The organism is Pseudomonas thivervalensis, assembly GCF_001269655.1.
Lineage (GTDB): Bacteria > Pseudomonadota > Gammaproteobacteria > Pseudomonadales > Pseudomonadaceae > Aquipseudomonas > Aquipseudomonas thivervalensis.
The window spans coordinates 1-115,343 of the sequence record NZ_LHVE01000020.1 but is presented as its reverse complement, the minus strand read 5'-3'; the positions used below and the strand labels follow the sequence as shown (position 1 = coordinate 115,343).

The following is a 115,343-nucleotide window of genomic DNA, read 5'->3' as shown; positions in this document are numbered from 1 at the left end:
CATCCTGCGCGTGGTCTCCACCAACATCTGCGGCTCCGACCAACACATGGTACGTGGCCGTACCACTGCCCAGACCGGCCTGGTCCTGGGTCACGAGATCACCGGTGAAGTGATCGAAAAGGGCAGCGACGTCGAGAACCTGAAAATCGGTGACCTGGTGTCGGTGCCGTTCAACGTGGCTTGCGGGCGCTGCCGTTCCTGCAAGGAGCAACACACCGGTGTGTGCCTGACCGTCAACCCGGCCCGTGCCGGCGGTGCCTACGGTTATGTGGACATGGGTGACTGGACCGGCGGCCAGGCCGAATACGTGCTGGTGCCGTACGCCGATTTCAACCTGCTGAAACTGCCGGACCGCGACAAGGCCATGGAGAAAATCCGTGACCTGACCTGCCTGTCCGACATCCTGCCCACTGGCTACCACGGCGCCGTCACCGCTGGTGTTGGCCCTGGCAGCACCGTCTACATCGCCGGTGCCGGTCCGGTTGGCCTGGCGGCCGCCGCTTCCGCTCGCCTGCTGGGTGCGGCCGTGGTGATCATCGGTGACGTCAACTCCATCCGCCTGGCCCACGCCAAGGCCCAGGGCTTTGAAATCGTCGACCTGTCCACCGACACGCCATTGCACGAACAAATCGCCGCGCTGCTGGGCGAGCCGGAAGTGGACTGTGCCGTCGATTGCGTGGGCTTTGAAGCCCGCGGCCACGGCCATGACGGCGTCAAGCACGAAGCCCCGGCCACCGTGCTCAACTCCTTGATGGGCGTGGTCCGCGTCGCCGGCAAGATCGGCATCCCCGGCCTCTACGTCACCGAAGACCCGGGCGCTGTCGATGCCGCCGCTAAAATGGGCAGCCTGAGCATCCGCTTCGGCCTGGGCTGGGCCAAATCCCACAGCTTCCACACCGGCCAGACCCCGGTGATGAAGTACAACCGCCAACTGATGCAGGCGATCATGTGGGACCGTATCAACATTGCTGAAATCGTTGGTGTACAGGTAATCAGCCTGGATGACGCGCCGAAGGGTTATGGCGAGTTCGACGCGGGCGTGCCGAAGAAGTTTGTGATTGACCCGCACAAGTTGTTTAGTGCGGCGTAAAGCGTTAGGCAAGACGGAAAAAGGGCGACAGTGATGTCGCCCTTTTTATTTTGATAGTTGTCCTCAAGGCTGTTTATTGAGTGTCAGCTGTTTTTTCCTCCAAGCCTGCTGAGGAGGAGGGCCCTCATCCACATATTCCTCCCGGTAACTATATAAACAAGCGTTAGCTATAGGGGTGGGCGTTGTTAAGGTCATTTGGTACATCGGTTGTAAAAAGTTAGGGCCCACGGCCTCGCCCCGCCAGGTAACTTTTCCAGAGGGGTCCTTCACCGTGTATTCCTCGAAGACCGGTTGGCCAGGAGTGGTCTCTGGCATTAAACGAAACACTATTTCTCCTACGGCGGGACAGCTTGTTGCGTTCGCAGCATGGGTAACGCCGAGGAGTCCAGCGACGAAAAGTAAGCCAGCTATTAAACTGCGCATTTCACATACTCACTTGTTGATCGGAGCTACGATGATCGCTGAGCGTCGTGCTTGAACCTACTGTCAGAAATGACAGTAGGTCAGACCAAAAGGAAATAGCCTTGCAGGTTTTCATTCGACGTTTCAGGGGAAGTGCCTGAGCGAACCGATGGTTATTCCGGCGTCACTCTCATGGCCTGCATGCCTTTATCACCGTTCCCGATTTCAAACGAAACGGTCTGCTTCTGTTTCAACGTTTTATAACCCTCGCCATCTATCGCCGAGTAATGAACGAACAATTCCTCGCCGCCTTTGCCACAAGTAATGAAGCCATAGCCCTTTGCATCGTTGAACCACTTCACGGTTCCTTTGATTCGGTCGTTCATTTTTATTCTTCCTGCTTGCCCGAATGAAGAAAGGCACAGGGACTGTGGTTTGCCCAGAGCCTTGTTCTCGTTGACTCGGCTGCAGCTTAGAACCCGCGTGTACAGCTGCCTACTGTCAACGTTGACAGTAGGCAATACCGAGAGGAAATAACGGCTTGCGCGTTGATAGTCGGACGACTACCGCAGCAGAATTTTTAGTCGTGAGTATTCACGAAGAACACCGCCCTATTGTGGCGAGGCAGCTTGCTCCCGCTCGAGTGTGAAGCGCTCGCCGTTGTATCCGAGCAGCGGGGGCTGCTTCGCAGCCCAGCGGGAACAAGCTCCCTCGCCACGGTTATCGATGGGCCGTTGCGGTCTCGACCCGTTCGCAGAATTCAGGGTAGAACCCTTTAGCGCTAGGGCCTTGGCAATAGGTTTGCGCCTGGGCCAGGGCGTCGGCGCTGAAATTCAGGCTGCGAGGCATGCCGGCAAAGGTTTCGTAGCCGCCTTGTTGGGTCTTGATGGCGTCAAAACCTGGCATGTCGTAGATCAGTTCCACGTCATCATCGGCAAGGATCCGCGCCTTGACCGTCACTTGCGTGTACTGCTTGCCCCCCGGCGCGCCGTTGAGTGCCGCCAGGCCGTGACCAACTATCCGCAACATAGGCGGGACCCAGGGCTCGCAGTCATCCGCGCAAGTACCAGGACGGTAGTGCACGGTCAGCGTTTGCTGGTCGCGGGTCACCTCGGTCAGGGTCGGGTCGGAGCGCTTGATGCGGTGTTCGATGGTCAGCCAGGTCTTTTGTTCTTCACTGGTGCCATCGGCCAGTTCCGGGTTCAGCGGGCCGCGCTGACATTCGTTGACGCCCAGGACAATGAGCATGCCGGTCAGGATGACCGCGAGGGTGGCGCCGCCGATTTTTACGTTCATGGGCAAACTCAGTTGGAGGAAGCGGCACTGTACGGTAACGGCGCAGGCGAGGGCAGGGGGCTCTGAGTGGAAGGTGCTGGAACAGTGACGCAGTTACCATGACCGGCCGCGGATGTAATTCACTTTGGGGAACAATCCCCTTGCACCCCAGTCCAACGCACGCTTTACGCCGCTCTTTATGAGCGGCTTTTTCATGTTCAAGAGGAAGTCCCGGATGAAGGTTCCACGAGGTTTTGCACTGTCTTGCCTGTTGACTCTGGCCGCCAGCCCGGCTTTCGCGCAGTTCAGCCTCAGCGATGCGGCCAATGTGGTGTCGGCGATGCAGGGTAATCAAGGTGAGGAAGAGGGCGTAGTGGCCGCCGCGCCGAAAGCCGCCGGGCTGCTCAATACCTTGGGATCCGAGCTCAAGATCACGCCGGAACAGGCCATCGGCGGTGCCGGTGCGATGTTGGGGCTGGCGAAGAACCGTCTCAGCGAACCGCAGTTCTCCGAGTTGAGCAAAAGTGTGCCGGGCCTGGATCAGATCGCGGGGAACAGCGCCATCGGCGGGCTCAACGGCCTGGGTGGCTTGCTCGGTGGCGGGTCGGACAAAAATGCCTTGCTCGATGGCCTGCTGGGTAACGTCAAGGACACCGGCGACCTGAACAATGCCTTCAGTGCGCTGGGCATGGACAGCGGCATGATCGGCCAGTTTGCCCCGATCATTCTGCAGTATCTCGGCCAACAGGGCGTTGCCGGTTCCCTGCTGCAGAACCTGGGGGGGATCTGGGGCACCGGTATCTGATCAGCCACCCTTGTTGCGCAAGGCCGCAATGCGCTGGTCCTTTTCGGTCCAGAGCTGGTTGACCCAGTCCTGCACCTGCTGGCGAAACACCGGATCGTTCTCGTAGTCGCCCTGCCACAGCGCCGGGTCCAGTTCGCGGGTCTGGATGTCGATGATGACCCTGGGCACCGCGCCGCTGATCAAGTCCCAGAACCCGGGAATGCGTTCTTGCGGATAGACCACGGTCACGTCCAGCACTGCGTCCAGTTGTTCACCCATGGCCGCCAGCACGAACGCCACGCCACCGGCCTTGGGCTTGAGCAGGTGGGTGAAGGGCGATTGCTGCTGTTGGCTTTTGATGGCGGTGAAGCGGGTGCCTTCGAGGTAGTTGACCACGGTGACCGGTTGGCGCTTGAACAGCTCGCAGGCAGCCTTGGTGATTTCCAGGTCCTTGCCGGCCAGCTCCGGGTTTTTTGCCAGGAACGCCTTGGTGTAGCGTTTCATGAAGGGGTAATCCAGGGCCCACCAGGCCAGCCCCAGGAACGGCACCCAGATCAGCTCCTTCTTGAGGAAGAACTTGAAGAATGGCGTGCGTCGGTTGAGGGTCTGGACGAGGGCGGGGATGTCCACCCAGGATTGGTGATTGCTGATCACCAGGTAGGACGTATCGCTGCGCAGGTCTGCGCCGCCGCGGATGTCCCAGCGGGTGGGGATGCACAGGGCAAAGATCAGCTTGTCGATCTCGGCCCAGGTCTCGGCGATCCACATCACCGCCCACGAGGCATAGTCGCGAAAGCGCCCGGGAAGGACCAGTTTGAGCAGTGCGAACACCATCAGCGGCCCGAACAGTACCAGGGTGTTGAGCAACAGCAGCAGGGTGACGAAACAGCCGGTGAGCAGGCGGCGCATAGATGACTCTTGCGAACGGGTGGACGGGCCATGATAAGCAAGCTTCGGGCGACAGGCCAAATCGGTGTAGACGAAAGTTTCACTTGGGCTAGGGTAGGTTGGGAGCGCTTTTTGTGGTCAGAGATTGCTCCCGCTGGGCTGTGTAGGAGCTGCCGAAGGCTGCGATCTTTTGATCTTTCGCTTTGGACTCATTCGCTTTGGAGTCAACTGTCTTTGGAAAGATCGCAGCCTCGTTTCACTCGACAGCTCCTACAGGGCTGAGCAGGAGCAGTCTCTGGCCACAGGTGTGCGATCAACCGAACGAATTCATCAGCCACGGTCTAAAAACCCACCCACACAGGAAGCCCTATTGCATGAAATCAGTTCTCGCCCTGCTTTCCCTGGTGGCCCTTCCAGTGCTGGCCGCCGAGCCGACCCTGTACGGGCGCTACGAATACATCGCGCTGCCGGAAATCGGCGGTGAAGTGCTCAAGGCCAAGATGGACACCGGCGCCCTGACCGCCTCGCTGTCGGCCAAGGACATCGAGACCTTTACCCGTGATGGCGATGATTGGGTGCGGTTCCGCCTGGCGACCAAGGATGCGAGCAACAAGGTCTACGAACACAAGGTCGCCCGTATCAGCAAGATCAAGACCCGTTCCGAAGAAGATGAGGACGACGATGAAAAGATCGCCCCCACCAAGCGTCCGGTGGTCGATCTGGAGTTGTGCCTGGGCAACGTCAAGCGCACGGTCGAGGTCAACCTGACCGACCGCAGCAGTTTCAATTACCCGCTGTTGATTGGTGCCAAGGCGTTGCGTGAGTTCGGCGCGGCGGTGAACCCGGCGCGGCGGTTTACCGCGGATAAGCCGGACTGCTGATTTCCCTGATTGACGTACCCCGAGGCTTGGGGCACCGTTCCGGCAACTTTACAGCCGGGCTCCCAAGCCATGCCTCATATTCTGATTGTCGAAGACGAAGCCGCCATCGCCGATACGCTGGTGTTTGCCCTGCAAGGGGAGGGCTTTGATACCACCTGGTTGAGCCTTGGCGCAGCCGCCCTCGAGCACCAGAAGAACACCCCGGCGGACCTGATCATTCTCGATGTGGGCCTGCCGGATATCAGCGGATTCGAGACTTGTAAAAATCTCAGACGTTTCAGCGACGTTCCGGTCATCTTTCTTACAGCCCGGGACGGCGAGATAGACCGAATCGTGGGCCTGGAGATAGGTGCCGACGATTACGTGGTCAAACCCTTCAGCCCCCGCGAAGTGGCGGCCAGGGTCCGGGCGATCCTCAAGCGCGTGGCGCCGCGTCCGGCGGTGGAGCTGGGCGCGGCGTTGTTTCAGGTCGATGCCGACCGCGTGCAGATCAACTATCGCGGCAAGCCCCTGAACCTCACTCGCCACGAATTCCGCTTGCTCAATTGCCTGCTGGAGCAACCCGAGCGGGTCTTTAGCCGCGAACAGCTGCTCGATGCCCTGGGCGTTGCCAGCGATGCCGGCTACGAGCGCAGCATCGACAGCCACATCAAGAGCGTGCGCGCCAAGCTGCGCCTGGTCCGGGCCGAGGCCGAGCCGATCCAGACACATCGGGGCCTGGGCTACAGCTACAGCCCGGGACACAGCTGATGTCACTGGGGATCCGGATTTTCCTGGTGTATGTGCTGTTTATCGCCTTGACCGGTTATTTCGTGCTCAACACGGTCATGGAAGAAATCCGCCCCGGCGTGCGCCAGTCCACCGAGGAAACCCTGGTGGACACGGCCAACCTGATGGCCGAGATCCTGCGGGACGATTTCAAGGCCGGCACTCTCAATCAGAATCGCTGGCCGCAGTTGCTCAGGGCCTACGGCGAGCGTGAGCCGGCGGCGACGATCTGGGGCTTGCCGAAAAACCAGGTCAGCCATCGCATCTACGTCACCGATGCCCAGGGCATTGTGGTGCTCGATTCCAGTGGTGTGGCGGTCGGGCAGGATTATTCCCGTTGGAACGACGTCTACCTGACCCTGCGCGGCCACTACGGCGCTCGCTCGAGCCGCAGCGATCCGGACGATCCGGCGTCTTCGGTGATGCACGTCGGCGCACCGATTCGCGACAACGGCCGGATCATCGGCGTCGTCACGGTCGCCAAGCCCAACAGTTCCTTGCAGCCTTATGTCGATCGTACCGAGCGGCGGCTGTTGGCCTATGGCGCCGGCCTGGTTGCCCTGGGCTTGTTGCTGGGCGGCTTGCTGTCGTGGTGGCTCAGCGCCGCATTGCGGCGTTTGACGATCTACGCCCAGGCGGTCAGCCAGGGGCGCCGGGTGGAAGTGCCGCACTATCGTGGTGGCGAGTTCGAGCAACTGGCCGGTGCCGTGGAGCACATGCGCACCCAACTGGAGGGCAAGGCGTACGTCGAGCGATACGTGCACACGCTCACCCACGAACTCAAGAGCCCGCTGGCGGCGATTCGTGGCGCCGCCGAGCTGCTGCAAAGCGACATGCCCGCCGCCCAGCACCAGCGCTTTGTCAGCAACATCGACAACGAAAGCGTGCGCATGCAGCAGTTGATCGAGCGCTTGCTCAACCTGGCCCAGATCGAGCAGCGCCAGGGGTTGGAAGAAGAAGTCGCGGTGCCGTTGGCGGCGTTGATGGATGAATTGTTGGAAGCGCGTGGCGGCTGGATTGAAAGTCGCCAGTTGACGGTTGAACAGCACATCGCGGCCGACCTGACGTTGACGGGAGAGCCGTTCCTGTTGCGCCAGGCCTTGGGCAATTTGCTGGAAAACGCCTTGGACTTCACCCCCGTCAACGGCGTGCTACGGGTCAGCGCCGAGCGCCGCGGGAGCCGTGTCGAGATCCGCCTGTTCAATCAGGCCGCGCCGATTCCCGACTACGCGCTGCCTCGCTTGAGCGAGCGTTTCTACTCTTTGCCGCGCCCGGACAGCGGCCGCAAGAGCACCGGCCTGGGGCTCAACTTCGTTGAGGAAGTGGTGCAGCTGCATGGTGGGCAATTCAGTATTGGCAATGTCGAGGGTGGGGTGGAGGTGGCTTTGCGGTTGCCCTGAACACCCAGTTGCTCAGTTTGGAACACTATTGTGGCGAGGGAGCTTGCTCCCGCTGGGCTGCGTAGCAGCCCCAAAAGCTTGGGACCGCTGCGCGATCCAGCGGGAGCAAGCTCCCTCGCCACAGGTTTCATTGGTCAGGTGGATTTAAGTCTCCACACAATCTCCACATTCCTCCCATAAACCCCTCACACAGCCACCCCAGACTCTCCCTCATTCGAACAGGGAGAGCCCCACATGAACCGCAGCCTCGCCATAAAACTGGGCATGATCGCCCTCTTGATCCTCTTGCTGATGATCCCTCTGTTGATGATCAACGGCCTCATCGACGAGCGCCAGGAATTGCGCGACGGTGTGTTGCAGGACATCGCCCGCAGCTCCAGCTACAACCAGCAATTGATCGGGCCGATGATCGTGGTGCCGTTTCGCAAGAGCGTGAAGGTCTGGAACACTAACGAGAAGACGGGTGTGCGTTTCCTGGAAACCGTCGAGCGGACGGGGGAGTTGTATTTTCTGCCGGAGCAATTCGAGCTCGACGGCCAGGTCCGCACCGAAACCCGTGCTCGGGGCATCTACGAGGCACGGATGTTCCACGCCGATAACCGCATCGATGGCCGCTTCAAGGTGCCTGAGCGCTACGGTGTCGCCGCCAAGGATTTTGCCGATTACCGTTTTGACGAGCCGTACCTGAGCGTCGGCATCAGCGATATTCGCGGCATCGAGAATGCGCTGACCCTGACGCTGAACCAACAGACCGTCGACTTCCTGCCTGGCTCGCGACTCGGCTGGCTCGGGCAGGGCGTGCATGTGCCGCTGCCGATGATCACCGCCCAGGGCGGCCCCGAGCTGACCTTCGGTTTTGACCTGCGCCTGCAAGGCACGGGCGAGTTCCAGATTCTGCCGGTGGGCAAATCCACCAAGGTGCACCTGTCGGCCGACTGGCCACACCCCAGCTTCATCGGCAACTACCTGCCCACCAACCGTGAGATCAACGAGCAGGGTTTCAGTGCCGACTGGCAGACGTCGTTTTTCTCCACCAACCTGCTGGAAACGCTGCAAGCCTGCGAGCCAAGCGATAGTTGTGAAGCGTTCCGCAGCCGTGCCTTCGGTGTGAGCTTCATCGACCCGGTGGACCAGTACCTCAAGAGCGACCGGGCGATCAAATATGCGCTGCTGTTCGTCGCCCTGACCTTCGCCGGTTTCTTCCTTTTCGAAGTGCTCAAGAGCCTGGCGGTGCACCCGGTCCAGTACGCCTTGGTGGGCGTGGCGCTGGCGTTCTTCTACTTGCTGCTGTTGTCGTTGTCGGAGCACATCGGCTTCACCCTGGCGTACCTGGTGTCGGCCAGTGCCTGTGTCGTGCTGATCGGGTTTTATGTCTGCCATGTGCTGCGCAGTGTGAGCCACGGCCTGGGGTTTTCGGCGGGGCTGGCGGGTTTGTACGGTTTGCTCTACGGCCTGTTGAGCGCCGAGGACTACGCGCTGTTGATGGGCTCGCTGTTGTTGTTCGGCCTGCTGGGCGTGTTCATGGTCCTGACCCGCAAGCTGGATTGGTACGGGGTCGGGTCGAAGCCGGCCGCGGCGATGAGCTTCGAGTTGGGAGAGGTGAAATGAGCCGGTCGCTGGGGTTGCGGGAGGACCAACGGGTGCGTGAAGTGTTGGTGATGCGCATTGCTGGGTTGTTTCCGCTGGATCCGGTGCGCAGCCATCGCGAGCAAGCTCGCTCCCACAAAGAACGCCACAGTCCCCTGTGGGAGCGAGCTTGCTCCGGGCGGCGTTCCGACGATGAGGCCGGATCGGTCAATGCAAATCTAGACCCTGGGCACCGTTTCGACCATCGAAGGCCGCAAGCTCACCTCGGCAAACCACGCCGCCAGTTGCGGATTGGCCTTGCGCCATTCCAGGTCCGGATGGCGCAGGTCCAGGTAGCCCAGGGCGCAGGCCACGCTGATGGAGGCCACGTCGAAATGGCTGGCCAGTTCGGCAATCGCGTCGGCTTCGAGCAGGCCCAGGGCACGGCGAATCTTGTCCCGTTGCGCCTCGAGCCACTCGTCCCAGTGTTTTTCCACAGGACGTAGCGCGGTTTCGTAGCGGATCATCACCGACGCGTCCATGATCCCATCGGCCAGGGAGGCCAGGGTCAAACGCCGCCAGCGGGCCGCGCCGTCCCGGGGGATCAACGGATTGCCGACGTGCTGGTGGTCGAGGTAGTCGAGGATGACGCGGCTGTCATGGATCACCGTCCCGTTGGCCAGGCGCAGGGCCGGGATCTTGCTCAATGGGTTGTCATCGATGAGCGCCCGGTCCGGCTTGACCGGGGTGAGCTGGCTGAGCTGCAACGCCACGCGGTCTTGCTGGCCGGTTTCGTGCAACAGCACCAGGACCTTGCGCACGAAGGGCGAGGCGGGGTTGTGGAACAGCGTCATGCTGGGGGTGGACATGCGGGATCCTCGATTGGGCGGGCAGGAGGCTTAGCCTAGACAGTTGCGGGGCGACTGGCGAGTGGCGGATTGAGCGGTGAATCCCAATGTGGGAGCGAGCTTGCTCGCGATGGCGGCGTGTCAGTCAACATCAATGCAACTGACCTTCCGCTATCGCGAGCAAGCTCGCTCCCACAAGGGGCGTGTCTGGCTGGCGTTATTTGCGTTTGATCAAGCCCCAAGTCCCCAGCAACGTCGGCACGCCCAAGCCCACCCAGCTCACCGCATCCCACGCGCCGTCCCCGAGCAATGCACTGAACAACCCCGCCGCGCTCAGCGCACCAATCATCACGGGAATACCAAACACCTTCCAGAAACTCGACTGCCGAGGCTTCACGAGGCGACCTCCGTGCCGACGGTTGCCCGCTTGGCCGCTTTACGCCGCACCAGCCACAGGTAGACGCCGCTGCCCAGGACGATGATGGTCAGGATATCGAGGGTCGCCCAGAAGATCTGCATCGGCCGGCCACCGTAGTCGCCGAAGTGCAGGGGCAGGGACAGGCTCATCATGTCCATGTACCACGGTCGTTCGGCGACGGCGGTGACGTCCAGGGTGGTGGCATCGATCAGCACAGGCGTGAGCAGGTGCGAGGTCAGGTGGGTGTCACCTTTCATGAAGACGCTGTAGTGGTGTTCACTGGAAAACAGCGTGCCGGGGAAGGCGATGAAGCTTGGCTCCATGCCCGGCGCGACGTCCTTGGCAATGTCCAGCAAGCGCGTGGCCGGAGCCAGTTGAGTCAGCGGTGGGGCGTTGCGGTAGGGTTCGACCATGGCGCTGAGGCTGTCGTTGCGCCACGCCGCGATCAGCAGGTCGGCGCACGCGGCGATGACGCCGGTGACGCCCACGGTCAGCGCCCAGACCAGCGTGACCACGCCGATCAGGTTGTGCAGGTCGAGCCAGCGCAGGCGCATGGACTTGTCCTGGCGCACCGTGGCGAACTTCAGGCGGCGCATGAATGGCAAGTACAGGACGACCCCGGAGACGATGGCCATCACGAACAGAAAACCCATGAACGCCAGCAGCAACTTGCCCGGCAACCCGGCGAACATGTCCACGTGCAGACGCAGCATGACCATCATGAAACCGCCATTGGCCGAGGGCATTTCCAAGGCCTCGCCGGTCCGCCCGTCGAGCATGAACGTGTGGGAGGAATTGGGTTCGGTACCCGGCGTCGGCGCCATGATAGTGATTACGCCGTTGGGCTCGTCCTCGTCCCAGCCAAAATACTGCACCACTTCACCCGGGCGATGGGCCTTGGCTTTCTCCACCAGTTGCTGCAGGTCCAGTGGCGGTGTGCCGGCCGGCATCTCCCGAAGCTCGGGGGCGTCGCCCAGCAGATGTTCGATTTCATGGTGGAAGATCAACGGCAGCCCGGTGATTGCCAGCATCAGCAGGAACACCGTGCAGATCAGGCTGGTCCAGGTGTGGATGAAGGACCAGCGGCGAATGGTTTTGCTTTTCATGATCGATCCGAATGCAAAAGGGCACCTGGGATAACACTGTTCACCTGGGGGACAGCCATTGTGGCGAGGGAGCCTGCTCCCGCTGGATTGCGCAGCGATCCCAAGCTTTTGGGGCTGCTACGCCCGAAGCGTCGGACCGGCCCAGCGGGAGCAAGCTCCCTCGCCACGGTTTTCCTTACATGAACAGCTTCGCCAATTGAGCACCCTCAAAAGGTTTTGCAAATGCTAACCGTTTACCATTTGTAATTCACGCTGGCGACGACATTACGTTGGTCGCCGTAGTAGCAGTAGAAGCCGTCGCAAGTGGACAGGTAGTCCTTGTTGAAGAGGTTCTTCGCGTCCACTGCCACGGTGACGCCCTTGAGGGTCTTGTTCAAACGACCCAAGTCGTAATGGGCCGAGGCGTCGTACACGGTATAGGACCCGACATGGCCCCAGTCGGTGTTGGTGGTGTTGCCGTAGGTGTCGCCGACATAACGCACACCGGCCCCGATACCAAAGCCATCCAGCGGGCCGTTGTGCCAGGTGTAGTCAGCCCACGCGGTGGCTTGATTGCGCGGCACCTGGGCCATGCGCTTGCCTTCTTCAGCCGCGGTGCCCTTGGTGATTTCGCTGTCGGTGTAGGTGTAGGAACCGACCAGCTTCAAGTTGTCGGTCACATTGCCCGAAGCTTCCAGTTCCAGGCCCCGCACCTGGACTTCACCCACTTGGCGGGTGACGTTGTTTTCGGTCACGGAGTTGTTTTTCTGGGTCAGGTCGAACACCGCGGCGGTCAGCAAGGTCTTGGTGCCGGGTGGCTGGTACTTGATACCGGCCTCGTACTGTTCGCCTTCGGTGGGCTTGAACGCTTCGGTGCTGTTGACGGTTGAACCCGCTGCCGCCTGGAACGACTGGGCGAAGGAAATGTACGGCGTCACACCGTTATCGAACACGTAGCTCAGTGCCGCGTTGCCGCTGAATTTCTTGTCGCGTTGGGTGTTGGTCGCGTCGTTCAGGTTGTGGAACACGGTGCCGGTGTGAATCCAGTCCTCACGACCGCCGAGGGTCAGGCGCCAGTTGTCCAGGGCGATCTGGTCCTGGACGTACAGGCCGGTCTGGTGGGTCTTCTGGTTGTAGTCATACATGGTGAAGTACTGGACGTTGGAGAAATCCTGTCCATAGGTCGGGTTGTGGATGTTGCTGGTCGGCACGCCGGTCGAACCCCAATCCCAGCGCGAATTGCTGTTGGAGCGCTGGTGATCCAGGCCCAGCAGCAGGGTGTGGCTGAGGGCGCCGGTCTGGAAGTCGGCCTGGAAGTTGTTGTCCACGGCGAACTGGCTGATGTCTTCGTTGATGACGCTGGCGCTGCGTTTGACGTTACCGTCGGCGTCCACCGATTGGTCGGGGCCGTCAGGCCAGAATTGGCCGCCTGCGGAGATGCCTTGGGTTTCCAGGTCGCTCTTGGTGTAGCGCAGGTTCTGGCGGAACTGCCAGGTGTCGTTCAGGCGATGTTCGAACGCATAGCCGAGGGCGTAGTAGGTACGGTCGTAGAATTCCCAATCCGGATCGCCGAGGTTCTTGTGGTGGGAAATCTTGCCCGCCGGCGAAGAGAGCTTGGTGCCTTGCAACGGCAGGAATTGCCCGGTGATGCCGGTGTCGTCGCGGGTGTACTGGGACAGTAAGGTCAGGCGCGTGTCGTCGTTGATGTTCCAGGTCAGGCTCGGCGCGAGGTTGTAGCGCTTGTCCGGGATGTGATCGACCTGGGCGTTGCTGTCACGCACGGTGCCGCTGACTCGATAGAGGAACTGGCCTTCGTCATCGACCTTGCCGGTGCTGTCGAAGTTGATCTGCTTGTGTTCGTAGCTGCCAGCCTGCAGTTCGACTTCATTGCTGCTTTCGGCCTGTGGGCGGCGGCTGACCATGTCCAGCATGCCGCCGGGTGGCGTCTGGCCGTAGACCGACGAGGCCGGGCCACGCAGCACGGCAATGCGCTCAAGGTTCCAGGGCTCGATTTTCGGCGTGATGTAGTTGCCCTTGGGCAGCGGCAGGCCATCGAGGAACTGGGTTGGCACGAACCCGCGCACCAGTAGCCAGTCATTGCGCGAATCCGAACCGTAGCCGCTGCTCTGCACGCCAGCGGTATAGCGCAGGGCGTCGTTGAGGTTGAGCACGGAACGGTCTTCCATCTGTTGGCGGGTGACCACGGAGACGGAGCGCGGCAGTTCGACGATTGGCGTATCGGTCTTGGTACCGGCGGCGGTGCGGGTGGCCGCGTAGCCCTCGGTCGGGCCCCACGCGGTTTCACTGAGACCGGCACCGATCACGCTGGTTTCCGGCAGGGCCATGACCCCTTCAGGCACGGCCACCAGGCTGTAGGTGCCAGCGCTGCTTTGTTGCAGTTGCAGGCCGGTGCCGCGCAGGGCCTCGCGTAATGCGCCGGTGGCGTCGAACTGGCCCTGGACCGGGGCCGAAGTCTTGCCCGAGGCCAGGGACGGATTCAGGCTCAGCGCGAGACCGGCCTGGCTGGCGATCTGGTTCAGTGTGTTGGCCAATGGCGCGGCGGGCAGGTTGTAGGCACGCACGCTGGTGGCCTGTTCGGCGGCCAGCAGCGGGGCGCTGGTCAACGGAGCGGCGAAGGCGATGGCAACGGCCAACAGGCTGGGGCGCAACAGGGTGTCTATCGGGCGGGACATACGGCGGCTCCTGAATGGAAATATTTCTCAATTGCCTGGGTGCCGGATGAAAATCGAAAAGTGATAGGGCTGGATGAAAATAATTTAGATTCGGTTTGCCGGTTGGCCTGGTTTCTTGTGGTGACGCAGATGGCCTCATCGCGAGCAGGCTCGCTCCCACATTCGATCTTCGATGATTCCCTATTGGGTGTGCGCCGCTGTTCCACTGTGGGAGCGAGCCTGCTCGCGAAGGCGTCATCACTGACGCAACATTCAGGGCTTGGCTTCAACCCGCGGCCCCACCACCACCCACCACCGGGTGTGATGCTCGACCTGCACCGGCAAGGTCGGCAGCAGGGCGGTCAGGGCCAGGTCGGTGTCGTGTAGCGGGAAACTGCCGGTGATGCGCAGGTCGGCCACTTGCGGCTCGACGCCCAGGTAGCCGCGCCGGTAACGCCCCAGCTCATGGACCAGGTCTTCGAGACGGGCGTTGTCCACCACCAGCATGCCGCGGGTCCAGGCATCGGCGCCGGGGCTCAGGGCGATGGTCGGCCCGAGGCCGTCGCGGCGCATCAGCACTTGTTGGCCTTCGCGCAGGATCTGTTCGATGTCCGTGGCTTGCGGATGCGCCGCCACGGCGGATTTCAATACGCTCAGGCGCGTGCCTTCGTCTTCGCGCTTGACCAGGAATCGTGTGCCCAGGGCGCGCAGGCTACCTTCGCGGGTCTCGACGATGAACGGACGCGGGTCGTCGTGGCCGGTTTCCACCAGGATCTCGCCTTCCTGCAGGACGATGAGGCGTTGCTTGTCATCGAAACGCACGTCCAGTGCGCTGTGGGTGTTGAGGTTGATCAGCGTACCGTCTGCCAGGCGCAGGGTGCGTTGTTCACCTGTCGCGGTGCGCTGGTCGGCCAGCCAGTAATCCAGCGGCAGGTAACGATCGCCGGCGAACAACGCCAGGCCGATGACCGCGACGACGCTGGCCAGGCCGCTTCCAACCTTGCGTATCCGGCGGCGAATGCTCACCCGCGATTGCAGCAAGGCCGCCCGCGCCGGCCCGTTGGCGACGCTGAAACGTTGGTCAAGCATGCCCAATTGACGCCAGGCCCGGGCATGCTCTTCATCGGCAGCGTGCCATTGGGCAAACGCTTCCCGCTCCTGGGGACTGCTCGAGTCCAGGGACAACTGCCAGGCAATGGCGGCATCCAGCACGCTGGCCGAGACCGGTTTGGCATGGGCCTGGCTCACGTCGGCTCTCCATACAGGGCGATGTAGCACTGGCGGATGCCCTGGGCCAGGTATTGCCGTACCCGCGGCACCGAAACGCCCAGGCGCTCGGCGATTTCTGCATGGCCGAGGCCGTCGAGGCGGTTATAGAGGAAGGCTGCGCGGGCCTTGCTCGACAGTTTGCCGAGCAGGCGATCGATGGCCTTGAGGTCTTCCAGGATGATCTGCTGTTCTTCCACCGAGGGCTGCTCGGCTTCGGGAATCAGCATCAGTTCGGTGAGATAAGCCTGCTCCAATGCCGCTCGACGGAAATAATCGAACAACAGGCCCTTGGCGATGGCCACCAGAAACGCCCGGGGTTCGCGGGGCGCCTTCAGCTCTTCGCGACCGAGCAAGCGCACAAAAGTGTCCTGGCTCAGGTCCTCGGCCCGGTGCGCACACGCCACGTTGCGGCGCAGCCATGCCAATAGCCAAGCGCGATGGTCACGGTACAACGCACCAACCAAATCACTGTGGGGACTGGGGACTGACGACACGGAGCATCACCGACGTTTTAAGTAACGAGAATTGTTCGCGATTGTGGCAGAGGCGGGGGCGGGAAAGCAATTGGCGCTGGTCGGGCAGTGGCGATGGTGCTGAATGAACCAGGTCCCCTGTGGGAGCGAGCCTGCTCGCGATGCGGTGTCGGATCAGGGTGATGCCATCGCGAGCAGGCTCGCTCCCACAAAAGCCTCGGCCTTATAAGTCTTCAGGTTAAAGCGAAGGCGCCTGCTGCCGTCGTTTCCACTGGCCCAGGCGTTGTTGCAGCTCAAGGGAGCTGTGGATCTGTTGCTGGCGGGCGCGGCTGAACAGGATCAGCGCCAGTTCAGCCGTGGCCAGGGCGTCGGCGCTGGCATTGTGGCGGTCGAAGACTTGCAGCTTGAACCAGTCGATCCACTCATCCAGGCCCGCCTTGCGCAGAGGGGCCTGGGGGCAAAGCATCGGGGCCAGGTCCGCGACGTCAAGGAACGAATGCTGCAGGCGATAGCCCAGGTAGTCTTTCAAGGCGCGCCCGAGCATGTGCGAATCGAACGGCGCGTGAAAGGCCAGCAGCGGGCTGTCGCCGACGAACTCCATGAACGCCAGCAGCGCCTCGGCCGGGTCGCTGCCGGCGGCAATGGTGCTGGGCGCCAGGCCATGGATCAAGACGCTGGGCCCGAGCTTTTGCTGATCGCACTGCAAGGTGCGTTCGAACTGTTGGCTGAAGTCGATGGCGCCGTCTTCAATGACCACCGCGCCGATGGACAGCACCTGGTCCTTGTTCAGGTTCAACCCGGTGGTTTCCAGATCGAGCACGACCCAGCGCTGTTCCCGCAGGTTGCCTTCACTCAATGGCGAGGGCACCGGCAGGCATTCCAGGCGCTGTTGCAGCGCGTCGGGCAACGTCGGCTGGGCCGGGCGCAGCCAGGAAAACAGGTTCACAGCTGATACCTCAGCGTCAGGCTGCTTTGCAGGCGTTGGGCCTGGCGCAGGGATTCACGCAGGATGCGCCGGTCCAGATGGTTGAGGCTGTCGGGGTCGACGCGGTTGGAGTAAGGCAGGTTCTCGCGGGTTTGCAGTTGGTGTTGCTGCATGCGGGTCTGCTGGATGAAGTGGTAGGCCTCCTCATAGGCCGCGCCGTCGAGCGGTTCGATCACCTCCTTGACGACCAATTGCCGCAAACGCTCCAAGGTGTTGTTGGCTTCGATGCCGTTGGCCAGGGCCAGCAGGCGGGCGCCGTCGACGAAGGGGGTCAGGCCCTGCACTTTCAAGTCCAGGGTCGCTTTTTCGCCATTCTTGCGGCTCAGCACGAAATCCCTGAAACGTCCCACGGGCGGGCGGTGACGTAGCGCGTTGTCGGCCATCATGCGCTGGAACAAGCGGTTGTCGGCCACCTGAGTGAGTATCTGCTGGCGCAACTGCTCGCAACCTTGCTCATCGCCCCAGACCACCCGCAGGTCGAAATAAATGCTCGAACCCAGCAGGTTTTCCGGCGTCGCTTCGCGAATGAATGCCGCGAAGCGCCGGGCCCATTCGGCGCGGGACAGGCACAGCTCGGGGTTGCCGGCCATGATGTTGCCCTTGCACAACGTGAAGCCGCACAGGGCCAGGCTCTGGTTGATCTGTTGGGCGATGGGCAGCAGCAGGCCACGGATCTGCGCGGCATGGGCGGCGTCCCGGGCTTCGAACAAAATGCCGTTGTCCTGGTCGGTGTGCAGGGTTTGCTCGCGCCGGCCTTCACTGCCGAAACACAGCCAACTGAACGGCACACCCGGGTCGCCCTTGTCGGCCAGGGTCAGTTCGATGACCCGGCAGACGGTGTGATCGTTGAGCAGAGTAATAATGTGGGTGATCTGAGTCGACGACGCGCCGTGGGCCAGCATGCGCTCCACCAGTTGGCCGATCTCGCCGCGCAGGGCCACGAGGTTTTCCACCCGAGGCGCGTTGCGGATGGTCCGGGCCAGGTGTACCAGGTCGACCCGCTGCAAGGAAAACAGATCGCGCTCCGAGACCACGCCACACAGGCGCTGGTCCTTGACCAGGCAGACGTGGGCGATGTGGCGCTCGGTCATGGCGATGGCCGCGTCGAAGGCGCTGTGGTCCGGCGAAAGGAAGAAGGGGGCCTGGGTCATGTGTCCTACGATGGCCTGGGAAAAATCCCCGGAACCATCGGCCACTACCTGACGCAGGTCGCGCAAGGTGAAAATCCCCACTGGCGCTTTTTGCTCATTCACTACCACGATGCTGCCGACCTGCTGCTCGTGCATCAGTTTCACGGCTTCGCGCAGCGGTGTGTCCGGGCTGCAACTGACCGGGTGGCGCATCGCCAATTCGCCCAGTCGTGTATTGAGCGAGTATTGGGTGCCCAGGTTTTGCGCCGATTTTTGCTGGACCTGTTGGTTGACCTGGTCGAGCAGACTGCTGACCCCGCGCAGGGCGAAATCGCGAAACGGGCCGGACAAGGCGAACAGCTTGATGAAGGCGAGTTTGTTCAGTTGCAGGCAGAACGTGTCTTCGCCGGCTCGGTGCTCGGTGCGCGTGGCCCGCTCGCCCAGCAGCGCGGCGAGGGGGAAACACTCGCCGGTGGTGATTTCGAAGGTGGTTTCGGTGCCACCCTTGGCCGAATGCGGGCGTTCGCCCACCACCCGGCCCTGCTTGACGATGTAGAAGTGTTCCACCGGGCCGTCGGCCGGCTTGATGATGGTGTCGCCCGGGGCGTAGAAACGCAGCAGGCATTGCTCCACCAGGTAGGCCAGGTGGGCGTTTTCCATTTGGTTGAACGGGGGAAAGCGCTGGAGAAACTGCAGCGTCCCCTGGATGTTTTGCAACACCGCGGTTTTCCCTGCCTGGATGAAGGCGTCCGCTTTTTTCATAACCATTACGCAGTCTTATTCGAATTGTTGTGGTCGGATCTGTTCTCCATGGTCGGCCCCTCAGCGCGGGGTGCCCATTGGACGTAAGTCTAGGTCGCAGCCTAAGGGCTGGCTTACAGAAAAGTCCTACGCTAGATGTCGGAAAAATCTTCATTGAATGTTCTTGGAAAAAAATCCGACGAAGTGCACATTGAAGCGCCGCGGAACGATGTCTGACCACTGTGCCAGGGGATCGATTTAAAGAACGTAGAGAGCACCATGTCCGACCACGATATTTTGAGTGATGCCGAGCGCGAGGCGCTGAGTGCCGTCATGCTGGAACCCGACCTGCCGCCGCAGCGCGTCCTGATCGTCGACGACGACAAGGACGCTCGTGAGCTGTTGTCGGAGATCCTGGCCTTGGACGGGATTCATTGCATGACCGCCGCCAGTGGGGAAACGGCGCTCAAGATGCTGGAAACCAAGCCGTCGATCGGCCTGCTGATCACCGACTTGCGCATGGGCAATGTCGATGGCCTGGAACTGGTGCGCCTGGTGCGCGAGTCCGAGCGGGCGGCGTTGCCAATCATCATTGTGTCGGGCGACGCCGATGTGAAGGACGCCATCGAAGCCATGCACCTGAGCGTGGTGGACTTTTTGCTCAAGCCGATCGATACCGAAAAATTGCTGGGGTTGGTCAAGCATGAGTTGGGGATGGATCTCTAGCTGTTAGGCATTGCACATGAAAAAGCCCTGATCTTTCGATCAGGGCTTTTTTGTGCCGCTGTCTACCGCTCAATCACAACCCATTGGCTGCCTTGAACTCGCGACGGCGACGGTGCAGCACCGGCTCGGTGTAGCCGTTCGGCTGCTGGGTGCCTTCGATCACCAGTTCGACCGCCGCCTGGAAGGCGATGTTGCTGTCGAAGTCCGGTGCCAGCGGACGGTACAGCGGGTCGCTGGCGTTCTGGCGGTCGACCACCGGCGCCATGCGCTTGAGGCTTTCCATCACCTGCTCTTGCGTGACGATGCCGTGGCGCAGCCAGTTGGCGATGTGCTGGCTGGAAATACGCAGCGTCGCACGGTCTTCCATCAGGCCGATGTCGTTGATGTCCGGCACCTTGGAGCAGCCGACGCCCTGGTCGATCCAGCGCACCACGTAGCCAAGGATGCCCTGGGCATTGTTGTCCAGTTCGTTCTTGATCTGCTCCGGTGTCCAGTTCGGGTTGACGGCCAGCGGGATGGTCAGGATGTCGTCCACCGACGCGCGGGCGCGCTTGGCCAGTTCGGCCTGGCGGGCGAACACGTCGACCTTGTGGTAATGCAGCGCGTGCAGGGCGGCGGCGGTTGGCGACGGAACCCACGCGGTGTTGGCGCCGGCCAGTGGATGAGCGATTTTCTGTTCGAGCATCGCCGCCATCAGGTCCGGCATCGCCCACATGCCCTTGCCGATTTGCGCGCGACCTTGCAGGCCGGTGCTCAAACCGATGTCGACGTTCCAGTTTTCATAGGCGCCGATCCACTTCTCGGCCTTCATGTCGGCCTTGCGCACCATCGGGCCGGCTTCCATGGAGGTGTGGATTTCATCGCCGGTACGGTCGAGGAAGCCCGTGTTGATGAACACCACGCGCTCGCTGGCGGCCTTGATGCAGGCCTTGAGGTTGACCGTGGTACGGCGCTCCTCGTCCATGATCCCGACCTTGAGGGTGTTGCGCGGCAGGTTCAGCACGTCTTCGACGCGACCAAACAGCTCGTTGGTGAACGCGGCTTCTTCCGGACCGTGCATCTTCGGCTTGACGATGTACACCGAACCGGTGCGGCTGTTGCGCCGCGAGGTGTTGCCGTTGAGGCTGTGGATCGACGCCAGGCTGGTGAGCAGGCCGTCAAGGATGCCTTCCGGCACTTCGTTGCCATCCTTGTCCAGGATCGCGTCGATGGTCATCAGGTGGCCGACGTTACGCACGAACAACAATGAGCGGCCATGCAAGGTCACGCTCGAACCGTCGACGGCGGTGTAGACACGGTCAGGGTTCATGGTCCGGGTAAACGTCTGGCCGGCCTTGGCGACTTCTTCCGACAGATCACCCTTCATCAACCCGAGCCAGTTGCGGTAGATGACCACTTTGTCATCGGCATCGACGGCGGCGACCGAGTCTTCGCAGTCCATGATGGTGGTCAGTGCCGCTTCCATCAGGATGTCTTTGACGCCGGCGGCGTCGGTCTGGCCGACCGGGGTGCTGGCATCGATCTGGATTTCGAAGTGCAGGCCGTTGTGTTTCAGCAGTAACGCGGTCGGTGCTGAGGCATCGCCCTGGAAGCCGATCAACTGGGCATCGTTGCGCAGGCCACTGTTGCTGCCGCCCTTGAGGGTGACCACCAGTTTGCCGTCGACGATTTTGTACGCGGTGGAATCGACATGGGAACCGGCCGCCAGGGGCGCCGCTTCGTCGAGGAAAGCACGGGCGAAGGCGATGACCTTGTCGCCGCGTACCTTGTTGTAGCCTTTGCCTTTTTCCGCGCCATCGGCCTCGCTGATGGCATCGGTGCCGTACAGCGCGTCATACAGCGAACCCCAGCGGGCGTTCGAGGCGTTGAGGGCGAAGCGGGCGTTCATCACCGGCACCACCAGTTGCGGGCCGGCCATGCGGGCGATTTCGTCATCGACGTTTTGGGTCGTGGCCTGGAAATCCGCCGCTTCTGGCAGCAGGTATCCAATGTCTTGCAGGAAGGCTTTGTAAGCCACGGCGTCGTGGGCCTGGCCGGCACGGGCCTGGTGCCAGGCATCGATCCGCGCCTGGAAATCATCGCGTTTGGCGAGTAGGGCTTTGTTCTTCGGCGCAAGGTCGTGGATGACCTTGTCGGCACCGGCCCAGAACGCGTCGGCGGTGAGGCCGGTTCCGGGAATGGCTTCGTTATTCACGAAGTCGAACAGGACTTTGGCGACCTGCAGGCCACCGACTTGAACGTGTTCAGTCATTGCTTGCCTCACTCTGCTCAGCTATTTCGCTTTTCAGCTCTTCGATTTTGACAATGAAGCCTCGGGACATTTAAACCACAAACCCCGGAACCAGTACATGCCATCGCTGGCGGCTGGGTATTCAAGCCTTGCTGACGGGGCTTTTCAGGGATGCGACTGGCCTTAAGCAGACATCGGTACAACAGGGTTATCGCGATTATGTAGTGCGCGCTGCGGAATACTACATGATCAATTGCGGTTGTGAAAATTAGACTAATTGCGTCGTTCCGCGACCGACTAAAGTGTTACGGTCACGTCGGGGCACGGGATGTTCTCAAAAAACAGATAGATTGTTCCAGATAATTTTAGCGTTCGTACACAAAATACCGTGGCGAGGGAGCTTGCTCCCGCTTCAGTGCGCAGCACTGATCCAACCATTCTGGGACCGCTGCGCGGTCCAGCGGGAGCAAGCTCCCTCGCCACGAAAGCGCGACCGTGTTGATTTTCTGCCTTGCCTATACTGTTCCTTCCATCAACAAGAGGACTGCGCCCATGGACCACCTCGTCATCACTGTTTTCGCCCCGGACAAGCCCGGGCAGGTCGAGCGCATCGCCGATTGCATTGCCGCGCATGGCGGTAACTGGCTGGAAAGCCGCATGGCGCACCTGGCCGGGCAGTTTGCTGGGATCGTGCGTTTCAGCGCCCCGGCCGAGGCCCATGAAGAAGTGATCGAAGCCTTGCAAGGGCTGTCGGCCCATGGCATCCGCGTGCTGATCGCTGAAAGCGCCGTTGAAGAGTCCTGCACCTGGAAACCCATCACCATGGCGCTGGTGGGCAATGATCGTCCGGGCATCGTGCGGGACATCACCCGGTTGTTGAGCGAGCAGGGCGTCAATGTCGAGCGCCTGGTGACCCATGTCGGGCCGGCACCGATGAGCAGCGAGCTGCTGTTTCATGCCGAGGCGCTCCTGGGCGTGCCCTTGACCCTGTCGCTGGAGACCTTGCAGGAACACCTGGAAACCTTGGCCGATGAGTTGATGGTGGAGCTCAAGCTCAGCGACGAGGCGCAATAAAGGTTATCCAAGGAAAAACTGCGCCTGCCTGTGGATAACCTGTAGAGACTCGGCCCCAGCCCAGGCCGGCCGGGGCTCAGCCGCCAATGATCAAAAAATCACCAACTTTCAAGGGCTTGTGCACAAACGGCGGGGATCACGCTGTGGATAACCTTGGGAAGGATAAGCGCAGGCCACGCCGGACGTGGCCTGTAAAGGTTTGTACGTTTTTTGATCAGCTACGCCGACGCATGCTGATCACTGCATCGACGCTGTACACCGCCAGCCCGGCCCAGATGAACAGGAACGCCACCAGCGTGCTGGACGACAGGTGCTCACCGAACAGCAGCACGGCGAGCAGCAGCACCAGCGTCGGCGCGATGTACTGGAGAAAACCGATGGTGGTGTAGGGCAGATGCCGTGTTGCGGCGTTGAAGCACACCAGAGGAACCAGCGTCACGGGACCCGCCGCCACCAGCCACCAGGCTTCGGAAGTGGTCCAGAACGCGGCTTGGGCACTGATGGCCGTGGGATTGAACAGCAACCAGGCGATGGCGATCGGCACCAGCATCCAGGTTTCCACCACCAGCCCAGGCAATGCCTTGACCGGCGCCTGCTTGCGGATCAGCCCATAGAAACCGAAGGTCAGCGCCAGCACCAGCGACACCCACGGCAGGCTGCCCACTTGCCAGACCTGCTGCGCCACGCCGACGGCCGCCAACCCCACCGCCAGCCATTGCATGCGGCGCAGGCGCTCGCCGAGGATCAACATCCCCAGCAACACGTTGACCAGCGGGTTGATGTAGTAACCCAGGCTGGCTTCGAGCATGCGCTCGTTGTTCACCGCCCAGACGTAGGTCAGCCAATTGGCGGCGATCAGCGTCCCGCTCAGGGCGAGGATCGCCAGGCGCTGTGGATTATCCCGCAGTTCGCGCCACCAGCCCGGGTGTTTCCACACCAGCAGCAACGCCGCGCCGAACAGGGCCGACCACAGCACCCGGTGGATGATGATTTCCACCGACGGCACGCTGGCGATGGCCTTGAAGTAGATCGGGAACAGACCCCAGATGATGTAGGCACTCAGGCCCAGGATGTACCCGCGACGCGGGTTGGCGGCTTGCATGCAGAATCCTTGCTTAGGCAGCTAACAAAGAGGTGATTGTAAGGAGATTTGTCTGGTTGTGCTGTGAACCTTTGTGAGCGTTTCACCGCGAATCCCTTTTGTGGGAGCGAGCTTGCTCGCGATAGCGATGAAGCATTCGACACCTCTGTCGACTGACACACCGCCATCGCGAGCAAGCTCGCTCCCACAGGGATTTCAGTGGCTGTTGGAACCGAGCCCAATCAGAACAGCTTCAACGGCTCTTCATTGAGCGCTGCCAATTGCTCGCGCAACGCCAGCACCTGGTCGCCCCAGTAACGTTCGCTGCCGAACCACGGGAAGCTGCGGGGGAAGGCCGGGTCGTCCCAGCGGCGCGCCAGCCAGGCGCTGTAGTGCATCAGGCGCAGGGCTCGCAGCGGCTCGATCAGCGCCAGTTCTCGCGGGTCGAAATCGTGGAATTCCTGGTAACCGTCCATCAACTCCGATAACTGCCCCAGGCATTCCTGGCGATCGCCGGCGAGCATCATCCATAGATCCTGCACCGCCGGGCCCATGCGACAGTCGTCGAGGTCGACGATGTGGAACACCTCGTCGCGGCACATCATGTTGCCGGGGTGGCAATCGCCGTGCATGCGGATGTTCTGGTGGGGCGTGGCGGCGTAGACCTCTTCGACGCGCTTGAGCAGGTCCCGGGCGACTGACTCGTAGGCCGGCAACAGACTGCGGGGGACGAAACCGCTTGCCAGCACGGTGGCCAGCGAATCGTGGCCGAAGTTCTTCACGCCCAAGGCTTCGCGATGCTCGAACGGCCGGGTCGCCCCGAGCGCGTGCAGGCGCCCGAGCAACTGGCCCAGGCGATAGAGTTGGTCGAGATTGCCCGGCTCTGGCGCCCGGCCACCGCGACGGGGAAACAGGGTGAAACGAAACCCGGCGTGCTCGTGCAGGCTGGCGCCGTTGTGGATCAGCGGCGCCACCACCGGCACTTCGTATTCGGCCAGTTCGAAGGTAAAGCTGTGCTCTTCCAGGATCGCTTCGTTGGTCCAGCGCTGAGGGCGATAGAACTTGGCGATCAGCGGCTCGGAATCTTCGATGCCGACCTGATAGACGCGGTTCTCGTAGCTGTTGAGGGCCAACACGCGGGCGTCGCTGAGAAAGCCGATGCTTTCAACGGCATCGAGCACCAGGTCGGGCGTGAGGGTTTCGAACGGATGGGACATGCTGACTCCTGCGCAGCGGCAGGGCTGCCGCGTCCGGCCCAGCATGGTAGCGCAAAGCAGTCGGGATTGATTGGTGAGACTTCGTGGCGAGGGAGCTTGCTCCCGCTTGGGTGCGTAGCGCCCACAAAAAAGTGGGGTCGCTGCGCAACCCAGCGGGAGCAAGCTCCCTCGCCACAAAGTGTCAGGCGCCAATGACGCCGTCGTCTTCCCGGGTAATCACCATCACCGAAGACCGCGGCTTGCCGTTGGGCAGGTGCTCAGGGAAGGTCGAACCACCGTTTTCCCCTGGGTGCTGGATCCCGACGAACAACGCCTTCTGGTCCGGGGCAAAGCTGATCCCGGTCACTTCGCAGCCCACCGGCCCGACCATGAAACGGCGGATTTCGCCACTGTCGGGGTCGGCGCAGAGCATCTGGTTGTTGCCCATGCCGGCGAAGTCCCCGGCATTGCTGGAGTCCCCGTCCGTGAGGATCCACAGCCGGCCGGCCTTGTCGAAGCCCAGGCCATCGGGGCTGTTGAACATGTTCTGCGGGTTGATATTGGACGACCCGGCTTTTGGCGTGCCGGCGTGTACCGTCGGGTTGCCGGCGACCACGAACAGATCCCAGGAGAAGGTCTTGGATGCATGGTCGTCGCGGTCGGTGCGCCAGCGCAGGATCTGCCCGTAGACGTTCTTGGCCCGAGGGTTCGGTCCGTCTACCGGTTGGCCGTCTTCGCCGCGCTTGGAGTTGTTGGTCAGGGTGCAATAGACCTGGCCATCTTTAGGGCTGACCACGATCCACTCGGGACGGTCCATACGGGTGGCCCCCACGGCGCTGGCAGCCAGGCGCGCATGGATCAGCACTTCGGCCTGGTCGGCGAAGCCACTGCTGGCGTCGAGGCCGTTCTTGCCGTGGGTCAACTCGATCCACTGGCCCTTGCCTTTGGGATGGTCCGGGTTGCCGTCGCCAGCATCGAAGCGCGCCACGTACAGGGTGCCGTGGTCCAGCAGGTTGCGGTTGGCCTTGGCATTGCGATGATTGATGCGTTCGCGACTGACGAACTTGTAGATGAACTCACCGCGTTCATCGTCGCCCATGTACACCACGGCGCGACCGTCATTGGTTTGGGCCAGGGCGGCGTTCTCGTGTTTGAAGCGGCCCAGGGCGGTGCGTTTCACCGGCGTGGAGTCTGGATCGAACGGATCGATTTCCACCACCCAGCCATGGCGATTGAGTTCGTTGGGGTTCTTCGCCAGGTCGAAACGCGGATCGAACAGGTGCCAGTTGATCTCGCGGCTGGTGACGGTAGCGCCATAGCGTTTTTGCGCCTCATCGAACTGCAGGTCGCTCTTGCTGCTGCCGAAGCAATCGGTGAAGTTTTCTTCGCAGGTCAGGTAGGTACCCCACGGCGTCATGCCGTTGGCGCAGTTCTGGAACGTCCCCAGCACTTTCTTGCCGCTCTTGTCGGCGCTGGTTTTCAGCAGGTCGTGGCCGGCGGCCGGGCCGCGCAGGCGAATTGGCGTGTTGCCATGGATCCTGCGGTTGTAGCGCGATTCCTGGACGAACTGCCACTGGCCGCGACGACGCTGGACCTCGATCACCGACACCCCTTCGCTGGCCTGGGCCTTGTGCACGTCTTCGGCCGACTGCGGCTGGCCGCCGTGTGGAAAGAGGTAGCGGTAGTTGGTGTATTCGTTGTTGATCGCCATCAGCGCCCGGTTTTTGTCGCCGGGGAATTCGAACAGGCTCATGCCGTCGTTGTTGTCGCCAAACTGCACTTCCTGTGCGCGGGCTGTTCCATTGCCACTTGGATCGAAGGCCGGTGCATTTTTGCGCAGAGGCTGGCCCCAACTGATCAACACCGAAGCTTTATAGCCCGGCGGCAAGGTAATGGTGTCGGCTGTGGCGGCGGCGATGCTTTTAAAGCCCAGCAGCCGGCTGTTGCCTTCGCTCACGGCGGCGGCCAGCACGCTGCGGCTCAGCAGGTTGCCGCCCAGGAACATCGCCGCGCCGCACAAGGCGCCGGCGCTGATGAAACTACGACGGCTCAGGCCGACGATCTTTTCCAGGTCGGTGGATTGGTTTTCTTCTAATAGGCTCATCATCAGGCTCCCTGCTGGTTTTGGCAGTCACCTTAAAGCGGGTCGATGAAACTATTGTTGCAACGCGCTACAGCGGTGTGCCGAGCAGCACATTTGTCGCTGAAAACGTCACTTGCACGGGTGAACCGGCTGCCAGGTTCTGCGCTTGCAACTGCAGCGGATCGGCCAGGGCGCACAGCGTCTGGCCGTTGGGCAGGCCGATGCGCACTTCGCTGGGGCCGTCTTCGGCGGCGTCGACCTGCTCGATCACGCCGCGCAGCGTATTGATCCCCGGTTCTTCCGCTTGCTCGACGGGGTGCAATTGCAGCCAGCCGGCCTTGATCAGCGCCACCACATCGGTGCCGACACCCAGTTCCAGGCGCAGCGTGCTGTCGTGGGTGATCTGCGCTTCGATGACCAGGCCCCTGGCCAGCTCCAGGCGTACCCGGTCGTTGTGCCCCTGGGCCTCGATGCCCAGGACCTTGCCGTGCAATTGATTGCGGGCGCTGGTGCGCAGCATCAGGCGGCTGAGCAGGCCCAGGTCACCGGCGTCTTCGCTGGCTTCCAGCAGTTGCGCCTGCAGCGCTTGCAGGCGCAGATACAGGCGCAGCACACGCTGGCCTTCCTCCGACAACTTGGCACCGCCGCCGCCCTTGCCGCCGACACTGCGCTCCACCAACGGTTGGTCCGCGAGGTTGTTCAACTCATCGATGGCATCCCACGCCGCTTTGTAGCTCAGGCCCGCGCTCTTGGCGGCGCGGGTGATCGAGCCCTGTTCGGCGATGTGTTGCAACAAGGCGATGCGTTGGGGGCGCCGAACGATGTGCTGGGTCAGAAGCGTGGGCAATGACATGACGGAAAACTGCGTGCGAAGGTCGATGGGCGGACGTTGGCGCCTTAGGCGCGGCACGTCAAGCCGGCTCACCGGGTTTCGGCGTTCGGGCCAGGCAGTACACATCGACCCGCGCGGCGCCGGCATCGCGCAACAGGGTCGCCAGCGCCTGGGCCGTGGCGCCGGTGGTGAGCACATCGTCGACCAATGCCAGGTGACGGTTGCGCAACGATGCCTTGGGGGTGAGGGCAAAGGCCTGACGCAGGTTGTGGCGCCGGGCCTTGGCATCGAGGGCCTGTTGGGCCGGAGTGTCCTGGGTGCGTCGCAGCAGGTTTTCTTCGCAAGGGATCGCCAGCGGTCCACTGAGCCAGCGGGCCAGCAACGCCGCCTGGTTGAAACCGCGCTGGCGCAGGCGTCGGGTCGCCAGTGGCACCGGTACCAGTGCGTCGGGTCGCTCCAGCCCTTCATCGAAATGATGTTGCAGCGACTGCGCCAGCAGTTCGCCCAGCAGTCGGCCAAGGGGCCATTTCGCCTGATGCTTGAAGCGGGTGATCAAGCTGTCCACCGGGAAGTCATAGGCCCAGGGCGCGAGGACCCGTTCGAAGGCCGGCGGTCGCGAGGCACATTGACCGCAACGCAATCCGGCCATGGGCAAGGGCAGGGCGCAGACGCTGCATTGATCGCCGAGCCAGGGCAGCTCGCTTTCGCAGGGGGTGCAGATAGGCTGCGGCGTATCGGTGCTTTCGCCGCACAGCAGGCAGGATTGTTTGTTTTTTGACCAGATGTAAACCGGTCCTTTGTATCGTGGTTGACAGCGCATGACTCTTCCTTAAATATGCCGAACATCCGTGTCGCGTCTGTGGGTATTCCATGCCCCAGGCGCCAGCCAAGCATAATCAAGGAAATGCCCATGAGCGCCAGCACCACTGCCAACCTGCGTCATGACTGGTCTTTGGCCGAAGTCAAAGCACTCTTCGTTCAGCCGTTCAATGACCTGTTATTCCAGGCGCAGACTGTGCACCGCGCGCACTTCGACGCCAACCGCGTCCAGGTTTCCACGCTGCTGTCGATCAAGACCGGCGCTTGCCCGGAAGATTGCAAATATTGTCCGCAGTCCGGTCACTACAACACCGGCCTGGATAAAGAGAAATTGCTCGAAGTGCAGAAGGTCCTTGAAGAGGCCGCGCGGGCCAAGGCCATCGGTTCGACCCGTTTCTGCATGGGCGCGGCGTGGAAGCACCCGTCGGCCAAGGACATGCCGTATGTGCTGGAAATGGTCAAAGGCGTGAAGGCCATGGGCCTGGAAACCTGCATGACCCTGGGCCGGCTCGATCAGGAACAGACCGAAGCGCTGGCCCAGGCCGGCCTGGACTACTACAACCACAACCTCGATACCTCGCCGGAGTTCTACGGCAGCATCATCACCACCCGCACCTACAGCGAGCGCCTGCAAACCCTGGCCTACGTGCGTGATTCGGGGATGAAGATCTGCTCCGGCGGCATCCTGGGCATGGGCGAGTCCCTGGACGACCGCGCCAATCTGCTGATCCAGCTGGCGAACCTGCCGGAGCACCCGGAGTCGGTGCCGATCAACATGCTGGTCAAAGTCGCCGGCACGCCGCTGGAGAATGCTGAAGACATCGACCCGTTCGACTTCATCCGCATGCTCGCCGTGGCGCGGATCATGATGCCCCAGTCCCATGTGCGCTTGTCCGCTGGCCGTGAAGCGATGAACGAGCAGATGCAGGCCCTGGCATTCTTTGCCGGCGCCAACTCGATTTTCTACGGTGACAAGCTGTTGACCACCGCCAACCCGCAAGCCGACAAGGACATGCAGTTGTTCGCACGCCTGGGCATCCAGCCCGAAGCCCGCGAAGAACATGCCGACGAAGTGCACCAGGCGGCCATTGAACAGGCGCTGGTGGAGCAGAAGAGCAGCGAGCAGTTCTATAACGCTGCTGTTTGACCACTCACCGATTCCCGGATTGGCCTGCAAGCCCCTGTGGGAGCGAGCTTGCTCGCGATGGCGGTATAACAGCCGACAGAAATGTCGAATGTAATGGCCTCATCGCGAGCAAGCTCGCTCCCACAAGGGGCTTTGGCCAGTCTTTAAACAGTTGAGGCCTGCATGCCCTTCGATCTCGCCGCACGCCTGGCTGCCCGTCGTGCCGAAAACCTCTATCGCCAGCGCCCGCTGCTCGAAAGCCCCCAGGGCCCGGAAGTGGTGGTGGACGGCCAGCCATTGCTGGCGTTCTGCAACAACGATTACCTGGGCCTGGCCAATCACCCGCAAGTGATCGAAGCCTGGCGCGCCGGGGCGGCCCGTTGGGGTGTCGGTGGCGGCGCTTCCCATTTGGTGATCGGCCACAGCGGCCCGCATCACGCCCTGGAAGAAGCCCTGGCCGACCTGACGGGGCGTCCGCGGGCGTTGTTGTTCACCACCGGCTACATGGCCAACCTCGGCGCGGTCACCGCGCTGGTGGGGCAGGGCGACACGGTGCTGGAAGACCGCCTCAACCACGCTTCGCTGCTCGACGCCGGGCTGTTGTCCGGCGCGCGTTTCAACCGATACCTGCACAACGATGCCCAGAGCCTGGCCAGCCGCCTGGAAAAAGCCACCGGCAATACCCTGGTGGTCACCGACGGCGTGTTCAGCATGGACGGCGACATTGCCGACCTGCCGGCCCTGGCCCGTGAAGCCAAGGCGAAGGGGGCTTGGCTGATGGTCGACGATGCCCACGGTTTCGGCCCGCTAGGGGCCAACGGCGGCGGTATCGTGGAGCATTTCGGCTTGAGCCAGGACGATGTGCCGGTGCTGGTCGGCACCTTGGGCAAGGCCTTCGGCACCGCCGGGGCCTTCGTCGCCGGTAGCGAGGAACTGATCGAGAGCCTGATCCAGTTCGCGCGCCCCTACATCTACACCACCAGCCAACCGCCGGCCTTGGCCTGCGCCACGCTCAAGAGCCTGGAACTGCTGCGTAGTGAACATTGGCGGCGCGAGCACCTGCAGCGGTTGATCCGCCAGTTCCGCCAGGGCGCCGAGCAGATCGGCCTGCAACTGATGGACAGCTTCACGCCGATCCAGCCGATCCTGGTGGGCGATGCGGGGCGGGCCATGCGCGTGTCGCAGATGCTGCGTGAGCGCGGACTGATGGTCACGGCGATCCGCCCACCCACCGTGCCGGCCGGCAGCGCTCGTTTGCGCGTGACCCTGACCGCCGCCCACAGCGAGGCCCAGGTGCAGCTATTGTTGAATGCACTGGCCGAGTGTTTTGCCCTGTTGGGACCGGAGCCAAACCATGCGTGATCGACTGATTCTGTTGCCCGGCTGGGGCTTGGGCGTTTCACCGCTGGAACCGCTGGCGGCGGCCTTGCAAGGGCTCGACGAACACCTGCGTGTGGAGATCGAGCCGTTGCCGGCATTGCTGTCGAGCGATCCCGATGAATGGCTCGAAGAGTTGGACGCCACCGTGCCCCAGGACGCCTGGCTCGGCGGCTGGTCCCTGGGCGGCATGTTGGCCTCGGCACTGGCGGCGCGTCGGGGGGAGCGCTGCTGCGGCTTGCTGACCCTGGCGAGCAATCCATCCTTTGTTGCCCACGAACAATGGCTGAGCGCGATGGAGAGCCAGACTTTCGACGGCTTTCTCGCCGGTTGTGCGGCCGATCCACGCCAGACTCTAAAGCGCTTCAGCCTGCTCTGTGCCCAGGGTTGCGCCGATCCGCGCGGCTTGTCGCGATTGCTGTTGGCCGGGGCGCCGAGCACGTCGCCGGAAGTGTTGATGGCCGGGCTCGAACTGTTGGCGCAATTGGACACTCGCGCCGCGTTGCACAGTTTTCGTGGTCCGCAGCTGCATCTGTTTGCCGGGCTCGACGCCCTGGTGCCGGCCGAGGCAGCGAGTGATTTGCTGGCCTTGCTGCCGGATGTCGAAATCGGTCTGATCGAACAGGCCGGCCACGGATTTCTTCTGGAGGACCCGCACGGTGTAGCGGGAGCGATCCAGGCTTTTTTTCATGAGTCCGGCGATGACTGATTTGTCTTTTCCCCCTTTGCCCGGCGCCTTGCCCGACAAGCGCCAGGTAGCGGCTTCGTTTTCCCGGGCGGCGGCCAGCTATGACAGCGTGGCCGAGCTGCAGCGCGACGTCGGCCAGCAATTGCTTGATCGGTTGCCGCCTTCGTTCATGCCGCAACGTTGGCTGGACCTGGGTTGCGGCACCGGCTATTTCACCCGGGCCCTGGGCGCGCGTTTCGGCGCGAGCACAGGCCTGGCGCTGGATATCGCCGAAGGCATGCTCAACCATGCGCGTCCCCAGGGCGGCGCCGCGTATTTTGTCGCCGGTGATGCTGAGCGGCTGCCTCTGCAAGCGGCGAGCTGCGACCTGGTGTTCTCCAGTCTGGCGGTGCAGTGGTGCGCGGATTTTGCCACGGTGCTGAGCGAGGCCCATCGTGTGTTGAAACCGGGTGGAGTGTTGGCCTTTACCAGCCTCTGCGTGGGCACTTTGTATGAATTGCGCGACAGTTGGCGTCAGGTGGATGGCTTGGTGCACGTCAACCGTTTCCGTGGGTTCGAGACGTATCAGCACCTTTGCGCGGCCAGCGGGCTGAAGGTCGTCAGTCTGGAAAACCGTCCCCATGTGCTGTATTACCCCGATGTGCGCAGCCTGACCCATGAATTGAAAGCGTTGGGTGCCCATAATCTGAACCCTGGTCGCCCAGGCGGCTTGACGGGCAGGGCGCGGATCCTGGCGTTGGTTGAAGCTTATGAGCAGTTTCGTCAGGCCCAGGGGTTGCCGGCGACTTACCAGGTGGTCTACGCCGTTTTGGAGAAACCGCTATGAGCCAGGCCTATTTCATTACCGGCACTGACACCGATGTGGGCAAGACCACCGTCGCGGCGGGCCTGCTGCACGCGGCGCGACAGGCTGGCATGAGCACGGCTGCCGGAAAACCCGTGGCCTCTGGCTGCGATGTGACGCCCAAGGGCCTGCGCAACGCCGACGCTTTGGCCCTGCTGGCCGAATGCTCGATACCGCTGACTTATGCACAGGTCAATCCAGTGGCGTTCGAACCGGCGATAGCGCCACACTTGGCCGCCCGGGAGGCCGGTGTTGCCTTGACGGTGCAGTCGCTGCTGGGTCCGATGCGCGAAGTGCTGGCGCTGGGCGCCGATTTCACCTTGATCGAAGGCGCGGGCGGTTGGCGCGTGCCGCTGTCTGGCCAGGACAATCTTTCCGACCTGGCGATCGCGCTGGGCTTGCCGGTCATCCTGGTGGTGGGCGTGCGCCTGGGTTGCATCAGTCACGCGTTGTTGACCGCCGAGGCGATCGCCCGTGATGGCTTGCAGCTTGCCGGTTGGGTCGCGAACATCATCGACCCGGCCACCTCGCGCCTGGAAGAAAACCTGGCTACCCTGGCCGAACGACTGCCGGCGCCCTGCCTGGGTAGGGTGGCGCGGATCCAGAGCGTGACGGCTGAAGCCGTGGCCGAACACCTGCAACTGGATCTGCTGGACTGAGACCACGGCAAGGTTTTGCCTATGACGCGGCACTGTGCCATTAGTGTTTTTGTCGGGCCTTTTCCCGGGGCTTCTGATTCAATGACTGCTGTCGACCCTTCAAGAAGACGAGCTCTGCCATGGAAATCTCAGGAAGTACCGCGTTCTATGCCGGTCTGAGCACGATTCAGACAGGGCAGAACCGCGTCGATCAGGCCTCCAGCCAGATCGCCAACAACACGATCGAACGTTCGGTCACCAGCCAGTCGTCCGAAGTCCAAGTCGATCGCCTGCGGTCAGTGGATCGCAGCCAGCAATCGGACCTGGCCAGCAACATGGTTGAGATGTCCCAGGGCAAGTTCCAAGTGCAACTGGGTGTGAGCGTGGCCAAGGCATCCGACGAAATGCTTGGTACGTTGATCGATACCTTCGCCTGATCCAGTTTTCCAGATTTACGAAGACGCCGCGATAATTCGCGGCGTTCTTGTCTCTAACGTCTTATTGCTCAACTAATCTTTCCTGTGCGCATCGCGAATTCTTCAGCGCGATGATTGCCTGTGTCCGACATTTTTCTCCGGCTGATGACGAACGGCAAAAGATCGGCGCTTGACAAGATTTGGGCGTAAACGTATGTTTCAAACAACTGTTTGACCGCTACAACAAATCCACGCGGTCGTTCATTCCCGGTTACATCAGCAGAGGTTTATCGCTATGCCTGACTACAAGGCCCCCTTGCGTGATATTCGCTTCGTTCGTGACGAACTGCTTGGCTACGAAGCGCATTATCAGAGCCTTCCGGCTTGCCAGGACGCAACTCCGGACATGGTTGACGCCATTCTCGAAGAAGGCGCCAAGTTTTGTGAGCAGGTGCTGGCTCCGCTGAACCGCGTGGGTGACATCGAAGGTTGCACCTGGAGCGAGTCCGGCGTGAAAACCCCGACCGGTTTCAAGGAAGCCTACAAGCAATTCGTCGAAGGCGGCTGGCCAAGCCTGGCCCATGACGTCGAGCATGGCGGCCAAGGCCTTCCGGAGTCCCTGGGCCTGGCAGTCAGCGAGATGGTCGGTGAAGCCAATTGGTCGTGGGGCATGTACCCAGGCCTGTCCCATGGCGCGATGAACACGATTTCCGAACACGGTACGCCCGAGCAGCAAGAGGCTTACCTGACCAAGCTGGTGTCTGGCGAATGGACCGGCACCATGTGCCTGACCGAACCGCATTGCGGCACCGACCTGGGCATGCTGCGCACCAAGGCCGAGCCTCAGGCCGACGGTTCCTACAAGGTTTCCGGTACGAAAATCTTCATTTCGGCTGGCGAACACGACATGGCCGACAACATCGTCCACATCGTGCTGGCGCGCCTGCCCGACGCACCGGCCGGCACCAAGGGCATTTCGCTGTTCATCGTGCCCAAGTTCCTGCCTAACGCCGACGGCACCATCGGCCAGCGTAACGCAGTGAGCTGTGGCTCCCTGGAACACAAGATGGGCATCCACGGCAACGCCACCTGTGTGATGAACTTCGACGCGGCCACCGGTTTCCTGATCGGCCCGGCGAACAAAGGCCTGAACTGCATGTTCACATTCATGAACACTGCACGCCTGGGCACCGCGCTGCAGGGCCTGGCCCACGCCGAGATCGGCTTCCAGGGCGGCCTGAAATATGCTCGTGATCGCCTGCAAATGCGTTCCCTGACCGGCCCGAAAGCGCCCGACAAGGCCGCCGACCCGATCATCGTGCACCCTGACGTGCGTCGCATGCTGCTGACCATGAAGGCCTTCGCCGAAGGTAACCGGGCGATGGTCTACTTCACCGCCAAGCAGGTCGACATCGTCAAATACGGGGTGGATGAAGAAGAGAAGAAAAAAGCCGATGCGCTGTTGGCGTTCATGACCCCGATCGCCAAGGCCTTCATGACTGAAGTCGGCTTCGAATCGGCCAACCATGGCGTGCAGATCTATGGCGGCCACGGTTTCATCGCCGAGTGGGGCATGGAGCAGAACGTTCGCGACAGCCGCATCTCGATGCTGTACGAAGGCACCACCGGCATTCAGGCCTTGGACCTGTTGGGTCGCAAAGTGCTGATGACCCAAGGCGAGGCACTCAAGGGCTTCACCAAGATCGTCCACAAGTTCTGCCAGGGCAACGAAGGCAACGAAGCGGTCAAGGAGTTCGTCGAACCCCTGGCTGCGTTGAACAAGGAATGGGGCGAGCTGACCATGAAGGTCGGCATGGCAGCCATGAAGGATCGTGAAGAAGTCGGCGCCGCGTCGGTGGACTACCTGATGTACTCCGGTTACGCCTGCCTGGCCTATTTCTGGGCCGACATGGCGCGCCTGGCGGCGGAAAAACTCGCCGCCGGCACCACCGAAGAAGCTTTCTACACCGCCAAGCTGCAGACCGCGCGCTTCTACTTCCAGCGTATCCTGCCGCGTACCCGTACCCACGTGGCAACCATGTTGTCGGGCGCGAACAACCTGATGGACATGAAAGAAGAAGACTTCGCACTGGGCTACTAAGCCTTACGCGGTTCTTCACGAAAGCCGCTGCTCCTTCGGGAGCAGCGGCTTTTTCATGTCTGCCATAACGCCAGTCAAGGCAAACTCGTGGCGAGGGAGCTTGCTCCCGCTGGGCTGCGAAGCGGCCCCAAACCTACCAAATGCGGAATATCAGACACACCGCACCCGCCCGTTTACGACTGCTTCGCAGCCGAGCGGGGGCAAGCTCCCTCGCCACAGGAGGGGCGCGGTGATCCTGAAACAATATTCATCCAACCCAACCCTAAGAAAACCGTCCCCTCTGCCGTTACAGCGATGGCAGTGTGACATCTGTCACATCTCGCGTGCCTTAATGCTCCAGTTGCAGGCACAATGCCATCTTTGATCAGTCGGGTCGGAGCTTTACCCTTGCCGCGTTCTTCCGCTGTACGTCTGAGCCATTTCCTACCGTCATTGCTGTTGTTGGTGGCGGGGCTTGCGGCTGCCTACGTCAAGGATCTCAACGTTTTCTTCACCTCGCTGTTCAACGTTTTGCCGACGCTGGTGTTGCTGCTGGGCGGGGCGTATTGCGCGGTCTACCGACGTCAACGTGAACTGTTTCTGATGGTCACGGTGTACATCGCCTATTTTCTCTTGGACACCCAGACCGACTTCTACCGTGATAACGGCAAGGTGCGCGAAGACGCCGCGGTGGTGTTCCATCTCGTCTGCCTGTTGCTGCCGCTGCTGTTCGGGTTGTTCGCGGCGTGGCAGGAGCGCACCCATCTGTTCCAGGACATGGTGGCGCGGTTCGCGGTGTTGCTGGTCTTTGGCAGCGTGGCACTGGCCCTGGAGCAGAGTTTTCCCCAGGCCTTGCTGTTGTGGCTCTCGGAGATCCGCTGGCCCGCCTTGCACGGCGCCTGGATGAGCCTGATCCAATTGTCCTACCCGATGTTCGCCGCCGCGTTCCTGCTGTTGGCCTGGCAATATTGGCGCAACCCCCGGCCATTGCACGCGGCGCAACTGGTGGGGTTGCTCGGGTTGTTCTGGATGCTGCCCAAGACCTTCATCCTGCCGTTCACTCTGAACATCATGTGCAGCCAGGTGATGTTGATGATCGCCGCAGCGGTCGCACACGAGGCTTATCAAATGGCCTTCCGTGACGAGCTTACTGGCCTGCCGGGCCGTCGGGCATTGAACGAACGCATGCAGCGCCTGGGGCGCAACTATGTGTTGGCGATGAGCGACGTAGACCATTTCAAGAAATTCAACGACACCCACGGCCACGATGTGGGCGACCAGGTGCTGCGCCTGGTCGCCAGCAAGTTGTCGAAGATCGGCGGTGGCGGTAGGGCGTATCGCTACGGCGGCGAGGAATTTGCCTTGGTGTTCGCAGGCAAGACCATCGACGAGTGCATGCCCCATCTGGAAGTCATCCGCCAGTCCATCGAGACGTACGCCATCCAGCTGCGCAATCCCGACAACCGCCCCCAGGACGATCAGCAAGGCCGCCAGCGTCGCTCCGGCGCGGGTGCGTCCAGTGTATCGGTAACGGTCAGCATCGGCGTCGCGGAGCGTCTCGAACAGCGCACGCCCGAAGAAGTGCTCAAGTCCGCCGACCAGGCGCTGTATAACGCCAAGGGCGCGGGGCGTAACTGTGTGATCGCGTTCGGCCAGAACCGTCGTGGCGCGGTGCGCATGGAAGCCGCCGCGGGTTGAGTGATGACGGCGCATTCAGCGTCTGGACTGTGATTGTGGGCCTGGGTGGCCGGCAGTAGGTTGAAACGATCTGCTACCGGAGAAAACCACCATGCCCGAGTACAAAGCCCCTCTGCGCGACATGCGCTTTCTGATCGATCACGTCTTCGATTTCCATGGCCGTTATGCCGAGCTGGGTGCCAGCGATGCCAGCCCGGACATGGTCCGCGCGATCCTTGAGGAAGGTGCCAGGTTCTGCGAGAACGTGCTGGCGCCGCTCAATCGTTCCGGTGACGAAGAAGGGTGCCATTTCGACAATGGCGTAGTCACCACGCCTACAGGCTTCAAGCAGGCTTTCGCACAGTACGTGGAGGGCGGCTGGCATGGGCTGGCGGCTGACCCGGCGTATGGCGGCCAGGGCCTGCCCAGTTCCCTGGGCCTGGTCATCAGCGAGATGATCGGCTCCAGCAACACGTCCTGGGGCATGTACCCAGGCCTGACTCACGGCGCCATGTCGGCGATTCACGCCCACGGCACGGCAGAACAGAAACAGACCTACCTGAGCAAACTCACCGCCGGCCAGTGGACCGGCACCATGTGCCTGACCGAGGCCCACTGCGGCACCGACCTGGGCATCATCAAGACCCGCGCCGCGCCCCAGGCCGACGGCAGCTACGCGATCTCCGGCAGCAAGATATTCATTTCCGCCGGCGAACACGACATGAGCGATAACATCATCCACCTGGTGCTGGCCAAGCTGCCGGACGCTCCCGCCGGGACCAAAGGCATCTCGCTGTTCATCGTGCCCAAGTTCCTGCCCGACGCCAGGGGGGAGGCAGGGACGCGCAATGGCGTTTCCTGTGGCTCGATCGAACACAAGATGGGCATCAAGGCTTCGGCCACTTGCGTGCTGAATTTCGACGGGGCCAAGGGTTTCCTGATCGGCGAGCCGAACAAGGGCCTCAACTGCATGTTCACCATGATGAACCACGCCCGGCTCGGCACCGGCATGCAGGGCTTGTGCCTGGGGGAGGCAAGCTTCCAGGGCGCGATCAAATACGCCAACGACCGTTTGCAGATGCGCGCGCTGACCGGCCCCAAGGCGCCGGAAAAAGTCGCTGACCCGATCATTGTCCATCCCGATGTGCGCAGGATGTTGCTGACCATGAAGGCCTTCAATGAAGGCAACCGGGCGTTGACCTATTTCACCGCGCAACTGCTGGACACCGCGCACCTGAGCCCGGACGAGACCGCCCGCCAGGAGGCCGAGGACCTGCTGGCGTTCCTCACCCCGATCTGCAAGGCCTTCATGACCGACACCGGACTGGAGGTGACCAACCACGGCATGCAAGTGTTTGGCGGCCATGGCTTCATTCGCGAGTGGGGCATGGAGCAGTTGGTGCGCGATTGCCGCATTGCGCCGATCTACGAGGGCACCAACGGCATCCAGGCCCTGGATCTGCTGGGGCGCAAGGTGCTGGGCAGCCAGGGCAAGCTGCTGCGTGGCTTCACCAAAATCCTCCACAAGTTCTGCGCTGCCAACGCGGGGCATCCGCAGCTCAAGGATTACGTTGCGCAACTCGACGGGCTCAACCAGCAATGGGGCGAACTGACCACCCGGGTCGGCATGGCTGCCATGAAGAATCCGGATGAAGTGGGCGCCGCCTCGGTGGACTACCTGATGTACAGCGGCTACATCATCCTGGCTTACCTGTGGTTGCGCATGGCCTTGGTGGCCCAGGCACAACTCGACAGTGGCCAGGGTGATGGGGATTTCTGCCGTGGCAAGCTGGCGACCTGTGAGTTTTACTTCAAGCGCCTGTTGCCGCGCACGACCGCCCATCGGGCTGCCATCGAGGCCGGGAGCGATTGCCTGATGAAACTGCCGGCGGAGTTGTTTGCCCTTTGATGGCTGAAATATTTCTCTGTGGCGAGGGAGCTTGCTCCCGCTGGGTCGCGGAGCGACCCCAAGCTTTTGCGATTGCTGCGCAATCGAGCGGGAGCGAGCTCCCTCGCCACGATAAATGTCCAAGCCTTGCTGTGACTAAAAATAACAAAACAGTCATGGGTTGACCCTATGTGTCGCAAAAGTTGTTGGGGTACACTCAGGTCACTGCGAAAACCGACTTTTACGAACCAACTGTTTAGATCCTGCGAGGTTTGCCATGGCTGACTACAAAGCGCCCCTGCGCGATATGCGCTTCGTCCTCAATGAAGTGTTCGAGGTCGCCAAACTTTGGGCCCAATTGCCGGTGTTGGCCGACACCGTGGACGCTGAAACGGTCGAAGCGATCCTTGAAGAAGCCGGCAAAGTCACCAGCAAAAGCATCGCCCCCCTCAGTCGCTCCGCTGACGAAGAAGGTTGCCACTGGGCCGACGGTGCCGTCACCACGCCAGCAGGTTTCCCACAGGCCTACAAGACTTACGCTGAAGGCGGTTGGGTCGGTGTCGGCGGTGATCCGGCGTACGGCGGCATGGGCATGCCCAAGGCCGTTTCGGCCCAGGTCGAGGAGATGGTCAATTCCGCCAGCCTGTCCTTCGGCTTGTACCCGATGCTGACCGCCGGTGCCTGCCTGTCGATCAACGCCCATGCCAGCGAAGAACTGAAGGCGGCGTACCTGCCGAACATGTACGCCGGCATCTGGGCCGGTTCCATGTGCCTGACCGAGCCCCACGCCGGTACAGACCTGGGGATTATCCGCACCAAGGCCGAACCCCAGGCCGACGGTTCCTACAAGGTCAGTGGCACGAAGATTTTCATCACCGGCGGCGAGCACGACCTCACCGAGAACATCATTCACCTGGTGCTGGCGAAACTGCCGGACGCGCCAACAGGCCCCAAGGGCATCTCGCTGTTCCTGGTGCCCAAGTTCATGGTCAATGCCGACGGCAGCCTGGGCGCGCGCAACGCGGCCAATTGCGGATCGATCGAACACAAAATGGGCATCCAGGCATCCGCCACCTGCGTGATGAACTTCGACGACGCCGTGGGTTACCTGGTGGGTGAGCCGAACAAAGGCCTGGCGGCGATGTTCACCATGATGAACTACGAGCGCCTTGGGGTTGGCATCCAGGGCCTGGCCACGGGTGAGCGCTCCTACCAGAACGCCGTCGAATATGCCCGTGATCGTCTGCAAAGCCGCTCGCCAACCGGTGCGCAGAACAAGGACAAGGTCGCTGATCCAATCATCGTCCACCCCGACGTGCGCCGGATGCTGCTGACCATGAAGGCCTCGAACGAGGGGGGCCGGGCGTTTTCCACCTACGTGGCGATGCAACTGGACACCGCCAAGTTCAGCGAAGACCCGGTTACCCGCAAGCGCGCCGAAGACTTGGTGGCGTTGCTGACCCCGGTGGCCAAGGCCTTCCTGACCGACCTGGGCCTGGAAACCACCGTCCATGGCCAACAAGTGTTCGGCGGCCATGGTTACATTCGCGAATGGGGCCAAGAGCAACTGGTGCGTGACGTGCGCATCACCCAGATCTACGAAGGCACCAACGGTATCCAGGCACTGGACCTGGTGGGGCGCAAGATCGTCGGCAGCGGCGGTGCGTTCTACCGCTTGTTCGCCGATGAGATTCGCCATTTCACCGCCACCGCGAGCGGCGACCTGGAAGAGTTCATCAAACCGTTGAACAGTGCAGTCGACACGCTGGACGAATTGACCGACTGGCTGCTGGATCGGGCGAAGAGCAACCCGAACGAAATCGGCGCAGCGTCGGTGGAGTACCTCCAGGCGTTCGGCTACACCGCCTATGCCTACATGTGGGCACTGATGGCCAGGGCGGCCTTGGGCAAGGAAAACCAGGACGATTTCTACGCGAGCAAACTGGGCACGGCGCGGTTCTATTTCGCTCGCCTGCTGCCGCGTATTCATTCCTTGAGCGCTTCGGTCAGGGCGGGCAGCGAGTCGCTGTTCCTGCTGGAAGCCGGGCAATTCTGAAAGGCTGACGCTGTGTAAGCATTCGCTTACACAGCGTGCTGGCGTTTTCCCTCTATCGTCGAATTGGATCCAGGGCTAATCTAGCTTCCATGGACGTAGCGCAGGACGCGCAAAAGTAACAACACGGACACGTAGGATTCTGCCAGGACGGCGGAGTGAAATGGATGTCAGGGAAACAGTCTGCAAAGCCCCGCTTCGGCGGGGTTTTCTTTTGCCTGCGTTTTTTGTTCCTGCAGGCGCGTGCCGCGTCGCACTGAACCCTGACGAGTAGCCTGGGGTCAATGAGCTATAGGGCAATTTGGCCATTCGTCGATCAGGGAGTCATCCATGGATTTCATTCGCATCATCATCGCTATCCTGCTGCCGCCGCTGGGGGTGTTCCTGCAAGTCGGTTTCGGCGGGGCGTTCTGGCTGAATATCCTGCTGACACTGTTGGGTTACATTCCTGGCATCGTGCACGCGGTGTACATCATCGCCAAGCGCTGACCTACTGTTGTTAGGTCGTACCTGTGGCGAGGGAGCTTGCTCCCGCTGGGTCGCGGAGCGGCCCCAAGCTTTTGCGATTGCTGCGCAATCGAGCGGGAGCAAGCTCCCTCGCCACGAGTGGTATTCCCACTGCCTACGGATTGCCATCCATCACCTTGCAATAGAACAGCCACTCATGCTCCAGCGCATGCGCCTGGTTTGCAGCCTTGCGAAAACCGTGGCGCTCATCCGGATAGTAGTGCGCCTCGACCGCAACGCCGTTGGCCTGTAGAGCACTGACCATGTCGCGGGTTTGCTGTGGCACCACCACGGCGTCCAATTCACCCTGGAAAAAGATTACCGGCACGCGGATGTTCCCGGCGTGCAGCAGTGGGGTGCGGGCGCGGTAGCGTTCGACGTCCTGTTGCGGATCGCCGATCAACCAGTCCAGATAGTCACCTTCGAACTTGTGCGTGGCCCGGCCGAGAGCGACGGGATCGCTGACGCCATAGAGGCTGGCGCCGGCACGGAATACCTCATGGAACGCCAACGCGCAGAGGGTCGTGTAGCCACCGGCACTGCCACCGCGAATGAACGCATGACGGCCATCGATCAGACCTTGCCCATCCAGGTAGGCGACCACCGCACAGGCGTCCTCGACATCCACCACGCCCCAGTTCAAATGCAACGCCTGCCGATAGGCCCGGCCATAGCCACTGCTGCCGCGGTAATTGAGATCGGCAACAGCAAAGCCGCGCTGGGTCCAATACTGGATACGCGGATCGAACAGGGGATAACAAGCCGAGGTGGGGCCGCCGTGAATGAACACCACCAAGGGCGGCTTCGCCTGTGCATTCATGGCCGGGTAGAAGAACCCGTGGGCCTCACCTGACCCGGAGGGATAGCGCAGGGTTCGAGGACGACTGATCTGTTCGACGGGCAACGGCGCGACGCCGCCGGCCAGCACCACCACTTCATGACGCTGCCGCTCAATGGCGATGACCGCCGACGGATGGGTCGGCGAGGCAGCAATGGCGTAGATGAACCGCTCATCCAGCGCCAGGCTGCGAAAGCGGGAATAGGTGCCGGTAAAGTCCTCGCTGGCATCGTCACGGCGGCACAGGCCCAGGCGTCCGAAACCTGCTTCGGTCCAACTCGCCAGGTAGGTGTGTTCGTCCAGCGGCAGCCAGGTACAGCCACCCAGTTGCCACGGCGCCGGGGCGTGATCGGCTGCGGCGGCGGGCAGCGGTTCCAGGCCTTGGGCCGACTCCCTCCAGGGCTGCCAAAAACCACCGCGATCAGTCAGGCAGTAAAGGCGACCGGACGCGTCGAAGCGCGGTTGCTGGATGGACTCTTCCTCACCGTTGCCGGCCACACAGCGCGGCTCCCTCCACCCCGAAGCATTGCGCTCGGCCAGCATCAACCGCGTCGCTGTCCAGGGTTGATGCGGACGGCTCCACTCAATCCAGGCGAGCCGCTGGCCGTCCGGGCTCAAGGTCGGGGAAGCATAGAAGTCGGCGCCTTCGGCCAGTAGATGCCGTTGCTGATCGGCCAACCCGATCGACACCAGGCGATGCTGGTTGGCCTGTTCTTCCACGGCCAGCACCTGGCCCTCGGCGAAACCAAGGTCACCATAGCGGCACTCACCCGAGGTCAGCGCCACGGGACGCCCGTCATTCAACGATTGGTGGTATAGCTGCTGGTCAGCCTCATTGATGAACAGCACGCCGTCGCTGCTCAGGCAGAACGACCCGCCGCCGTATTCATAGACCCGGCTGCGCGCGCTGAAACCGTCCGGCGTCAGACAGCGAGCCTTGGCGTCTTGCCAATGCCAGATCCGGCAGGCGCCATCCGCGGGGCGGTACTCATTCCAGAACAAACCCAGAGGCCCGACCTGCAGTTCGGCGAAATCGGTGCCGGCGGCAACGGCCCGGGTGGCGCTGAAAGGCTCAGCCTTTAGCGATGAGGCGCGAGTTTCGTTCATTGCGAAAGGCCAATTGTTCAATGGTTTGCGTGGCGTGCTCGGCGTCTTCACGCGCCTTGAGAATCACCCCGTGATGTTCGGACTTGCTGCACACCGGGTCGGCATTGCTGGCATCGCCGGTAAGCATGAACGCCTGGCAGCGACAGCCGCCGAAGTCCTTTTCCTTTTCATCGCAGGAGCGACACGGTTCGGGCATCCAGTCATAACCGCGAAAGCGATTGAAACCGAACGAGTCGTACCAGATGTGCTGCATGCTGTGGTCGCGCACGTTGGGAAATTGCACCGGCAGCTGTCGGGCGCCGTGACAGGGCAATGCCGTGCCGTCCGGCGTGACGGTGAGGAAAATGCTGCCCCAGCCGTTCATGCAGCCCTTGGGACGCTCTTCATAGTAGTCCGGCGTGACAAAGATCAACTTGCACGGATTACCTTCGGCTTCCAGCTTGGCGCGGTACTCGTTGGTGACACGCTCGGCGCGTACCAGTTGCTCCCGGGTGGGCAGCAGGCCGACGCGGTTGAGCTGCGCCCAGCCGTAGAACTGGCAGGTGGCAAGCTCGACGAAGTCTGCGTCCAGGGCGATGCACAGCTCGATGATACGGTCGATTTTGTCGATGTTGTGCCGATGGGTCACGAAGTTCAGCACCATCGGATAACCGTGGGCCTTCACCGCCCGGGCCATTTCCAGTTTTTGCGCGAAGGCTTTCTTCGAGCCGGCCAGCAGGTTGTTCACCTGCTCGTCGCTGGCCTGGAAGCTGATCTGGATGTGGTCCAGGCCGGCCTTCTTGAAGTCGCTGATTTTCTGTTCGGTCAGACCGATGCCGGAGGTGATCAGGTTGGTATAGAAACCCAGCCTGCGTGCCTCACCGATCAATTCGGCCAAGTCCTGGCGCACCAACGGCTCGCCTCCGGAAAAACCCAGCTGCGCGGCGCCCATCTCCCGGGCTTCGCGAAACACCTTGAACCACTGCTCGGTGCTCAGCTCCTTGCCCTGCTCGGCGAAGTCCAGCGGATTGGAGCAGTACGGGCATTGCAGCGGGCACCGATAGGTCAGTTCGGCCAGCAGCCACAGCGGCAAACCGACGGCGGGCTTTTCAGGCAAGTGTGATCCAGTGCTCTGCACGGGCGACCTCCATGAATTGCTCGATGTCGTCACCGAGTTCCGGCACGTCGGGGAACTGCTTCGCCAACTCGCCGATGATCGCCGCGACATCCCGTTCACCATCGATCAGGCCACCGATCAGCGCAGCGCTGTCATTGAGCTTGATCATGCCTTCAGGATAGAGCAGCACGTGGCCTTTCTGGGCCGGTTCGTACTGGAAGCGATAGCCGGGGCGCCAGCGCGGGGTTTGGCTGCGATCGAAACTCATAAGGTGATTCCTTTGTGCCAAACCCGTTGGTCGGTCACGGTGTGATAGGGCGGGCGGTTCAGTTCGTAGGCCATGCTCATGGCGTCGAGCATGCTCCAGAGAATGTCCAGTTTGAACTGGAGAATCTCCAGCATGCGCTCCTGACCTTGGCGGGTGGTGTAGTGCTGCAAGGTGATCGCCAGGCCATGCTCCACATCACGCCGGGCCTGGCCCAGGCGGGTGCGGAAGTATTCATAGCCGGTCGGGTCGATCCATGGATAATGCTGGGGCCAACTGTCGAGGCGCGACTGGTGGATCTGCGGGGCGAACAGTTCGGTCAACGAACTGCTGGCGGCTTCCTGCCAACTGGCCCGGCGGGCGAAGTTGACGTAGGCGTCCACCGCGAAGCGTACGCCGGGCAGCACCAGTTCCTGGGAGCGCAGTTGGTCGGGGTCAAGGCCGACCGCCTGGCCCAGCCGCAGCCAGGCTTCGATGCCGCCGTCTTCGCCAGGCGCGCCGTCATGGTCTAGCAGGCGCTGGATCCACTCGCGACGGATCTCCCGGTCCGGGCAGTTGGCCAGGATCGCGGCGTCCTTGAGCGGGATATTCACCTGGTAATAAAAACGGTTCGCGACCCAGCCCTGGATCTGCTCGCGAGTGGCGCGGCCTTCATACATCGCCACGTGATACGGGTGATGGATGTGGTAATACGCGCCCTTGGCACGCAGGGCCGCTTCGAACTCGGCGGGGGACAGGGGGGTGTCAGTCATTTCGGTTCTCCGGGAAATGCCCGTGGTGCTGTGGCGTCAGGGCTGGCCCCATCGCGAGCAAGCTCGCTCCCACAGGGGCCGAGTCATACTGGATATGTGCTGTACAGCAAAACCAATGTGGGAGCGAGCTTGCTCGCGATGAGGCCTGTCCAGCCGGCATCAATCGGGCTGATACACCGCAAGCTCACCCCACATTGGTCCTGCATTTCCTACAACTCAATACTCATTCCGTCGTAGGCCACTTCAATCTTTCGACGTACAAGCTCGGCCCGCTCGGGCGAGTCTTCGTCCAAAATCGGGTTGGTGTTGTTGATATGGATAAGGACCTTGCGCTGCTCGGGCAACTGCTCCAGCACTTCCAGCATGCCGCCGGGGCCGTTTTGCGCCAGGTGGCCCATTTCCCGGCCAGTGCGAGTGCCGACGCCACGGCGCTGCATTTCATCGTCGTCCCACATCGTGCCGTCCACCAGCAGGCAATCGCTGCCAGCCATGATCGTCAGCAATGACTCGTCGACCTTGCCCAGGCCCGGCGCATAGAACAGTTTGCCGCCCGTGCGCAGGTCTTCGACGATCAGCCCGATGTTGTCGCCCGGGTGCGGGTCGAAGCGATGCGGTGAATAGGGCGGTGCGGCGCTGCGCAGGGGCAGCGGGGTGAAGCGCAGGTTCGGGCAGGCGGCGATGGTAAAACTCTGGTCGAGCTCGATGCGATTCCAGCTCAGCCCGCCGTTCCAATGGGTCAGCATGTTGAACAGCGGAAAGCCCGTGCTCAGGTCTTCATGGACCATGTCGGTGCACCAGACTTGATGCGGGCAACCTTCGCGCAGGCTGAGCAGGCCGGTGGTGTGGTCGATCTGGCTGTCCATCAGGATGATCGCGCCAATGCCGGTGTCCCGAAGGGCCCGGCCCGGCTGCATCGGGGCGAAGGCCTGGAGCTGGGCGCGAATGTCCGGGGAGGCGTTGCACAGCACCCAGTTCACCCCGTCATCGGACAGGGCGATGGACGACTGGGTACGCGCCTGGGCTCGCAGGCTGCCGTTGCGAAAACCTGCGCAGTTGGCGCAGTTGCAATTCCACTGGGGGAAACCACCACCGGCGGCGGAACCTAGAATCTGGACGAACATGGTTGCTCCATCTGCAAACCGAAATAAAAACGCCTCGGCTGGCCGAGGCGTAGTGCTGCGTGCTTGAGCGCCTGCAGCAATCAGCGGCTGGCGAAGTACATGGTGACTTCGAAACCGATACGCAGGTCGATATATGCGGGTTTGGACCAGGACATGGGAATACTCCTTTGGTTGGGGGACTTTGGTTCGATGGAACGGGTGAGACCTATACATATAGTCCACCTCCGTTCGGAGATGTTCAGATGCTTAGGCGCCTATGTTACTAAATCTGACAAATTCGTTCGCCGCGATTCTCGAAGAAAGCTCGTTACAGCGGCTGCAATGATTACTGCGCCGCGTGCCAATGTTCTTGCGGGCAGGTGCCGTTGCTCAGGCAATACCATCCTCCTTCGGCACCGATCAAACCCCGGGCGGCGATCTCTAGCTGTGCGCGATCCAGATGCAGGATGGCATCGGCCAGTTGCTCAAGGTAATCCGACGGACGGCCAGCCTGCTTGCCCTGCCAGAGCAATTCGGCGGCCTGGGCGCGGGGCAGGGCATCCATCTGGAACTGGGCGGCGAGTGCCTGCTGTTGGCCGGCCAGGGCCGACTCATCGAGTTGCTGGATCAGTGCCGGTAACCCGATCAGGAATTGCTCGATGTGGGCGATCAATTGCGTCGCCGAGACGCTGGGCGACTGGACGCCGAACAACACCCCGGTTTGCCCGTCGATCTGTTTCAAGCCGCTGAACACCGCATAACCCAACTGCAGATCCACGCGCAGACGCTGGTAGAACGGCGTCTGGCCCAGCTGCGCCAGCAACCGCCAGGCGGCTTCGTCGGGCAGCGCCAGGGTGGCCGTCGGGCAGAACAGCAACACGGCCGCTTCTTCACCGTGGGTCTGGAGCCTGTGCCAGATGCGTTGCCCGCGCGGCACCGTCGCCAGGCTGACGTCCTCGCCGGCAACGCCCGGCACACGGGCCAACACCGGGCCCAGCGCCCCTTGGCTGGTGGCCGACAGACCGATGGACAATCCGTCCCAGCGAGCCGTTGTCCACACGTTTTGATCGCTGTCGGGCATAGGCAACGCGGATGATGATCGGCAGTGATTCGGCAGCGCCTTCAGCAGATGCCGAATCGGTATCGGCGGCGTTTCGTTGCCGGCCTGGGACATTGGCAACGGTTGGGCAAGCTTCGCCAGAACGTGTTCGAGCACCAACGGCATCGGTGTTTGCAAACCAACCAGTTTTAACAGGCATTGATGAGTGGACAGTTCGAAGCTGACGTCCACACCCGCCTGGCGAGCATCCTCACGCACCTCATCCAGGTGCCGGTCGAGCCTGGATTGAAGATCCAGCGGTGCCTGGGTCGTCAGTTGCCAGCGCAGGTACACCGCGCCTTCGCGACCGTTGTCTGGCAGCGCCTGGCTGAACTGCATGGGCGAGCGTTCCCGTCGGCCCCGGGAGCGGTCCTGGGCGAAGGTGCGCAAGCCACGGTGGGCACTGGTCTGGCCGCGTATCAGTCCGGCGCGAGGCCCTTCGCTTGGCGTTTGCAGGAACGGGTTGGGCGCGGGCAGTTGCCAGGGTTCCACGACATCGTCGGCGGGGTGCAGTTGCTTGAGGATTTCCCTGAGCCTCACCAGGTCGTTTGCCCGCAGCGGTTCATTACGTTCTTCACAGTCCCAGCGGGCGATCTGCAAGGCCGATCCTGTCTCCTGCCGACGCTGCAACAACGCGGTGAACTCCTGGCGCAACGACGCCCAGTCATCCAGGGCGGCAAAGAAGCCCAACCAGTCGTGCAGCAACGGCTGGATCTGCGCCGCTGCCTGAGCGTTGTGATGCTTGAATTCGATGTGCAGTAGCGCCTGGTCGGCAAATTCATACAACGCAGTGGCCTTGAGGCTGTCAGCCAGGCCGCGTTGACGCAATGTGGCGAGCAAGCCGCCCGGTTTGCTGGAGTTCAGCCACGTACAGAGAAAATCCAAGGCTTGGGGCGAGGCGGTGGGCAGCGCTTCGAAGGCGAACAGCCAGTCTAGACAACCTTCGCGGACCTGTTGATAACTTGTCTGGGACGACGCCATCAGCTTAGGCGGCGAGAGTCTGGTAACCGATTCACCGCTCGCGACATGGCTGCCGAACTGTTCCGCCAACGCTTTCAAGGCATCGAGACTTTGTGGGCCGGCCAGGCTCAGGGTCATCTGGCCGCTCTGGTAGAAGCTGCGATAGAAGTCGTGCAATGCGCTTTGGAATTCGGTGTGCGTCACGGCGAGGCTGTCGCGATTGCCGGCATGAAAACCCCGCAGCGGATGGAACGCCAACAGGCCGTCATGCAAGGCAAGCTGTCGCTGGGCGGCCGTATCCTGGGACCAGGCGATGAACTCTGCATGCAGCACTTCCCGTTCCCGCAGCAGATCGGCTTCATCCAGGCGCGGATGGGCGAGCATGTCCCCCAGTCGTTCCAGCCCGTCGGCGAAGGTGGCGGGTGGCAGCTCGAAGAAAAAGTCCGTGGCGCGTTCCCCGGTGCGCGCATTGACCTGCCCGCCGTGCCGCTGCACGTAGGCCATCAGGTTCTCCCCGGCGGGAAACCGTTCGGTGCCGATGAACAGCAGATGTTCGAGCAGATGCGCCATCCCCGGCCAGGCCAGGGGCGCATCATGGCTGCCAGCGTCGACGCGCAGTACCGCGGCGCTGCGCTTGAGGCCCGGGACATGACGCAAGGTCACCCGCAAGCCGTTGGCCAGGATTTCAGTGTGGGGGCGGAGGGAATCGGGGACCGGCATGGGCGCTTCCAGAACAAGGATGCGCCCATGCTAGCGGATCAGGGCCCTTTCTCAATCCTCAATCAGTGTTTGTGCAGGTCGTTGTAAAGCTCGGGACGGCGATCGTGCAGGTAGTTGTAGGCTGCGCGGGAGTCGTCCAGCAGTTGTCGATCCAGTTCTGCGACGATCAAGGCTTCGTCCAATCCCGCGAGCGCCGGGCGGCTGCCATTCGGTGCGGCGATGCTGCTTTGGCCGCAATACAGCAATTCGCCTTCGTGGCCGCAGTAATTGGCGTAGGCCACGAAACACTGGTTCTCGATGGCCCGGGCACGGACGGTGACGTCGGCAATGAACTCGTAGGGTTGCATGTTGGCGGTCGGTACCAGGATCAGCTCGGCGCCGGCGAGAGCCAGGCGTCGGGCGTTTTCCGGGAACTCCAGGTCGTAGCAGATCAGCAGGCCGAGTTTCCAGCCGTTGAGCTCGACGATAGGCAGCGCTGAGTCGCCAGCGCTGAACATTGCGTGATCGAGGTCACCGAACAGGTGGCTCTTGCGGTAGTTGGCCAAGCGCTCACCCTGGGCGTCGATCAGTTGCACGGCGTTGTAGATCTGCCCGTCTTCGCTGCGTTCGGGGTAGCCATAGACAATGGCCAGGCCGGCCGCCTTGGCAATGCGGCCGATCTGTTGCGCCCACTCGCCGTTGTAGACCTCGGCCAATACATTCACCGCGTCGACGCCAATGTTGTAGCCGGTCATGAACATCTCCGGCAGCACCAGCACATCGGCGCCCCTGGCTTCCAGCGCCACCTGATGCAGGCGTTGCAGGTTGCCGGCCGGATCCAGTGGCAACGGTGGGCATTGGTAGAGGGCTACGCGCATCGAAAACTCCTTTTATTCGGGCAGGGCGATCGGACCGATTTCGTGGAACACATCACCTGGACCCGGGTTTTCGGCGTGGGTTTCACCGCCGAAGTGCTTCATGATTCCCCACACGGCATTGAGTGAGGTCTGTACCGCGCCTTCGACCCAGGCGGGTGTCCATGAGACGTCGTCGCCAGCGATAAAGATCCCGCGTTGTTCGGCCGGCATGTCGTCCTGCATGAAGTGCGCATACATGCGCTGGTTGTAGCGATAGTGGCCGGGCAGGGCGCCCTTGAAGGCGCCGAGGAAATGCGGATCGGCTTCCCAGGACACGGTGATCGGATCGCCAATGATGCGTGCGGCAATGTCCACCTTGGGGTAGATCTTCTTCAGGGCATCGAGGGCCAGCTTCACGCGTTTTTCCACCGGATGCGGGAGCATTTTCAACGCATCGCTCATCCAGGAATACGACAGGCAAATCACGCCGGGCTTGTCGTCGCCATTGTCGAACAGATAGGTGCCACGGGTCAGGCGGTCGGTCAGGGTCATGCTCATCAGGTCGCGGCCGGTTTCCGGATCCTTGTCTTTCCAGAACGGCCGGTCGACCATCACGAATGTCTTGGACGATTGCATGTAGCGGGTGCGGTCCAGGGCCATCCACATCTTTTGCGAGAACAACGCTTCTTCACATTCGATCTGAGTAGTCAGCAGCCAGCTCTGGCACGTGACCAGCACCGCAGCGTATTCGCGGGTGTTTTCCCACACGTCCGTCACGCTGAAGCGGCCATCGGCCGCACGGGCGATGCGCTTCACGCCGCTGCGTGGGGCGCCCAGGTGCAGCGAATTGAGGCTGGTCCCCTCGGGCCAGTGCACACAGCGTTCCGGCACATGGTTCCAGATGCCATGGGGCACCTGTTCGACGCCGCCGACTACCAGGTGCTGATGGTCGTCGCAGTTGGTCATCACGACGCGGAAGATTTCCAGCATCGAATTGGGGAAATCCGAATCCCAGCCACCCGTGCCGAAACCGACCTGGCCGAACACTTCACGGTGCTGGAACGAGAGCTTGGCGAACGCCTTGGAGGTGGCGACGAAGTCGTAGAAGGTGCGGTCGTCCCAGAGCGGCACCAAGGTGTTCCACAATTCCTTGAGACGTGGCACGTCGCGGTCGCGGATCGCCTGCTGGATCTCGCCAAAGCGCGAACCATCTTCCAGCGCATCGGCCCAGGCATCGGCAACTTCCTGGAACAGCGCAGGAAGGTCCGCCAGTTTCCGGGCGTAATAGGTCTGGCCTTCCAGGTCGATGACCGTGCTGCCGGACGCCGGGGTCAGCGGGTTGGGGAACGGTTTGGTCTCCAGGCCCAGCTTGTCGACATAGTGATAGAACGCGGTGGACGACACCGGAAAACGCATGCCACCCAGCTCGGCAATCACCCCTTCGGCGCCGTTGAACGCTTGCGAGCGCAGGCGCCCACCCATCTTCGACGCCTCATAGACCACGGGCTTGAGACCCAGCTTCATCAGCTCGTACGCCGCCACCAGACCGGCGATTCCGGCCCCGACAATCGCCACTTCCGTACCGTGGTTATGGGCGGGAATGCTGCCCAGGCCCGCCGGATGCTCGATCCAGTCGTCAAAGGCGAAAGGAAAGTCCGGACCGAAAATGGTGATGGGCTTCTTACCGTCTGCTGGGTGGCGATTGTTTTTGTTCATGGCTGACCTTGATGGGCGACTCGACGCGGTGTTCGCGTCTGAGTATAGGAAAGATGCCAGCCATTCTAGGGAGGGTGGAACACGTTAATAAGACACAATATGTCGTCGTTTTGAGTGTATTACAGTCATTTTGACCTATTCATCAATCGTAATGACGAAATCCGTTCCCACAGGTTAAGTTGCGAAGGGCCTAGACAGGCTGGCCCCGATCGATCTTGCTGCTGAGGATGATCGAGGTGGTGGTTTTCTCCACGCCGTCCACGCTGCCGATCTGGTCCAGCAATTGATCCAGTTGCTCCGGCGATTCCGTGCGCAGCCACGCAACGTAGTCGAACTCACCGCTGACCGCACACAACTGCTGGACCTGGGCCATGGCGCTCAAGCGTCGCAGCACGTCCTTGCCGGAGCGCGGTTGGACCTTGATACCGACGTAAGCCTGCAAGCCGCCGTCAATCACCCGTTGGCCCAGGCGCACGCCGTAGCCGGTAATCACCTTGGTCTTTTCCAGGCGTGCCAGCCGCGAGGTCACGGTCGTGCGGGCGATACCCAGTTGCCGGGCAAGCATGGCGACGCTTTCCCGGGCGTTGATTTGCAGCGCTGCGATCAGTTGCCGGTCGATTTCGTCGAGGACGGGGGGGCGGGTGTCAGTCAAAGTGGGCTCCGGCGCAGGCATCGATGGCGAGCATGTTACAGGCTCCCGCGCTCGAAATAGCGAGTGGCGGGCAATGCCAGTGCCTGCCACGCAAAGGCGAGGTTCGCCTGGGACGATCTGAGCCAGAGACCGTCCTGGCCAATCAGTTGTTCAGCGGGCAATTGCAACAAAGCGTCCAGCAACAACGACTGCACCGAGCCTTGGTCCTCGCTGCTTTCGGTTTCCCAATCGTGCTCGAAACACCGTATCTGCACTTGTTCTTCGTCGAAGCTTTCGAACTGAGGCCGATTGCCCAACCATTGCGGATGTATTCGCAGCGTATGCGCTTGGACATCGAGGAGGAGCAATTGCCAGCCCCGATAGCTTCCACACTGTTCTGCCACATCGGTTGCCATACAGGTCAGCGCCAGATAGCGGCTGTTTGGTGACCAGGCCATCGAGGGTGCCAGATCAATCAATGCGCAACCCGAGGCCGTTAGCAGGTGCCCGCCGAGACGGGGCGTACCGGCACGTACCCAGCTGTCGGCGTATTCCGTCTCGCTGCCGAACAGCCAGGCGGCATCCTGATCATTCGGCGCAGGCTGGATGAAATCACCCTCGGCGGTGGCCGCTTGCGGGCGGTCCACCAGGCGCCAAGGCTCGACGGCGCTGAGCTGTGACGCTGTCGGTTGCAACTGCACCGTGTTGTAGAACAGTCGGGATTGTTCGTTTGGACGAAAAAAGGACGAGTCGCTGCCAACCTCCGGTGCGGCGACGTTGAATCGCTGCAACGGGCTGCTGTCCCTATTGCTATCCAGCCGACCTTGAACCGCCGCCAGGCTCAGCCGGCCATCGCGAAAATCGAGGATGCGCTCCACCCACATGGAGGGACCTTCCAGCAGGCGTTGCTCCTTCGCGTCGGCAATCACCCCATGGGTGGTCACGGTCGTTGAGTGTTCAAAGGGCAGCAGTGCCAGGTAACGACCGCAATCAGAGACGCGGTGATCCAGCAACCAACTTCCCGGCAAGTGCCAATCACCGATCCGGCAGCGATAACCCCCAAGCCCATCGCGGTTGTCGCCCAGCCAGATCAGGTGAGCGCAGGCCCCACCCAGCATTGGCTGCGTCTCGACAAACGAGTCCCCTCGCACACCCCGACTGTCCAACGGCATCGCAATGGCCATGCGGGTCAGTTTGAACTCACCGACCTGTACGCGCCCCTGGGCGTCATGATCGGTCTGGGTTTCGGTATCGCCATGGATACTGTCCAGACGATAGCCATAACGGCCAGAGCCTGGGCGTGGATAGTCGAGGTAGGCGCCGATACGCACATGGTCGGCGTCGAGGCTCAGCAGTTCATGCCAGTAGAAGGACGGTTCCGCGGCGCGCTTTACCCAGGGCGAGGGCAGGGCGCGCCAGCCGGTGTCGAGCTGCCACAACCAATACAGGTCGCCTTCTTCGTGACCGCTTTGCTGCTGGGCCAGGCACACCAGGGCGCGTTGATCAGTGCTCCAAACCAAGGGCGCGTCTGCCGCCATCAGCAGGTCGGACGGTTGCCCGTTGACGCTGACGGTATAGCGCGGCGAAAGCAGGGGCTCCAGTGGCTGGGCCAAGTCACGAAAGGTTGAGGGCAATGAGATATTGCCTTGCAGGCACTGCTGGCCATCAGCGGAGCGCCGCTCAAAGGTCTGCTCAGGATGACAATCGGCTTCCAGCCACAGATCGCCGACAGGCACCAGGGGGGTGACGCTGGCCGTTTGCAACAGCTCATCGAGCCGGGTTTCGCGAACGCCGTTATCCACCAGCGGGCTATGGCGTCCGCTCAATAGGTCGAGGTCAAACGTGTCCAACTCCCAGAGCTCGCTGTCGGCGCAGCGGTATAACTGGCGTTGCTGACGGTCGAGGACCACCAGTCCCCATGCCTGTCGGGACGGTACCGGTGCCGCGAAGTAACGTCCGTCTCGGGAGAACACCGCCGAAGAGCCAATGCCTTGCAAGAGCACGCCGTCGGGGAACAGATAGTCGCAATACGTCGGGCCGCCCATGGCGATTTCGCCGTGGTTGAAGACCCGGATCGGCTCGCCTTCAGGGGTCAGCAGCGGCTCGCTTCCACCCCAGGCACTTGGTCCTTGGCTGGAAACGGGCGCCAACCCAAGGCGCCGCTCCCAACTGCTGACGCAGGCGAGTCCGACGATGATGCCAACGATCGCCACCAAGATGCCCCACCACTCAGGCAATGCCCGACCCAGGCTGAACCCCAGGCCAAACACGGCGCCGACCGTCACCCGGGCAATGCTTCGACCCATCGCCAAAAAGCCCAGGCGAGCGGCAAGGCCCATCAACAGCCCGAGGCACACCACTGTCAGCAAAGCCAACGGGGGCGGCATTATTGTGACGAAAAAGGCTGGTACCAGCAGGATGCCGAGTTGCCAGAACAGTTCAAGAAACAGTCGAGGGAGGCTGGGGCTGGCGATGATGGGCGTCTCGGTGAGGGAGGGGGATTTTTATTGTAATGGAGCGAAAGAGGCTAGCGGGAGGACGCTGGATACGCAAAAGCCGCGCAATGCGCGGCTTTTGAATTTGGTGGGCCCACACGGACTTGAACCGTGGACCAAAGGATTATGAGTCCTCTGCTCTAACCAACTGAGCTATAGGCCCTCAGTAGGCCGCGGATTATAGCGACGGTTTCTCGGCTGTGCTATCCGAAAAATCCGATACGGCCACACGCAGGAACGTGGCGGCGAACTCGTCGGCGCACAGGGGCAGGCTGACGATGTAGCCCTGGATCTGTTCGCAACCTTCATCAGCCAGGAATTGCTGCTGGGCCAGGGTTTCGACGCCTTCGGCGATGACGGTGAATTGCATGCTGCGGCCCAAGGCGATGATTGCCCGCACGATGGCCACGTCGTGGGGGTCGTCGGGCAGGCCGCGGACGAAGGACTGGTCGATCTTGAGGATGTCCAGCGGTAGGCGCTTGAGGTAACTCAGGGAGGAATAGCCCGTGCCGAAGTCGTCGATGGCCAGTTGCACGCCGAGTTTCTTCAACTGGTGCAGCACCGTCAGGGCTTCTTCGGCCTGGCTCATGATGAAGTTTTCGGTAATTTCCAGTTGTAATAAGTCGGGTTGGAGCTGGTGTTCGCGCAGCAGTTGTTCGATACGCCCCAGCAAGTTGGGTTGACGCAGTTGGGCGCCGGCCAGGTTGACCGACAGCGGGCCGAGGCTTTCGTAGGCGCTGTTCCATTCGCACAGTTGCCGGCAGGCACGTTCCAGTACCCAGTCGCCAATTTGCAGAATCATGCCGTTTTCTTCCGCCAACGGGATGAAATGTTCGGGCGGGACGTCGCCAAACGTCGGGTGATTCCAACGAATCAGTGCCTCGGCACCCACCAATCGGTTGTCGGCGAGGCTGATTTTCGGCTGGAAGGACAGGGACAGCTCGTTGCGTTCAATCGCTCGCCGTAGCTCGTGTTCCAAGGCCACGCGTTCGCTGGCCTGGGCGGTGAGGTCGCGGGTGTATTTCTCCACCCGGTTGCGGCCCTTGGCCTTGGAGCGGTACATCGCCGCGTCGGCATTCTTGACCAGCGTGGCGACGTCGCAGCCATCCTGCGGGTAGAGGCTGGTGCCGATGCTGGCGCTGATAAAGAATTCGTGCTCGCCGGCCTGGAACGGGGCGGTAAAGCAGTTCAACAGTTTCTGGGCGATGTGCTCGGCGTCGCTGGGCTGCTGCAGGCCGGGCAGCAGGATAATGAATTCGTCGCCGCCCAGGCGCGCCACGGTGTCGATGTCGCGCAACTGCTCGCGCAAGCGCACGGCGATGCCCTTGAGCAGCAGGTCGCCGACCGGGTGTCCGAGGCTGTCATTGATGTGCTTGAAACGGTCCAGGTCCAGGAACAGCACGGCACCCTGGCCGCCGTTTTCCTGCTGGCTGTTGAGGGCCGTCAGCAAGCGACTTTCGAACAGCGTGCGATTGGGCAGGCCCGTCAGCGGGTCGTGGTGAGCCTGGTAGTCGAGCCGGGCTTGGGCGTGCTTGAGGCTGGAGATATCGGCGAAGACCGCGACAAAATGGGTGATTTGTCGGTCCCGATTGCGTACTGCGCTGATGGTCAGCCAACTGGGGTATAGCTCGCCGTTCTTGCGCCGATTGGAGATCTCTCCCTGCCAGTGCCCCTCCGCCGTCAACTGGTGCCACATCGCCGCGTAAAACGCGCTGTCATGCAGGCCGGACGCTAACAACCGGGGTGTGTGGCCCAAGGCTTCGGTTTCGCTGTAGCCAGTGATTTCGGTGAAGGCTCGGTTCACGGCGCTGATGTGTTGTTGCGTATCGGTGATCAGCACGCCTTCGGCAGTGCTTTCGAACACGGTGGCGGCCTGTTGCAGTTTTTCCTGCATCAGGTGGCGTTCGGTGATGTCCCGGGCGATGGTCAGCATGCAGTCTTCGTCGCCGATGGGCAGCGGGCGGCTGGAGACTTCACAGAGTCGTATCTGCCCGTCGTTACGACGGATATGGCAGCTGAAATCCCTGACAAAGCCGTCCCGTTTCAGCAGGTCGAGCATCTGCTTGCGCTCGTTGAGATTGACCCAGATGCCCAAATCCAGGGTGGAGCGATCCACCGACAGCGCGCTGTTGAAGCCGGTAATGCGGCTGAAACCCTCGTTGACTTCAATCAGCAAGCCATCGCTTTGCCGGGACAGCAGCAGGCCATCGGGCGAGGCGTGGAAGGCCTTGGCGAACTTTTCTTCGGATGTCTGCAGTTGCTGCTGGGTTTCCTTGAGCTGGCTGATGTCCCGCACCACGACGACCAGGGCTGGTGTCGTGTCGAGGTCGAAGGGTTCGGCGGAGATCAGCCCGGTGAACACCTGTCCGTTGCTGCGGCGAAAGGGCATTTCCAGGTTGCGAATGCTGCCGGCCTGCAAACGCTGCAGCAGGCCCGGCCCCACGCCCTGGATGCCCCAGATATTCAGTTCGGTTGCGTTGCGTCCGACCACCTCTGCGGCACTCAAGCCGATCTGTTCTTCAAAAGCCTTGTTGACCTCCAGCAGGCATCCGTCCAACAGCCGAGCAATCACCAGGATGTCCGGGCACTGGCGGAACACCGAGGCAAATTTCTGCTCGGAAAGGCGCAGTGCTTCCTCGGTGCGCTTGGCTTCACTGATATCGATCATCAGCCCGCGCATCAGCGGTTCGTGCCCATGTTCGATCAGGCTGACAATGTCGCGCACCCACAGGCAGCGGCCATCGGCGGTGATCACCCGATAATCGATGCAGTGGTCGCGACCCGCCAGCACCTCATGATCGCAGTAGCTCTGGGCGCGGATCAGGTCGGCCGGATGAATGATGTTGCGCCAGAAACCCGGGATCAACCAATGGGAGAGGGGATAACCGAGCAGGTCTTCGGCGTGGGGCGACACATAGCTGTAGGTGTAGTCGCTGACCCTGGCCTCCCAGGCAATGGCCGACAGGCTCTCCACCAGCCCACGATAATGGTATTCGCTGCTGCGCAGCTCCTGTTCAAGCTCCACCCGCCGGGCGATCTCCGAGCTGAGCCGGCGGTTGATGCGAATGACCACCGCCAGTATGCCGACCAGGAGCAGCAGCGCGGGCAGGCCGTATAGCAGCAAGTCTGACCAGAGCTGGCGGTAGTCGTGCACATTGCCGACCCACTTCTGCTGGATCTCGGCGACTTCGGCCGGACTCATGTCCGCCATGACCTTGTCCAGGATACCGACCAATATCTTGTTGTTTCTCGGGACGGCCATTGCCAGTTGATAGCGATAAGGCGTTTCCCCGCTGACATAAAGGCCTTCGAGCTTGAGTTGGCGCAGGCTCCAGACACTGGAAGCCAGATCGCCCACCACCGCGTCCACTTCATCGGTAGCCAGTGCTTGCAGGGCTGAGCTGACGTTGGGCAGCGCCACCAGGTTCAGGTCGGGATGATGGTTGCGTAGCAATTCATGGGGGGCATAGTTCTCCACCACGGCGATTTTCAGCCCGTACAGCTCCTTTAGGTTGTGAGGCTGGGCGCCACCGCGATGGGCCAGGATGACAATGGGGAAATCCAGGTAGGGACGGGTGAATGCCAGGTAGTTCTGGCGCTCAGGGGTCGACATGATGCCCGGCAGCAGGTCGATCTTGCCTTGGACGACTTGCTCGAGCACGGCAGTCCAACTGGCCGGTTCGACAGGGGTGAGCTTGATGGCCAGTCGTTCACGGATGATCTCGATGTAGTCGGCGGCCAGGCCTTGATAGCGGCCTTGGTCATCGCGAAATTCAAACGGCGGCCATGAGGCGTCGACACCCAGGCGCAGGTCAGGGTGGTCCTTGAGCCAGCGGAGCTCCTCGTCGGTGAGCGTCAACGCGCCAGCTGTTGCGGTCCAGGTCATCAATGACAGCAAAAGCGCGGCCGTCAGTCTGGGCATCACTGTCTCGTCATGGCTTGGGGAGGATGATTCGAGTGTAGACGGGCAACAGGGTGGTGAGGGGCGTAACGACGGGGATTTTATCTGTGCATAACAAAACCCCCGGCAGGGCCGGGGGTTTTGAAGGTCACTCGTCGAGGAAGGAGCGCAGGTGCTCGCTTCGCGTCGGGTGGCGCAGTTTGCGCAACGCCTTGGCTTCGATCTGGCGAATCCGCTCACGGGTGACATCGAACTGCTTACCGACTTCCTCGAGGGTGTGGTCGGTATTCATGTCGATGCCGAAGCGCATGCGCAGTACCTTGGCTTCACGGGCAGTGAGGCCGGAGAGTACTTCGCGAGTCGCTTCCTTGAGACTCTCGACCGTGGCGACATCGATCGGAGACTGCATGGTGGAGTCTTCGATGAAGTCACCCAGATGGGAGTCTTCGTCATCGCCGATCGGGGTTTCCATGGAGATCGGCTCTTTGGCGATCTTCAATACCTTGCGGATCTTGTCCTCAGGCATTTCCATGCGTTCGCCCAGCTCTTCCGGCGTCGGTTCGCGACCCATTTCCTGCAGCATCTGGCGGGAAATGCGGTTGAGCTTGTTGATCGTCTCGATCATGTGCACCGGGATACGGATGGTGCGGGCCTGGTCGGCGATCGAGCGAGTGATCGCCTGACGGATCCACCAGGTGGCATAAGTCGAGAACTTGTAGCCGCGACGGTATTCGAACTTGTCCACCGCTTTCATCAGGCCGATGTTGCCTTCCTGGATCAGGTCGAGGAATTGCAGGCCGCGGTTGGTGTACTTCTTGGCGATGGAGATCACCAGACGCAAGTTCGCTTCGACCATCTCTTTCTTCGCGCGGCGGGCCTTGGCCTCGCCGATCGACATGCGACGGTTGATGTCCTTGATCTCGGCGATGCTCAGGCCGGTCTCGGCCTCCAGCGCACTCAGCTTCTGCTGGCAACGAACGATGTCCGGTTGCAGGCGGGCAATGGCTTCAGCGTATTTGCTCTTGCCCTTGGCCAGTGCATCGGTCCAGCTTTCGTCGACTTCATTGCCCGGGAACTGGCGCAGGAAATCGGCACGCGGCATGCGGGCATCACGCACGCAAAGCTGCATGATCGCGCGCTCTTGCTGACGCAAGCGATCCAGGGCACTGCGAACACGCTCGACCAGGCCTTCGAACTGCTTGGGCACCAGCTTGATCGGCATGAACAGCTCGGCCAGCGCCAACAGCTCGGCAATCGCCTGCTTGTTGTTGCGGCCATGCTTCTTCAATGCCTTGCGGGTGATTTCCATCTGATCGGCCACGGCGCCGAAGCGCTGGGCAGCGATGACCGGATCCGGACCGCTTTCGGCTTCTTCCTCGTCGTCGCTCGCTTCGGCGTCGTCGTCATCGGTGTCGTCGTCGGCCTTGGCGGCTTTCGCGTCGATCGGTGGCGGCACTTCGGCGGCAGGCGGCGCAATACCGTCGTCCGGGTCGATATAGCCGCTCAAGACGTCGGACAGGCGGCCACCTTCGGTGGTGACGCGGGTGTACTCGGAGAGAATATGGTCAACCGTGCCAGGGAAGTGCGCGATTGCGCCCATCACTTCACGGATGCCTTCTTCAATACGCTTGGCGATTTCGATTTCGCCTTCACGTGTGAGGAGCTCTACGGTACCCATTTCACGCATGTACATGCGCACGGGGTCCGTGGTGCGACCTATGTCGGTCTCGACCGCTGCCAACGCTGCGGCCGCTTCTTCAGCGGCCGCCTCGTCGGTATCGGCGTCGGCCAGCATAAGGGCATCCTTATCTGGAGCAACCTCGAATACGTTGATCCCCATGTCGTTGATCATGCGGATGATGTCTTCCACCTGTTCCGGATCTGAAATATCCTCCGGCAGGTGGTCGTTGACCTCCGCGTAAGTCAGGTAGCCCTGCTCACGACCCAATAGGATCAACTCTTTGATACGAGACTGCTGTTGCGCTTTTCCGGACATAACACCCTATCCACTGAAGGTCTTGGCGGGCAAAAAACAAGCCGAGGATTATACCTGAGCTGTGACCTCACGCGCCAGTTGAGGTCGGGTTTGATGCGCAAACATTGCGGCTGAGTAAGTCGCGCAATTGGTTTTTCTCTTCGCTGGTCAACTCGCTCTGGCGAGCTTTTCGCAGAAGTTGTTCCAGGTTTCGCTCGCGTTGGCGGGCGGACAAGCTAGTAATGGTGTCGAAAAACTGTTGTTCAAGGTTGTCTCCACTAATCAGCCACTCCTTCTCGGCCAGGGCCTTCAAAAGGCGCCCCTGCTCGGTGCCATGCCACCGCGCGATCAACTGGAAAGAGTTAAGCTTGGGGTTCTTCTGCACGGCTTCAAGGAGTGCGACCAGCAATTGCGTATTGCTGTGGTCCTCGGCGGCGAAGTGCCCGGCATCCTCTACTTTTTCGGCCAGTTGCGGGTAATGCAGCAAGGTGCGCAAGGCGGCCAGTGTTGGTGGTTCGACGGCGGCCGGCACGCGCGGGGCACGTGGCTGGTCGCGATCGCCGCGCTTGCCGTTCTTGTCCCAGGGTTTCTTGTCCCATTTCTTGCCACCGCTGCCGGTTTTTTTTGGCGTCCATTCCTGCTGCGGGGCGTAGTCCTGCTGGGGTTGATGATAGCCGGCGAAATCCGGCATCGCGTCGTAATCGATGCCCGGGTCATACGCTGGCGGCGCCTCCTGGGGGGCGCTGTGCACCAGTTGATTGACCGCTTCGCTGTTGAGGCCGGTGATCTCGGTCAGGCGCTGGCGCATGAGGGTGCGCAGGTTGGCGCCGGGCACCTTGTCGATCAGCGGTGCCGCGAGGGTGGCCATGTGGGCCTTGCCTTCGAGGGAGCGTGGATCGGCTTCTTCAGTTAACTGCTGGAAAAAATAGTCGGCCAACGGTTGTGCGTGCTGGTTGATCCGCGCGCGGAACGCGTCGGTGCCTTCGGAGCGCACCAGGGTGTCCGGGTCCTCGCCCTCGGGCAGGAACAGGAAGCGTGCCCGGCGCCCATCCTGCAGGCACGGCAAGGTGGCCTCCAGTGCGCGCCAGGCGGCATTGCGGCCGGCCTGGTCGCCGTCGAAGCAGAACAGCACGTTGGGCACGACGCGAAACAGGCGCTTCATGTGCTCTTCGCTGGTGGCCGTGCCCAGGGTCGCGACGGCGTTGCGCAAACCTTGCTGGGCCAGGGCGATGACGTCCATGTAGCCTTCCACGACGATGATTTCGTCGAGGTTGCGGTTGTTCTTGCGCGCTTCGTATAGGCCATAGAGTTCCTGGCCCTTATGGAACACCGGGGTTTCCGGGGAGTTCAGGTATTTTGGCTTGTCGTCGCCCAGCACTCGGCCACCAAAGGCGATGATCCGCCCGCGTGTGTCGCGGATCGGAAACATGACCCGGTCGCGGAAGCGGTCGTAGCGCTTGCCGGTTTCGGCATTCTCGATCAGCAGGCCAGCGTCGATCATGGCGCGCTGCTGCAGCGTGTCGCTGCTCAGGTGCTTGTACAGATTGTCCCAGCCGGGCGGGGCGAAGCCGAGGCCGAAGTCCCGGGCGATTTCGCCAGTCAAACCGCGGCCCTTGAGATAATCCACCGCGGCCTTGCGTGCCGGATGGCTTTTGAGGGCCTGGCGATAAAAATCCGCCGCCGCCGTCAATAGTGGGTAAAGCGGAGAATCGGTCGGCTGGCGCGGCTTGTGCGCCCGGCCGCTTTCCTCCCGGGGGATTTCCATGCCGGCGGCTTTGGCCAGCTCTTCGACTGCCTGGGGAAAGTCCAGGTTGTCGTGGTCCATGATGAAGCCGAGGGCATTGCCACCAGCGCCGCAGCCGAAGCAATAGTAGAACTGCTTGTCGGGGCTGACGCTGAAGGAGGGGGTTTTCTCTTTGTGAAACGGGCAGCAGGCGGTGTAGTTCTTGCCTGCTTTCTTCATTTGCACGCGAGAGCTGACCACGTCGACGATGTCGGTGCGGTTCAGGAGGTCGTCAATAAAGCTCTGGGGAATCAGCCCGGCCATGGCGTTCTCATCATCTGCGCGAAATAGGGGCCCGAAATCGGCAGGCGTAACTGGGTCTGGGTTTGAGGCACGCTAAATCGGTGGCTCGACCGGGTCGTCTGCATCATCGCTGTCGGGAAGTGTATCTGCCGATCATCCGCTGACGTTAATAACTATCAGCATTCGACTGTTTGAATGTGTTGCGCTGAGTCCGGTAACGGCCGGTCAGGCCTCGGATAGCTCATGAAGCGGGCACGCAGCAGGTGCCTTGGGCTGATCGTCGTTAGAGGAATCAGGGTGTGCTCGTCGGTAGCCTTGGAAGGCTCGTCAGGAAAGACGTGCACCGCTGGCAAAAAGCCAGGTCTGACGCGGTGAAGCAGGGTGTCTTGGTCGCGTCTGCGGCTTTGACAGTGAAGCATCAAGCGTTATTCCGCAAATGCCATAAGCCCGGCTTGAAGGCCGGGCTTGGCAGAAGCTTGCTACGGACGTCTGTGTATTAGTACAGACGTACGGCGCGGCGCTGTTCGCGCTGAACTTTCTTGGCGTGACGCTTAACAGCGGCTGCTGCCTTGCGCTTACGCTCAGAAGTCGGCTTCTCGTAGAATTCGCGGCTACGAACTTCAGCCAGAACACCGGCTTTTTCGCAGGAGCGCTTGAAACGACGCAGAGCTACGTCGAAGGGTTCGTTCTCTTTTACTTTGACGGCTGGCATCCAGAGCTACCTTCATTCATTACCGGGGTCAACATCCTCGCGGCAAAAGAGCACTTGAAGACGTCGGTTTTTAAGGGTTGCGGATGTTAACCCCTCAACGCTCGGAATGCAAAGCCTCTGATCGAAAACCGCTGGTCGGGGCACAACGCGACGACTATTATGCGCGCCTTCGAATTCAGCCTCTACAAGGCGCAAACCCATGCTAGTACTGGGATTAGAAACGTCCTGCGACGAAACCGGCGTCGCACTCTACGACAGTGAGCGCGGCCTGCTGGCCGATGCGCTGTTCAGCCAGATCGACCTGCACCGCGCCTATGGCGGGGTGGTGCCTGAGCTCGCCTCCCGTGATCACGTCAAGCGCATGCTGCCCTTGATCCGTCAGGTCCTGGCCGAAGCCGACTGCGTGCCGACCGAGATCGACGGCATCGCCTACACCGCCGGCCCGGGCCTGGTGGGCGCATTGCTGGTCGGTGCGTCCTGCGCCCAGGCGCTAGCCTTTGCCTGGGGTATTCCGGCCTTGGGCGTGCACCATATGGAAGGTCACCTGCTGGCGCCGATGCTCGAGTCGCAACCGCCAGAGTTTCCGTTCGTCGCTTTGTTGGTATCGGGCGGCCATACGCAGCTCATCCGGGTCGATGGAATCGGCCAATACGAGCTGCTCGGTGAAACCCTCGACGATGCCGCCGGCGAAGCGTTCGACAAAACTGCAAAAATGATGGGCCTCAATTATCCAGGTGGGCCAGAAATTTCCCGGCTGGCGACGCAAGGGGTCGAGGGGCGTTTCGTGTTCCCTCGGCCGATGTGCGACCGTCCCGGCCTGGATTTCAGTTTCAGCGGGCTGAAAACCTTTGCCCTGAACACCTGGCAGCAGTGCGTCAGCGCCGGGGACGACAGTGAGCAAGCCCGTTGCGACATCTCGCTGGCGTTCCAGCAGGCCGTGGTGGAGACTTTGACCATCAAGTGCAAGCGTGCCCTGAAGCAGGCCGGGCTCAAGCGTCTGGTGATCGCCGGCGGTGTCAGTGCGAACAAGGCTTTGCGGACATCGCTGGAGAAAATGCTCGGCGACATGAAGGGCGACGTTTACTACGCCAGGCCGGAGTTCTGTACAGATAACGGCGCGATGATCGCCTTTGCCGGCTGCCAGCGTTTGCAGGCTGGCCAGCAGGAAAGCCTGGCGATCAGCGTGCAGGCGCGCTGGCCCATGGAGCAGTTGGCGCCTTTGTGAAACGTCATTTAAAAATGCCGTTCGCGCCCGGCGAACAGGTCGCGTAGATTGCCTCGGTGGCGCCAGACGATCAGCGCCACCAGCGCGGTCATTGGTAGCAAGGCCGCCGGTTCCTGCCAGGCCAGCAACGGCAGGGTCAGCGGTGTGGCGATCAGCGCAGCCAGGGAGCTGGTGCGGGTCAGGTAGAACGTCAGCAGCCAGGCACAGACAGCCAGCAGGGCGGCGGGCGGGTACAGACCCAGCAGCATGCCGGCGGCGGTGGCGACACCCTTGCCGCCACGAAAGCGGAAGTACAGCGGGAATAGATGGCCGATGACGGCGCAGACACCGATCCAGGCCTGTTGCTGCAACGAGAGCCCTGCAAGGCTGGCGATCAACACCGGGACAAGGCCTTTGCAGAGGTCGCCCAGCAGGGTCAGGATGGCGAGTTTGCGTCCGGCCAGGCGCAGCATGTTGGTGGCGCCGGCATTGCCTGAGCCACTCATTCGCGGATCCGGGCGACCGGTCAGGCGGCTGAGCAAAATGGCGAAGGACAGCGAGCCGAGCAGGTAGGCGAGAATCGCCAGTAACCAAAACATGCTAACTATTCCGGGCGAGGACGCCCTGATTCTAACGGGGCATCGCGCCCTTGTCGTGCTGCGGAGAAGAGTGCTTGGACAGAGTGTTTATCGAGGGCCTGGAAGTCGACACGGTGATCGGTGCCTACGACTGGGAGCGAGGCATCCGACAGTGCCTGCGACTTGACCTGAGCTTCGCCTGGGACAACCGCCCAGCCGCCGCGGGCGACGACCTGACCCTGGCGCTTGACTACGCCAGCGTGTCGTCGCGCATTCAGGCATTTGCCGAACAGGCGCAGTTCCAATTGGTCGAGACCTTTGCCGAGCGGCTGGCCCAAGAGCTCATGGACGAATTCAAGATCACCTGGCTGCGCCTGAAAGTGACCAAGCCTGGCGCCGTACCGGCGGCCAGCGGCGTTGGCGTGGAGATCGAGCGCGGATGTCGCTGACTCAGGTTTTTCTCGGGCTCGGCAGCAATATCGAGCGCGAAACCCATCTGCGCGCCGGTCTTGAGGCTTTGGCCGGCTTCCTGGTGGACATGCGCTGTTCGGCCGTGTTCGAGAGCCAGCCTGTGGGTATCAAGAGCGGGCCGTTCTTCAATTTTGTCGTCTCGGCCTTCACCGACCTGCCGCTGATGGAGCTGGATCGTCGTCTCAAGTTCATCGAGGCGGACAACGGTCGCTATGCGCCGGACCGCAAGGGGCTGCCGCTGGATATCGACGTGTTGTTGTATGGCGAGCAGGTCGGCAACTTCGATGGGTTGATCCTGCCGCGTGCGGAAATCCTCAAGAATGCCTTCGTGCTGTGGCCTTTGTCGCTGATGGCGCCGGATCGGATTCATCCGGGTGTGGGCAAGAGCTTCTCCACGCTGTGGGAAGAAGCGCAGATCGATCAGGTGCTGGCGCCAGTGGCTTTCGAATGGCGAGGCCAGCCGCTGACGCCGTTGAATCTGTTGTAAGGCGGCTGCCGTCATCGCGAGCAAGCTCGCTCGCACATTAGAACTTCAGTGGCACATATCTTGTGTTCAACCGAGATCCACTGTGGGAGCGAGCTTGCTCGCGATGACGGCGGAACATTCAGCCAAAAGGCAAACTGACACGCCCCCCCTTCAGCTCGCCGCTTCCTTGTAGGCCTTCAGCGCCCTGAGACGCTCACGCTTGATCGCCTCACCCAGTTCCGGCCCTTTGAACCCCTTCTCCAACAAAGGCTGCACCGCCACTGAGCGGGCCGCCGCCGCGGCCCCCCGCAGATATTCAGCCTGTGGATAACTTCGCTCCTCAAGCCCTTTGCGTCCCCGCGCATCCATCTCGCATGCTGCAATAAATTCCTCGAAGCGCTGGGGGCGGCGATACACATCAAAACTCTGTAACAGCTCTAGCAAAGTAGACGCCTTCAGCTCAAGCGCGCGATGACCATGGGTATGATACTGGCCGACCAATAACGCCAATTCCTGACAGTCGCGGGGCGCCTTGAAACGTTCGTTGACGGCTTTGATCAGCTTCAAGCCCTTGTGCTCATGGGCGATGTGTCGCGGCCATTCGTCTTGGGGCGTCAGGCCTTTGCCCAAGTCGTGGAGCAGGCAGGCCCAGCGGACCGTCAGCGGCTGTTCGTGCTGTGCCGCTTGCTCCAGCACGCTCAGGGTATGGATGCCGGTATCGATTTCCGGGTGATGGGCTTCAGGCTGCGGCACGCCGAACAGCGCATCGACCTCGGGCATCAAGACCTGAAGGGCCGTGCAGTCACGCAAGACCTGGATAAATACCTGTGGCTGTTTTTCCATAAGGGCGCGGGAAATTTCTTTCCAACTGCGCTCGGCCGTCAATGCCTCCAGTTCGCCGGACTCGCTGAGCTGCCGCATCAGTTCAAGGGTTTCGTCCGCCACGGTGAAACCCAGCGGCGCATAACGCGCGGCAAAGCGGGCAACCCGCAGGACTCGTAGCGGATCTTCGGCGAAAGCGGGGGAAACGTGGCGCAGTACCCGGGCTTCCAGATCGCGCTGGCCATGGTACGGATCGGTCAGGTTGCCATGGTCATCTTCAGCCATGGCATTGATCGTCAAATCCCGGCGAACCAGATCCTCCTCAAGGGTCACTTCAGGACTGGCATGAAACACAAAACCGCCATAGCCGCGGCCACTCTTGCGCTCAGTGCGGGCGAGGGCGTATTCCTCGCCGGTTTTAGGGTCGAGAAATACCGGAAAGTCGGCTCCCACGGGGCGAAAACCCCTGGCGAGCATTTCCTCGGCGGTAGCCCCCACCACGACCCGATCGACGTCGGTGACGGGAATGCCCAGCAGGCGATCGCGAACGGCGCCGCCAACTTTATAGATCTGCATAAAAAACCTCCGTTGGTCCGACAGGATAACCTTTGCGTCAGACGTCCGGAGGCGAAAACGGGATCAAAGATGAATGACGGCCAGGTCCAGGCGGCCATAGTCGCCTTCGGCTTGTTCACTTCTTGGGGGGACGTGGTGGGTTTTCATGACTTGGTCGCCTTGCAAGGTTTCCAGGTGAATGTCGAACCCCCAGAGGCGATGCAGATGCTTGAGTACTTCATCGGTGGAGTCACCCAGTGGCTTGCGGTTGTGCGCCTGGTGCCGCAGGGTCAGCGAGCGATCTCCGCGGCGGTCGATGCTGTAGATCTGCACATTGGGCTCGCGATTACCCAGGTTGTATTGCGCCGCCAGAGTCTCGCGAATGATGCGGTAGCCGCTCTCATCGTGAATGGCCGGCACTACCAGGTCATCTTTCTGGTCGTCATCGAGGATGCTGAACAGTTTCAGGTCGCGGATCACCTTGGGCGACAGGTACTGCAGGATGAAGCTTTCGTCCTTGAAGCTGCTCATGGCGAATTTTATTGCGGACAACCAGTCCGAACCGGCGATTTCCGGGAACCAGCGGCGATCTTCCTCGGTGGGGTCTTCGCACATGCGCCGGATGTCGCGGTACATGGCGAAACCCAGTGCGTAAGGGTTGATGCCGCTGTAGTACGGGCTGTCGAAGCCGGGTTGGAACACTACGCTGGTGTGGGACGTCAGGAACTCCATCATGAAACCGTCGGTGACCAGGCCTTCGTCGTACAGGTCGTTCATCAGCGTGTAGTGCCAGAACGTGGCCCAGCCTTCGTTCATCACCTGGGTCTGGCGCTGTGGATAGAAATACTGGGCGATCTTGCGCACGATGCGCACGATTTCCCGCTGCCAGGGCTCCAGCAGCGGTGCATGTTTTTCAATGAAATAGAGAATGTTCTCCTGGGGCTCGGCAGGGAAACGTGCGTTGTCTTTTTCGTTGTACTTGTCCGCGCCCTTGGGAATGGTGCGCCACAGATCGTTGATCTGCTTTTGCAGGTGCTCTTCGCGGTCCTTCTGGCGCCGGCGTTCCTCTTCGGCGGAGATCGGATACGGCCGTTTGTAGCGGTCCACCCCGTAGTTCATCAGGGCGTGGCAGGAGTCCAGCAGGTCCTCCACCGCGTCGATACCGTGGCGCTCCTCGCATTGCATGATGTACTGCTTGGCGAACACCAGGTAGTCAATGATCGAACTGGCATCGGTCCACGTACGGAACAGGTAGTTGCCCTTGAAGAAGCTGTTGTGCCCGTAGCACGCGTGCGCCACGACCAGGGCTTGCATGCAGATGGTGTTTTCTTCCATCAGGTAGGCGATGCAGGGGTCGGAATTGATCACGATCTCATAGGCCAGTCCCATCTGGCCGCGGCTGTAGGATTTCTCGGTACTGAGGAAGTGCTTGCCGTAGGACCAGTGGTGATAGCCCAGCGGCATGCCGACCGACGCGTAGGCGTCCATCATTTGCTCAGCGGTGATCACCTCGATCTGGTTCGGGTAGGTGTCGAGGGCGTAACGGTCCGCGATACGGCTGATTTCGCGGTCGTAGGCCTTGATCAGGTCGAACGTCCATTCGGAGCCGGTGGAAATGGGCTGGCGCTTCTGCTCTTTTTTGGCGGTCATGTCACTAACCTGCGCTGGAAGAGTTCACGGAAGACCGGGTAGATATCCCCGGCCGAGACCAGTTGCTGTTGGGCAAATGTGTCGGAAAATGCTTCGGCAATCCGTTCGTATTCGTACCACAAGGCCTGGTGTTCCCGTGGCGTAATTTCCACATAGGTGTAGTACTGGACGAACGGCATGATCTGGTTGATCAGAATGTCGCGGCAGATCGGCGAGTCGTCGTTCCAGTTGTCACCGTCCGACGCCTGGGCCGCGTAGATATTCCATTCGTTGGCGGGGTAGCGTTCGGCCATGATTTCCTGCATCAGCTTCAGGGCGCTGGAGACGATGGTGCCGCCGGTTTCCCTGGAATAGAAGAACTCCTCTTCGTCCACCTCTCGGGCACTGGTGTGATGGCGGATGAACACCACGTCGATCTTGTCGTAATTCCGTTTGAGGAACAGGTACAACAGGATGAAGAAACGCTTGGCGATGTCCTTGGTGGCCTGGGTCATGGAACCGGAAACGTCCATCAGGCAGAACATCACCGCCTTGGAGCTGGGGTTGGGTTGTTTCACCAGCAGGTTGTACTTGAGGTCGAACGTGTCGAGGAACGGTACGCGGTGAATGCGTGCGCTAAGCTTCTCTATTTCCGCTTCCAAGTCCTGAATATCGCCAAAATTGTCGGGTTCTTCGCGTTTCAGGCGGGCCAACTCCTCCTTCGCTTCGCGCAGTTTCGCCCGGCTGCTGCCTGACAGCGCGATGCGCCGGGCGTGGGCTGAGCGGAGAGTGCGGATGATGTTGATGCGTGACGGGTTGCCTTCATTGCTAATACCGGCACGCACGGTCTTGAAGGTGTCGGTGCCGGTCAGGTTGCGCTTGACTAGGTTCGGCAGCTCCAGGTCCTCGAACATGAACTCCAGGAATTCCTCCTGGGTGATCTGGAAGACAAACTCGTCCATGCCTTCGCCAGAGTTGCCGGCTTTGCCTGGGCCTTTGCCGGCACCTCCACCCTGGGGACGGGGGATGTGCTCGCCACTGGTGAACTCCTTGTTGCCAGGGTGCACGACGGTCTGTTTGCCGCCGCGACCATGGTGAAGCACCGGCTCATCGATGTCGCGGCCGGGGATGCTGATCTGTTCGCCGTGTTCCATGTCGGTAATGGAACGCCGACTGACCGCCTCTTCAACGGCCTTCTTGATGTGATCACGGTAACGCCGCAGAAACCGCTGGCGGTTCACCGTGCTTTTGTTCTTGCCATTAAGGCGTCGGTCGATCACATAGCTCATAGGCCCCTCCGGGGGAGCTTCAAGTCGTAAGCTTCAAGCCGTAAGGGGAGTGGCGTCGAGCCTTGGGCTCAACGCCGTTCCCTTGCAGTTTGCAGCCAGAAGCTTGCCGCTGCTTACTGCGATTTCCGGACCCGCAGGTACCACTCGGAGAGCAGTCGTACCTGTTTGTCGGTGTAGCCACGTTCGACCATGCGTGTAACGAAATCGTTGTGTTTTTGCTGGTCCTCCTTGCTGGCCTTGGCGTTGAAGCTGATGACGGGCAGCAGGTCTTCGGTGTTGGAGAACATTTTCTTCTCGATGACCACCCGCAGCTTTTCATAGCTGAGCCAGGTTGGGTTCTTGCCGTTGTTGTTGGCCCGGGCGCGCAGCACGAAGTTAACGATTTCGTTGCGGAAATCCTTCGGATTGCTGATACCCGCTGGCTTCTCGATTTTTTCCAGTTCCTCGTTGAGGGCCACGCGGTTGAGGATCTCGCCGGTTTCCGGATCGCGGTATTCCTGGTCCTGGATCCAGAAGTCTGCGTACAGCACGTAGCGGTCGAAGATGTTCTGGCCGTATTCGCTGTAGGACTCCAGGTACGCCGTCTGGATTTCCTTGCCGATGAACTCGATGTAGCGCGGCGCCAGGTATTCCTTGAGGAAGCGCAGGTAACGCTCGCGGGTTTCGGCCTGGAATTGTTCCTGCTCGATCTGCTGTTCCAGCACATACAGCAGGTGAACCGGGTTGGCTGCGATCTCGTGAGGGTCGAAGTTGAAGACCTTGGACAGGATCTTGAACGCGAAGCGTGTAGACAGCCCGTTCATCCCTTCATCGACCCCGGCGTTGTCGCGGTATTCCTGGATCGATTTGGCCTTTGGATCGGTGTCCTTGAGGTTTTCACCGTCGTACACACGCATCTTCGAATAGATGTTGGAGTTTTCCGGTTCCTTGAGCCGCGACAGCACCGTGAACTGGGCCAGCATCTTCAGGGTGTCGGGGGCGCAATGAGCCTTGGACAGCGAACTGTTGAATAGCAGCTTGTCGTAGATCTTCACCTCATCGGTGACTCGCAGGCAGTACGGCACCTTGACGATATAGATCCGGTCGATGAAGGCTTCGTTGTTCTTGTTGTTGCGGAAGGTATGCCATTCCGACTCGTTGGAGTGGGCCAGCAGGATGCCGGTGAACGGAATGGCTCCCAGGCCCTCGGTGCTGTTGTAGTTGCCTTCCTGGGTAGCGGTCAGCAACGGGTGCAACACCTTGATGGGCGCCTTGAACATTTCGACGAATTCCATCAGGCCCTGGTTGGCCCGGCACAGCGCACCCGAATAGCTGTAGGCGTCGGCGTCGTTCTGTGGAAATTCTTCCAGTTTGCGGATATCGACCTTGCCCACCAGGGCCGAAATGTCCTGGTTGTTTTCGTCCCCTGGCTCGGTCTTGGCCACCGCGATCTGGTTGAGGATCGAGGGGTAGAGCTTGACCACCCGGAACTGGCTGATATCACCGCCGAACTCGGCCAGGCGCTTGGTCGCCCATGGCGACATGATGGTATTGAGGTAGCGGCGAGGAATGCCGAAGTCTTCCTCGAGGATCGCGCCGTCCTCGGTGGCGTTGAACAGCCCCAGGGGGGACTCGAACACCGGCGAGCCTTTGATGGCGTAGAAGGGCACTTTTTCGATCAGTTGCTTGAGCTTTTCGGCCAGGGACGATTTACCGCCACCCACGGGGCCGAGCAGATAAAGGATTTGCTTCTTCTCTTCCAGGCCTTGGGCGGCATGGCGGAAATAGGACACGATCTGTTCGATGCATTCTTCCATCCCGTGGAAGTCCGCAAAGGCCGGATAGCGGCGAATCACCTTGTTGGAAAAAATGCGCGAGAGCCTCGAGTTGGTCGAGGTATCCAGCAGCTCCGGTTCTCCGATGGCCAGCAACAGACGCTCCGCAGCCGATACATAGGCACTGCGGTCCTGCTTGCAGAGTTCGAGGTATTCCTGCAGCGAGTATTCCTCTTGCCGCGTGGACTCGAAACGTTGCTGGAAGTGGCTAAAAATGCTCATGACGTCACCTCGCTCGATACGTGGAGCCGGTGTCGGATCAATCAGTCGATGCTGGACAGCCCCTGGGAACCCAGTTGCCGTTTTACCCCCCAGAATGCTTTCAAGAATGCGGTTCCTGAAAGCTGACTCCCGATGACCCGCGCGCCGGTGTACCGGCTCTCCCCTGTTTTGGATGGCCTGAGGCTAAGGATAGTTCGGAATCACGGAGGTAAAGGTGGAATACGTAATTAGTTGTGGCAGACCGTTCGTCTGCCATCGCTCAAGCCCACGGTTCACGCGGGCTTGGTCGGCATAAAAAATTATTCGTCGGTGCCTTGTGCCGTTTCCGCAGGATAAGTCGTACGCCACAACTCAAATCCACCGTCCAGGCTGTAGACGTCGCTGAAGCCCTGGCTGATCAAATAAGCAGCGGCGCTTTGGCTGGAGTTGCCGTGGTAGCAAACCACGACGGTCGGTGCGTCGAGGTCGGCGGCGCGGATGAAATCGGCGATGGAATGGTTATCCAGGTGTTTGGAGCCGCGGATATGCAAAGCGGAAAAAGTGGCTGGGTCGCGGACATCGACGACGACCGCGCCTTGCTCGCGCAGGGCCTGGGCCTGTTCCGGGGGGATGCGTTTGAATTCGGTCATATGAGGGACTCCTGTAGCTTGAGCGCAACGCCGGTCAAACGGCGGTGCCGGCCGGCAATGATGCTGTGGTCGGGTGATGGAGTGTGGCGTGGCCCTGTTCGTCGCAATCGCAACGCAGTTGCTCGCCCGTGTCGACGTTCATCAGCGTCATGGCGCTGCCCCACACGCAGCCGGTATCGAGGGCGAAGACGCCAGGCTCGTCGCTTTGGCCGCCCAGTGCCGCCCAGTGCCCGAAAATGATCTTCAGGTGACGGGTCTTGCGCTCACTGTGCTTGAACCAGGGGGCATAGCCGGGCGGCGCCGTCTCGATGCCTTCCTTGCCCTTGAGATCGAGCTTGCCGTCGCGGGTGCAGAAGCGCATGCGCGTGAAGTAATTGGTGATGACGCGAAGACGGGCGCTGCCGGTGAGGTCGTTGTCCCACTTGACCGGCTCGTTGCCGTACATGCCATCCAGGTAGGGGGCGAACAGATTGTCGTCGCGCAATGCCTGTTCGACTTCGCCAGCGCACTTGAGCGCCTTGCGCAGGGACCACTGCGGCGGGATGCCGGCATGGACCAGCGCCAGGTTGCGGGCTTCGTCGTAGTGCATGAGCTTCTGTTGGCGTAGCCACTCCAGCAGCTCAACGCAATCGGGGGCGTCGAGGATTTCGCTCAAGGTGTCTGATTTCTTCAGGCGCTCGATGTTCTGCCAGGCGGCCAGCAGGTGCAGGTCGTGGTTGCCGAGCACGCACACCAGTGACTGGCGGATGCTGTAGAGGAAGCGCAGCGTCTCGAGGGACTGCGGGCCACGGTTGACCAGGTCGCCCACCAGCCACAGCGTGTCTTTTTGCGGATCGAAGGCGACGCGCTCCAATAAACACTTGAGCGGGCCGAGGCAGCCTTGCACGTCGCCGACCGCGTAGGTGGCCATTAGTGCAGGGCTCCGGGCACGGCCAGGCGAAAGGGCTTGATGACAGCATCGAAGCGTGTGCCGTCCTCGGCCAGCATCTGGTAGGTGCCCTGCATGGTGCCGACCTTCGTCGTCATCACCGTCCCACTGCTGTAACTGTGGCTTTTACCGGCATCGATCAACGGTTGTTGGCCGACCACGCCTTCACCACGTACTTCCTCGACATGGCCGTCGCCATCGGTGATGACCCAATGCCGCGACAGCAGCCTGGCTGGCAACGAGCCGTTGTTGCGCACGGTAATGCTGTAGGCGAAAGCGAAGCGGTCATGCTCGGGTTGCGACTGTTCTGCCAGAAAACGGGTGGTGACGCTGACGTCGACCTGGTAACGAGGATCGGACATGCAAAAAGGCCTTAAAAACGAAGCGGGACGCGGGCGCGACTCAGGAGATCAGTCTAGGCCAAGTATCGGGTAGTAGACCAGACTGGCGTACTGCCCGATAGCACTCGTCACCGGCTCAGTTGGCGTCGGCTTGCGGGGCGGCCTGTTCGCTGAGCTTGTCGGCCAGGCGTACGAACGCCGCCAGGTCCAACTGCTCGGGGCGCAGGCTGCCATCGACGCCGGCGGCTTCGATTTCGGCGCTGCTGAGCAACAGCTTCAAGGTGTTGCGCAAGGTCTTGCGGCGCTGGTTGAACGCTTCACGCACCACCCGCTCCAGCAGGCGATGATCCTTGGCCGGGTGTGGCAGAACGGCATGGGGCACCAGGCGGACGATGGCCGAATCGACTTTCGGCGGTGGGTTGAATGCCCCCGGGCCGACGTTGAACAGGTGTTCGACCCGGCAATGATACTGGACCATGATCGACAGCCGACCCCAATCGCCACCGCCAGGGCCGGCGGCGAGGCGCTCGACCACTTCTTTCTGCAGCATGAAGTGCATGTCGCGGATCAGGCCGGCATTGCTCAGCAGGTGGAAAATCAGCGGTGTGGAGATGTTGTACGGCAGGTTTCCCACCACTCGCAGGCTGTTCGGCGCGGCGTTCAGGCTATTGAAGTCGAACTTCAGCGCGTCGCCCTGGTGCAGGTTGAAGTTGCTCTTGCCGGCGAACTGCTGGTTGAGGATCGGGACCAGGTCCTTGTCCAGTTCCACCACGTCCAGTTGCGCGCCGCTGTCGAGCAGACCCTCGGTCAGGGCGCCCTGGCCCGGCCCGATTTCCAGCAGGCGGTCGTCGGGCTTGGCCCGGATGGAGCGCAAGATGCGATCGATCACGCCGGCGTCATGCAGGAAGTTCTGGCCGAAGCGCTTGCGCGCGCGGTGTTGGTATTGCTCGTTCATAAATGGGTCTCGGCCATCTGGTAGGCGGTTTCCAGCGCGACTTGCAGGCTGCCGGTATCGATCTTGCCGCTGCCGGCCAGGTCCAGGGCAGTGCCATGGTCCACGGAGGTGCGGATGATCGGCAGGCCCAGCGTCACGTTGACTGCCGCGCCGAAGCCTTTGTACTTCAGCACGGGCAGGCCCTGGTCGTGGTACATCGCCAGCACCGCATCGCAGTGCTCCAGATATTTGGGGGTAAACAGAGTGTCGGCAGGCAGCGGGCCACGCAGGTCCATGCCCTCGCTGCGCAAGCGCTCCAAGGTGGGTTCGATGATGTCGATTTCTTCACGGCCCAGGTGTCCGCCTTCACCGGCATGGGGGTTGAGCCCACAGACCAGGATGCGTGGCCGGGCGAGGCCGAATTTTTCCTGGAGATCGGCGTGCAGGATGCGGGTGACCCGTTCCAGGCGTTCCGGGGTGATGGCGTCGGCGACGTCCCGCAAGGGCAGGTGAGTGGTCACCAGGGCCACGCGCAGGCCACGGGTGGCGAGCATCATCACCACTTGCGCGGTGTGGGTCAGGTCGGCCAGGAATTCGGTGTGCCCGGAAAAGGCAATCCCGGATTCGTTGATCACGCCCTTGTGCACCGGTGCGGTGATCATGCCTGCGAACGCGCCGTCCAGGCAGCCTTGGCCGGCGCGGGTCAGGGTGTGCAGGACGAACGCGGCGTTGGCCTTGTCCAACTGCCCGGTGACGACCGGGGCGCCCAAGGGCGTATCCCAGACATACAGGCTGTTGGCGGGCGCGGGAACATCCGGCCAGGCCTGCGGCGTCACCGGCAACAGGTCGACGACCACCCCCAGTTGCGCGGCCCGCTCAAGGAGCAGGTCGCGACTGGTGATGGCAATCAGGGGATGTGGCTGGGGTTGCGAGGCGAGCAGCAGGCACAGGTCGGGACCGATGCCGGCTGGTTCGCCGGGTGTCAGCGCGAAACGCTTGGGTTTCACTGCGCTGCCTGGTCTGCACCAGGAAGTTTGATTTCAACGTAGGCTTCGTCGCGAATCTGACGCAGCCAGGTTTGCAGTTCTTCGTCGTATTTGCGGTTACGCAATACGGTCATCGCCTGCTGTTCGCGCGCCTGGGTGGTGCTGTCGGTGGCGCGACGGCCAAGGACTTCCAGTACGTGCCAGCCATAAGGGCTCTTGAACGGCTTGGACAGCTGGCCTTGCGGCGTATCGGCCATGACCTGGCGGAATTCGGGAACCAGTGCATTCGGGTCAACCCAGTTCAGGTCGCCGCCGTTGAGGGCCGAGCCCGGGTCTTCCGAGAAGCTCTTCGCCAGTTCGGCGAAGTCTTCGCCCGCTTCGATGCGGTCGTAGAGTTTCTCCGCCAGGCGCTTGGTCTCGGCTTCGCTGCGAATCTCGCTTGGCTTGATCAGGATGTGGCGAACATGCACTTCGTCCCGGACCTGGGTTCCGCCACCGCGTTTTTCCAGCACTTTCAGGATAATGAAACCGCCTGGGGTGCGCGCTGGCTGGGTGATGTCGCCCACGGCCATGGCGCTCAGTTCACGGTCGAACGGAGGCGGCAGTTGAGCGGGCTTGCGCCAGCCCATGTCGCCGCCTTCCAGGGCGTTGTCGCTGCCCGACTTGGCGATGGCCATCTGGCCGAAGTCAGCACCTTGCTTGAGCTGCTGGTAGACATCCATCGCTTGGCGATAAGCGCTCTGGATGGCTTCGGAGTTGGCGCTTTCCGGGGTAGGAATCAGGATGTTCGCCAGGTGCAGCTCTTCGGAAAGCTGCATCTTGCCCAGGTCGGAGGCGAGGAAGTTCTTCACTTCCTGCTCCGATACCTGGATGCGTTCGGCGACACGGCGCTGGCGCACACGGCTGATGACCATCTCGCGGCGGATCTGGTCGCGTGCGTCCTCATAGGAGAGGCCGTCGCGAGCCAGGGCGGCGCGGAACTGGTCGATGCTCATGTTATTGCGCTGGGCAATGGTGCCCACGGCCTGGTTCAGTTCTTCATCGGTGATGCGAATGCCTGAACGTTCGCCGATCTGCAATTGCAGGTTTTCGACGATCAGGCGCTCAAGCACCTGCTGGTCCAGCACGCCTGGAGGCGGCAGGCCACCGCCGCGCTTGGCGATGGTTTGCTGGACTTCATGGACGCGCTGGTCCAGCTGGCTCTGCATGACCACGTCGTTGTCGACGATGGCCACCACTTTATCGATGGACTGTACCGCGGCGTTGGCCGCAGTACCCAGGAACAGCGCGCCCAGCATCAGCGGGCGCAGACAATCAGAAAGCTTGGTCTTCACGTTCACGATAACCTTGGATGCCTTTGTCGAGGAAGCTCTCTACCTTGGCGCCGGTCAGGCCGCCGAGTCCCTTCAGAACAATTTGGAGGAAGATGCCGTGGTCGCCTTTTTCGTTTTCCGGGGCGGCTTGACTGAACTCTTCATAGTCGACCCAGTAACGGTTGATCAGGCGCAGTTTCCAGCAGCAGTTGTCGTATTCGAAACCACCGAAGGCTTCCAGGGTACGGTTGCGGTTGTAGTCATACTGCCAGCGGCTGATCGCGTTCCACTGCGGCACGATCGGCCAGATGACCGAGAAGTCGTGCTGCTTGATCTTGTAGTAGTCCTTCACGTAGTTCGGATCACCCGGCCTGCCGTAGTCACCACCCCCCACTTGCCATTGACCAGTGGTCTCGTCGTAACGGACCTGATCGTTGCGATAGCGATAACCGGCGTTGATGACCTTGTTCGGGTTGTCTTCCGGCTGGTAGTGGAACATCGCGCTGCCCGAACGAGGGCTACGGGTATCCGGATCCCAGTTGTAGGTGGCGGTGGTGCGCCAGTCGCGGTTCCAGCGGTATTCGTATTCCAGCGCGTATGGGGAAACGTCCGACTTGGCGTCTTCTCGAGTCTCGAAATCGATGCCAGGCAGTTGGACCTTGCGATCCTTGAAATAGAACGCCTGGCCAACGGCGACACGTTGGCGCTCGAAGCCGTTGTCTTCAATCCAGCGGCTGGTTACGCCCAGAGACAGCTTGTTTTCGTCCCCGACACGGTCAGACCCGGTGAAGCGGTTATCGCGGAACAACGAGGAATAGCTAAAGGTCGACTCGCTGGTATCGAAGACAGGGATGTCGCTCTGGTCCTTCTCTGGTACATAGAGATAGAACAGGCGTGGCTCCAGGGTCTGGCGATAGTTGGTGCCAAACCATTGCGTGTTGCGATCGAAGTACAGGCCGCTGTCGATGCTGGCAATAGGTACGCTGCGGTTTGGCGTGCTGTCGTAGCTGTTTCCAACGGCGCTCTTGCCCCTACCATCCAGATCCAGATCGTATTGGGTGTACTGGTACTTGAGGGACGGTTTGATATAGCCGTAGGACGCGGTCATCGGCAGGCTGACAACGGGTGCCAGGTTCATGCGGTCGCCGTTGGCTCGTGCTAAGCCTGCAACGTTAGTATCGAGGAAGTCCTCAGTATTACCGTCTTCATCGGTGTACTCTCCGGTCCGCAAGTCACGATCAAACCGCACCAATTCTGTTTCGTACGCAAAATTCAGCCCATAAGGATGCTCGGGCAGAGAACCATTGAAGGTGATCTGGGGCAGGCGGTTATAAGGCGTAATCTTCGAAATCGTCGCCATCTGGTAAGCCTGGGCATTCAGGCGGGCGACATAGTTGTCACCGCGATAGCTGACCACGCCTTGCTGGTTCACATAGTCCCTGGACTCAACACCGATCTGGTCGGTCTGCAAATCCTGGAAATAGTAAGGGTCGCTGATCTTGGTGTAGTCGACTTCCGTCAGCACACGTGAGTCAAGGCCGCCCTTGTGCTGCCAGTTGTACATGTAGCGGGTCTTGCTGTAGTCAGTTTGCCCGCTGCGCTCGTCTTCTTCGTCGTTGAGGTACGCCGCGCCGAACTGACCTTCGCTGGACTTGGTCAGGTAGCGGAATTCGCCTTCCATCAACAGGCCGCGCTTGCCCATGTAGCGTGGGTACAACGTGGCATCGTAGTTCGGCGCCAGGTTGAAGTAGTACGGGGTGACCAGCAGGAAGCCGGTGTCGCTGCCGCTGCCGATGGTCGGCGGCAGGAAGCCGGATTGGCGACGGTCGTCGATCGGGAAATAGATATACGGCGTGTACAGGACCGGGAAGTCCTTGACCCGCAGCGTCACGTTGGTCGCGGTACCGAAGCCGGTCGCCGGGTTCAGGGTGATGTTGTTGCCCTTCAAGGTCCAGGCGTTGCTGCCTGGTTCGCACGTGGTGTACGTACCGTCCTTGAGGCGGATGATCGCGTTCTCGGCGCGCTTGGCGTACAGCGCGTTACCGCGGATGCGCGATTTGTGCATCACGTATTCGGCGTTGTCGACCTTGGCTTCGCCGGTGTCCAGCTGGACATCGGCGTGGTCGCCGACGATCAGTGCGCCATTGTCGCGAACCCGTACGTTGCCGCTCAGCTCGCCACGGTTCTCGGCCTGGTACAGGCTGGCCTCGTCGGCCTCGACCTGCATGCTGCCCTGGCGCATGACCACGTCACCGGCCAGGGTCGCCACCTGTTCTTCCTGTTGATAGCGTGACGCCTTGGCACCGAGGAAGGTCGGTGCGTCGCTCTTGGCCGTCTTGTCGTTCATGCCAGGACGCGTTGGCTCGATATAGGCACCCGCGCAGTAAGGACCGGTTTCAGCCAGTTGCGCCGGGGTGAGGTTCTCGCGTGGAACCCAATCCAGGTGGCTGTAGTCTGCACTGCGCGACTTCAGGCCTCGGCCCTTGGCTTCGGTAACGAGCATCGGCTTTTCGCCGGCTTCCTCGCCCGAGCTGCTGTCGGCCGGAGCGGCGCCGCTGTCGGAAACCGCACTGCCGTCATGCACGGGACGCGGCGGCAACGCGGCGGCCGGTGTCTTGGGTGCGCAGTCCCAGGCACCCGAAGCGGAGACGGAGCAGTCATACTGCTGCGCCGCGACGACGAATGAAGAGGCCAGGGGTTGCAGGGCCAGCAGACTGCCGGTGACCAGCAACGGAAATTTTTTACGAAACGCGGGGGATTTCAATGCCATCTTATTAGTCCGGGCTTCCTGCGTGCCATCTGCCCGCGGTGTGGGCCGCACGCCTCTCGATGGTCTGAAAAAGATGCTGGATAATAAAGCATGACCCGCTTGACGGCTAGCGCCGTCGGAGACCCTTGCAATGCCCGACCAAGATGTACGCTTGCAACACCTGAAAGTTTGGCTCGATGAACAGCTGCCGATCCTTTTTACTCAACAGGGCTGGGGCGCCGTACCCCCGGCCACGTTGACCGCCGCCAGCAGTGACGCGAGTTTCCGGCGTTATTTCCGCTGGGAAGGCGAGGGCCACAGCTTGATCGTAATGGATGCACCACCGCCCCAGGAAAACTGCAAACCCTTCGTGGATATTGCTTTTTTGCTGGCAAAATCCGGCATCAACGTGCCGAAAATTTATGCCGAAGACCTCGAGCGCGGTTTTCTTTTGCTCAATGACCTGGGCAATCAGACCTATCTGGACGTGATCGACGGGGAAAATGCCGACGATTTGTTCGGCGATGCCCTGCAAGCCTTGTTGGCTTTCCAACAACTGCCGATGGTCGCGCCGCTGCCGAGCTACGATGTCGCGTTGCTGCGTCGAGAGCTGGAATTGTTTCCCGAGTGGTACGTCAAGCGCGAACTGGGCGTCGAATTCGATTCGGCCCAGCAGCAACTCTGGCAACAGGCTAGCGAATTGTTGATCGACAGCGCCCTGGCCCAGCCCAAAGTGCTGGTGCACCGTGACTACATGCCGCGCAACCTGATGCTCAGCGTACCGAACCCCGGCGTGCTGGACTTTCAGGATGCGGTTTATGGCCCGGTCACCTACGACGTGACCTGTCTGTTCAAGGATGCCTTCCTCAGCTGGCCCGAGGCGCGTGTGCGTGGCTGGCTGGAGAATTACTGGCGACAGGCCGGTGCCCTCGGCATTCCCGTCCAACCGGATCTCGAGGATTTTCTGCGGGCCAGCGACTTGATGGGTGTGCAGCGTCATCTCAAGGTCATCGGGATCTTCGCGCGGATTTGCCATCGTGATGGCAAGCCGCGTTACCTCGGCGATGTGCCGCGCTTTTTTGCTTATATAGAAGCGGTCATCGCTCGTCGCCCTGAACTGGCGCCGCTCGATGAGTTGCTGGGCAGCCTGCGGCAATCGGCAGGAGCAACGGCATGAAGGCGATGATCCTGGCGGCGGGCAAGGGCGAGCGCATGCGTCCCTTGACCCTTACCACGCCAAAGCCGTTGATTCGTGTGGGCGGCGTGCCCTTGATCGAATACCACCTGCGGGCGCTCGCCAGGGCCGGGTTCACCGAGATCGTGATCAATCACGCCTGGCTCGGCCAGCAGATCGAAGATCACCTGGGGGACGGCTCACGGTTTGGCGTGAGCATTCGGTTTTCGCCTGAGGGTGAGCCGCTTGAGACCGGCGGTGGAATTTACCGGGCCTTGCCGCTGCTGGGCGATGAGGCGTTTGTGGTGGTGAACGGTGATGTCTGGACCGACTATGACTTCAGCGCGTTGCGCCGACCCTTGGAGGGGCTGGCGCACCTGGTGCTCGTCGATAATCCGGAGCATCACCCGGACGGCGATTTCATCCTGGTCGACGGAAAGGTTCACGATGGACAAACGCCTGCCGACAACCTGACCTATAGCGGCATCGCCGTCCTGCACCCGCGGTTGTTCGACGGTTGCGCGGACGGTGCGTTCAGGCTCGCCCCGCTGTTGCGCACGGCCATGACCGAGGGGCGCGTCAGTGGTGAACACTTGAAAGGGCATTGGGTCGATGTCGGCACACACGAACGTTTGGCGCAGGTCGAAACCTTGATAGAAGCGAGCGGTTGATATGTGGTGGCCAGGGACTCTGATTGGAGCCGGGGCGGGCTTTGCCATAGCCAGCATCCCGGGGGCCATGCTGGGCGCATTGTTGGGGCAGGCGCTGGACCGGCGCTTGAACCTGCAGGGCTGGGCGCAGATACGTGAGCGGCTGGGCGGTCGCCCGGCGTTGCGCAACGATGAATTATTGTTCGTATTGCTGGGGCGGTTGGCCAAGTGTGATGGGCGCGTGGTCGACGGCCACATCCAGCAGGCTCGCCAGGAAATGCGTGCGCTGGATTTGAGCGAGTCGGCGCAACGCCGGGCAATCGCGGCATTCAATCGGGGCAAGTCCGGAAACGATCGCTTGCGCGGTTACATGCGCCGCCTGGCCGCCCAGCCCCATGCGGCTGAAGGGGTATTGCGCGCCTGTTGGCGGATGGTCTGGGCCGATGGGCGTGCCGGTGTCAGCGAGCGGGAACTGGTGGCCCAATGGGGCCGTTGGCTGGGCTGGACGCCGCAACAGGTCCAGGCGCTGGCGGCTGATTACGAGCCGCAGAAACTGTCGCGGCCCAACGCCGGTGTGACCTACCAGGAGGCCTTGCGCTTGCTGGGGGTTTCGGCCACCAGCGAGCCGTCGCAGATCAAGCGCGCGTACCGGCGGCTGCTCAGTCGGCATCACCCGGACAAGATTGCCGGCAGCGGCGCAACGCCCCTGCAGGTGCGTGAAGCCACCGATAGAACCCGAGAGCTGCATAACGCCTATCGGTTGATTCGCGAGCGGCGGGATTTTCGCTAGTCTCACCAGCCTCTGTGGCGAGGGAGCTTGCTCCCGCTCGGCTGCGGTAGGAGCTGCCGAAGGCTGCGATCTTTTGATCTTGATCTTTCGCTTGATATTCAACTGGTTTGGAAAGATCGCAGCCTCGCTTCGCTCGGCAGCTCCTACAGCGCGGTCCAGCGGGAGCAAGCTCCCTCGCCACGGGGGTTGGTCAGCACCCAAGTTGAACTAGCCCTTACTCCCCCGCCTTCTGCGGATTCAACCAACCCCGAACCCGACGAAACAACTGCTCCTGCTCCGCCGACGGGTTCGGCAGGGCCTTGAGGGATACCTGGCTGAACGTGGAACCTTTCAAGCGTTTGCTCGCCTGCAAGCGCTCCAGCGCCGCGTTGCGATCCAGCGGTTTGTCCATGTAGAAGATATCGGCGGTCGCCAGCTTCAAGGTTGGGGTCAGTTCGGCCAGGCCAGGTTTTGCAGTGACCGGCGTCTGGGCGGCCACCATCACGAATCGCTCGACTTGCGACGGCTGCTTTTCACTCAGGTAACGCGCGGCCCAATACGCGCCGGTGCCATGGCCCAGCAGCACGATGCGACGTGCGCTTTGCTGTTCGGCGTAGGCCAGCGCCGCGTCGATGCGAGCGAAGATACGCTCGGCGTCAGCCTTGGCGTGCTCTTCATCGGTTTGGGCAACGACGGGATCCACCGCATCGGCCTCGCCGCCGGCGACCTGTTCGATCGGCGCCGAAGTGGTGGCGTCCGGTGCCGCGGCAGCGGTGTCGGCCGGTTTGGTCTCGGGCGGTGTTTCTTCCACGCGCGGTGCAATGACGTCGCTTTGCAGGTCCGGCAGGGTGATACTCAGGCTGCTCCATTCGACATCAGGCAACTTTTTACGCAATGGGCCGATGACTTGAGGCCAGTCAGCTGTTTCGCCGGCCCCCGGGACGATGATGACCGCGCCCCTGGGGTCACTGGTATTGGCCGGTTTCCACAGCGCCAGGAAGGTGTCGCTGCCAGTCTGCAATTGTTGCTGTTCCTGGGGTGGGACTTTTCGTCCAAGTGCAGCCGCTTCTTCCTGGCTACGCTCGAGCAAAGGCTGGCGCTCGACGGGTTTTTCCTCGGCGGGCTGCTCGGCGGCGGGGGCCGTTTCGCTGGCCTGGACAGAAAAGGCACTTGGCAGGATCAGCGACAGGCACAATGCTGGCAACGCCAGGCGATAAACAAAGGGCATCGGATATTCCATGACCAGAAGTATTTCCGGCAGCCTAATGGGTTGGTCAGTATTTGTCAGTGCATGAGACTTCGATGATGCGTTTTTGCTGCCTGTGGGTTATCGGCTGTTTATGGCTTCCCTTGATGGCGTGGGCCGCGCCCGCGCCGTCGGCACCTGGGGTGCAACTGAATGCAGGCCAGCGCCAATGGCTGGTGCAGCATCCGCAATGGCGGGTCGGCCTGGTCTTGCAAGCGCCCTACGCGCAATACGACCGGCGCCTGCAGCGGTTGTCCGGCACCAACGTCGAGTTGATGCAATGGCTGGGCAAGGCGTTGAACGTCGAGCTGACCTGGCGCAACTTCCAGGACGTGGCGCAATTGGAAGCCGCGGTGCGCGCCGGCGAGGTGGATGTCGCTCCGGGCCTGACCCAATCCCCGGGCGGGCTCAAGCTCTGGCAGTTTTCCGACCCCTACATGCGCGTGCCGCAATTGATCGTCGGCGCGCAGAAAGGCGCCGAAGGGGTGGAGTTGGAAAAACTCGACACCCAGGCCCGCGTCGCCGTGCGCATGCCCAGCGCCACGGCCGATTACCTGCGCAGCAACTACCCGACGCTGAACCTGCAAGGCGTGCCGCTGGAGCGCGAGGCCCTGCAATTGCTGCTGACCCAGCAGGCCCGATACGCAGTGGTCGACGAGGCGCAGCTCGGGCGGCTGATGGTCGAGCCCGAGTTCGCCGAGCTGGCGGTGGTGGGCGACATTGGCCTGCCGCAGTTGCTGCGAGTGGCCACACGCCGGGACTGGCCGGAACTGGCGGACATCATCGACAGCGGATTGCAGGCGATCCCGGCCAAAGAGCTGGAGCAACTGCACAGCCGTTGGCTCAAGCCCAAATACCCGCGCCTGACCGAAACCCCGGGGTTCTGGCAGAACCTGACCCTGTTGATCCTGGCCTTGCTGCTCAGCAGCGTCGCCATCGTGTTCTGGCAGCGCCGCCAGCTCCGTGGGTTGGAGCGCCGTCTGCGTACCGCCAGGGAGGACATTGCCCAGCGTGCTGCCAGTGAGGAAGCGTTGCGCCTGACGCAGTTCTCCATTGATCAAAGCACGGTCGGCATCCTCTGGGTCAATTGGGACAGCCATGTGCGCTACGCCAACCGAGCGGCCGAAACCATGCTCGGCTACGCTCCGGGCGCCATCATCGATCGACCCTTGATCGATTTTGAGCCGGGCCTGCACATGGACCGCTGGCTGAACCTGTGGAAACGCGCCCGGGCCAGTGAAGATGGACCGCAGAGTTTCGAGACCGAATGCGTACGCGCCGATGGCAGCATCCTGCCGGCCGACGTCTCCCTGAGCTTCCTGCGTTTTCGCGATGCCGAATACTTGGTGGTCTACCTCAATGATGTGACCGAACGCCGACGTGCGCTGGCGGCGCTGCGCGAAAGCGAGGCGCGGTTGCAAGGCATCGCCGCCAATGTGCCGGGCCTGGTCTTTCGCCTGGAACGGGCGCCGGTGACCGGCCAGATCGACTTCGCCTACATCAGCGAAGGCAGCGAAAGCCTGGTGGGCTATTCCCCCGCCATTCTGGCCCGCAGCGATACCGGGCTGCGCAGCCTGGTACACCCGGAGGACAAGGTCGATTACCACCGTACTCAGGACCAGGCACTGGACACCGACAGCGATTGGTCATGGCAGGGCCGCATCCTGACCCGCGAAGGCCAGGAGCGTTGGGCCGAGATCAAGGCCATCACCCGTCGCCTCGAGGATGGTGCCTACGTCTGGGACGGTATCGTCTGGGACATCACCGACAGCAAGCGCATCGAACTGGAGCTGGCCAGTTCCCGGGAGCAATTGCGCGAATTGTCGGCGCACCTGGAAAGCGTGCGGGAAGAGGAAAAGGCCCGCATTGCCCGGGAAGTCCATGATGAGCTGGGCCAGATGCTGACGGTGCTGAAGCTGGAAACGTCCATGTGTGAGTTGGCCTACGCGCAACTCGATCCGGGCCTGCATGAGCGGCTTAACAGCATGAAGCGCCTGATTGCCCAGTTGTTTCAACTGGTGCGGGACGTGGCGACGGCGTTGCGCCCGCCGATCCTGGATGCCGGCATCGCCTCGGCCATCGAATGGCAGGCGCGGCGCTTCGAAGCGCGTACGCAGATTCCTTGCCTGGTGCAGGTGCCGGACAACCTGCCAACCCTGAGCGACGCCAAGGCCATCGGCCTGTTTCGGATTCTCCAGGAGGCGCTGACCAACGTGATGCGCCATGCCCAGGCGCATACCGTGGAGTTGACGCTGGTTCAGCAAGGCGCTGAATTATGTCTGACCGTCAGCGACGACGGTGTAGGATTTGTTGCCGATACGGGGCGGCCGACGTCCTTTGGCCTGGTCGGCATGCGTGAACGGGTGCTGATCATGGGTGGGCAATTGACCCTGGACAGTGAGCCGGGGGAGGGGACGACGCTGTCGGTGCGGGTGCCGTTGGGTGAGGCCTGATGGTTTTCTGTTGCCTGGGCTGACGCCATCGCGAGCAGGCTCGCTCCCACAAGGTTTGTGTACGCCTCAATCAATGTGGGAGCGAGCCTGCTCGCGATGAGATTTTAAACCTGGAGAAGAACGTGATCCGTGTACTGGTAGCCGAAGACCACACCATCGTCCGCGAAGGCATCAAGCAGTTGATCGGCCTGGCCAAGGATCTGGTGGTGGTGGGGGAGGCGAGCAATGGCGAACAACTGCTCGAGACACTGCGCCACGTGCCTTGCGAAGTGGTGCTGCTGGACATTTCCATGCCCGGCGTCAACGGCCTGGAGGCGATCCCACGGATCCGGGCGCTGAACAATCCGCCGGCGATCCTGGTGCTGTCGATGCATGACGAGGCGCAAATGGCCGCCCGCGCGTTGAAGGTCGGTGCCGCCGGCTACGCCACCAAGGACAGTGATCCAGCGCTGTTGCTCATGGCGATTCGCAAGGTCGCAGCCGGTGGGCGCTACATCGACCCGGACCTGGCCGACCGGATGGTCTTCGAAGTGGGCCTGACCGACACCCGGCCGCTGCATTCGCTGCTGTCCGAGCGCGAATTCTCGGTCTTCGAGCGCCTGGCCCAAGGCGCCAACGTCAATGACATCGCCCAGCAATTGGCCCTGAGCAGCAAGACCATCAGTACCCACAAGGCGCGGCTGATGCAAAAGCTCAACATCACCTCATTGGCCGAGTTGGTGAAATACGCCATGGAGCACAAGCTGCTCTAAACCTCACCACGGTTTCCCCCTGTGGGAGCGAGCTTGCTCGCGATAGCGTCAGATCTTTCAGCACTGATGTTGCTGACGCACCGCCATCGCGAGCAAGCTCGCTCCCACAGGGGGTTGTGTTGGCATATCCATTTGCGACACACCCCAACAGCGCTTTTTGCCCCTGCTTGCAGCGTGCCGCTTAAAACTCGCCCCTGCATTTATCCAATCCCGCCATCCCTGTAGGGCAATCCCTACCCCGACTCTTCCATCCGGCTGAGGCGATTCTCTCCTGCGCCCCGATTTGCGTGGGCCCCAGGCTCCACTAGGCTTGATTCACAAGCAGTCATCAAAACAAAAGGTGCGGGTATGAGCCAGGTCGATTCAAGCGCGGGGGCCAGTGATGTGCTGGTCAGCTTTCGTGGTGTGCAAAAGAGCTACGACGGCGAGAACCTGATCGTCAAAGACCTCAACCTGGATATTCGCAAAGGCGAATTCCTGACCCTGCTCGGGCCTTCCGGCTCTGGCAAGACCACCAGCCTGATGATGCTCGCCGGGTTTGAAACCCCAACCGCCGGCGAGATCCTGCTGGCCGGGCGCTCGATCAACAATGTGCCGCCACACAAGCGCGACATCGGCATGGTGTTCCAGAACTACGCCTTGTTCCCGCACATGACCGTCTCCGAGAACCTTGCTTTTCCACTGACTGTGCGTGGCCTGAACAAGAGCGACGTGAGCGATCGGGTCAAGCGCGTCCTGAGCATGGTCCAGTTGGACAGCTTCGCCCAACGCTACCCGGCGCAACTGTCCGGCGGCCAGCAACAACGGGTGGCCCTGGCCCGGGCGCTGGTGTTCGAGCCGCAGTTGGTGCTGATGGACGAACCGCTCGGTGCGCTGGACAAGCAACTGCGCGAACACATGCAGATGGAAATCAAGCACCTGCACCAGCGTCTTGGCGTGACCGTGGTCTACGTGACCCACGACCAGGGCGAAGCCCTGACCATGTCCGACCGTGTGGCGGTGTTCCACCAGGGCGAGATCCAGCAGATCGCTCCGCCGCGCACCTTGTATGAAGAGCCGAAAAACACCTTCGTCGCCAACTTCATCGGCGAAAACAACCGCCTCAACGGTCGCCTGCACAGCCACACCGGCGATCGTTGCCTGGTGGAGCTGGCGCGCGGCGAAAAGGTCGAGGCCCTGGCAGTGAACGTCGGCCAGCCCGGCGAGCCAGTGACCCTGTCGATCCGTCCGGAGCGGGTGAGCCTCAACGGTGTCAGCGAACAATGTGTCAACCGCTTCTCAGGGAGGGTGGCGGAATTCATCTATCTGGGCGACCACGTCCGGGTTCGCCTGGAAGTCTGCGGCAAGAACGACTTCTTCGTGAAACAGCCGATTGCCGAGCTCGATCCCGCGCTCGCCGTCGGGGACGTGGTTCCGCTTGGCTGGCAAGTCGAGCATGTGCGTGCGCTCGATCCCCTTCTAGAGGCGAATTGATCGCCCCCTGCTGTAACCAACACCAACCCTGCACGTGGAGAGAACAATAAATGTTGAGATCCCTGAAGTTCACAGCCCTGACACTGGGCATGATGGGTGCGGCAAGCGCGATGGCGGCGGGCCCGGACCTGACCGTGGTGTCTTTCGGCGGGGCGAACAAGGCGGCTCAGGTCAAAGCCTTCTACGCACCGTGGGAAGCGGCTGGCAACGGCAAGATCGTGGCTGGCGAGTACAACGGCGAAATGGCCAAGGTCAAGGCCATGGTCGACACCAAGAGCGTTTCCTGGGACCTGGTGGAAGTCGAGTCCCCGGAATTGTCCCGTGGTTGTGACGAAGACATGTTCGAGCAACTGGACCCGGCCCTGTTCGGCAAGACCGAAGATTACGTCAAGGGCGCCATCCAGCCTTGCGGCGTAGGTTTCTTCGTGTGGTCGACCGTGCTGGCCTACAACGCCGACAAGCTCAAGACCGCGCCGACCAGTTGGGCGGACTTCTGGGACACCAAGCAATTCCCAGGCAAGCGCGGCCTGCGCAAAGGCGCCAAGTACACCTTGGAATTCGCCTTGATGGCCGACGGCGTAGCGCCGAAAGACGTCTATAAAGTGCTGGCCGGCAAGGACGGCCAGGACCGCGCCTTCAAGAAGCTCGATGAACTCAAGCCGAACATCCAGTGGTGGGAAGCCGGTGCCCAGCCGCCGCAATACCTGGCATCCGGTGACGTGGTCATGAGCTCGGCGTACAACGGCCGGATCGCCGCGGTACAGAAAGAAAGCAACCTGAAAGTGGTGTGGAACGGCGGCATCTACGACTTCGACGCCTGGGCCATCCCACGCGGCTTGGACAAGGCCCGCGCCGAAGCCGCGAAGAAGTTCATTGCCTACTCGGTTGCACCGCAGCAGCAGAAAACCTACTCGGAAAACATCGCCTACGGCCCGGCCAATACCCAGGCTGTGCCGTTGCTGGCCAAGGATGTCCTGAAAGACATGCCGACCACCCCGGAAAACATCGCCAACCAAGTGCAGATCGACGTCAGCTTCTGGGCTGATAACGGTGAGCAACTGGAGCAGCGCTTCAACTCCTGGGCTGCGAAGTAATCCAAGCGCCCTGAGTGTACGGGCTTTTGTGGCGAGGGAGCTTGCTCCCGCTTGAGTGCGCAGCACTCACAAAATTGGCGTTGCCGACAAAATTTTGGGGCCGCTTCGCAGCCCAGCGCGAGCAAGCTCGCTCGCCACGATGACTCGCTCCCACAGGTTGCGGTTTCAAAAGAACAGAGGCGGCCCGCCGCCCCTGTAACGATAAAAAGATTTGCGGAGTTCGCCATGGCCATCGCCGTTCCACTGAACGCGGGCACCAGCCCCACCCTCAAGCAACGGCTCAAGCGTGCCGAGCGGGTCAACCGCTGGAAGGCCCAGGCCTTGATCGCGCCGCTGGTGCTGTTTCTGTTGCTGGTGTTCCTGGTGCCAATCGTGGCGCTGCTGTTCAAAAGCGTCAGCAACCCGGAAGTGGTGGGCGCCATGCCGCGCACTGTCGCTGCCGTCGCGGCCTGGGACGGACGCGGTCTGCCGGGCGAGCCGGTGTACAAGGCTGCCAGCGAAGACCTGGCCGAAGCCCGCAAGAATCAGACCCTGGGCGACTTGTCCAAGCGCCTGAACATGGAACTGGCCGGCTATCGCAGCCTGCTGACCAAGACTGCTCGGGCGTTGCCGTTTGCCACCGAGCCGGCCTCGTATAAAGAAGCCATGGAAAACCTCGATGAGCGTTGGGGCGACCCGGCGTACTGGCAGGTGATCCGCCGCAACACCAGTAACGTCACCCCGTATTACCTGCTGGCGGCCGTCGATCACCGCATCGATGACCTCGGCGAACTGGCCACGGCCACCCCTGACCAGTCGATCTACCTCGACATCTTCGCCCGTACCTTCTGGATGGGCCTGGTGATTACCGCGATCTGCCTGGTGCTGGCCTATCCGCTGGCCTACCTGCTGGCGAACCTGCCATCGCGCCAGAGCAACCTGTTGATGATCCTGGTGCTGCTGCCGTTCTGGACCTCGATCCTGGTGCGGGTCGCGGCGTGGATCGTGCTGCTGCAATCGGGCGGCTTGATCAACAGCGCGCTGATGGCCATGGGCGTCATCGATAAGCCCCTGGAGCTGGTGTTCAACCGCACCGGTGTGTACATCTCCATGGTCCATATCCTGTTGCCGTTCATGATCCTGCCGATCTACAGCGTGATGAAAGGCATCTCGCCGACTTACATGCGGGCGGCGATTTCCCTGGGCTGCCACCCGTTTGCCAGTTTCTGGCGGGTGTACTTCCCGCAGACTTATGCCGGTGTCGGCGCCGGCTGCCTGTTGGTGTTCATCCTTGCCATCGGCTACTACATCACGCCGGCGCTGCTGGGCAGCCCGAACGACCAGATGGTCAGCTACTTCGTCGCGTTCTACACCAACACCAGCATCAACTGGGGCATGGCCACGGCGCTCGGCGGGCTGCTGTTGCTGGCGACCATCGTGCTTTATCTGATTTACAGCTGGCTGGTGGGCGCCAGTCGCCTGCGCCTGAGCTAAGGGGAGATCGAAAATGGTGAGTCCTTACATGTCCCCCATCGAGCGGGTGTGGTTCTACAGTCTGCGCATACTCTGCGGATTGATCCTGTTGTTCCTGATCCTGCCGGTGCTGGTGATCATTCCACTGTCGTTCAATTCCGGCAGTTTCCTGGTGTACCCGCTGCAAGGCTTCTCGCTGCAGTGGTACCACGATTTCTTCGCCTCGGCCGAATGGATGCGGGCGCTGAAGAACAGCATCATCGTGGCCCCGGCGGCGACGGTGCTGGCGATGATCTTCGGTACGCTCGCGGCCATCGGTCTGACCCGGGGGGACTTCCCGGGCAAGGCCCTGGTGATGGCCCTGGTGATTTCGCCCATGGTGGTGCCGGTGGTGATCATCGGCGTTGCCAGTTACCTGTTCTTCGCCCCGCTGGGGATGGGCAACAGTTTCTTCTCGCTGATCGTGGTCCACGCCGTGTTGGGCGTGCCGTTCGTCATCATCACCGTGTCGGCGACCTTGCAGGGGTTCAACCACAACCTGGTCCGCGCCGCCGCCAGCCTCGGGGCTTCGCCACTGACGGCGTTTCGCCGCGTGACCCTGCCGTTGATCGCCCCGGGCGTGATCTCTGGCGCACTGTTCGCCTTTGCGACATCGTTCGATGAAGTGGTGGTGACGCTGTTCCTCGCTGGCCCTGAACAGGCAACCCTGCCACGGCAGATGTTCAGTGGCATCCGCGAAAACCTCAGCCCCACCATCGCGGCGGCGGCGACGCTGCTGATCGCCTTCTCGGTGGTCCTGTTGCTGACCCTGGAGTGGCTGCGTGGGCGTAGCGAGAAGCTGCGGACTGCCCAAGTCTGAGGCCAGTGCCACCAATGTGGGAGCGAGCTTGCTCGCAATAGCGCCAGAACATCTGGCATCGATGTCGACTGACAGACCGCTATCGCGAGCAAGCTCGCTTCCACAGGGGGGCTGAGGTGTATTCACAAGGTGAATCGCAGACAACCCCCAATACCGAGCTATCCTTGTGCCAGCCCATACTCGAATAAGAGGCCGCGCACATGAGTCTTTCCTCATTCAAGATCGCCCATAAACTGATCACCGGTGCCGCTGCCATCGAGCAACTGGCCGCCGAGTTGACGCGTCTGGACGTCGATAATCCGCTGATCGTGACCGATGCGGCGCTGGTCAAGTCCGGCACCGTGGAGCTGGCCCTGCAACACCTGGGCGGTCGCGACTACGAGATTTTCGACCGGGTCATGCCGGACCCGGAAATCGCCATCGTCGAGGACTGCATGCAAGCCTACCGCGACGGTGGTCATGATGGCCTGATCGGCCTGGGCGGCGGCAGTGCCATCGACATCGCCAAGTGCGTGGGCGTCTATGCCGGCTACCACGGCGAGCTGCAGGACATGTTCGGTGTCGATCAGGTGCCGCGCAAAGGCCCGCCGATGATTGCCATCCCCACCACGGCGGGTACCGGGTCGGAGGTCACCAATGTGGCGATCCTCTCCGACAAGGCCGCGCAACTGAAAAAAGGCATCGTCAGCGATTACCTGTTGCCGGACGTGGCGCTGGTCAGCCCGCAGATGACCCTCACCTGCCCGCGCGGCGTTACGGCTGCCAGTGGTGTCGATGCGCTGGCGCACGCCATCGAGGCCTACCTGTCGCTCAATGCTTCGCCGATCACCGATGCCCTGGCCATTGGCGCAATCAAACTGATTACCCGCGCGCTGCCCAAAGCCTATGCCAACCCCGCGCACCTGCAAGCCCGTGAGGACATGGCCACGGCCAGCCTGATGGCCGGCATGGCCTTCGGCAATGCCGGGGTCGGGGCGGTGCATGCGCTGGCCTATCCGTTGGGCGGGCGCTTTCACGTGTCCCATGGCGTCGCCAATGCCATGTTGCTGCCGTATGTCATGACGTGGAACAAGATGGCCTGCGTCGAGCGCATGCGTGACATCGCCGAGGCCATGGGCATCAAGACCGCTCACCTGAGTGATCTTGAAGCGGCCGACGAAGCTGTGGAGGCGATGGTTGCGTTGTGTGCGGCCGTGCAGATTCCCAGGGGCCTGAGTGGCCTGGGGGTGACCGAGGACGTGATCCCTTCCATGGCGCTGGAAGCCGCGGGGATCGAGCGCCTGATGCGCAACAATCCGCGCCAACTGAGCGCCGCCGATATCGAGAAGATCTACCGCGCGGCGTATTGATCGACTGTCACGGTGGGCGCGCCAAATCTTGAGGTATACAATGCGCGCCATCGTGATTTCGCTCAAAACAGGTGCGTCATGCAGCCCTTCGCTATTGCTCCGTCGATTCTCTCCGCCGACTTCGCCCGCCTGGGCGAGGAAGTGGACAACGTTCTGGCCGCCGGGGCCGACATCGTGCACTTCGATGTCATGGACAACCACTACGTGCCCAACCTGACCATCGGCCCGATGGTCTGCGCGGCGCTGCGCAAGTACGGCGTCACCGCGCCGATCGACGCGCACCTGATGGTCAGCCCGGTGGACCGCATCGTCGGTGACTTCATCGAGGCCGGCGCGACCTACATCACCTTCCACCCTGAAGCCACCCTGCACATCGACCGCTCCCTGCAGTTGATCCGCGAAGGCGGTTGCAAGGCCGGCCTGGTGTTCAACCCGGCGACGCCCTTGGACGTGCTCAAATACGTGATGGACAAGGTCGACATGATCCTGCTGATGAGCGTCAACCCTGGCTTCGGCGGGCAGAAGTTCATCCCCGGCACCCTCGACAAGCTGCGCGAAGCCCGTGCGCTGATCGACGCCTCGGGCCGTGACATCCGCCTGGAAATCGACGGTGGCGTGAACGTGAACAATATCCGTGAAATCGCTGCGGCCGGCGCCGACACCTTTGTCGCCGGCTCTGCGATCTTCAACGCACCCGACTACCAAGAGGTGATCGCAAAAATGCGCGCCGAACTGGCCCTGGCGCGCCCATGAGCGGCTTCGAGCAGTTGTTCCCCGGCAGCTTGCCGCGTCTGGTGATGTTCGACCTCGATGGCACATTGGTCGATTCGGTCCCGGACCTTGCAGCGGCCGTGGACACGATGCTGCTCAAGCTCGGACGCCCGCCCGCCGGCATCGACGCGGTGCGCCACTGGGTGGGCAACGGTGCGCCCATGCTGGTGCGCCGGGCGCTGGCCAACGACATCGATGCCCAGGGCGTCGATGATGCCGAGGCCGAGCAGGCGCTGGCGTTGTTCAACGACGCCTATGAAGACAACCACCAACTGACGGTGGTCTATCCTGGCGTGCGTTCGACGCTCAAATGGCTGAAAAAGCAGGGCGTGGAAATGGCCCTGATCACCAACAAGCCGGAACGCTTTGTGGCGCCGCTGCTGGACCAGATGAAAATCGGCCGCTATTTTCGCTGGATCATCGGTGGCGATACCTTGCCGCAGAAAAAACCTGACCCGGCCGCGCTGTTCTTCGTGATGAAAATGGCCAACATCCCGGCTTCCCAATCCTTGTTTGTCGGCGACTCGCGCAGCGATGTGCTGGCGGCCAAGGCGGCAGGGGTCAAATGTGTGGCGCTGAGTTACGGCTACAACCACGGCCGGCCCATCGCCGAAGAGTTTCCGACGCTGGTGATCGACGATTTGCGCCTGTTAATTCCCGGTTGCCTGGACCCGGCCGCTGAGATAACGTTGCCCGACGCTGTTCAATCCTCTTCTGGAAACGCCATCGTGGTGGTCACTCGCAAACTCTGGATGAAAGTCATGAAGGCCTTGGCCCGCTGGCGTTGGCGCACCTGACATGATCCTGGCCGGTTATCCGGCGCGTTTGCATACCTGACTGTCAGCTCCTCTTGCCACGAGGCATCCCATGATCCGTGAAGAATTCCTGCGTCTAGCCGCTGCCGGCTACAACCGCATCCCCCTTGCCTGCGAAACCCTGGCCGACTTCGACACACCGCTGTCGATCTATCTCAAACTCGCCGACCAACCCAACTCCTACCTGCTCGAGTCGGTGCAGGGCGGGGAAAAGTGGGGTCGTTATTCCATCATCGGCCTGCCGTGCCGCACGGTGCTGCGGGTCCATGACCATCGCGTCAGCGTGACCCACGACGGCGTCGAAATCGAAAGCCTTGACGTCGAAGATCCGCTGGCCTTCGTTGAAACCTTCAAGGCTCGCTATAACGTGCCGACCGTCGCCGGGCTGCCGCGCTTCAACGGTGGCTTGGTGGGGTATTTTGGCTACGACTGCGTGCGCTACGTGGAAAAACGCCTGGGCAGCTGTCCGAACCCCGATCCGCTGGGCGTGCCGGACATCTTGCTGATGGTCTCCGACGCGGTGGTGGTCTTCGATAACCTCGCTGGCAAGATGCACGCCATCGTTCTGGCCGACCCGTCCCGGGAAGATGCCTACGAGCAAGGTCAGAAAAGCCTGCAGGCGCTGTTGGAAAAACTCCGTCAGCCGATCACGCCGCGTCCCGGCCTGGATTTCAGCAAGCAGTCGGCGGCCGACCCGGTGTTCCGTTCCAGCTTCACCCAGGACGACTACGAACGGGCCGTCGATACCATCAAGGAATACATCCTCGCCGGCGACTGCATGCAAGTGGTGCCGTCGCAACGGATGTCCATCGACTTCAAGGCCGCGCCCATCGATCTCTACCGGGCGCTGCGCTGCTTTAACCCGACGCCCTACATGTACTTCTTCAACTTCGGTGACTTTCATGTCGTGGGCAGTTCGCCGGAAGTGCTGGTGCGGGTCGAAGACAACCTGATCACCGTGCGGCCGATCGCCGGCACTCGCCCCCGCGGCGCCACGGAGGAGGCTGACCGGGCGCTGGAAGAGGACCTGCTGTCGGATGACAAGGAAATCGCCGAGCACCTGATGTTGATCGACCTGGGGCGCAATGACACCGGGCGGGTCTCGGAAATCGGTTCGGTGAAACTCACCGAGAAGATGGTCATCGAGCGCTATTCCAACGTGATGCACATCGTCTCCAACGTCACCGGTGAGTTGAAAGCCGGGCTGACAGCCATGGACGCCTTGCGGGCGATCCTGCCGGCGGGCACCTTGTCCGGCGCGCCGAAGATCCGGGCGATGGAAATCATCGACGAACTGGAGCCTGTCAAGCGTGGGGTATACGGCGGAGCGGTGGGTTATTTCGCCTGGAACGGCAACATGGATACCGCCATTGCCATTCGCACCGCGGTCATCAAGAACGGCGAACTGCACGTGCAGGCCGGCGGCGGCATCGTCGCCGACTCGGTGCCGGCATTGGAATGGGAAGAAACCCTGAACAAGCGCCGGGCCATGTTCCGCGCCGTGGCGCTGGCCGAGCAGACCTCGAACGACTGAAACCTGCAACAACAACTGTGGCGAGGGAGCTTGCTCCCGCTGGCCTGCGAAGCGGGCCCATCACATTGATGCGACTGCTGCGCAGTCGAGCGGGAGCAAGCTCCCTCGCCACAGGTCCTTCAGGCAACTCCCTCCCACAGGGATTACACAATCAGAAGTCCAGGCTGACCCCCAGGCTCACCCCTTGCTGGGTCATGTCGTCATCCTTGCGCAACGTATAACCGCCCCGCAGCGCCAGGTCCTGGGTCAACTTGTGGCTGACCCCCAGGCTCAGGCGATTCAGGTGGCTTTGTGGCGTGTAGCCTTCCAGCGTGAAGTCATTGGCCGGCAGGCTGTTGAGGGCGATGTTGACCTTTTGCGTGTCGTCTTCGTACTCGCGTTCGTGGGCATATTCACCAAACACCTGGGTCTGGCGGGTGATGTTGTATTTGCCCTGCAAGCCAATGCCCAGGCGTTTCGAGTCGCGGGTCTGGTCATCGAAGGTCAGGGCCGTGGAGCGGTTGCTCTTTTCCGAGTAGCCATCCACTTCGACCTTCGCATAATCAGCGCTGACAAACGGCGAGAGGTGCCATTCACTGCCCGGCTGGGCGATGTCGTAGCCCACCCGCGTGCTGAATGCCCATAGATGGCCATCCGTGTCGCCTTTCTCCTGCGCTTCGTTGACGCCCAGGTCGAACTTGCGTTCCAGGTTGTCGTAATCGAGCTTGCCACCGGTCAGCGCCGCATCGGCCCACCAGCGGTTTTGCTGGAACTGGGCGAAAGCGGTGGCCAGGTAGCTGTTGAGCTTGTACGTCGAATCGTTATCGCCAGCGTCCATGTCCTGGCGATAGAAACCGGCGGCGACACCCACGCGCCAAGCTTCGTTGAGGCGATAGCTGCCGCCCACGTTGAGGCTGTAGCCACTGCCGTCGGCGCTGGCGCCGCTGTCTTGGCTGTCCATGTCCAGATGTTGGCCGCCACCGGCGACGATGGCTCGCCATTGGCCGACCGCCTGCCAGTCCTCCCAGTCCGATTGCCATTGGCTGCGCAGTTCATCCTGGTGTGCACGCAGCGTCGAGTGGGCCATTTCCGGCAGCAACGTCAGTTCCCATGGCGCCGCGAGTAGGGAAAAGGCGTAGTCGGCGATCAGTTTCTGTCCGGTTTCGGTGGGGTGAACCGCGTCGTTGTAGATCAGCTTGGTGGGATCCGGCGTGGCACTGTTGATGCCATAGGTGGCGTTTTCCGTACAGCCATTGCCACTGAAGCAGGTCGCGGTGAGGTTCTCGCCAGTGGCGAGGCCGAACCTTGCCGGGTCGGCGAAACTTTCCTTCAGCAAAAGAGGAATGTTCAGCGGAATGATCTCGGCGTCGATGCCTTGCAGTCGCGTGATCAACTGCTGGTTGAACTGGTTGCCCAGTTGCGAAAAGGTGTCCTGCAAGGGGCCGCCGTTGAGGGCCGGGGTCAGGCCCAGGTCGGGCAACAGCCAGACCATCACATAGCGGGCACCGGCCGTTTGCAGCACCTGGACGCTGTCGGCCAGCCGGTCGGCGGCGGCGTTCGCTTGCGCGGTGTTCAATACCCGGCCTTGAAGGAAGTCGTTACCACCACCGGAAAGGTAATACAGCGCATTTGGATCGGCGCGCAGACCGTTGGATTGCAAGTAGCCAGGACGGCTGCGCTCGCCGGTGTCGGATACGCCGGTAATCGATTCGAGGATCTGGTCGGTACGATAACCGCCCACTGCCCAGTTGTTGCCGTCAGCCAGCCCCTCGTTGGCGCGTACCGCCGAAGTGGAGGCAGCAGTCTCGTCGGCGGAATAGCCCAGGCGCCCACCAAGCAATTGGGTGGAGTTGGCCGAATAGGCTTCGCCGCTGCCGTCGGTGTAGATCGGACCGGTTCGGTTGGTATAGCGCTCGGTCGAACCGGGCGGGCCGTTCGGGTCGGCGAACTGGCCGGCGTCGTTGAGGCTGTCGCCGAATACGATGAACTTGGAGTACGGGTTGGGGCCGGCGCTCGCCTGGGTGCAGGCCATCGCCAGCAGGCAGCTGGCAATCGGTACGAACAGCGTCTTCTTTATCATGGGAAAGTCCGTTTTTATCTTATTGTTGTTAGAAAACGAAACGACAGTACCAAAAACTTCCGGCGTTTTGCCATCTATCCGGAACGTCGCGATTGTTTCAAAGCCCTTCGGGATCGGTCATATTGCGTGCTCCGCCCAGCTAAGCTACTGTGCCGGGACGTATGAACGAGACTTCCCCTGTGTCGATTGTCAGCAAACTTCTGGATCAAATGATCAAGGCACACGCCCGTTGGCGTTGGCGCGCCTGAACAATCTCCGCCGGCCTCGCCGGACCTGTACCGATTTGCCTTCTTTACCCGCTGTAGAACCGCTTCGCCGGGGCATCAATCGCCTCGCCAAGCGCAGCAGCGTGCGGGTCACTCTCTGAAGGCTGTGTTTAAAGTCAGTGAATTCAATAGGTTGCTTACGCCATGTTGCTGATGATCGATAACTACGACTCTTTTACCTACAACGTTGTGCAATACCTCGGCGAGCTGGGCTCCGAGGTCAAGGTCGTGCGCAACGACGAACTGACCATCGCCGAAATCGAAGCCCTCAAGCCTGAGCGCATCGTGGTTTCGCCTGGCCCGTGCACGCCGACCGAAGCGGGCATTTCCATCGACGCTATCAAGTACTTCGCTGGCAAGCTGCCAATCCTGGGCGTCTGCCTGGGGCATCAGTCGATCGGCCAGGCGTTCGGTGGCGATGTCGTGCGCGCCCGACAAGTCATGCACGGTAAGACTAGCCCGGTATTCCACGAGGACAAGGGCGTGTTCGCGGGACTGAATCGTCCGCTCACTGTCACCCGCTACCACTCCTTGATCGTCAAGCGCGAAACGCTGCCTGACTGCCTGGAGTTGACGGCCTGGACCCAGCTGGAAGACGGCTCCGTCGATGAAATCATGGGGCTGCGCCACAAGACGTTGAACATCGAGGGTGTGCAATTCCATCCCGAGTCTATTCTCACCGAACAGGGCCACGAGCTGTTCGCCAACTTCCTCAAACAAACCGGCGGCACGCGCTAAGGACTTTTCATGGATATCAAGACAGCCCTGAGCCGTATCGTCGGCCATCTCGACCTGAGCACCGACGAGATGCGCGACGTGATGCGCGAAATCATGACCGGCCAATGCACGGATGCGCAGATCGGCGCGTTCATGATGGCCATGCGCATGAAAAGCGAGAGCATCGATGAGATCGTCGGTGCCGTGTCGGCGATGCGTGAGCTGGCGGACAAGGTCGAACTCAAGACCCTCGACGGCGTGGTTGATGTGGTCGGCACCGGTGGTGACGGCGCCAATATCTTCAACGTATCCACCGCCTCGTCGTTTGTCGTGGCGGCGGCCGGTTGCACCGTTGCCAAGCACGGCAACCGCGCGGTCTCCGGCAAGAGCGGCAGTGCCGATCTGCTGGAGGCCGCCGGCATCTACCTGAACCTGACGCCGATTCAAGTGGCGCGCTGCATCGACAATGTTGGCATTGGTTTCATGTTTGCCCAGACCCACCACAGTGCCATGAAGCACGCCGCCGCGCCGCGCCGTGACCTGGGGCTGCGTACGTTGTTCAACATGCTCGGCCCGCTTACGAATCCGGCCGGCGTGAAGCATCAGGTGGTGGGGGTGTTCAGCCAGGCGTTGTGCCGGCCGTTGGCCGAAGTCCTGCAGCGCCTGGGCAGCAAGCACGTGCTGGTGGTCCACTCGAAGGATGGCCTGGATGAATTCAGCCTGGCGGCGCCGACATTCGTGGCCGAACTAAAAAATGATCAGATCAGCGAGTATTGGGTCGAACCTGAAGACCTCGGAATGAAAAGCCAGAGCTTGCACGGCCTGGCGGTCGATGGCCCGGCCCAGTCGCTGGAGTTGATCCGCGATGCCTTGGGGCGTCGCAAGACCGAGAATGGCCAGAAAGCCGCTGAGATGATCGTGCTCAATGCCGGTGCCGCGTTGTACGCCGCCGACCACGCCAGCAGCCTCAAGCAAGGCGTGGAACTGGCCCATGATGCACTGCACACCGGCCTGGCCAGGGAAAAACTCGAAGAGTTGGGTGCATTTACCGCCGTATTCAAAGTGGAGAACGAAGGATGAGCGTGCCAACGGTTCTGGAAAACATTCTGGCTCGCAAGGCCCAGGAAGTGGCTGAGCGCCGCGCGCGCGTCAGTCTGGCCGAGCTGGAGAACCTGGCGCGTTCAGCGGATGCGCCACGCGGTTTTGCCCAGGCACTGATCGATCAGGCCAAGAAAAAACAGCCGGCGGTAATTGCCGAAATCAAGAAGGCTTCCCCTAGCAAGGGCGTGATTCGTGAACACTTCGTTCCGGCCGACATTGCTCGCAGCTACGAGAAAGGCGGCGCGACCTGCCTCTCGGTGTTGACCGACGTCGACTTTTTCCAGGGGGCCGATGAATACCTGAAGCAGGCGCGGGCGGCGTGCAAGTTGCCGGTGATCCGCAAGGATTTCATGATCGACCCATACCAGATCGTCGAGGCTCGAGCGCTGGGCGCCGATTGCGTGCTGTTGATCGTGTCCGCCCTGGACGACGTGAAAATGGCCGAGCTGGCGGCCGTTGCCAAAGGCGTCGGGCTGGATGTCCTGGTGGAAGTCCACGATGGCGACGAGTTGGAGCGAGCCCTGAAAACCCTCGATACCAAACTGGTCGGCGTTAACAACCGCAACCTGCACACCTTTGAAGTGAGCCTGGAAACCACCCTGGACCTGTTGCCACGCATTCCGCGTGATCGCCTGGTCATCACCGAAAGCGGCATCCTCAACCGCGCCGACGTCGAGTTGATGGAGGTCAGTGATGTGTACTCGTTCCTGGTGGGCGAGGCGTTCATGCGGGCCGAGAACCCGGGTACGGAATTGCAGCGACTGTTCTTTCCTGAACGAGGCCTGCCGGTGAGCGGCTCGACGCTGGACTGACCCATGTCGCCTGTGATTTCCCTGACCGTCGAAGCTGGCCTGCAAGCCGAACAGGACCTGTTGGCCAACGTCTGCGGGGGGGACGCCGAGTTCGGCCTGCTGTTCTGGCAGCCCAATGATCGTGCGCTGGTCATGCCGCGCCGCTTGAGTCGGCTGCCAGGCTTCGAACACGCCTGTGAAGTGTCGGCTACCCATGGCTGGCCAGTGCTGCTGCGCGAAACCGGCGGTGAGCCGGTGCCGCAGTCGGCCGCTACCGTCAATATCGCCCTGGTCTACGCGCCACCGCGCAGCGAAGGCGATCACGGCCGCATCGAAACCGGATACCGCCGGCTGTGCGACCCCATCTGCCAGTTGTTGGATGAATTGGGCGGGGTGGCTTCGCTGGGAGAAGTGGAAGGGGCTTTCTGTGACGGGCGCTTCAACGTCAACCTCGACGGTCGGAAAATGGTCGGCACCGCTCAGCGCTGGCGCCAGAGCAAGGGTGGTCAACGTCCGGTAGGCCTGGTTCATGGCGCGCTGTTGCTGGAGAACGAGCGCGGATCCATGGTCGCGGCGGTCAATCGCTTCAATGAAGCGTGTGGCCTGGAACAACGAGTGCGTGCCGAGAGCCACATCGCCTTGCATGAAAAATTCCCAGCGCCTCACGCACTGGAGCGACTCGCGGCGCTGTACCGGGAACTGCTGGCCCAACTGCTGGGGGCTTAACGCGTTCCGAATACCACCATGGTCTTGCCTTTGACGCTGACCAGGTTGCGTTCTTCCAGGTCCTTGAGTACGCGGCCGACCATTTCACGCGAGCAACCGACAATCCGGCCAATCTCTTGGCGGGTCACTTTGATCTGCATGCCGTCCGGGTGGGTCATGGCGTCGGGCTGTTTGCACAGTTCCAGCAGGCAACGTGCGACACGTCCGGTGACGTCGAAAAACGCGAGATCGCCGACCTTGCGAGTGGTATTGCGCAGGCGTTGTGCGATTTGTCCGCTGAGGACGTAAAGAATGTCCGGGTCTTGCAGGGACAGCTCTCGAAATTTGGTGTAGCTGATTTCCGCAACTTCACATTCAATCTTGGTCCGCACCCAGGCGCTGCGTTCCTGTTCCTTGCCCGCCTGTTCGAACAACCCCAGCTCGCCGAAGAAATCTCCGGAGTTGAGGTAGGCGATGATCATTTCCCGACCGTCATCATCTTCTATCAGGATAGTGACCGAGCCCTTGATGATGAAAAACAGCGTCTCGGAACGATCCCCTGCACAAATGATGTTGTGTTTGGCTGGATAGCGGCGACGCTGACAATGCATCAAGAGTTTGTCGAGATTTTTGATCTTGAACGTGGGAGTAATGGCAACCATGGTTGTATCCCGAAAGACTGCGCGGTGTAGTGGTTTGGTTTTTTTATGGAGGCGAATAGCTATCGCTAAAAGCTGGCCATACGCCAGCGATTTGGCGCCAGCTTAACAGAGGCGTCCTTAATAGATTCGAGAATTTACCTACAGGCTGACAGGACGGGTTTCCTAAGACAGAGAGCGGGCATGGCGAAGTGCTGTGCTAAGCTGGCGACCCTTTTTTAACAGTGGAGTCTTGGCGATGAAGGCACGCATCCAATGGGCTGGCGAAGCCATGTTCCTCGGTGAATCAGGCAGTGGTCATGTGGTCGTCATGGACGGCCCGCCAGAGGCTGGTGGCCGGAACCTGGGTGTTCGGCCGATGGAAATGCTCCTGCTGGGCGTAGGCGGTTGCAGCAACTTCGACGTGGTCAGCATTCTCAAGAAGTCCCGCCAGGCCGTTGAAAGCTGTGAAGCGTTCCTGGAAGCGGAGCGTGCCACCGAGGACCCAAAGGTCTTTACCAAGATCCACATGCACTTCGTGGTGAAGGGGCGCGCCTTGAAGGAAGCCCAGGTCAAACGCGCTATTGAGCTGTCCGCCGAGAAATACTGCTCGGCGTCGATCATGCTCGGCGCCGCCGGGGTCGAAATCACCCACGATTATGAAATCATCGAGTTGGGTTGAGTCGAATCTTGCCGTATTGAGATTCCGGGTAAAGAAAAGGCGACTTCCGCTGGAAGTCGCCTTTTTTATGGGCGGGTCGATGAGGAGGGGAGAACCAGTCCCCAATCGCCATCAAATCCGATAAGTGCTCTTGGTCATGACCTTGGCCAGCAGGCTCATGCCGAACTTCACCGGGGCCGGGAAACGGAAGCCACCGGCGTCAAGCGCACTTTCGGCATGGTGTTCTTCATCCACGCGCATCTGCTCAAGGATTGCCCGGGACTTTTCATCCTCGGCCGGCAGTTGCTCCAGATGTTCATTCAGGTGCTTGCAAACTTGATGTTCGGTCGCGGCAACGAAGCCGAGGCTGACTTTGTCGCTGATCAGCCCGGCGACGGCGCCGATCCCGAATGACATCCCATAGAACAGTGGGTTGAGGACACTGGTATGGCTGCCCAGTTGGCGAATGCGTTGTTCGCACCAAACCAAGTGATCGACTTCTTCCTCGGCGGCGTGCTCCATTGCCTCACGCACCTGGGGCAGTTTCGCGGTCAGCGCCTGGCCCTGATACAGCGCCTGGGCACAGACTTCGCCGGTGTGGTTGATACGCATCAATCCGGCAACGTGGCGGGTTTGCTCGTCACTCAGTTGCGCGTCCGGTTGCACGATGGCCGGTGATGGACGGTACGGCTGGCCACTGAAGGGCAGCAGGGTGCGCATCGCGGTATCGGCTTGCAGCAACAGGCGGTCAATCGGCGAGTAGTGACGTTGGGTAGTCATGCTTACCTCCGGGAAAAATCACAGCGGCCAGTTTAACCCAATCGGCCGCCGAAGATTTGCGTTGGGTCAGGGGTATCAGCCCGGCGGCCAGTTCATCTGGCGCTGACCCAACACATGCATATGAATGTGATAGACCGTCTGCCCGCCCAGTTCATTGCAATTCATCACTACGCGAAAACCTTCGTCACAACCCAACTCCAGCGCCAGGCGCTGGGCAGTGAACAGAATGTGCCCGGCCAGGCCTTTGTCTTCTTCGGTCAGGTCATTGAGTGTGCGAATCGGTTTCTTCGGAATGACCAGAAAATGCACGGGCGCCTGTGGGGCGATGTCGTGGAAGGCCAGTACCTGGTCATCCTCGTAAATGATCTTCGCCGGGATTTCCCGGTTGATGATCTTGGTAAACAGAGTATCCACAGCTGTTTTCTCCGTTGGGTTCGTTGAGGTCGAGTGTCTTGAAGGCCTCGGTTGAGGCGCCTTGGTTGTTCGGCTTGGGACGTCAGCGCGGGCAGTAAGCCTTGTTGACCATGCCGGCGATGGTCCGGACCAGCCATCGCGACCCCAACCGCGGCAGTGTGGCCAGCCAGCGGTTGCGGCGTCCGGGAATGATGATGGCGCGGTTCTTGTCCAGTGCACGCACGGCATACAGGGCAACTTCTTCCGGGCTCATCAGCGACTTGCGGTCGATGAGTTTCTGTTCGTCCATCTGCGCCGCGGAGAAAAAACCGGTTCGGGTCGGACCAGGACAAAGCACCGAGACCTTGATCGCGCATTTCTTCAGCTCAACCCGCAGGGCTTCGGAGAAGTGCAGCACATAGGCCTTACTGGCGTGGTAGGTGCTCATCCAGGGGCCGGGCTGGAACGCGGCGATCGAGGCAACGTTGAGGATCTGGCCGCCGCCAAGCAGCGCCATGCTGTTGCCGATGGCGTGACAAAGCCGTGTCAGGGCGAGGATGTTGACTTCGATCAGGTCCTGCTCGGTCATCCAGTCCTGGCCCAGGAACGGCCCGCTGGTGCCAATGCCAGCACAATTGACCAGCAGGTCGATCTGCCGTTCACCTTCCTCCAGTTCCAGCAAAAAGCCCGAAAGCCTCAGCGGTTCGCCCAAGTCGCAAGCCCGGAACAATACTTCCACGCCAAACCGCTGAGTCAGTTCGATTGCAATACTTTCCAGCCGATCACGTTGTCGAGCCACCAGTATCAGGTTGCGGCCGCGCCGGGCCAGCGCTTCGGCCATGGCCAGGCCAATGCCGCTGGAAGCGCCAGTGATCAGAGCGTAACGGGTCATGCAGTTCTCCATCGCAACAGCCCGCCGCCAGATGACTGGGCTGTCACCGGCATGAAGCGCGCTTATTGTTCCTCTTCTTCATAGTCTACAGAAGGCGGAGCGGGCTCGGCTGCCTCGGCGGCGGGCTCTTCAGCGGTTTCGCTGCTGGACTCGCTGCTTTCATAGCTGCTCAGGGTGCTGCTGTCGTAGTCCTCTTGGAGGGCGCCGAAGATACCGGCGAACGTGGCCAGGAAAATCAAGACGATCATCACCAGCCAGAGCGAGGCCAACAGCTTGACCGCCGTGGTATTGCGCGGCGGTGGCGGGCCGTACTGGTTTGCGCCGGTATTGCCCGGCGCGATGATGAGGATGAACGGGAAGATGCTGCCCACGAAGGGAACGAGGTTGATCAGCCACAACCACCCCGACCAGCCGAGATCATGCAGGCGCTGGACGTTGAACTGGATGCTCACGAAGGCAAAGGCAAGCACGACGACTGCGGCGAGCAAACCGCCGACGATAAGTCCCGCGATAGAGTCGGAAGCCAGCAGCCAGGCCGTGGCCAGCCAGAAGCCCACGCCGACCAAGGGCAGTAGGGCCAGGGTCAGCACCATGGTCCAGGCCAGGTAGCGCAGGCGCCCGATACGCCCTTCGAAGCTGAAGGGCTTGAGGGTGCTGTACTCGGCAAGCGCTTCACCGACTTCGGCGCGGGGAGGCGCGTAGGGCGAGGCGGGCTCGACGATCGAATCGGGGTGGCGTCCACTCGGTTGCCGTGGCGCGTCCTGTACTTCGCCAAGGTTCAATTGAACGGTGGGTTCGGCTTCGATCCTGGCATCGATTCCGCTTTTGTTGAGCGCTTCCAGGTACTGCTGCGCCTCGTTCTGGGACAGGTTGCTTTTAAGGGCGACCTTACGACCGGTGAACAGCCGTTCAATAGCGCTGACATCGCTTTTGAACAGCTCGGCGAGGTTGAGTTTGGCGGTGGTGGTATCGACGCCCGGCATCAGGCCGCCGTCGAACACGATGTTGAAACGGGTTTCGCTCATGCCCGGCATCCTTGTCTCTGTAAGTTAAGTAGTTGTTTTGTTGGGGCTGGTTCAGCGTGGCCATTGCCCGCCAAGCTGCGCCGCCCGGGCTTGTGCCTGGCGGTATTCTTCATCCAGGCGCGCCACCAACTGATCGACGCTGGGCAAATCATCGATTTCACCCACGCCCTGGCCAGCGGACCATACGGTTTTCCAGGCCTTGGCTTCATCGTTCAGTGGTTTGAGTTTCGAGCCAAAATCCACCTCGCCTCTGTTCTGCAGGGCGGCGAGATCGAAACCGGCGTTCTCCAGGCTCTGGCGCATGAAACTGGCCGGCACTCCGGATACAGCGGGAGTATGCACGATGTCTGCGGCTCTGGATGTGAGCAACATCTCTTTATAAGCGTCAGGTGCGTGGCTTTCGTTTGTACCGATAAAGCGCGTACCAAAATAGGCCAGGTCCGCGCCGAGCAATTGTGCGGCCAGGATCTGATGACCGTGGTTCAGGCATCCTGCAAGTAGCAGGGTCTTATCGAAAAACTGGCGGATCTCGGCAATCAGTGAAAACGGGCTCCAGGTCCCGGCGTGCCCGCCTGCGCCAGCGGCTACGGCGATCAAGCCATCGACGCCGGCTTCGGCGGCTTTCTCGGCATGACGCCGGGTGGTTACGTCATGGAACACCAGGCCGCCGTAGCCATGAACCGCGTCCACCAGCTCCTTCACCGCGCCCAGGCTGGTGATGACAATCGGCACCTTATGCTCGATGCAGATGGCCAGGTCGGCTTGAAGCCGTGGGTTGCTGTGATGGACGATCAGGTTTACCGCGTAGGGCGCCGGGTTTTCCAAGGTCGCCAGGCCTGCTTCGATTTCTTCCAGCCAGGCCTTGAAGCCGCTGCTTTCACGCTGGTTCAATGCTGGAAAGCTGCCGACGATGCCATTGCGGCAGCAGGCCAGCACCAGTTGTGGGTTGGAAATCAGGAACATGGGGGCCGCCACGACGGGCAGGCGCAAGCGCTGTTCAAGCAGAGCGGGCAACGACATTGGAAGTACCCCGGATAATGAAGGCTGATTGGAGATTAGAACGGTCGGACGACGACCAGAATTACGATAGCCAGCAATATCAGAACCGGCACCTCATTGAACCAGCGATAAAAGACATGGCTGCGGGTGTTTTCGCCACGGGCGAAGCGCTTCACCTGAGCGCCGCACATATGGTGGTAGCCGATCAGCAGCACGACCAGGGTCAACTTGGCGTGCATCCAGCCTCCCTGGGTGAAGTAGGCGCTGGCGTTGAGGCTGAGTAGCCAGATACCGAATACCAGGGTGGCAATCATCGCCGGGCCCATGATGCCGCGGTACAACTTGCGCTCCATGACGCTGAAACGTTCTTTGCTGACGCTGTCCTCGCTTTGGGCGTGATAGACAAACAGGCGGGGCAGGTAGAACAGGCCGGCGAACCAGCAAACCATGCTGACAATGTGAAGTGCTTTGAGCCACAGATAGAGCATTTTTAGTTATTCCAGAAATTCACGGTAGCCCGATAGTAGAGGTTGGAGCGGCCACACGTCACCTTGACGGTTGTCGCCACGCCCTGCGGCCCCTATCATCGACGGCTTTCCAGTGGGTTCGTTGAGGGCAGGTTTATGGTCAAGGTCGGTATCGTCGGCGGCACGGGTTACACCGGTGTCGAACTGCTGCGTCTGCTGGCGCAGCATCCGCAGGCTGAGGTGGTGGTCATTACCTCCCGATCCGAGGCCGGCCTGGCCGTCGCCGACATGTATCCGAACCTGCGAGGCCATTACGACGGCCTGGCGTTCAGCGTTCCGGACGTCAAGACCCTCGGCGCCTGCGATGTGGTGTTCTTCGCCACGCCCCACGGTGTCGCCCACGCCCTGGCCGGCGAACTGCTGGCCGCCGGGACCAAGGTCATCGACCTGTCGGCGGACTTCCGCCTGCAGGACGCCGATGAGTGGGCCAAATGGTACGGCCAGCCCCACGGTGCGCCAGAGTTGCTCGAGGAGGCGGTCTACGGCTTGCCGGAAGTCAATCGCGAGCAAATCAAGCAGGCACGACTGATCGCCGTGCCGGGTTGCTATCCGACGGCGACACAGCTGGGGTTCCTGCCGCTGCTTGAAGCCGGTCTTGCCGATGCTTCGCGCCTGATTGCCGACTGCAAATCCGGTGTCAGCGGTGCCGGGCGTGGCGCCAGTGTCGGCTCGCTGTATTCCGAGACGTCGGAGAGCATGAAGGCGTACGCGGTCAAGGGGCATCGCCACCTGCCGGAAATTCGCCAGGGGTTGCGCCGGGCAGCGGGCAAGGACGTCGGTCTTACCTTCGTGCCGCACCTGACCCCGATGATTCGTGGTATCCATTCCACCCTGTATGCGACTGTCGTCGATCGTTCGGTGGATCTGCAGGCGCTGTTTGAAAAACGTTATGCCAACGAACCGTTCGTCGACGTGATGCCGGCTGGCAGTCATCCGGAAACCCGCAGCGTGCGCGGTGCGAACGTTTGCCGGATCGCCGTGCATCGTCCGCAGGACGGTGATCTGGTGGTGGTGTTGTCGGTCATCGACAACCTGGTCAAGGGCGCGTCCGGTCAGGCAGTGCAGAACCTGAACATCCTGTTCGGGCTGGATGAGCGCCTGGGGCTGTCCCATGCAGGGATGTTGCCTTAACAACAGCGACAAGCTTGAGGCTTGTAGCTTGCCGCTGCTCTTGTAAATAGTTGACCAATTTTCTAGGAGAAGCGGATAATGCCCGCCATCACGCATTATGGCGGCGTAAGCGCCGGGAGATATTCAGCATGAGCGTCGAAACCTTCACCCCCACGGCTTTGCAATTCACCCACGGTGCCGCGCACAAGGTGAAGAGCCTGGTCGATGAAGAGGGCAATGATCGTTTGAAGCTGCGCGTATTTGTTACGGGCGGCGGTTGTTCCGGTTTCCAGTACGGCTTCACTTTCGATGAAGAAGTGGCCGAAGACGACACCATTGTCGAGCGCGAAGGTGTCAGCCTGGTGGTCGACCCGATGAGCTTCCAGTACCTGGCAGGTGCCGAGGTGGATTATCAGGAAGGTCTGGAAGGCTCGCGTTTCGTGATCAAGAATCCTAACGCCACCACGACCTGTGGGTGCGGCTCTTCGTTCTCGATCTGAAGGCTTCAGTATAAAAAAAACGCCGCAGTGCCTTGGGCCCTGCGGCGTTTTTTTGTCCGTGATTATTGGATTCAGGCCGGGTAGATGGCGCCGAGTACGCGCAGGCCACGGGCGCCCGTGACACTTGGGCGGTTACCTGGAATACCTTCAAGGCAGCAATGGGCGAGCCAGGCGAACGCCATGGCTTCTACCCAGTCCGGATCCACTCCATATGCCGCCGTGCTGCTGACGGTGGCCTCTGGCAGCAATTCGGCCAGGCGCTTCATGAACGCCTGGTTGTGCGCGCCGCCGCCGCAGACCAGCAACTCCTGAGTATTCGGCTGGGCATATTGAAGTGATTCGACGATGGTTAGGGCGGTCAGTTCGAGTAACGTCGCCTGGACGTTTTCCGGGGCGAAAGCTGGCAACTGCGACAAATGCTGGCTCAGCCATGGCAGGTTGAATACTTCACGACCGGTACTTTTCGGACCCTTGGTGACGAAGAAGGGGTCGCTGAGCAGTGCCTTGAGCAAGACTGGCTCGACTTCTCCGCTGGCGGCCCATTGGCCGTCGCGGTCGAAATGCTCGCCGCGTTGTTGATGAATCCAGGCATCGAGCAATACGTTGCCTGGGCCGCAGTCGAAACCGGCGACAGGTTTTGCGGGCTCTATCAGGCTGAGATTGCTGAAGCCACCGACATTCAGCACGGCACGATGACCGGCTCGTGCTTCGAACAATGCTTCGTGAAACGCCGGGACCAGTGGGGCGCCTTGCCCGCCAGCGGCGACATCGCGGCTGCGGAAATCGCTGACGACGGTGATCCCGGTCAATTCGCTCAACAGTGCCGGATTACCGATTTGCACAGTAAATCCACGGGCCGGTTCGTGGCGAATGGTCTGGCCGTGGCTGCCAACTGCGGTGATGTCTTCAGGCTTGAGTTTCTGCTCGTTGAGCAGGGCATGGATACCCTGTGCGGCCAGTTTTACCCAGCTTTGTTGGGCAATGGCGGAGCGGGCGATCTCATCGGGCCCGCTGCTGCACAATCCGAGCAATTCGGCGCGCAGAGCGACGGGCATGGGGATGTAGTGCGTGGCGATCAATTTGATCGCCGGGGCCAGTTCGATCAGTGCGATATCCAAGCCATCCAGGCTGGTCCCGGACATCACACCGATATAGAGCGCCATGGCTTAGCGCTTGCTCGAGGCCAGCATGGTGGCTTTCTCTTGATCCATGCGAGCCATCAAGGGTTGGCTTTGAGCCAGGAAGCGCGCGCGCTCGCCCTTGGCGATCGGATCGGCCATCGGCAATTTCTGGCCAAGTGGATCGACGTGGACGCCGTTGACCTGGAATTCATAGTGCAAGTGCGGGCCGGTGGACAGGCCGGTAGTGCCGATGTATCCGATCACCTGGCCTTGCTTGACGGTGCCGCCAGTCTTCACACCTTTGGCGAAGCCCTGCATGTGGCCATACAGCGTGCGGTAAGTGTTGCCGTGCTGGATGATCACGGTGTTGCCATAACCGCCGCGACGTCCGGCCAGCAACACCTTGCCGTCGCCGGCGGCCTTGATTGGCGTACCACGAGGGGCGGCGTAGTCGACACCTTTGTGGGCGCGAATCTTGTTCAGGATCGGATGCTTGCGACCGGCGGAGAACTTCGAGCTGATACGGGCGAAATCAACCGGTGTACGGATGAATGCCTTGCGCATGCTATTGCCGTCGGCGGTGTAGTAGCTGCTATTGCCTTGCTTGTTGGTGTAGCGCACCGCTGTGTACGTCTTGCCGCGGTTGGTGAAGCGCGCGGAGAGAATCGGGCCGTTGCCTACGCTCTTGCCATTGACCACTTTCTGCTCGTAGATGACGTCGAATTCGTCACCCTGGCGAATGTCCTGGGCGAAGTCGATGTCATAGCCGAAGACGCTGGCCATATCCATGGTCAGGCTATGGGAAAGGCCAGCGCGCGCAGCTGACTGAGACAACGAGCTGTTGATGATGCCATGGACGTAGGCCGAGCGAACGGTAGGCTTGGCGGTGATTCGGTTGAATACATAACCCTTGTCATTTTTGGTCAGGGTGATGCTTTCCAGGTCGCTCAGTTTGGTGTGCAGATTGGTCAACTGGCCGTCTGGATTGAGTTCGAATTCGAGTTTCTGGCCGCGCTGCAACTGGGTGAATTGCTTGGCTTGTTTGTCGCTGGCCAGGATTTCATGGACCGAAGTCGAGGGCAGACCGACCTTTTCGAAGAGGGTGGAAAGCGTGTCGCCCTTGGCGACAATCACTTCGCGATGGTCCGGTCCTTTCTTTTCTTCTGCAACAGGCGCTTCCACCTGAACGGCGGCCTGGGCAGTGTCTTCCGGGCTGTTTTCAATCTGTGCAAACGGAGAAGCGGCCGGTTCGTTTGTGGCTTGAACGGCTTCGGCGGCGTCTTGTTCTTGTGTCAGTTGTTCAGCAGGGCTTTCCAGTTCAAGACTCAGAGTCGTCTTTTTGGCTTCAACATCGCTGGAGGGAAACACCAGGAGCGCCAGGCTAAGGAGGGCTGCGATGCCACTGGCGGCAAGCAGGTGGGTCTTTGGGTAAAGCGGCGGCGCTTTAGACGGTTCTGTGGTCATAAGTAATTTTGGCTTTTGAAAAAATGAATTGGAAAAGATGAATGACATGATGAAGATGAAATAACTGTATAAAATATAACCAAAACCCCTGCGAAGCAAGCCCGCGAACGCTCTGTTCTGTGGATTGGCGTCCTTGCGCCTGGCAAACCTTGTATTTGGTGCGCGATCTTGTATGGTTGGGGCCCTTTGAATCTGAGCCTTACGGGTCTGTTATGAAGTCGGTTGAAGAGCAGCTAGCGCTGATCAAACGTGGTGCGGAAGAACTGTTGGTCGAGTCCGAGCTGATCGAAAAGCTCAAGCGTGGGCAGCCGCTGCGCATCAAGGCTGGTTTCGACCCGACGGCGCCCGACTTGCACCTGGGGCATACCGTGCTTATTAATAAGCTGCGCCAGTTTCAGGATCTGGGGCATCAGGTCATCTTCCTTATAGGTGACTTCACCGGGATGATCGGTGATCCAAGCGGCAAGAGTGCTACGCGGCCACCGCTGACCCGTGAGCAGGTGCTCGATAACGCCGAGACCTACAAGACTCAGGTTTTCAAGATTCTTGATCCGGCCAAGACTGAAGTGGCTTTCAATTCCACTTGGATGGATCAGATGGGGCCGGCGGATTTCATTCGCCTGACATCCCAATACACCGTGGCTCGCATGCTCGAGCGCGATGATTTCGACAAGCGCTATACAACCAACCAGCCAATCGCCATTCATGAATTCCTCTATCCGCTTGTGCAGGGCTATGACTCGGTCGCGCTGCGCGCGGACGTTGAGCTTGGTGGTACCGACCAGAAGTTCAACCTGTTGATGGGGCGTGAGCTGCAGCGTGGTTATGGTCAAGAGGCGCAGTGCATCCTGACCATGCCGTTGCTGGAGGGGTTGGATGGCGTGAAGAAGATGTCCAAATCGCTGGGTAACTACGTAGGCATCCAGGAAGCGCCGGGCGTCATGTACAGCAAACTGGTCTCCATTCCTGATGTGCTGATGTGGCGTTATTTCGAGCTGTTGAGCTTCCGGTCCATGGATGAAATCAATGCGTTCCGTGCCGATGTAGAGGCGGGGGCCAATCCGCGAGATATCAAGATCAAGCTGGCCGAAGAGATCGTTGCGCGTTTCCATGGTGAGGAGGCTGCGGCCAATGCCCATCGTGCGGCGGGTAATCGCATGAAAGATGGCGAGCTGCCGGATGATCTGCCAGAGATCGAGCTGGTTGCTGCCGAGGATATGCCAATTGCGGCGGTCCTTAATAAGGCGGGCCTGGTCAAGAATGCGGCGGTGGCTCGGGATCTCCTGGGTTCGGGCGGTGTGCGTATAGATGGTGTGGTCGTGGATCGCGCCTATATATATAAGCTGGGTTCTACTCATGTGTGCCAGGCCGGTAAGAAGGCTTTTGCACGTATTACGCTGATGTCTGCGTAAAGCTGAAAATAGGTGTTGACGGCAGATTCTGGAAGTCTATAATTCGCCCCACTTCCGGCGCAGTCGAAACGGAAAACTCCTTGAGATTCAATGAGTTAAGTAGGTTTCGAAGGGGTTGGGCTTCAGTTCATCGAAGCTTGGAAGGAGCAGGTAGAGCGGTGTTGTTTGGCTCTATTGGCGGTTCGATCTTCTCGGTCGAAAGCGGTGAAAAAGAGGTGTTGACAGCAGCGAGTAACGCTGTAGAATTCGCCTCCCGCTAACGAGAGATCGGAAGCGCAAGTGGTTGAAGTTGCAAAGGAAACTTTGAAAACTTCTTAAAATAACCGCTTGACAGATACACGGGGTGCTGTAGAATGCGCGCCTCGGTTGAGACGAAAGACTCAGCCAACCGCTCTTTAACAACTGAATCAAGCAATTCGTGTGGGTGCTTGTGGAGTCAGACTGCTAGTCAACAGATTATCAGCATCACAAGTTACTCCGCGAGAAATCAAAGATGTAACCAACGATTGCTGAGCCAAGTTTAGGGTTTTCTCAAAACCCAAAGATGTTTGAACTGAAGAGTTTGATCATGGCTCAGATTGAACGCTGGCGGCAGGCCTAACACATGCAAGTCGAGCGGTAG

General features: G+C 61.2%; 98 protein-coding genes, 1 tRNA gene and 1 rRNA gene (1 of these 100 running past the window's edge). 44 read left to right on the top strand and 56 right to left on the bottom strand.

Features of this window, described 5'->3' with window-relative positions; all coding sequences use genetic code 11:
• Positions 1-1,090: the 3' portion of a formaldehyde dehydrogenase, glutathione-independent gene (gene fdhA, locus AD659_RS25500; RefSeq protein WP_003177608.1), read on the top strand. 110 nt of this gene lie to the left of the window's left edge; the window shows 1,090 of its 1,200 coding nt (coding positions 111-1,200); the start codon falls outside the window, past its left edge; it ends in the stop codon at positions 1,088-1,090.
• A 575-nt stretch (positions 1,091-1,665) separates the two neighbouring features.
• Here the strand turns inward: fdhA and AD659_RS25495 are convergent.
• Positions 1,666-1,878, bottom strand: coding sequence for a cold-shock protein (locus AD659_RS25495; protein WP_053126030.1), 213 nt, complete (start codon positions 1,876-1,878; stop codon positions 1,666-1,668).
• Between the two features lie 334 nt (positions 1,879-2,212).
• Positions 2,213-2,788 carry a hypothetical protein gene (locus tag AD659_RS25490; protein ID WP_053126027.1) on the bottom strand — a complete coding sequence of 192 codons (576 nt, stop codon included), beginning with the start codon at positions 2,786-2,788 and terminating at the stop codon, positions 2,213-2,215.
• Positions 2,789-3,002: 214 nt separating this feature from the next.
• On the opposite strand from AD659_RS25490, the gene AD659_RS25485 reads away from it, so the two are divergent.
• The gene (locus AD659_RS25485) at positions 3,003-3,572 is read left to right on the top strand and encodes a DUF2780 domain-containing protein (RefSeq protein ID WP_053126026.1); all 570 of its coding nucleotides are present in this window, start codon (positions 3,003-3,005) and stop codon (positions 3,570-3,572) included.
• Here the strand turns inward: AD659_RS25485 and AD659_RS25480 are convergent, their stop codons facing one another.
• Entirely contained in the window at positions 3,573-4,460 is an 888-nt protein-coding gene (locus AD659_RS25480; protein WP_053126024.1) for a 1-acylglycerol-3-phosphate O-acyltransferase, YihG family, read from the bottom strand.
• 353 nt (positions 4,461-4,813) lie between these two features.
• Between AD659_RS25480 and rloA2 the strand changes: the two genes are divergently transcribed.
• From rloA2 to creD, 4 genes are all read left to right on the top strand, one after another.
• The gene (gene rloA2 / locus AD659_RS25475) at positions 4,814-5,320 is read left to right on the top strand and encodes a retropepsin-like aspartic peptidase RloA2 (RefSeq protein WP_018603546.1); all 507 of its coding nucleotides are present in this window, start codon (positions 4,814-4,816) and stop codon (positions 5,318-5,320) included.
• Between the two features lie 69 nt (positions 5,321-5,389).
• Entirely contained in the window at positions 5,390-6,070 is a 681-nt protein-coding gene (gene creB / locus AD659_RS25470) for a two-component system response regulator CreB (RefSeq protein ID WP_053126022.1), read from the top strand.
• The gene (gene creC / locus AD659_RS25465; protein WP_053126019.1) at positions 6,070-7,488 is read left to right on the top strand and encodes a two-component system sensor histidine kinase CreC; all 1,419 of its coding nucleotides are present in this window, start codon (positions 6,070-6,072) and stop codon (positions 7,486-7,488) included. Before creB ends, creC begins: the two co-directional genes overlap by 1 nt.
• A 234-nt stretch (positions 7,489-7,722) precedes the next feature.
• Positions 7,723-9,096, top strand: a complete 1,374-nt coding sequence (gene creD, locus AD659_RS25460) for a cell envelope integrity protein CreD (RefSeq protein ID WP_053126017.1) — start codon at positions 7,723-7,725, stop codon at positions 9,094-9,096.
• A gap of 197 nt (positions 9,097-9,293) precedes the next feature.
• On the opposite strand, the gene AD659_RS25455 is transcribed toward creD, so the two are convergent.
• The 8 genes from AD659_RS25455 to AD659_RS25420 all read right to left on the bottom strand — a co-directional run bounded on the left by AD659_RS25455 (position 9,294) and on the right by AD659_RS25420 (position 18,696).
• The gene (locus AD659_RS25455; protein WP_053126015.1) at positions 9,294-9,923 is read right to left on the bottom strand and encodes a glutathione S-transferase; all 630 of its coding nucleotides are present in this window, start codon (positions 9,921-9,923) and stop codon (positions 9,294-9,296) included.
• Positions 9,924-10,119: 196 nt separating this feature from the next.
• The gene (locus AD659_RS25450) at positions 10,120-10,299 is read right to left on the bottom strand and encodes a hypothetical protein (protein ID WP_053126013.1); all 180 of its coding nucleotides are present in this window, start codon (positions 10,297-10,299) and stop codon (positions 10,120-10,122) included.
• Entirely contained in the window at positions 10,296-11,426 is a 1,131-nt protein-coding gene (locus AD659_RS25445) for a PepSY-associated TM helix domain-containing protein (RefSeq protein ID WP_053126012.1), read from the bottom strand. Before AD659_RS25445 ends, AD659_RS25450 begins: the two co-directional genes overlap by 4 nt.
• A 233-nt stretch (positions 11,427-11,659) precedes the next feature.
• On the bottom strand, positions 11,660-14,098 hold the full coding sequence (locus AD659_RS25440) for a TonB-dependent siderophore receptor (protein WP_053126010.1): 2,439 nt from the start codon (positions 14,096-14,098) through the stop codon (positions 11,660-11,662).
• Between the two features lie 252 nt (positions 14,099-14,350).
• Positions 14,351-15,325 (bottom strand): FecR domain-containing protein, encoded by a 975-nt coding sequence (locus tag AD659_RS25435; RefSeq protein WP_053126009.1) that lies wholly within the window; start codon positions 15,323-15,325, stop codon positions 14,351-14,353.
• A complete protein-coding gene (locus AD659_RS25430) occupies positions 15,322-15,840 on the bottom strand; it encodes an RNA polymerase sigma factor (RefSeq protein WP_053126008.1) in 519 nt (172 codons plus the stop codon). The genes AD659_RS25435 and AD659_RS25430 overlap by 4 nt, the downstream gene beginning before the upstream one ends.
• Positions 15,841-16,057: 217 nt before the next feature.
• Complete coding sequence (locus AD659_RS25425; protein WP_053126006.1) at positions 16,058-16,765, bottom strand: 3'-5' exonuclease; 708 nt, start codon at positions 16,763-16,765, stop codon at positions 16,058-16,060.
• Entirely contained in the window at positions 16,762-18,696 is a 1,935-nt protein-coding gene (locus AD659_RS25420) for a putative nucleotidyltransferase substrate binding domain-containing protein (protein ID WP_331716634.1), read from the bottom strand. The genes AD659_RS25425 and AD659_RS25420 overlap by 4 nt, the downstream gene beginning before the upstream one ends.
• A 258-nt stretch (positions 18,697-18,954) precedes the next feature.
• On the opposite strand from AD659_RS25420, the gene AD659_RS25415 reads away from it, so the two are divergent.
• Positions 18,955-19,401, top strand: coding sequence for a response regulator (locus AD659_RS25415; protein WP_053126003.1), 447 nt, complete (start codon positions 18,955-18,957; stop codon positions 19,399-19,401).
• A gap of 73 nt (positions 19,402-19,474) precedes the next feature.
• Here the strand turns inward: AD659_RS25415 and AD659_RS25410 are convergent, their stop codons facing one another.
• Positions 19,475-21,652: a malate synthase G gene (locus tag AD659_RS25410; protein WP_053126001.1), complete on the bottom strand. Its 2,178-nt coding sequence runs from the start codon at positions 21,650-21,652 to the stop codon at positions 19,475-19,477.
• Between the two features lie 531 nt (positions 21,653-22,183).
• Between AD659_RS25410 and AD659_RS25405 the strand changes: the two genes are divergently transcribed.
• Positions 22,184-22,705 carry a glycine cleavage system transcriptional repressor gene (locus AD659_RS25405; protein ID WP_053125999.1) on the top strand — a complete coding sequence of 174 codons (522 nt, stop codon included), beginning with the start codon at positions 22,184-22,186 and terminating at the stop codon, positions 22,703-22,705.
• 214 nt (positions 22,706-22,919) lie between these two features.
• Here AD659_RS25405 and rarD read toward each other — a convergent pair whose 3' ends face one another.
• From rarD to AD659_RS25380, 5 genes are all read right to left on the bottom strand, one after another.
• Positions 22,920-23,807, bottom strand: a complete 888-nt coding sequence (gene rarD, locus AD659_RS25400) for an EamA family transporter RarD (RefSeq protein WP_053125997.1) — start codon at positions 23,805-23,807, stop codon at positions 22,920-22,922.
• Positions 23,808-24,028: 221 nt separating this feature from the next.
• The gene (locus tag AD659_RS25395) at positions 24,029-25,003 is read right to left on the bottom strand and encodes a serine/threonine protein kinase (RefSeq protein WP_053125995.1); all 975 of its coding nucleotides are present in this window, start codon (positions 25,001-25,003) and stop codon (positions 24,029-24,031) included.
• Positions 25,004-25,184: 181 nt separating this feature from the next.
• Positions 25,185-27,086 (bottom strand): PhoX family protein, encoded by a 1,902-nt coding sequence (locus AD659_RS25390; RefSeq protein WP_053125993.1) that lies wholly within the window; start codon positions 27,084-27,086, stop codon positions 25,185-25,187.
• Between the two features lie 67 nt (positions 27,087-27,153).
• Complete coding sequence (locus AD659_RS25385) at positions 27,154-27,918, bottom strand: TOBE domain-containing protein (protein ID WP_053125991.1); 765 nt, start codon at positions 27,916-27,918, stop codon at positions 27,154-27,156.
• Between the two features lie 58 nt (positions 27,919-27,976).
• Positions 27,977-28,717 (bottom strand): ComF family protein, encoded by a 741-nt coding sequence (locus AD659_RS25380; RefSeq protein ID WP_053125990.1) that lies wholly within the window; start codon positions 28,715-28,717, stop codon positions 27,977-27,979.
• 90 nt (positions 28,718-28,807) lie between these two features.
• Here AD659_RS25380 and bioB point away from each other — a divergent pair, with 90 nt between their 5' ends.
• The 11 genes from bioB to AD659_RS29570 all read left to right on the top strand — a co-directional run bounded on the left by bioB (position 28,808) and on the right by AD659_RS29570 (position 41,992).
• On the top strand, positions 28,808-29,863 hold the full coding sequence (bioB, locus tag AD659_RS25375; protein ID WP_014340550.1) for a biotin synthase BioB: 1,056 nt from the start codon (positions 28,808-28,810) through the stop codon (positions 29,861-29,863).
• A 162-nt stretch (positions 29,864-30,025) separates the two neighbouring features.
• Entirely contained in the window at positions 30,026-31,204 is a 1,179-nt protein-coding gene (bioF, locus tag AD659_RS25370) for an 8-amino-7-oxononanoate synthase (RefSeq protein WP_053125988.1), read from the top strand.
• Entirely contained in the window at positions 31,197-31,928 is a 732-nt protein-coding gene (locus AD659_RS25365; RefSeq protein WP_053125986.1) for an alpha/beta fold hydrolase, read from the top strand. The genes bioF and AD659_RS25365 overlap by 8 nt, the downstream gene beginning before the upstream one ends.
• Positions 31,921-32,733, top strand: a complete 813-nt coding sequence (gene bioC / locus AD659_RS25360; RefSeq protein ID WP_053125985.1) for a malonyl-ACP O-methyltransferase BioC — start codon at positions 31,921-31,923, stop codon at positions 32,731-32,733. Before AD659_RS25365 ends, bioC begins: the two co-directional genes overlap by 8 nt.
• Positions 32,730-33,410, top strand: a complete 681-nt coding sequence (gene bioD, locus AD659_RS25355; RefSeq protein WP_053125983.1) for a dethiobiotin synthase — start codon at positions 32,730-32,732, stop codon at positions 33,408-33,410. Before bioC ends, bioD begins: the two co-directional genes overlap by 4 nt.
• Before the next feature lie 119 nt (positions 33,411-33,529).
• Positions 33,530-33,826, top strand: a complete 297-nt coding sequence (locus AD659_RS25350; RefSeq protein ID WP_053125981.1) for a hypothetical protein — start codon at positions 33,530-33,532, stop codon at positions 33,824-33,826.
• A 274-nt stretch (positions 33,827-34,100) separates the two neighbouring features.
• Positions 34,101-35,906, top strand: coding sequence for a phenylacyl-CoA dehydrogenase (locus AD659_RS25345; RefSeq protein ID WP_053125979.1), 1,806 nt, complete (start codon positions 34,101-34,103; stop codon positions 35,904-35,906).
• Positions 35,907-36,293: 387 nt separating this feature from the next.
• Complete coding sequence (locus AD659_RS25340; protein ID WP_053125977.1) at positions 36,294-37,583, top strand: GGDEF domain-containing protein; 1,290 nt, start codon at positions 36,294-36,296, stop codon at positions 37,581-37,583.
• A gap of 91 nt (positions 37,584-37,674) precedes the next feature.
• Positions 37,675-39,471 (top strand): acyl-CoA dehydrogenase C-terminal domain-containing protein, encoded by a 1,797-nt coding sequence (locus AD659_RS25335; protein WP_053125975.1) that lies wholly within the window; start codon positions 37,675-37,677, stop codon positions 39,469-39,471.
• Between the two features lie 256 nt (positions 39,472-39,727).
• Positions 39,728-41,506, top strand: coding sequence for an acyl-CoA dehydrogenase C-terminal domain-containing protein (locus AD659_RS25330; protein ID WP_053125974.1), 1,779 nt, complete (start codon positions 39,728-39,730; stop codon positions 41,504-41,506).
• A gap of 327 nt (positions 41,507-41,833) precedes the next feature.
• Positions 41,834-41,992, top strand: coding sequence for a YqaE/Pmp3 family membrane protein (locus AD659_RS29570; protein ID WP_003177654.1), 159 nt, complete (start codon positions 41,834-41,836; stop codon positions 41,990-41,992).
• 133 nt (positions 41,993-42,125) lie between these two features.
• On the opposite strand, the gene AD659_RS25325 is transcribed toward AD659_RS29570, so the two are convergent.
• The 16 genes from AD659_RS25325 to rpsU all read right to left on the bottom strand — a co-directional run bounded on the left by AD659_RS25325 (position 42,126) and on the right by rpsU (position 64,239).
• Positions 42,126-43,955: a S9 family peptidase gene (locus tag AD659_RS25325; protein ID WP_053125972.1), complete on the bottom strand. Its 1,830-nt coding sequence runs from the start codon at positions 43,953-43,955 to the stop codon at positions 42,126-42,128.
• On the bottom strand, positions 43,921-45,051 hold the full coding sequence (gene pqqE, locus AD659_RS25320; RefSeq protein ID WP_153043954.1) for a pyrroloquinoline quinone biosynthesis protein PqqE: 1,131 nt from the start codon (positions 45,049-45,051) through the stop codon (positions 43,921-43,923). The genes AD659_RS25325 and pqqE overlap by 35 nt, the downstream gene beginning before the upstream one ends.
• Positions 45,044-45,319: a pyrroloquinoline quinone biosynthesis peptide chaperone PqqD gene (gene pqqD / locus AD659_RS25315; protein WP_053125968.1), complete on the bottom strand. Its 276-nt coding sequence runs from the start codon at positions 45,317-45,319 to the stop codon at positions 45,044-45,046. The genes pqqE and pqqD overlap by 8 nt, the downstream gene beginning before the upstream one ends.
• Positions 45,316-46,068, bottom strand: a complete 753-nt coding sequence (gene pqqC, locus AD659_RS25310) for a pyrroloquinoline-quinone synthase PqqC (RefSeq protein ID WP_053125964.1) — start codon at positions 46,066-46,068, stop codon at positions 45,316-45,318. The genes pqqD and pqqC overlap by 4 nt, the downstream gene beginning before the upstream one ends.
• A 209-nt stretch (positions 46,069-46,277) precedes the next feature.
• Positions 46,278-47,189, bottom strand: coding sequence for a pyrroloquinoline quinone biosynthesis protein PqqB (gene pqqB / locus AD659_RS25305; RefSeq protein ID WP_053125962.1), 912 nt, complete (start codon positions 47,187-47,189; stop codon positions 46,278-46,280).
• An 80-nt stretch (positions 47,190-47,269) separates the two neighbouring features.
• Positions 47,270-47,344: a pyrroloquinoline quinone precursor peptide PqqA gene (gene pqqA, locus AD659_RS29565; protein WP_003177660.1), complete on the bottom strand. Its 75-nt coding sequence runs from the start codon at positions 47,342-47,344 to the stop codon at positions 47,270-47,272.
• 170 nt (positions 47,345-47,514) lie between these two features.
• Complete coding sequence (pqqF, locus tag AD659_RS25300; protein ID WP_053125960.1) at positions 47,515-49,947, bottom strand: pyrroloquinoline quinone biosynthesis protein PqqF; 2,433 nt, start codon at positions 49,945-49,947, stop codon at positions 47,515-47,517.
• Positions 49,948-50,009: 62 nt separating this feature from the next.
• Positions 50,010-50,804 carry a carbon-nitrogen hydrolase family protein gene (locus AD659_RS25295; RefSeq protein ID WP_053125958.1) on the bottom strand — a complete coding sequence of 265 codons (795 nt, stop codon included), beginning with the start codon at positions 50,802-50,804 and terminating at the stop codon, positions 50,010-50,012.
• Positions 50,805-50,816: 12 nt separating this feature from the next.
• Positions 50,817-52,499: a flavin monoamine oxidase family protein gene (locus AD659_RS25290; protein WP_053125956.1), complete on the bottom strand. Its 1,683-nt coding sequence runs from the start codon at positions 52,497-52,499 to the stop codon at positions 50,817-50,819.
• A 190-nt stretch (positions 52,500-52,689) separates the two neighbouring features.
• The gene (locus AD659_RS25285; RefSeq protein WP_053125954.1) at positions 52,690-53,151 is read right to left on the bottom strand and encodes an Lrp/AsnC family transcriptional regulator; all 462 of its coding nucleotides are present in this window, start codon (positions 53,149-53,151) and stop codon (positions 52,690-52,692) included.
• A 35-nt stretch (positions 53,152-53,186) separates the two neighbouring features.
• The gene (locus AD659_RS25280; protein ID WP_231987654.1) at positions 53,187-55,517 is read right to left on the bottom strand and encodes a hypothetical protein; all 2,331 of its coding nucleotides are present in this window, start codon (positions 55,515-55,517) and stop codon (positions 53,187-53,189) included.
• Between the two features lie 194 nt (positions 55,518-55,711).
• Positions 55,712-55,788 (bottom strand) — tRNA-Ile (locus tag AD659_RS25275).
• Positions 55,789-55,803: 15 nt separating this feature from the next.
• Positions 55,804-59,547: an EAL domain-containing protein gene (locus tag AD659_RS25270; protein WP_053125951.1), complete on the bottom strand. Its 3,744-nt coding sequence runs from the start codon at positions 59,545-59,547 to the stop codon at positions 55,804-55,806.
• Between the two features lie 127 nt (positions 59,548-59,674).
• The gene (gene rpoD, locus AD659_RS25265; RefSeq protein ID WP_003177680.1) at positions 59,675-61,522 is read right to left on the bottom strand and encodes an RNA polymerase sigma factor RpoD; all 1,848 of its coding nucleotides are present in this window, start codon (positions 61,520-61,522) and stop codon (positions 59,675-59,677) included.
• A 67-nt stretch (positions 61,523-61,589) separates the two neighbouring features.
• Positions 61,590-63,548: a DNA primase gene (gene dnaG, locus AD659_RS25260; RefSeq protein ID WP_053125949.1), complete on the bottom strand. Its 1,959-nt coding sequence runs from the start codon at positions 63,546-63,548 to the stop codon at positions 61,590-61,592.
• Between the two features lie 475 nt (positions 63,549-64,023).
• Entirely contained in the window at positions 64,024-64,239 is a 216-nt protein-coding gene (gene rpsU, locus AD659_RS25250; RefSeq protein WP_002551877.1) for a 30S ribosomal protein S21, read from the bottom strand.
• Between the two features lie 199 nt (positions 64,240-64,438).
• Here rpsU and tsaD point away from each other — a divergent pair, with 199 nt between their 5' ends.
• Positions 64,439-65,464: a tRNA (adenosine(37)-N6)-threonylcarbamoyltransferase complex transferase subunit TsaD gene (tsaD, locus tag AD659_RS25245; protein ID WP_053125945.1), complete on the top strand. Its 1,026-nt coding sequence runs from the start codon at positions 64,439-64,441 to the stop codon at positions 65,462-65,464.
• Between the two features lie 8 nt (positions 65,465-65,472).
• On the opposite strand, the gene plsY is transcribed toward tsaD, so the two are convergent.
• On the bottom strand, positions 65,473-66,042 hold the full coding sequence (gene plsY / locus AD659_RS25240; RefSeq protein WP_003206189.1) for a glycerol-3-phosphate 1-O-acyltransferase PlsY: 570 nt from the start codon (positions 66,040-66,042) through the stop codon (positions 65,473-65,475).
• A 74-nt stretch (positions 66,043-66,116) separates the two neighbouring features.
• Here plsY and folB point away from each other — a divergent pair, with 74 nt between their 5' ends.
• Together folB and folK are read left to right on the top strand one after the other, a co-directional pair.
• A complete protein-coding gene (folB, locus tag AD659_RS25235) occupies positions 66,117-66,470 on the top strand; it encodes a dihydroneopterin aldolase (RefSeq protein WP_039590767.1) in 354 nt (117 codons plus the stop codon).
• A complete protein-coding gene (gene folK / locus AD659_RS25230) occupies positions 66,461-66,979 on the top strand; it encodes a 2-amino-4-hydroxy-6-hydroxymethyldihydropteridine diphosphokinase (RefSeq protein WP_053125943.1) in 519 nt (172 codons plus the stop codon). Before folB ends, folK begins: the two co-directional genes overlap by 10 nt.
• A 150-nt stretch (positions 66,980-67,129) precedes the next feature.
• Here folK and AD659_RS25225 read toward each other — a convergent pair whose 3' ends face one another.
• From AD659_RS25225 to AD659_RS25175, 11 genes are all read right to left on the bottom strand, one after another.
• Positions 67,130-68,356: a multifunctional CCA addition/repair protein gene (locus AD659_RS25225; RefSeq protein ID WP_053125941.1), complete on the bottom strand. Its 1,227-nt coding sequence runs from the start codon at positions 68,354-68,356 to the stop codon at positions 67,130-67,132.
• Positions 68,357-68,419: 63 nt separating this feature from the next.
• On the bottom strand, positions 68,420-69,985 hold the full coding sequence (locus tag AD659_RS25220) for a SpoVR family protein (RefSeq protein ID WP_053125939.1): 1,566 nt from the start codon (positions 69,983-69,985) through the stop codon (positions 68,420-68,422).
• Positions 69,982-71,253, bottom strand: a complete 1,272-nt coding sequence (locus AD659_RS25215; RefSeq protein ID WP_014340517.1) for a YeaH/YhbH family protein — start codon at positions 71,251-71,253, stop codon at positions 69,982-69,984. Before AD659_RS25215 ends, AD659_RS25220 begins: the two co-directional genes overlap by 4 nt.
• 113 nt (positions 71,254-71,366) lie before the next feature.
• Positions 71,367-73,289, bottom strand: a complete 1,923-nt coding sequence (locus AD659_RS25210; RefSeq protein WP_053125937.1) for a PrkA family serine protein kinase — start codon at positions 73,287-73,289, stop codon at positions 71,367-71,369.
• Between the two features lie 299 nt (positions 73,290-73,588).
• A complete protein-coding gene (glpE, locus tag AD659_RS25205) occupies positions 73,589-73,918 on the bottom strand; it encodes a thiosulfate sulfurtransferase GlpE (RefSeq protein ID WP_053125936.1) in 330 nt (109 codons plus the stop codon).
• Positions 73,919-73,952: 34 nt separating this feature from the next.
• Positions 73,953-74,828: a symmetrical bis(5'-nucleosyl)-tetraphosphatase gene (locus AD659_RS25200; protein ID WP_053125935.1), complete on the bottom strand. Its 876-nt coding sequence runs from the start codon at positions 74,826-74,828 to the stop codon at positions 73,953-73,955.
• A complete protein-coding gene (apaG, locus tag AD659_RS25195) occupies positions 74,828-75,208 on the bottom strand; it encodes a Co2+/Mg2+ efflux protein ApaG (RefSeq protein ID WP_053125932.1) in 381 nt (126 codons plus the stop codon). Before apaG ends, AD659_RS25200 begins: the two co-directional genes overlap by 1 nt.
• A gap of 115 nt (positions 75,209-75,323) precedes the next feature.
• Positions 75,324-76,142 carry a 16S rRNA (adenine(1518)-N(6)/adenine(1519)-N(6))-dimethyltransferase RsmA gene (gene rsmA / locus AD659_RS25190; RefSeq protein WP_053125930.1) on the bottom strand — a complete coding sequence of 273 codons (819 nt, stop codon included), beginning with the start codon at positions 76,140-76,142 and terminating at the stop codon, positions 75,324-75,326.
• Complete coding sequence (pdxA, locus tag AD659_RS25185) at positions 76,139-77,128, bottom strand: 4-hydroxythreonine-4-phosphate dehydrogenase PdxA (RefSeq protein WP_053125928.1); 990 nt, start codon at positions 77,126-77,128, stop codon at positions 76,139-76,141. Before pdxA ends, rsmA begins: the two co-directional genes overlap by 4 nt.
• A complete protein-coding gene (gene surA / locus AD659_RS25180; RefSeq protein ID WP_139197732.1) occupies positions 77,125-78,441 on the bottom strand; it encodes a peptidylprolyl isomerase SurA in 1,317 nt (438 codons plus the stop codon). The genes pdxA and surA overlap by 4 nt, the downstream gene beginning before the upstream one ends.
• Complete coding sequence (locus AD659_RS25175) at positions 78,422-81,190, bottom strand: LPS-assembly protein LptD (RefSeq protein WP_053125926.1); 2,769 nt, start codon at positions 81,188-81,190, stop codon at positions 78,422-78,424. The genes surA and AD659_RS25175 overlap by 20 nt, the downstream gene beginning before the upstream one ends.
• A gap of 130 nt (positions 81,191-81,320) precedes the next feature.
• Here AD659_RS25175 and AD659_RS25170 point away from each other — a divergent pair, with 130 nt between their 5' ends.
• From AD659_RS25170 to AD659_RS25160, 3 genes are read left to right on the top strand one after another with little or no spacing between them, the layout of a single operon-like run.
• A complete protein-coding gene (locus AD659_RS25170; RefSeq protein WP_053125925.1) occupies positions 81,321-82,346 on the top strand; it encodes an aminoglycoside phosphotransferase family protein in 1,026 nt (341 codons plus the stop codon).
• Entirely contained in the window at positions 82,343-83,014 is a 672-nt protein-coding gene (gene murU, locus AD659_RS25165; protein ID WP_053125923.1) for an N-acetylmuramate alpha-1-phosphate uridylyltransferase MurU, read from the top strand. The genes AD659_RS25170 and murU overlap by 4 nt, the downstream gene beginning before the upstream one ends.
• Before the next feature lies 1 nt (position 83,015).
• Positions 83,016-83,783, top strand: a complete 768-nt coding sequence (locus tag AD659_RS25160) for a TerB family tellurite resistance protein (RefSeq protein ID WP_053125921.1) — start codon at positions 83,016-83,018, stop codon at positions 83,781-83,783.
• A gap of 214 nt (positions 83,784-83,997) precedes the next feature.
• Here AD659_RS25160 and AD659_RS25155 read toward each other — a convergent pair whose 3' ends face one another.
• Entirely contained in the window at positions 83,998-84,990 is a 993-nt protein-coding gene (locus tag AD659_RS25155; protein WP_053125919.1) for an alpha/beta hydrolase family protein, read from the bottom strand.
• A 74-nt stretch (positions 84,991-85,064) separates the two neighbouring features.
• On the opposite strand from AD659_RS25155, the gene AD659_RS25150 reads away from it, so the two are divergent.
• The 10 genes from AD659_RS25150 to trpE all read left to right on the top strand — a co-directional run bounded on the left by AD659_RS25150 (position 85,065) and on the right by trpE (position 97,560).
• Positions 85,065-87,461 (top strand): PAS domain-containing sensor histidine kinase, encoded by a 2,397-nt coding sequence (locus AD659_RS25150; RefSeq protein ID WP_053125917.1) that lies wholly within the window; start codon positions 85,065-85,067, stop codon positions 87,459-87,461.
• A gap of 122 nt (positions 87,462-87,583) precedes the next feature.
• Positions 87,584-88,213, top strand: coding sequence for a response regulator (locus AD659_RS25145; protein ID WP_003206156.1), 630 nt, complete (start codon positions 87,584-87,586; stop codon positions 88,211-88,213).
• 348 nt (positions 88,214-88,561) lie between these two features.
• The gene (locus AD659_RS25140) at positions 88,562-89,686 is read left to right on the top strand and encodes an ABC transporter ATP-binding protein (protein WP_053125916.1); all 1,125 of its coding nucleotides are present in this window, start codon (positions 88,562-88,564) and stop codon (positions 89,684-89,686) included.
• A gap of 50 nt (positions 89,687-89,736) precedes the next feature.
• Positions 89,737-90,780: an ABC transporter substrate-binding protein gene (locus AD659_RS25135; protein WP_053125914.1), complete on the top strand. Its 1,044-nt coding sequence runs from the start codon at positions 89,737-89,739 to the stop codon at positions 90,778-90,780.
• A gap of 225 nt (positions 90,781-91,005) precedes the next feature.
• Positions 91,006-92,253, top strand: a complete 1,248-nt coding sequence (locus AD659_RS25130; protein WP_053125911.1) for an ABC transporter permease — start codon at positions 91,006-91,008, stop codon at positions 92,251-92,253.
• Between the two features lie 13 nt (positions 92,254-92,266).
• Positions 92,267-93,091: an ABC transporter permease gene (locus AD659_RS25125; protein ID WP_053125909.1), complete on the top strand. Its 825-nt coding sequence runs from the start codon at positions 92,267-92,269 to the stop codon at positions 93,089-93,091.
• A 200-nt stretch (positions 93,092-93,291) separates the two neighbouring features.
• Complete coding sequence (locus AD659_RS25120; protein ID WP_053125908.1) at positions 93,292-94,440, top strand: iron-containing alcohol dehydrogenase; 1,149 nt, start codon at positions 93,292-93,294, stop codon at positions 94,438-94,440.
• 78 nt (positions 94,441-94,518) lie between these two features.
• Positions 94,519-95,193, top strand: a complete 675-nt coding sequence (gene rpe, locus AD659_RS25115; protein ID WP_053125905.1) for a ribulose-phosphate 3-epimerase — start codon at positions 94,519-94,521, stop codon at positions 95,191-95,193.
• Entirely contained in the window at positions 95,190-96,008 is an 819-nt protein-coding gene (locus tag AD659_RS25110; RefSeq protein WP_053125902.1) for a phosphoglycolate phosphatase, read from the top strand. Before rpe ends, AD659_RS25110 begins: the two co-directional genes overlap by 4 nt.
• A gap of 70 nt (positions 96,009-96,078) precedes the next feature.
• The gene (trpE, locus tag AD659_RS25105; RefSeq protein ID WP_053125901.1) at positions 96,079-97,560 is read left to right on the top strand and encodes an anthranilate synthase component I; all 1,482 of its coding nucleotides are present in this window, start codon (positions 96,079-96,081) and stop codon (positions 97,558-97,560) included.
• A gap of 151 nt (positions 97,561-97,711) precedes the next feature.
• Here the strand turns inward: trpE and estP are convergent, their stop codons facing one another.
• Positions 97,712-99,619 (bottom strand): esterase EstP, encoded by a 1,908-nt coding sequence (gene estP / locus AD659_RS25100; RefSeq protein WP_053125899.1) that lies wholly within the window; start codon positions 99,617-99,619, stop codon positions 97,712-97,714.
• A 410-nt stretch (positions 99,620-100,029) separates the two neighbouring features.
• Between estP and AD659_RS25095 the strand changes: the two genes are divergently transcribed.
• The 4 genes from AD659_RS25095 to AD659_RS25080 are packed head-to-tail and all read left to right on the top strand — an operon-like array spanning position 100,030 to position 103,220.
• Complete coding sequence (locus AD659_RS25095) at positions 100,030-100,623, top strand: aminodeoxychorismate/anthranilate synthase component II (RefSeq protein ID WP_053125897.1); 594 nt, start codon at positions 100,030-100,032, stop codon at positions 100,621-100,623.
• A 9-nt stretch (positions 100,624-100,632) separates the two neighbouring features.
• Positions 100,633-101,682, top strand: a complete 1,050-nt coding sequence (trpD, locus tag AD659_RS25090) for an anthranilate phosphoribosyltransferase (RefSeq protein WP_053125896.1) — start codon at positions 100,633-100,635, stop codon at positions 101,680-101,682.
• Positions 101,679-102,515 (top strand): indole-3-glycerol phosphate synthase TrpC, encoded by an 837-nt coding sequence (trpC, locus tag AD659_RS25085; RefSeq protein WP_053125895.1) that lies wholly within the window; start codon positions 101,679-101,681, stop codon positions 102,513-102,515. The genes trpD and trpC overlap by 4 nt, the downstream gene beginning before the upstream one ends.
• A 3-nt stretch (positions 102,516-102,518) precedes the next feature.
• A complete protein-coding gene (locus tag AD659_RS25080) occupies positions 102,519-103,220 on the top strand; it encodes a lipoate--protein ligase family protein (RefSeq protein ID WP_053125894.1) in 702 nt (233 codons plus the stop codon).
• Here the strand turns inward: AD659_RS25080 and crp are convergent.
• The gene (gene crp, locus AD659_RS25075; RefSeq protein WP_053125892.1) at positions 103,217-103,861 is read right to left on the bottom strand and encodes a cAMP-activated global transcriptional regulator CRP; all 645 of its coding nucleotides are present in this window, start codon (positions 103,859-103,861) and stop codon (positions 103,217-103,219) included. The genes AD659_RS25080 and crp overlap by 4 nt on opposite strands.
• A gap of 235 nt (positions 103,862-104,096) precedes the next feature.
• Between crp and AD659_RS25070 the strand changes: the two genes are divergently transcribed.
• Entirely contained in the window at positions 104,097-104,519 is a 423-nt protein-coding gene (locus tag AD659_RS25070; RefSeq protein ID WP_003206127.1) for an OsmC family protein, read from the top strand.
• Positions 104,520-104,630: 111 nt separating this feature from the next.
• On the opposite strand, the gene coq7 is transcribed toward AD659_RS25070, so the two are convergent.
• The 6 genes from coq7 to hemJ all read right to left on the bottom strand — a co-directional run bounded on the left by coq7 (position 104,631) and on the right by hemJ (position 109,075).
• Positions 104,631-105,278 (bottom strand): 2-polyprenyl-3-methyl-6-methoxy-1,4-benzoquinone monooxygenase, encoded by a 648-nt coding sequence (coq7, locus tag AD659_RS25065; protein WP_053125891.1) that lies wholly within the window; start codon positions 105,276-105,278, stop codon positions 104,631-104,633.
• 75 nt (positions 105,279-105,353) lie between these two features.
• Positions 105,354-105,692 carry a histidine triad nucleotide-binding protein gene (locus tag AD659_RS25060; protein WP_053125889.1) on the bottom strand — a complete coding sequence of 113 codons (339 nt, stop codon included), beginning with the start codon at positions 105,690-105,692 and terminating at the stop codon, positions 105,354-105,356.
• An 82-nt stretch (positions 105,693-105,774) separates the two neighbouring features.
• Entirely contained in the window at positions 105,775-106,563 is a 789-nt protein-coding gene (locus AD659_RS25055) for an SDR family NAD(P)-dependent oxidoreductase (RefSeq protein WP_053125887.1), read from the bottom strand.
• A 62-nt stretch (positions 106,564-106,625) separates the two neighbouring features.
• Complete coding sequence (locus AD659_RS25050) at positions 106,626-107,588, bottom strand: DUF805 domain-containing protein (RefSeq protein ID WP_053125885.1); 963 nt, start codon at positions 107,586-107,588, stop codon at positions 106,626-106,628.
• Positions 107,589-107,639: 51 nt separating this feature from the next.
• A complete protein-coding gene (locus AD659_RS25045) occupies positions 107,640-108,608 on the bottom strand; it encodes an NAD(P)H-dependent flavin oxidoreductase (RefSeq protein WP_053125883.1) in 969 nt (322 codons plus the stop codon).
• 35 nt (positions 108,609-108,643) lie between these two features.
• On the bottom strand, positions 108,644-109,075 hold the full coding sequence (gene hemJ / locus AD659_RS25040) for a protoporphyrinogen oxidase HemJ (RefSeq protein ID WP_039590834.1): 432 nt from the start codon (positions 109,073-109,075) through the stop codon (positions 108,644-108,646).
• Between the two features lie 135 nt (positions 109,076-109,210).
• Between hemJ and argC the strand changes: the two genes are divergently transcribed.
• Positions 109,211-110,245, top strand: a complete 1,035-nt coding sequence (argC, locus tag AD659_RS25035) for an N-acetyl-gamma-glutamyl-phosphate reductase (protein WP_053125882.1) — start codon at positions 109,211-109,213, stop codon at positions 110,243-110,245.
• Positions 110,246-110,373: 128 nt separating this feature from the next.
• Positions 110,374-110,724: an iron-sulfur cluster insertion protein ErpA gene (erpA, locus tag AD659_RS25030; RefSeq protein WP_003177727.1), complete on the top strand. Its 351-nt coding sequence runs from the start codon at positions 110,374-110,376 to the stop codon at positions 110,722-110,724.
• Positions 110,725-110,795: 71 nt separating this feature from the next.
• Here erpA and AD659_RS25025 read toward each other — a convergent pair whose 3' ends face one another.
• Entirely contained in the window at positions 110,796-111,887 is a 1,092-nt protein-coding gene (locus tag AD659_RS25025; protein ID WP_053125880.1) for an anhydro-N-acetylmuramic acid kinase, read from the bottom strand.
• Between the two features lie 3 nt (positions 111,888-111,890).
• Positions 111,891-113,309: a peptidoglycan DD-metalloendopeptidase family protein gene (locus tag AD659_RS25020; protein WP_053125878.1), complete on the bottom strand. Its 1,419-nt coding sequence runs from the start codon at positions 113,307-113,309 to the stop codon at positions 111,891-111,893.
• A gap of 212 nt (positions 113,310-113,521) precedes the next feature.
• On the opposite strand from AD659_RS25020, the gene tyrS reads away from it, so the two are divergent.
• Both tyrS and AD659_RS30090 read left to right on the top strand, forming a co-directional pair.
• Positions 113,522-114,721 carry a tyrosine--tRNA ligase gene (tyrS, locus tag AD659_RS25015; protein WP_053125876.1) on the top strand — a complete coding sequence of 400 codons (1,200 nt, stop codon included), beginning with the start codon at positions 113,522-113,524 and terminating at the stop codon, positions 114,719-114,721.
• 550 nt (positions 114,722-115,271) lie between these two features.
• Positions 115,272-115,343: ribosomal RNA gene (locus tag AD659_RS30090) — 16S ribosomal RNA — on the top strand; the annotation flags it as partial.

Coding starts and splice junctions, on each gene's coding strand:
- dnaG (WP_053125949.1), bottom strand. CDS start 63,548: ATGGCCGGGCTGATTCCCCAGAGCTTTATTGACGACCTCCTGAACCGC.
- AD659_RS25175 (WP_053125926.1), bottom strand. CDS start 81,190: ATGGCATTGAAATCCCCCGCGTTTCGTAAAAAATTTCCGTTGCTGGTC.
- tsaD (WP_053125945.1), top strand. CDS start 64,439: ATGCTAGTACTGGGATTAGAAACGTCCTGCGACGAAACCGGCGTCGCA.
- AD659_RS25135 (WP_053125914.1), top strand. CDS start 89,737: ATGTTGAGATCCCTGAAGTTCACAGCCCTGACACTGGGCATGATGGGT.
- AD659_RS25380 (WP_053125990.1), bottom strand. CDS start 28,717: ATGCGCTGTCAACCACGATACAAAGGACCGGTTTACATCTGGTCAAAA.
- rarD (WP_053125997.1), bottom strand. CDS start 23,807: ATGCAAGCCGCCAACCCGCGTCGCGGGTACATCCTGGGCCTGAGTGCC.
- trpD (WP_053125896.1), top strand. CDS start 100,633: ATGGATATCAAGACAGCCCTGAGCCGTATCGTCGGCCATCTCGACCTG.
- bioD (WP_053125983.1), top strand. CDS start 32,730: ATGAGCCAGGCCTATTTCATTACCGGCACTGACACCGATGTGGGCAAG.
- AD659_RS25080 (WP_053125894.1), top strand. CDS start 102,519: ATGTCGCCTGTGATTTCCCTGACCGTCGAAGCTGGCCTGCAAGCCGAA.
- AD659_RS25490 (WP_053126027.1), bottom strand. CDS start 2,788: ATGAACGTAAAAATCGGCGGCGCCACCCTCGCGGTCATCCTGACCGGC.
- AD659_RS25140 (WP_053125916.1), top strand. CDS start 88,562: ATGAGCCAGGTCGATTCAAGCGCGGGGGCCAGTGATGTGCTGGTCAGC.
- AD659_RS25440 (WP_053126010.1), bottom strand. CDS start 14,098: ATGTCCCGCCCGATAGACACCCTGTTGCGCCCCAGCCTGTTGGCCGTT.
- rloA2 (WP_018603546.1), top strand. CDS start 4,814: ATGAAATCAGTTCTCGCCCTGCTTTCCCTGGTGGCCCTTCCAGTGCTG.
- AD659_RS25055 (WP_053125887.1), bottom strand. CDS start 106,563: ATGACCCGTTACGCTCTGATCACTGGCGCTTCCAGCGGCATTGGCCTG.
- AD659_RS25120 (WP_053125908.1), top strand. CDS start 93,292: ATGAGTCTTTCCTCATTCAAGATCGCCCATAAACTGATCACCGGTGCC.
- AD659_RS29570 (WP_003177654.1), top strand. CDS start 41,834: ATGGATTTCATTCGCATCATCATCGCTATCCTGCTGCCGCCGCTGGGG.
- AD659_RS25095 (WP_053125897.1), top strand. CDS start 100,030: ATGTTGCTGATGATCGATAACTACGACTCTTTTACCTACAACGTTGTG.
- AD659_RS25280 (WP_231987654.1), bottom strand. CDS start 55,517: ATGCCGCCCCCGTTGGCTTTGCTGACAGTGGTGTGCCTCGGGCTGTTG.
- erpA (WP_003177727.1), top strand. CDS start 110,374: ATGAGCGTCGAAACCTTCACCCCCACGGCTTTGCAATTCACCCACGGT.
- AD659_RS25290 (WP_053125956.1), bottom strand. CDS start 52,499: ATGAACAAAAACAATCGCCACCCAGCAGACGGTAAGAAGCCCATCACC.
- pqqC (WP_053125964.1), bottom strand. CDS start 46,068: ATGACTGACACCCCCCTGTCCCCCGCCGAGTTCGAAGCGGCCCTGCGT.
- plsY (WP_003206189.1), bottom strand. CDS start 66,042: ATGTTTTGGTTACTGGCGATTCTCGCCTACCTGCTCGGCTCGCTGTCC.
- pqqD (WP_053125968.1), bottom strand. CDS start 45,319: ATGAGTTTCGATCGCAGCCAAACCCCGCGCTGGCGCCCCGGCTATCGC.
- AD659_RS25325 (WP_053125972.1), bottom strand. CDS start 43,955: ATGAACGAAACTCGCGCCTCATCGCTAAAGGCTGAGCCTTTCAGCGCC.
- rpe (WP_053125905.1), top strand. CDS start 94,519: ATGCAGCCCTTCGCTATTGCTCCGTCGATTCTCTCCGCCGACTTCGCC.
- folK (WP_053125943.1), top strand. CDS start 66,461: ATGTCGCTGACTCAGGTTTTTCTCGGGCTCGGCAGCAATATCGAGCGC.
- AD659_RS25345 (WP_053125979.1), top strand. CDS start 34,101: ATGCCTGACTACAAGGCCCCCTTGCGTGATATTCGCTTCGTTCGTGAC.
- glpE (WP_053125936.1), bottom strand. CDS start 73,918: ATGACCGAATTCAAACGCATCCCCCCGGAACAGGCCCAGGCCCTGCGC.
- AD659_RS25160 (WP_053125921.1), top strand. CDS start 83,016: ATGTGGTGGCCAGGGACTCTGATTGGAGCCGGGGCGGGCTTTGCCATA.
- pqqB (WP_053125962.1), bottom strand. CDS start 47,189: ATGTTCGTCCAGATTCTAGGTTCCGCCGCCGGTGGTGGTTTCCCCCAG.
- murU (WP_053125923.1), top strand. CDS start 82,343: ATGAAGGCGATGATCCTGGCGGCGGGCAAGGGCGAGCGCATGCGTCCC.
- AD659_RS25390 (WP_053125993.1), bottom strand. CDS start 27,086: ATGAGCCTATTAGAAGAAAACCAATCCACCGACCTGGAAAAGATCGTC.
- AD659_RS25405 (WP_053125999.1), top strand. CDS start 22,184: ATGGACCACCTCGTCATCACTGTTTTCGCCCCGGACAAGCCCGGGCAG.
- AD659_RS25365 (WP_053125986.1), top strand. CDS start 31,197: ATGCGTGATCGACTGATTCTGTTGCCCGGCTGGGGCTTGGGCGTTTCA.
- bioC (WP_053125985.1), top strand. CDS start 31,921: ATGACTGATTTGTCTTTTCCCCCTTTGCCCGGCGCCTTGCCCGACAAG.
- trpC (WP_053125895.1), top strand. CDS start 101,679: ATGAGCGTGCCAACGGTTCTGGAAAACATTCTGGCTCGCAAGGCCCAG.
- AD659_RS25215 (WP_014340517.1), bottom strand. CDS start 71,253: ATGAGCTATGTGATCGACCGACGCCTTAATGGCAAGAACAAAAGCACG.
- creB (WP_053126022.1), top strand. CDS start 5,390: ATGCCTCATATTCTGATTGTCGAAGACGAAGCCGCCATCGCCGATACG.
- argC (WP_053125882.1), top strand. CDS start 109,211: ATGGTCAAGGTCGGTATCGTCGGCGGCACGGGTTACACCGGTGTCGAA.
- AD659_RS25295 (WP_053125958.1), bottom strand. CDS start 50,804: ATGCGCGTAGCCCTCTACCAATGCCCACCGTTGCCACTGGATCCGGCC.
- AD659_RS25480 (WP_053126024.1), bottom strand. CDS start 4,460: ATGCGCCGCCTGCTCACCGGCTGTTTCGTCACCCTGCTGCTGTTGCTC.
- AD659_RS25225 (WP_053125941.1), bottom strand. CDS start 68,356: ATGCAGATCTATAAAGTTGGCGGCGCCGTTCGCGATCGCCTGCTGGGC.
- AD659_RS25110 (WP_053125902.1), top strand. CDS start 95,190: ATGAGCGGCTTCGAGCAGTTGTTCCCCGGCAGCTTGCCGCGTCTGGTG.
- AD659_RS25410 (WP_053126001.1), bottom strand. CDS start 21,652: ATGACTGAACACGTTCAAGTCGGTGGCCTGCAGGTCGCCAAAGTCCTG.
- rpoD (WP_003177680.1), bottom strand. CDS start 61,522: ATGTCCGGAAAAGCGCAACAGCAGTCTCGTATCAAAGAGTTGATCCTA.
- AD659_RS25485 (WP_053126026.1), top strand. CDS start 3,003: ATGAAGGTTCCACGAGGTTTTGCACTGTCTTGCCTGTTGACTCTGGCC.
- AD659_RS25455 (WP_053126015.1), bottom strand. CDS start 9,923: ATGTCCACCCCCAGCATGACGCTGTTCCACAACCCCGCCTCGCCCTTC.
- AD659_RS25130 (WP_053125911.1), top strand. CDS start 91,006: ATGGCCATCGCCGTTCCACTGAACGCGGGCACCAGCCCCACCCTCAAG.
- AD659_RS25200 (WP_053125935.1), bottom strand. CDS start 74,828: ATGGCCACCTACGCGGTCGGCGACGTGCAAGGCTGCCTCGGCCCGCTC.
- bioB (WP_014340550.1), top strand. CDS start 28,808: ATGAGCGCCAGCACCACTGCCAACCTGCGTCATGACTGGTCTTTGGCC.
- AD659_RS25495 (WP_053126030.1), bottom strand. CDS start 1,878: ATGAACGACCGAATCAAAGGAACCGTGAAGTGGTTCAACGATGCAAAG.
- rsmA (WP_053125930.1), bottom strand. CDS start 76,142: ATGAACGAGCAATACCAACACCGCGCGCGCAAGCGCTTCGGCCAGAAC.
- AD659_RS25395 (WP_053125995.1), bottom strand. CDS start 25,003: ATGTCCCATCCGTTCGAAACCCTCACGCCCGACCTGGTGCTCGATGCC.
- rpsU (WP_002551877.1), bottom strand. CDS start 64,239: ATGCCAGCCGTCAAAGTAAAAGAGAACGAACCCTTCGACGTAGCTCTG.
- creD (WP_053126017.1), top strand. CDS start 7,723: ATGAACCGCAGCCTCGCCATAAAACTGGGCATGATCGCCCTCTTGATC.
- AD659_RS25155 (WP_053125919.1), bottom strand. CDS start 84,990: ATGCCCTTTGTTTATCGCCTGGCGTTGCCAGCATTGTGCCTGTCGCTG.
- AD659_RS25025 (WP_053125880.1), bottom strand. CDS start 111,887: ATGGCGCTCTATATCGGTGTGATGTCCGGGACCAGCCTGGATGGCTTG.
- AD659_RS25270 (WP_053125951.1), bottom strand. CDS start 59,547: ATGCCCAGACTGACGGCCGCGCTTTTGCTGTCATTGATGACCTGGACC.
- coq7 (WP_053125891.1), bottom strand. CDS start 105,278: ATGACTACCCAACGTCACTACTCGCCGATTGACCGCCTGTTGCTGCAA.
- AD659_RS25415 (WP_053126003.1), top strand. CDS start 18,955: ATGTCCGACCACGATATTTTGAGTGATGCCGAGCGCGAGGCGCTGAGT.
- AD659_RS25150 (WP_053125917.1), top strand. CDS start 85,065: ATGATGCGTTTTTGCTGCCTGTGGGTTATCGGCTGTTTATGGCTTCCC.
- creC (WP_053126019.1), top strand. CDS start 6,070: ATGTCACTGGGGATCCGGATTTTCCTGGTGTATGTGCTGTTTATCGCC.
- trpE (WP_053125901.1), top strand. CDS start 96,079: ATGATCCGTGAAGAATTCCTGCGTCTAGCCGCTGCCGGCTACAACCGC.
- hemJ (WP_039590834.1), bottom strand. CDS start 109,075: ATGCTCTATCTGTGGCTCAAAGCACTTCACATTGTCAGCATGGTTTGC.
- AD659_RS25170 (WP_053125925.1), top strand. CDS start 81,321: ATGCCCGACCAAGATGTACGCTTGCAACACCTGAAAGTTTGGCTCGAT.
- AD659_RS25020 (WP_053125878.1), bottom strand. CDS start 113,309: ATGACCACAGAACCGTCTAAAGCGCCGCCGCTTTACCCAAAGACCCAC.
- AD659_RS25420 (WP_331716634.1), bottom strand. CDS start 18,696: ATGAAAAAAGCGGACGCCTTCATCCAGGCAGGGAAAACCGCGGTGTTG.
- AD659_RS25125 (WP_053125909.1), top strand. CDS start 92,267: ATGGTGAGTCCTTACATGTCCCCCATCGAGCGGGTGTGGTTCTACAGT.
- AD659_RS25335 (WP_053125975.1), top strand. CDS start 37,675: ATGCCCGAGTACAAAGCCCCTCTGCGCGACATGCGCTTTCTGATCGAT.
- AD659_RS25330 (WP_053125974.1), top strand. CDS start 39,728: ATGGCTGACTACAAAGCGCCCCTGCGCGATATGCGCTTCGTCCTCAAT.
- AD659_RS25350 (WP_053125981.1), top strand. CDS start 33,530: ATGGAAATCTCAGGAAGTACCGCGTTCTATGCCGGTCTGAGCACGATT.
- tyrS (WP_053125876.1), top strand. CDS start 113,522: ATGAAGTCGGTTGAAGAGCAGCTAGCGCTGATCAAACGTGGTGCGGAA.
- apaG (WP_053125932.1), bottom strand. CDS start 75,208: ATGTCCGATCCTCGTTACCAGGTCGACGTCAGCGTCACCACCCGTTTT.
- crp (WP_053125892.1), bottom strand. CDS start 103,861: ATGGTTGCCATTACTCCCACGTTCAAGATCAAAAATCTCGACAAACTC.
- pqqF (WP_053125960.1), bottom strand. CDS start 49,947: ATGCCGGTCCCCGATTCCCTCCGCCCCCACACTGAAATCCTGGCCAAC.
- AD659_RS25045 (WP_053125883.1), bottom strand. CDS start 108,608: ATGTCGTTGCCCGCTCTGCTTGAACAGCGCTTGCGCCTGCCCGTCGTG.
- AD659_RS25445 (WP_053126012.1), bottom strand. CDS start 11,426: ATGAAAAGCAAAACCATTCGCCGCTGGTCCTTCATCCACACCTGGACC.
- estP (WP_053125899.1), bottom strand. CDS start 99,619: ATGATAAAGAAGACGCTGTTCGTACCGATTGCCAGCTGCCTGCTGGCG.
- AD659_RS25385 (WP_053125991.1), bottom strand. CDS start 27,918: ATGTCATTGCCCACGCTTCTGACCCAGCACATCGTTCGGCGCCCCCAA.
- AD659_RS25220 (WP_053125939.1), bottom strand. CDS start 69,985: ATGACCGCCAAAAAAGAGCAGAAGCGCCAGCCCATTTCCACCGGCTCC.
- AD659_RS25070 (WP_003206127.1), top strand. CDS start 104,097: ATGAAGGCACGCATCCAATGGGCTGGCGAAGCCATGTTCCTCGGTGAA.
- AD659_RS25050 (WP_053125885.1), bottom strand. CDS start 107,588: ATGAGCGAAACCCGTTTCAACATCGTGTTCGACGGCGGCCTGATGCCG.
- bioF (WP_053125988.1), top strand. CDS start 30,026: ATGCCCTTCGATCTCGCCGCACGCCTGGCTGCCCGTCGTGCCGAAAAC.
- AD659_RS25210 (WP_053125937.1), bottom strand. CDS start 73,289: ATGAGCATTTTTAGCCACTTCCAGCAACGTTTCGAGTCCACGCGGCAA.